Raw genomic sequence first — 115,343 nt, 5'->3', positions numbered from 1 at the left:
ATTGTATCTATTTCCTCTGTAGTATTATCAAAAAGTTCTTCTTGGTATGGAGGTGGAGAAGTAACAGAGTCAATATATTTATAGATAGGATCGGATGGTTCCAAAGAATTTGAATTAATCTTTTTAAGAATAAATTTTGAATGGGTCTCGGTGTTAGTGAAAAAGATTGTTCCATGGTCTTTTTCAAAAAGGCCATAATATGAATTTAGATTTGAAGTACTATGAATTGTGAAGAAATATTGTTTGTAATTTTTGTTATAAAAACTATCCTGTTTTAATATTTTGATATTGAAGATATTGTTTTCTGGAGGAATAATATCAGACATCAATAAGGAATCAATTCTATAAAATATTGACTTTTTACTTACAATAAACAGAGTATCAGAAAAGTAATGATTTCTTTTTCCTACAGACTCAAATTCTTTAATCTTTAAAATTTGATCCTTTTTACAGGATACAACTCCTAAGAGTATTATTAGAATATATGTGGATAATTTTATATTAATACCCATGGAAAATAATCTTATTATAAATGTAATCATCTGATACTTTCAACTTCATTTTATTTCTCATTATCCTTAACATATTATAAGTTTTTTTTTATAATAAAGAGATTGTTGAACATTTTGCCTGAGATGTTCAGAACTGTTATGAGGGATTTTTTCTTGTCCATCATATTGACCTTTAAGAAAATTATTTTCCTTTGTGGATCCATTTAATAATATCTCATGTGACCAAGTATCAATACTTTCTAATAATTTTTCTCCACCTGTTTCACCTCTCAAGCTATAATTACTAAAGAAGTTGGCATCACCATCATCCATATGATATGTTAAAGAAAGTTTATTATTAATTATACTACCTTCTGTCAATCCATCGGCACCTCCTAAAGGTTTAGTTACTTCATATTCATCAAGGTCTGTAACTTGGAAGTTTGCATCTATTTTACTACTTAACTCTCCACCTTCTTCTGAGTTTATTGATAGACTTTTTATGTAAACTCCTTTTAATTCAAAACCTTTTTGAGCTCTTTTTTTTAAAAATTGAGCACCCGTTTTTGTTGAAGCAAATAATTCAAAAGATAAAATTTGACGTTTGTATAAGTAATTTCCATCCTCATCCTTATCATATAAATTGCCAAGATCTACATCTCTTCTATCAGGATCAATAAAGATAATCGGATTATCCATTACATAATTATAAGGCGACCAACTCGTATACTTCTCCGCCAAAGGATCAGGACTCAACCACCTGCTCACAATATCAGGTTCAAGTGTAGCTTCTGAGTACAGCGTATCCTTTTTTACAAAGGCTACAATTTCTTGTGTTTTGGTATTTAGAATTACAGATCCAATCTGAACTAACGTGTCCTGGTCGTGAAATTTATAGTATTCCCCTTGGCTTAGTGTAGCTACTTTTGGTTTGTAGTTGTATTGCTCAAAAGGATTTTGTGCGAAGGTATTTATACTGATGAGAGAGAGTATAAATAGAAAGTGGAGTAGATGTTTCATTTTTTTCTAAATCTTTTAGGAATACTATTATCAACAGTTGAATACTTTTCAATAGTATTAATTAAAATAGTGTCTTTCTCATAAATAGCTCCCTTATACTTTGAAACAATGGTAGTTCCAAAACACAATTCATCTTTTGAACCATCAGAATAATTAATATGACAAACCATCCGTACATCAAGATCATTATATCCTTCTAATGGTTTTAGCTTAGTTAACCTCTTACTTATTAAATTTAAATCCTTCTCATTCTCGATTTTAAAATGTTTCCTCTTCCTATGATTAATAATAATTTCACTATCATATGAATATTCAGTAAAAGTAAACCACTTTATAGCATAAACATCAATAGATTGAATTTCTAATTCATTATTCGTACAAGAGATTAAAATCCCCCCTAATAAAAAAACAACCACTAATAGTAATACATAATATTTAACCATAATTCTATCAGGCACCTTCATTTGCTTTTATATTTCATTATCCCGTTTAGTAAGAAAGCTTGTTACAACGTGTAAACTTTAATAGGAAAATAACACCTATTTTTTATGTTTGGGTTAAAAACCTACAACATTGATCAATGTTTAAAACAAAATGCAAAAAATCATAAAAGAACGAAGTATACACTCCCTTTTCTTAAGTAATATTAATAACTATTGAATACTGATGATATAATACTGAAATTGTAATTAATACATCGTAAACTAAGTTTTCAAATATTTATAGTATTTAGAAATCGGGAAATTTCTGCTGATTTGTAGGATGCGAATGACGCTATTGTTTAACTTCTAAACCTTGATTGTTTTGTTTTGTTTCAAGACAAAAAATGAAGTAGAAGAGAACTTGAAAGCAGACCCTATAAAAGCTAGTAGAAAGATCGATTAGAAGTTAATTTAGTTTATACAATGTATTAGCACTTCAATATATTGTGGCCTTTTTTTATACCTTCAAATGGAAGAAATGAAACTTCGCAACAACTATATTAAAACAAAATCAATTCGCAATCATCCTTAGTATCGTAATATATCTTTGAATTATTACCCTACAATCAAACGCACAACTTATTAACTAGCATGGCAACTAAATTCGTGAACCTTTTTTTATGCTTGTCACTTGTAATTATCATTCTACCAATTCAGCAATTAAATGCACAACATATTAGTAGAAAAAATTTGCATGCCTGGCCCACTGCTTCTCCACCAAAAATAGATGGCATTTTGGATGATCAGGTATGGAAAGATCCGTTACAAATCAATAAGCTTACGGCCAGTACAAGAAACTATATTTACTTTGAAGACACTCCAATGAAATATGTTTCTGAGGGATATTTTATTCAAAATTCTCCCAACAACCTTCAAAAATCTTCCCAAAAGACCAAAGTACAAGTGGCCTATGACAATTACGCCATTTATATAAGTGCACAACTTTATGACACAGCACCAGACTCCATACGCACCAATATGGGAGAAAGAGACTCAGGCGGTAATGGTGGTGATTTCTTTATTGTGTCTTTTGATACCTACAACACGCAACAAGACACTTATGAATTTGTGGTAAGTGCATCAGGCGTACAAAGTGATCGTATTCAAGGCACATCTGGATGGGATGGCAACTGGAATGAAATATGGACAAGTGCCGTAAAGGTCAATGAGGAAGGATGGGCTGTTGAAATGGAAATTCCCTATAGAGCATTGAGAATGCCTGACGGAAAAGAACAAATATGGGGATTGAACTTTGGTAGGGTTATCGCTCGTTCGGGTGAGACTTCTTATTGGAATGCTGTTGATGCCAATAAGTCAGGATATGTCAATCAATTTGGAACACTCAGAGGAATCTACGATGTCAATCCACCAATTAGACTCTCGCTTACACCTTATATTAGTAATGTTTCTATTGGTCAACAAGGAGGACAATTTGCTCACACTTTTTCAGGTGGAGCGGATATCAAGGTAGGTTTAGGTCAAAGTTTTACTTTAGATGTAAGTTTAATTCCAGATTTCTCTCAAGTACAAGCAGACAACCAAGTCTTGAACCTCTCTGCCTATGAAGTGCAATTTGGAGAGTTTAGGGATTTTTTCACCCAAGGCACCACCATCTTCAATAAATGGGATCAGTTTTACTCCAGAAGAATCGGACAAAACCATAATAACCCTGGTGATGAAGTACTCAGAGAAAATGAAGCCTTTATTTATAAACCTTCAGATGCTCCTATTCTTAATAATACAAAACTGACGGGTATTACAGAAAAAGGACTCGGAGTAGGTATTTTAAACTCTATTACCAATGAAACCTTTGCCATCATTGAAGATAGTACTACAGGGGAAAGAAGAGAAGAACTCGCTGATCCAGTGACTAATTTTAATATCATCTCTGTAGAACAAGCATTACCGAATAACTCTAAGATTGGAGTGATGAACGCTAACGTCTATAGAGGAGAAGGATTTAAATCTTCGAATGTTACTTCAACCGATTTCAATTTCTTTGACCGAACAAATACCTATAGATTCAGAGGTTTTGGAGCATTGAGCCAAGAGTTTTTTCCTTCAGAAGAAAGTGAAAATGGACAAACACAACAAAAAGGTTATACTCAACTAGGACATAGAATCGATGTTGGAGGTGGTAAAGTGAGTGGAAAGTGGCGTTATTGGGCAACTTCAAATATTGAATCAGACACTTACAACCCTAATGATATGGGGTATAACTCCGCTGTAAATAAAATTGGGTTTTATTCGAATGCCTCTTATAATCAATTTGAAGCGGGACCATTTTATCAACGCTACTGGTTGAGAGTAGGTTATGATGAAAATTGGCTTTACAATCCTAGAACTTTCACAAGTAGAAAAGTATGGGCAGATGGTTATTTCCTGTTTAATAACTTTTGGAGTATGAACGTTGATAGTTATATCCACCCCGGAATATCTTATGATTATTTTGGGCCAAGAGAGCATGGTTATTACTTCAAAGAGTACATGTCACACGGTGGAGGTTTTACAATCAATTCAGACAGTAGAAACTTATATACGGGAAGTGTGAGAATATCCTATTGGGCAAGACCTGAATTTTCTCAGCTGGATAATTTTATTTCTTATAATCAAACCTATAGAGCTACGGATCGTTTTGACCTCACACATTCTGTTTCTTGGAACAATCAGAGAGATGAGAAGGGGTATGTGACCACACTTCACGAAGATAATGGTGATGTGGAAAGTGTAATTTATGGCAATAGAGACGTTAAAACATTTGAGAACAATTTTACTTCTAAATATTATTTCAATCCTAAAATGTCCATGAAACTGCGTTTAAGGCATTATTGGAGAAGAGTAGATTATGATGAGTTTTTTGATTTATCAACGACAGGTGATCTGTTAACCACAGATTATACAGACCTTGATGAAAACGGTGAGCATACACAAAACACCAATTATAATACATTTGATATGGAGCTTTCTTACAGTTGGGAATTCCTTCCGGGAAGTTTTCTTACCGCTATGTGGAGAAATGAATTAAAATCTTCCAATCACAATTCTGAAATCACCTTCTCAGACAACATGAAGGAAATGTGGGAAGAACCTCAGCTGAATACACTTTCCATACGTTTGAGTTATTTCTTGGATTATGGTCAAGTCAAAAGAATGCTTTAAACACAATAAGCCACTTCACTTGTATAAAGCGAAGTGGCTTATTGATTATTTTACAAACAGTGAAGTCCTAAGACTCTACAGTCATATTGATGGCCTCAACTTTTTTCACCTCTGGTACTGCATTAATTATGGCCTGCTCTATTCCAGCCTTCAATGTCATCGCTGACATAGGGCAATCACCACAAGCTCCCAACAACTCCACTTTAGCTACACCATCTTCAGTAACTTCGACTACTTTGGCATTTCCACCATCCGCCTCTAAATAAGGACGAATTGTTTCTAAGGCTTTTTCTACTTCATTAATTAATGTTTCACTCATATATGTAATCCTATTAAGGCGTTAATATCTTTTATTATTCCCAAGTCTTAATTTCTACTTGGTCTGTCTCTGGCAATTCTGCATTTCTAATGGCAACGTTTCTTGCTAAAGACTCTGCAATTGTAACGAAAGCTTTACCTGCTGGGTTACCTTCTTCCATTACAACAGGTACTCCATCATCGCCACCTTCTCTAACACTCTGTACCAAAGGCACTTCTCCTAGGAAAGGTAACTCATATCTACGTGCAAATGTTTTTGCTCCATCCTGACCAAACAGGTAATATTTGTTGTCAGGTAGTTCTGCTGGAGTAAAGTAAGCCATATTCTCTACGACACCAAGGATGGGAACATTTACATCTTTAGATGCAAACATTTTGTATCCTCTTACAGCATCTGCTAAGGCTACTTTCTGTGGTGTAGATACAATTACAGCACCTGTCACTTTTGCAGTTTGTACTAATGATAAGTGAATATCACCTGTACCTGGAGGTAAATCAATCAATAAGTAGTCCAATTCTCCCCAATCTGTATCCATAAAGAACTGACGAATTGCTGAACTAGCCATTGGCCCTCTCCATACTACAGCATTATCTGAAGGCGTTAAGAAACCAATTGATAATAGCTTTACTCCATATTTTTCGATTGGAATAATGACGTTTTTCTCTCCTCTTTGCACAACTCCTGGCTGAGCATTCTCACAATTGAACATTGTAGGAATCGAAGGTCCATATACATCAGCATCCATTACACCTACTTTTGCTCCTGTTTCTGCAAGTGCTAAAGCAAGGTTTGCAGTGACAGTAGATTTACCTACGCCACCTTTTCCAGATGAAACCGCAATCACGTTTTTCACGCCCGGTAACACTGGTCCACGTTGTTGAAGAGAGGTTACTTCTGCAGTCATATTTACAGTTATCTCCAAATCCTCAGCAACATCTCTATGTATAGCGTCTTCACAACGCTGTCTTATTAACTCTTTTAATGGACATGCAGGTGTAGTTAAAACTACAGTAAAAGATACTTTATTACCTTCTACCTCCACATCCTTAATCATATTTAAAGAAACTAAATCTTTCTTTAAATCTGGCTCTTCTACAGTTGATAAGGCCTTAATTATATCATCTTGCGTATATGCCATATTCCTATATTCCTCAATTAGATATTTGTTGGCACAAAATTAATACAAAAGATATTGTAAACCTTATTCTTATTTAGATTAATTACAAATATAATAGTATAAATATTGAGATTTAAATATTTCCCAAAGAATCAACAACATACCACAAAATAATTATAATAAATTAACTTATTTAAAGGGCATATTTAATTACTGAGAAACTAATTGTTGAAAAAACTGCGTTGGTGTTTTCTTTTTCTCCTTTTTAAACGCTCTATTAAAGGCTGTTTTAGAGTTAAAGCCCACATTATAAGCGTGCCCTAAATACGTCAACTCTTGATTTGTATCCTTATTCACTTCCTCAATAAATGCATTAATTCTGTAGCCGTTTATAAAATCATAAAAATTCTTCTGATATCCGTCATTAATGACCTTAGAAATATCATGCGTACTTGTCTTAAGATGATGAGCAAGTTCGGGTAAAGTCAACCTTGAATTGGTATATAATTTATGCTCATTCATTTCTTGAGCCAATTTTTCTTTCAGTAAAAGCTGTTCTTCCGTCAAACCTTGAGGTGCTTTCTCTTCCACTTCCTCCTCTACTTTAGCTTCAACAATACTTTTGATTTCTTCTTCCTCTGCCACTCTCAATATTTCAGGTTGATTCATTGCATAATAGCCCATTATAAATGAAATACATGCAATAATTAACCATAACGTATCGGTAAGCATATTGATGATATTTTGAGGTGAATAATCGAAAAATACCCCTCCTATACCTACAACATACATCAAACTCCAAATCGCCAAACAAGTAGCATACACCAACATTACTCCATTGAGGTAATTAATATTTCTCTCTTCTGAAAGAATGTTCATACTATGATGATGTTGATACCTTAATAACCACTTACATTTCCACCAATAATAAGCACTAAAAATCAACCCCAAACCACCAATAGTGTTGAAGAATACTTCATAATGTTTATTTAATACACCGTATTCGAATTGATCATTTGAAAGTGCAAAAAGTGGAAGGTATGCAAGTACTTGAATGCCAAACGGAATCAAACGAACAAAGATTTCTTTTGACTTTGATTCAGATTCCGTGAGTTGCTTAATATATATAAAAAACAAAGGACCATAGATCAACAATAGCATTTCTGGGATGAGATATATCTTTGGAAACATCTGAAATATATCCCTGTAGTACATTGCCACTCTGGACATTAAAGCAATAGAAGTAAATAAAATCAATACCGCTAAGACAACATTGGCCCTCCTGTTGTTTTCTTGTATTCCAAAAATTGAAAATATTAATAACAAGCCTTGAAATGCACCTAATAATAGTAAGAACATATAAGGCGTAGTTGTACTACCTGACAGGTCCTCCCATGAACGGATTTTGATTGTTTTCTTCCACCCATCTACAGCTACATCATAAACACGGTTTGGAATCGCTCTACCATTTTCTCTCCCTTCTACAGACTCCCAAGAACCTCTGGTGATCTTGTATTCAAACTTTCTTAACCCAGTGGGTAAAGTCAGATAATAAAAACCATCCGAATGCTTCACCATCTTACTTTCAAGGTCCAATGGCTTCCAATTATTAAAATCGCCAACGACAAATAAACTGGCGTCATAGGGTGTACCTTCTGGAAGTTCGGTTACAATCAATTGTATCCTTTCTTCCATTTGATTTGCAAGATCTTGCCATGAATAAATTTGTATTTCAATCATCGATGGGCTTTCCGGATCGTAATATCTGTTCGGCTTTAAATCTCCATTTTCAGTAGATTCCACAGATTCCCAAGACCCTCTTGTAAACTTATACTGAAATGACTCATCCATTCTGGGTAATTTTAAATAATAATACCCATCATGACTCCTTTTAAACTTATATTTTTCATCATTTGGAGACCATTGGTTTAGTGAGGAAGCTAAATAAATGTCTGCAGAGTCAGGAGTAAACTCTGGTAGTTCAATAATTTTAAAAACCATTTCTCCGTTTTCCGCATTAGAGAAGCTTGGAAAATTTAAAAAAATTAAAAGAAGGTAAAATAGATGTAGTGTTCTGTTATTCATTCTATTTCATGCTAGTCAATGGTATTGAAAACTTATTAAAGTGTAAACTAATTAATACAGTTGTTTGAACATTTCTGGAACCTTTTGTTTAATAAAAAAAAGCAAAGCTTCCAGATAAACTCTTTATCATGATTGAGCGATGTTGTTTCTAAAGATAGCTTGAAATTAAAGATTACCATCGACAAGACAACACTTTAACACGAATTAATTGTGTTATAATGTAATTTTAATTTGAAAAATTAAGATTATGAGTACAAAATTAATGGTACTTTATGAATGAAATCACCTTAAATGTGAAAAATCATTCACTTTTATTTCAATAAATATTAGTACTGCTTTAAAGTGGAATTTAACATGCTTATATGTATATTTCCTTTTAGCAATACTTTTTGTGTCAATAAATTTAGAGTCTACTAGAAATATACTCTTTTTTTAAAACTCTTTTTATACATTCAACTAAAAACAACTATGAGTTTCCCCGAAATAAAGCGTGTGAGCATCATTGGAGCAGGTTGGCTTGGCCTTCCTCTTATTTCCAAATTAATAGAAAATGGTTTTGAAGTGAAAGCTAGTACAGGTACAAAATCAAAAATAGCGATCATAGAGCAATTAGGAGCGAAAGGCTATTACCTTCGATTTGATCCCACTTGCAATGATACAGAGGGTTTAATCGATTTGTTAGATACTGATGTTGTTATTATATGTATGGCCCCAAGATTTAGTCAGCATAAAATGATGACTTTTCATGCAGAACAAATAAAGGGTATCAGGGATGAAATAGAGAAACTGCCTGTCAATAAAGTCATCTATACCAGTTCAACAAGTGTTTATAAAGATGTAAACGCCATTGTCAATGAAAATGCGGCCTCATCTGACAGCCCTCGTTCTAGATCTGTAATTTTAGCAGAAGAAGTGCTTAGGATTAATACTGATCTTGACGCCACTATTCTTCGTTGCGGTGGATTGATGGGATACGATAGAATACCTGCAAAATATGTAGACGGCAAAAAAGATTTAATTACAGGTGACATCCCAGTGAACTATGTTTTTAGAGATGATGTTATAAGAGCGATTATGAAAGTACTTGAAATCAATGATCATAATAGCTGGAATAAGGTTTTCAACTTAGTGGCACCCGAACACCCTCCAAAAAGGATTGTTTATGAAGCTACCGCTAAATATGGAAATTATATTGTACCTACATTTATTTCTCCTGCATCTGCACCGCCTTTCAAAATCGTAGATAGTCAAAAAATACAAGATAAAATTAGTTTCACATTTTTGTATGAGAACCCTACTGATTTTATTTATGATGAAATGAAATAAAAAAAAAGAAACTCACTGCAAAACAGTGAGTTTCTCTCCCCTTAACAATTAAACCAAATAATGTAATTAAATATCTATTCTGTCATAAAACAGATGAACTTTTTCAAGCTCGAGACACTTAATCATTAAGTGTATTGTAAAGTTAAGTTATTAAATATTTACTTTTATACTATTTCGTTTAAAGTGATTCTTTTTTCGACAAACCCCCATTTTCTTTCGATAAAAGGAAATCGAAATTAGTTTACACTCTGATCTTCAACTTTTTTAGAGAAATATTCCATAAATATTAAAGAAGCGATCAATTCAAGATACTTTGCTATAAACCTGAATAAGGCCGCCTCCTTCTCACCTTAACAAACATACTTTAGTAGCCCAAAGCATGATCAATTCTCTTATAGATTTCATTGACCTGTTCCAAATACCCTCCACCAAAAAGATTGGTATGTACTAATAACGGGTAGATATTATACACCTCTAAACGCTCTTCTATCCCTTTCTCCCACGGAAAAACTTCATTATAAACCTCGAAAAACAATTTATCAAAACCTCCAAATAAAGTCGTAAATGCTAATTCCGCTTCTCTATGTCCATAATATACTGCCGGATCAATAATACAGGGCTGCCCTTCTACATCATACATTGTATTTCCACTCCATAAATCGCCGTGTAACAATGAAGGCTTCTCTTCTGGAAAATAGTCTTTCAAAAGTTGACGGAGGGCATTCGTACTTTCAATATATTTTTGAGGGATAACTCCATTTTGAACACCTAAATGAACCTGAGGTAAAAGTCTTTCTTCAATAAAAAAGTCCAACCATTTTTCTTTACTTCGATTTGACTGAGGTAATTCGCCAATATAATTATCACGAACACCACCAAAGGTCTCATGACTATTTTGATGCAATTCAGCAAGCTTACTCCCCAACGATTCCCAATAGTTAGTGGATGTTCGTCTGCCTTCAATAAATTCTAAAATAATATATTGTACTCCCTCAAATGTTCCCAAAGCGATTACATCAGGAATCGTAAAATTTGACTTTTCTTTTAATAAAAGAAGCCCCTCCTTTTCCATTTCAAAAAAATGAGGAGGCATATGTTTATTTACCTTTAAAAAATAATCACCTTGATTTGTTTTCACCTTAAAGGCTTCATTAATACAACCGCCTGAGATGGAACGGTATTCCCTTAACCGAATATATGTTCCTAATTCTTTTTGTAATAAAGATTGATAAAAGGTGTGTGGATCTTCTGACATTCTGCTATCACATTAATATAGTCCTAACAATTTTTCTTTCGACAATTGTTTCCAATTTAGTCAAATGAAATAAAAGTAGCTTATTATAAAGTTTCATAAGTTGTAATTTATACTACAGTTTTTATCAAACATTAGAATTAGATATTATCTTTACTGAAAGTTATGCTAGATATATTATTTTTTACATGCATCTAATTTATAGAACCTTCTTAGTCATCTTCTCCGTGTTTTTGTTGTCAACTTCAACATTCGCACAAAAAAATATTCTCAAACCAGCTAAAATTTCCGCTGGTATAAAAGGAGGTTATTTCTCTACATCAATTGGTTTCCTTCCTGCAATTAGTACCTTACCAGAAACTTCACCTAGTTTTGGTGTAGTGATGAAATACCATGCAGAAAAGTATTTTGGAGCACAACTTGAGGTCAATTATAATGCTATTGGCTGGACTGAGGTCAACCGCTTTGATGTTACTCAAGAAATATATAATAGGAAATTTGAATATATCCAAGTTCCCTTTCTTACTCATATTTATATAGGAAAGAAAAACCTACAATTTTTTATCACTCTAGGTCCTCAAATGGATATTCTTATTGGAGAGTCCAAAAAAATCATTACCGATCTTGATGATCAAAGTTATGATTATTATGAAAAGCCTGTTAATCCATTTACCCTCTCTATTGCAGGTGGTGGTGGACTAAATCTCATCACGAAAATTGGACATTTCCAGGTAGAAGGACGCTTTGCAGCGAGTATGATGAATGTTTTAGAAAATGAAAGAAGAACTTCTACTGAAGGGTCTACTTCCGTGCTCGGTGGTGTTACTTTTTCTTATCTTATCCCAATCAGTGGATGGAAAGAAAAACCAAAAAATAACGAAAGTGGGCAAAGCATAGAGCAGCCCGATGAAAGTGGTTGGGAAAGAAGAGACTAGACTTACACTACAACACTGTTGATAAAAGCTAAACAAACCAATGAAAGTAAGAAAATTAAGCATCTCAAATTTTGACGAAATACTTGAATGCTTCTTGAAGTCTTTTGATGACTATTCCATCAAAATGCCAACCGAAAAGGAATATTACAAACAAAGATGGAGTGCTGCCAAGGTCGATTTCAACCTCTCTTATGGGATGTATGTCAACAACAAACTTATCGGTTTTGTGATTCATACCATTGATAAAAGGTTTGGGATTCAAACTGCCTTTAACACTGGAACAGGTGTTATTCCAGAATATCGAGGCAAAAAAATTGTCGGATCAATTTATGATTATGCCAAGGTGGATTTGAAAGAAAATGGAGTCGAACTTATTACTCTTGAAGTACTCACAAATAATGATAAGGCAATACGGGCATACCAAGGTGTTGGTTTCAACATTACGAAAGAGTACAAATGTTATTCAGGAAAAATTCAATTGAAAAACAACCTAAAGATTGAATTGAAAAAACATTCTCCATCACAATACAATTGGGAAAAGTTACCAGAGCAAAATATATACTCTTGGGATTTTCAAAAGGAAACAATCGTTGCTGGAGGATATGTTCTCTATGAGGTTATATACAATGGTGTACCTGAGTCTTATTTCATTTTTCACCCAGAGAAAAAATACCTCGCCCAATTTGATGTTTTCATGACGAATAACAATGAATGGGAAAAGCTATTCAATGCTATTCAACAAGTGACTGATGAAATTAAAATCATTAATGTAAATAAAGATTTAAGTGATAAAATTAATGCTATCCACTTGATAAAACTCCACAACTTTGCGGATCAATATGAAATGGAGTTACCATTAAATACATTGTGTAACTAAGTTCTCGTTATTTATAGTGTTTAGAAATCAAGAGATTTCTGATGATCTGAAGGACACGAATGACGCTAACGCTTAACATTCGCACCATTGAGCGTTCTACCATTTTAGTTTGGTAGTACTCTCCCCGGCATTGAAGGGAAAAGCGTTAAGAATTTCATGGAATGAGCCGTTAAAAATGATTTTCTTGTTTGAGCGCAGCGAGTTTAAAATCATTTAGGCGAAAGGAATGAAATTTAGCTTTTGACTTCTAAGCCTAGATTTTTTGCTTCGTTTTTCATCAATGGAAAAATGAAGAAGAAGGAAGCTTGAAAGTAGGACATAAAAGCCTTCAGAATAATTGATTGGAAGTTTGCGGTAATTTAGTTTACAACTTATCAAATACATTGTGTAACTAAGTTCTCGTTATTTGACTTGCTTTTCAAATTATAAAAAAACACCTATAAACTTTTCATGGTTTATAGGTGTTTTTTTATCCGGTAAAAATTACCTTCAGATGCTATCTTCTTTAGACTTCAGATAAGATATAATTTCATCTGCAGCAACTTTATAAGTCTTATCCAACTTTGCACTCTTGAAAGAGTGTAATGCCAGATCGTACTCCTTTTCTTTCATTGCTACAATGCCTAGTGTAAAATAATACTTCGACTTTGTTTTCACATCCAAGCCATTGTATTTCACTAATTCGTTCAATACATCCATAGACTCTTTTGTTCGATTCAATTTGAACAATGCTACTGCCTTTGTATACTTTACGATATAATTATATTCATCTAGTGCTAAGGTCTCATCACATGACTTTATAGCATCAATATAATGTTCTGAACCTAATTGCCAGGTCGCCACATCTTGATACGTTTTGACTTTCATCTGCTGATCGTCAAGGTTATCAATCATATGGTAAGCCTTCGAAATTTGTTCTGTTTTGTCAGAAGTTGTTTCAGCAATTTTAATCTGAAGTTCATGTACTTTTAAATTACTTTGATCTTGCTTTAATGCAGTGTACAACAAATCTGTCGACTTTTCAAAGTCATAAATTTCATAGTAACATAAAGCAATCCAGTACTTATATTCAGGAGTGAATTTCAGCACCAATTTTCTGTAAGAACCATAATTGGCCTTTTCAATAATATCATCAAGCTTATCATACTCTTCCAAGTTGTAATAAGCATATCCCAATTCATAATAGAACCTTGCCAAATGACTCTTATTATTTGACTTTACATATTCCAATGCCTTATGAATATCATCGACCGCTCTAGGGTACTCTTTATTCATATTATAAAGCTTTGCTGAATAGTAAAGTGCTAAATAATTGTTGGGAGCCACTGCCAAAACATCATTAATGTGTGGGCGAACTAGATCATACTTTTCTTGTTTGAAAAGAATCATAATAATCTGATTCTTAGATGTCACCTTTATTTTTTCAGTATCATTAAAATCAAATGCTTTATCGAAGTAATAAATTGCATCATCTAAATAATCCTTTCTTAAGTAAAGGTTGGCAATTTGAAAATTCATCACTCCATTATCAGGAAAGATCGAAAGTCCTTCTAAAAAAGTATCAATAGCATTATTGAACTGCTTTAATGCCACTTGGCACTTTGCCTTTCTTAAAAAATACTTCTCTTGTGATGAATCGTTTTTAATCGCTAATGAATACTCATCAATTGCTTTGGTATATTGTTTACTATTAAAAAGGTTTTCAGCTTTTACAAAATGATCCAAAGCCTTATCGTTTTGAGCGAATAAAGTAGCGGATGTTACAAAACATACTGAGAGTAAAAATATTTTGAATAGTGTTCGAGCCATAATAAACGAGTACATTGAGTTTGTGCCTCCTATATTTTGTAAGTCTATACATATTTTAGTGATGATATAGACTAAAAATCACGACATTTTAAATTAAATTCCTCTAAAATTAGAGTTTTTTTCGGATTAATAACGAATTACAAACTCTATTTATTATTCCACTCTTCGATTAAGAATAAAATTTATCATCAGAAAAGTCTCTTTGTAGCCAATTGACCATGTCCTTTTCGTAATCGTCTTTGTTGTAATCTGTTGAAGCCAAAGTAACAGAAATCGCATCTTTCGAGAAGTACAACGTTCTCCATACATGCGGAGGAAGGTATAAACCTTGACGTGGATTATCTAACAGATAAACGCGTCTTTTCATATCTTCTAAAATCACTTCAATTTCGATACTGCCTTGTATTGCAATAATCACCTCTTCTGTTTCTTTATGGGCGTGATTTCCTCTAACGGTATCTTTATTTGCTCCATGGGTCCAGAATACCCTTTTAATACTGAAAGGTACTTGAGATAATTCGCTTACTGCTGTAATAAAGCCCTCATCATAAGAGCCAAATTCATCTAAATCTATAATTCGAGGCAAAGTGTTAATAATATCTTTCTTTTTGAGAGTCATCGCACAAATAAGTATAAATAGCCTCCCTAGTGACCTGAATCACCAGGGAATAAATCTCTTTAAATCAATCCAATTTTCTTTTTGATTGAACTTGGAATCGCGTCTTTATGTACCATTACTGATACTGTTTTCATCTGAATATATCCTTCAGACATATATAAATAACCGCCAAAGTCATTGGAGTTTGCTCCCCAAGAGTTTTTTGTTACATAGTATTTTTTACCGTCGGTATCTTTTACAATTCCTACAATATGCATCAGGTGGTCATCAGTAGTAATGTAATTTTCATAAGCTGCCTGACGATCTTCTATTGTTACTTGAGGCTCAACGCCGTTTTCATCTTCAATCGTAGCTTTTCCTTTACGGTGTGAAAATGACTTTTCACTTACATCCCCATCCCAAGCCAAAGAATAACCTTTATCCAAAGCATTATCCATTACTTGTTGTAAATCGGCTAAGGGTAAATTATAATATATTCCATCTGACCAGTTATCTGGAATCTCAAGAACGCAAGGTTTGTAATCAGTATGATTAGTAAATGAAGTCAGCTCCACGTAATCGCTCGGATTAAAATCCATCGCTTGTGCAAATTCCTGAGGAGTGTATTCTTTTCCATCAACAGTAAATGAAGTCGGTTTAGCTCCCATATAGGCATCTAAAACAGATTCTAACGCTGATTTCCACTTCGTTGTCAATTTTTTAGAAGAAGCCAATGTGTTGAGCATGCTTTCCATTACACCAAATAATTCTTGATGATCGTGCATACCTTTATCACCACCTTTTCCATCATAAACACTGTTAGGAACAAAACCTTCTTCCTTGATGACATTCATGACATCGTGAGCCAATCCTCCTTCTCCAAACTGTGTTTTCCCGTGTCTTCTTATATATCTGTCTGCTTTTTCTGGGTAAGTATTTCTCACAAAATACATTTCTGAAAGGTCAAATTCTCCCTTTCCTTTTCTCATCAACTCTGACTCGATAAATGAAGTTGTAGAAAAACTCCAACAAGTCCCCGTTCTCCCTTGATTTTTTACAGGCGTAGTCTTCACCTGATGAACCACTTTAAGTTGTGTTCCATCTACGATTGCATCATTTTGGGCAAAAGCAGCGACAGTTGAAATACCAGCCATTAATACAGAAGCCACTACACTTTTAAAAGATAGCGTTTTCATATTCTAATATTTATAATTTTTAGATAAATAGTACCATTTAAAGGTAACATGGCTACAATATACTTTTATTTTGGCTTAAACTCTAATTTTCACCTGACAAAATCCCTGTTCTAAAACGGAGTTTACTTTTTCTTTTGCTTCGGTTAACACGGAGTTGAAGCCCTTTTAAATATTAGGGAACTGGGTCATAACCACTTCCTCCCCATGGGTGACAACTACTTATTCTTTTGATGGCTAACTTGCCTCCTTTTTTAACTCCGTGCTTTTTCAAAGCTTGGATTGTATACTCAGAACATGTAGGAGTATACCTACAAGAAGATGGAGTGTATGGTGAGATCAATAACTGATAACCTCTAACCAAAATCACTAAAATCTTCGAAAAAACCTTATTCATATTCGCTTATTCGGGTATAAGTCGCTATAAAAAACCCCTTTTTTAGCCTTTTTAGAGCGATCCAATGATAAAATGTAATAAAAAGAATGATCTTTATTCACTTTGACAATGTAATTATATAAATTGCAACTGCAAAAAGTAATATTAATATTTACTAACAAATAACCAACTGCAACCATGAGTGTATTGGTCAATAAGGACTCAAAAGTAATTGTTCAAGGATTCACTGGATCTGAGGGCACTTTCCACGCCGAGCAAATGATTGCTTACGGCACAAACGTAGTAGGTGGTGTAACTCCAGGTAAAGGAGGACAAACTCACCTTGATCGCCCTGTATTCAACACTGTAGAAGATGCAGTAAAAGGAGCAGGTGCTAATGTTTCTATCATTTTTGTACCGCCAGCATTTGCGGCAGATGCAATCATGGAAGCAGCAGACGCTGGTATCGAAGTAATTATCGCAATTACAGAAGGTATCCCTGTTGCAGACATGGTGAAAGCCAAAAACTACTTAAAAGGTAAGGACGTAACACTGATTGGACCAAACTGTCCAGGTGTTATCACTCCAGGTGAAGCAAAAGTAGGTATTATGCCTGGATTTATCTTCAAACCTGGTAAAGTAGGTATCGTATCTAAATCAGGTACTTTAACTTATGAAGCTGCTGACCAAATTGTAAAAGCAGGCTATGGTGTTTCTACTGCCATTGGTATTGGTGGAGACCCAATCATTGGTACTTCTACAAAAGAAGCTGTGAAATTATTAATGGCTGACCCTGATACTGACGCTATCGTAATGATTGGTGAAATCGGTGGTAACTATGAAGCTGAAGCTGCAAAATGGATCCAAGAACAAGGCAACCCTAAACCTGTTGTAGGTTTTATTGCTGGCCAAACTGCTCCTAAAGGACGTAGAATGGGTCACGCAGGTGCTATTGTTGGTGGTGAAGACGATACTGCAGAAGCTAAAATGCGTATTATGGAAGAATGTGGTATTGCGGTATCAAAATCTCCAGCAAATATCGGCGAAACTTTAGCAAAACTTCTAGTGGAAGCTTAAGCTCTAATTTAGAGTTTCAATCATAAAAAAGCTCAATAGACTCCTAGAGTCATTGAGCTTTTTTTTATTTCAGAAAGATACTCCTCACAACTATTGTCATTAAAGAAACTATAATCATATAGCCACAACCTTAAAGCATCAGACCTATTCTTAACTATATACTTGTTACTACTCTTATCAAAACCATTTTACCGCTCAATAACGCTGTAACACACCTCGTAAATACTTATTAACTATAAAACAACCCAAATTGTTTAACCTAAAACAAAATACATCGTATTGATATACAGTAATCAAAAACACTATATTAAAAACCTATATTACTTTATTAATTTGTTATGAAAAACATCAACAAAATCGTTGTTACTGTATTATTCTTTACCCTTTCTACTTTTGGATTTGCCCAAGACAAAACTCAAAAATCTTCTGGAAACGGTGGATCTTACCAAGGAGTAGGATCATTAATTGTTGGACTCGGTATGGGCTTCCATCATGGTGCAGGAGGAATCAATGCAGATTATGAATTCCTACAACTAGGACAAGATTTCACGTTAGCTGCGGCACTTTCTTATTATGGATGGGACACTGGACATTCCAAACACAATACTTTTGGAATGGGAGTACGATTTAGATGGTATGCAGACAGAGTGCTGGGTATCACTTCTAACAAATGGGATGTATTTGCTAGTGGTGACGTAGGCTTTGGAATCACTAATTCTAATTATTATGGTGAATATGATGGTGGAAATAACATCTCACCTATTTATTGGGGAATTGGAATAGGAACAAAATACCATATCAGTGAAAAAATTGGGATTCAAGCGATCATAGGCACTGGAGCACAAATTGGTGTTACATTTGGCTTATAAATCATCTACTGAAAGATCAGTCAATAAGGTACTCTACTCAAAGGGTACCTTTTTTAAGTTAAAACGCTTATTAAAATAAGATTATAAGTTCAACATCAGTCTTAAATAACCTTTAAATTAACAAGCATTCTACATAATGTATCTAATTCACTCACTTCTCTTACTACTAAATTTTAACTTTGCCCGATTTCAACAATATCAATCAAAAAAATAATGCTACAATGGCCAAACAAATTATTTTTTCAATTGTACTGCTAATTACTGTTCTATTTTCATTAGATAGTACTGCTCAAAATTCAAAGAAAAAAAACACATCAAGTAATTACTCAAACGGTTCTGATTTTTACATTAATACAGGTGTGGGTGTCAATACAAAAGGAATTCCATTTTACTTTGGGCTTGATTATAACGGGGTACACCCTGACATCTCTATTGGGGGTAATTTTGGCATTCATAGTTTCAAGCACCGTCATCATGGATATCGTGCATGGAATTTATCATTTAATGGTAATTATCATTTCAATAGAATTTTAAACATTCCTAATAACTTTGATTTCTATGCGGGATTAAACGTGGGGCTCTACAATTATAATGATAGGAAAGATTACCCAATTGACAATTGGTCTCACGTCAGAATCGGTGCTCAAATTGGAGGGAGATGGTTCATCACTGACAAATTTGGATTAAACCTTCAGTTTGGCGGAGGCACTCAATACAGCGGAGGAAACTTTGGCGTAACCTTTAGGCTCTAATTTTGCTTTAATAACAGATAGTAACAATATGTTAGGTACTTTAAAAGTATAATTGACTTATCTTAACGAACTAAAAACAGTAAATGTTAATTACTTTTACAGTACATTAACTCATTTTTTTATTCTAAACACACAAATGAAGAAATCACTTCACTTACTAGTAACTCTAATTCTAGTTACTTTATCAAGCACAGCTTTCGCTCAGGACTTTAAAGGTCCAAACACTCTAAATGTTGGTATTATTTCAGGCGTTTTCCATGGTTCTTTCGGAATCCAAGGTGATTATGAAATCGCTCAATTAGGTCAAGATTTCACAGTAGGTGCTTCTGCCTACTACCAAGGTTGGTCTGATTCTAACTTCTCTTACAGCTCGTTTGGAGTAGGTGCCCGTTTTAGATGGTATGCTGATCGTGTATTAAACATCACGGACAACAAATGGGACGTTTTTGCAAATGGTGATGTTGGATTTAGAATCAATAGCTCATCTGGAAAAGGTGACGTAGGAAATGCAACAGCAAAATCTTACAATCCACTTTACTTAGGAATTGGTATTGGTGGTAAATATCACATCAATGATCAAATTAGTATTCAAGCAATCATTGGTTCTGGTGCTCAATTAGGAGTGTCTTTCCAATTATAATAGTATCATTTTTTTATGATACAAAGAGAGTAGTTCAATCATTTGGGCTACTCTTTTTGTTTTTTATCAAGAAAAAAAAGCATATAAATAAGAAAATAACCTGATTTATTTACGCATAGAAAGTAAATATTTAGTTTTAGTATAATAAAAAAGTTACGTACTTCAGAGAATAAATGACGGATTTAAATCGTTGTTTTACTCTATCAAAAACACTAAAAAACTCATTACCTTTAAATATGAAAAAACTATATCTTTTTCTTTTTACAATTGCCCTTATCGGTATCACAAATTTTGCATCGGCCCAAGATTATAAAGGCCCCAAAGTTTTAAATATTGGGTTAATCTCAGGATTTAGCTCTTATAACTTCGGTGTACAAGCTGATTATGAAATTGCTCAATTAGGACAAGATTTTACAGTAGGTGCTTCTGCTGCATTCCAAAGTTGGGACAACAATGACTATAAAGGTTCCTCTTTTGCCATTGGTGCTAGGTTCCGTTGGTACGCTGACCGTGTACTTAATATCTCTCATCCAAAATGGGATGTTTTTGCTAATGGTGATATTGGATTTAATATCAATGCTCCAAATGGTTTATGGTGGGGAATTGGTATTGGTGGTAAATTCCACATCAGTGATACCTTTGGCTTACAAGCCATTATTGGTTCAGGTGCACAAATTGGTGTTACCTTCCAACTCTAAGAAAAAATACTTTATTCAAAATACGAGAAAAGCGGTCTCACAATATGAGCCGCTTTTTCTATGGTGTAAATTCTTATCCCCTAAGAACGTACTAATCATTTTTATTTTTAAATTACTGATCTCTCTATTATTAACTTGCTTTCAAGTAGCCCGTTAGGTTTGTGACATGAAAACCTGTTTGATAAGCTTCTTCCTGCATCCAACCTTTCACCCTCACTGTAAATGCTCTATCAGCATATCCTTTTAAAATCTTTAAACCAATAGGCTTTAAAATCAATTCTAATTGCTGTCCATCAAACGTGTTTAACACGGCAAAAGCATTTTTACCATTTTCATGAACATTACTTAATATACCTCTTACAACAGTTTTCATGTTTCTTTTGTCTTTGTATGCTACAAACATAAACAAATAAATGTCAAAATAAAAAACATTGATATTATTTTTAACGAAAAATGTTTTAAATAAGAGCTATAGCGGAAAAATAGTGACAAAAAAATAACCACCAATGCTTTCACATTGATGGTTATTTTAGGCATATATTAGATATGTAATTATTTCTTTGTATGAAATACTGGACATCCCTCCGTATTAAACACGCTTAGCGCTCCGTTGATAAGCTCTTCTGATGTAAAATGATCTCCATCACTAGCCATTCTCGTTTCCAGTAAATCGACAATATTGTTTACATACCCCTCAGCTACTGTTCTTGTAATTTCAAGTGATTCCTCTCCAATTTGTTTTTTGAAGCGATCCAACTCTCCATCGACAAAAGTCATGAACAGTGAACGAATCTCTAACTTTGTGCTTTCCAAAGAAGTAGAAATACGCTGACGGTGGTAAGGACAAAGGTTTGCTAAAACCTTTTGGTTGAACATTTTGTTTAAAGAAGATTCTAGACGTTGCATATAATTAGAACTAGGTGCATTATCTCTCGGTACAAAATTACAATTTTTGAGCTAAATTACATCATTTTATCAAAATGATTCAAATTTATTTACATTAATTGTTTGATTATCATGTCGATAAACAATTCAAATAACATAAATCATTTAATCTAATGACTCTAAATTAAATCCAAGAGACTGTTGACCTTTATAGGGGCTGATTTAATAAATCCTTCAGCAAACTGTGCTCCTACTCTCTGTCCATATTCTCTTGCTCTTGCCTCTAGAAATTGCATAAACTGTGGTGTAGAAATAAATGTCTGAGGCTCTCCAGGGGCTGCGTCAGCTCCTTCGCCCACAAAAAACTGTGATCCAAAAGCCTTAATTGCTGCTACTTTCGTATCCCATTCATTTGTAACGTCTACTACAAAATCCGGCATTAAAAAATTAGACTGAATCATATGAAAAACATTGGTTGGTCTCCAAGGCTCTTGAAGTTTTCCATCTTCAAAAGTCTCTACTTTTCTTAAACCACTCATAAAACAAGCGTCTACAACCAATGCTGCACCTTTACCGTGGTCTGGGTGTCTATCTTCTGGAGCATTAGTAATAATTAGATCAGGCTGATACTTTCTAATGATTCGTGATACTTCTTTTTGGTGTTCTGCATCGTTTTTAAAGAAAAAGTCAGCAAAACCAAGATTATCTCTCACGGCCAGACCCATAATTTTAGAGGCCTTTTCAGCTTCTTCCATTCTTAGTTCAGGCGTACCTCTTGTTCCCATTTCTCCTTTTGTCAGGTCAACAATACCAACTTTTTTCCCTTCGTTGATCGCTTTCACTAATGTTCCCGAACAGCTTAACTCTGCATCGTCAGGATGAGCACAGATGACTAATATATCTAATTTCATTATTTCTTGATTTCAACACCTCAAAAAATCAAAGTGTTTAGGTGGGGTAATATTTTTATATCTTAACTGGAATGATCTGCGATGATCACCCATTTATTGTCTATTTTTTTCCAAACTAAAGAAAAATGGCCTTCTAGGTCGTTACTTTCTCTTGACAAATGCCACTTCCCTACAACCAACGCTACATTCTCTGCTAAAAGCTCAGTTTCAATTAATGTAAATGTCAACTTCCCCATTGCTTTCACATCAGGGTAACCTTTTTTATAATTATCGAGTGTTTGTTGCCAACCGTAAGTCAAGCCACTTTTACCAATAAACATTAGTTTTTCAGACTCCCAGTATCCAATCATAAATTGATCTAAATGACCTTCGTTCCAAGCCTTTTCTTGTGTCTTTAAAACGTGATGGATTTGATTGATTTCTTCTTCAGGGTTAGATGTAGTCGTTTGGCAACCTATCAATAGTGAAAATAGGAAGAGGTAAATATATTTTATCATGTCAAAAAGTGTTTGCTTGAAAAAAACTGAGATTATTGAACCATCAATAATCTCAGTCAGTATTTTTATTCGTCTAAATCTCCACCATTATCTAGTGCTTCTGCCCAATCTTCACCATGTTTTAACCATAGTTGATTATAAGCAAAAGAATGATGGTTAGGATAAATTTTGTAGAATTTATCAGAAACTAATTCAAAGATTTTTCGTTTCAACTCCTCTACTCCTTCATTCTTCAAGGCTGAAACAAAAACTGAATTATTCTCTTTGGCTAAATAACTGTCTTTCCACTCTTCAATCGTTGCAGGCGGATGGTCTTCAAATGGGGGATATTCTTTCTCCACAAAACTATCAACTTTATTAAAGACCAATAGCGTTGGTTTGTCCGTAGCTTTGATGTCTTTTAAAGTGTTATTGACTACTGTAACATGCTCTTCAAAAGACTCATGAGAAACATCTACAACATGAATCAAAACATCTGCTTCTACAATCTCATCCAAAGTAGATTTAAAACTCTCAATAAGTGTTGTTGGGAGTTTACGTATAAAACCTACAGTATCTGTCATCAAGAAAGGAACATTGTTCATTGTAATCTTCCTTACTGTTGAATCTACAGTAGCAAAAAGTTTGTTTTCAGCAAAAACATCTGCTTTACTCAACAATCGCATGATCGTTGACTTACCCACGTTGGTATATCCTACCAATGCCACACGTACTTCCTTGTCTCTACCTTTACGACGAAGATCTGATTGTACCGCAATTTTCTTCAGCTTCTTACGCAACAAACTGATTTTATCGCGGATGATACGCTTATCCGTTTCCAGTTCCGTTTCACCAGGACCTTTCATACCTACACCACCTCTTTGTCTAGAGTGGTGCGTCCAAAGGTTGGTCAATCTTGGCAACATGTATTGGTATTGTGCCAACTCTACCTGTGTTTTGGCTTGAGAAGACTTTGCTCTCATGGCAAAGATCTGAAGAATCAACAATGAACGGTCAATGATCATTACGTCTTCTACTTCTCTATCCAAGTTTCTAGAGTGGGCCGAAGATAAGTCATCATCAAAAATGATCGTATCAATTCCCTCTGCTTTCACATAGGTCATGATCTCTTCCAACTTACCTTTACCAACAAAATATTTTTTATCAGGATGCTCTAAACGCTGGATGAACATTTTTTTAGTTTCAATCCCTAAGGTTGAAGCCAAAAACGCCAACTCGTCTAAGTATTCCTGAGCTTTTTCTACTTTTTGATCTTTTAAGGCTAAACCTACCAAAACGGCTTGTGGTGCCTTATTATCTCGTATATGGTGAAATTCCTTTTTCAAGTATTCTTTAATTTATAACTTTTCATTCACCCCAGAATATGGGATTTCAAGTTTTGTTTGAACAAATTTAATACTTTTATCTGTATCAACCTAAGTTCAACCTGTTTACATTCCTAAAAGTGTTTCCAAATGATGTGTAGAAATACCATGAATTCTCTTGATTTCATTGATCTGTTCTACTACCTCAGGATTTGGTGTATCTCTGATTTCATCTTGAACTCCCACTACCAATACATTTTTGGCAGTATGTTCAGTGGCAATGAATTCAAACACTTTCGTTTTATAACCGTAAGCTTCCATGATCAAAGCACGGATACCGTCAGTAAGAAGTTCTGCTTGTCTTTCTTTCAAAATACCAAACTGTGTGATCTTACCTAAACTATCTTGTGGTTCTAATTGCTTACGTACCTGTTTGTGACAACATGGTGCACAAATAATCACTTTCGACTTCGCCGTGATTCCTCTATAAATTGCATCGTCAGTTGCTGTATCACAAGCATGCAATGCAATCAATAAGTCGATACCTGGAAGGTCAATATCCTTGATTGTACCTTGTTTAAATTTCAGGTGATCAAAATTTGACTTTTCAGCAATACCATTACATTTTTTCACCAACTCAGGACGCATTTCTACACCAATCACTTCAGGAGATTGCTTCACTACATTTTTGAGGTAATCGTATAATGCAAAAGTCAAATAGCCTTTCCCTGCCCCCATATCTACAACATTATAATTGCCAGAAAGGTCCACATTTTTCAAAATACCTTCAATAATCTCAACATACTTATTGAGTTGACGGTACTTGTCTTGCATGCTGTTTTTCACCTTAAATTCCTTGGTGGTAACACCTAGTTCCTGAAGGTACACATTGTCTTTCGCATCAATCAATCTTCTTTTTTGCTTGTCATGCTGTAATTGTGGCTTTGCTTTCATAGAAGCTGCTTTCACTCTTAACTTTGCCGACTGCTGTGGAGAGATCAATAAATGAAAATCGTTTTCAGTGGTATATAAATCTGCATTGAAGAAATCTTCTTCCAAGTATTTCATTACCTTTTCTACGATCTCATCAAAAGGAATATTTTTCGTAATATCATTTGTAGGGTACCTATAAATACATGAAAGATGTAATCCTTTTTTAAGTTGAGCTAATTTTCCATTGATAGACTTTAGATCTGCTTCTTTGTTTCTCTTATTCGACAATGTGATCTTAATAAGGGTGTTATTTTTAAGACTATCCCTTAAGTGTTGTTCAAATTTATCTACATTGATAAGACTCATATTCCTTCTTTTTTAAAATTCAAGGCACAAAAGTAATGAATTCTACTTCTAAAGTCTTGTGAATTTGAACAATAGCTCTTAATAAGTGATTTAATACACTGTAAACTAAGTTTTCGTTATTTATATTGTTTAGAAATCAGGAGATTTCTGATAATCTGAAGGACACGAATGACGCTGACGCTTAACATTCGCGCCATTGAGCTTCCTACCATTTTAGTTTGGTAGTACTCCCCCCGGCATTGAAGGGAAAAGCGTTAAGAATTTCATGAATTGAGCCGTTAAAAATGATTTTCTTGTTTGAGCGCAGCGAGTTTAAAATCATTTAGGCGAGAGGAATGGAATTTAGCTTTTGACTTCTAAGCCTAGATTTTTTGCTTCGTTTTTCATCAATGGAAAAATGAAGAAGAAGGAAACTTGAAAGTAGGACATAAAAGCTTCCTTCTCCTTTATTTTTGTCTTAACACAAAAACTAAATTCCATTCCTCTCGCCTAAATGATTTTAATCTCGCTAAAGCTCAAATAAAAAAGGCCATACTTTACAGCATGACCTTTCTTCTATCGGATTAGATTGATTGAACTATCTTACGATTAATTTTTTCACAAATACGTCTTTTCCTGCTACAACCTTCACTAGGTAAATACCTGTACCTAGTTCATTTGTTTGTAACTCTATTGCATCATAGTTGGAAACTGTTTCGTACTTGAATTGATTTACTGTTCTACCATTGTTATCATAGATAAATACTCCAATCGATTTTGTATCAATATCTATCAATGATAAAGTAGTATTTTGACCGCTTGATGGGTTTGGAGATAATAGGATATCTCTTGAACTATTATCAGAGTCTATTAAGACAGTAACTGGCCCGAAGTATTCGTATTTGCCATCGAAATCAATTTGTCTCAATCTATAATAAGCCCTGCCTGAATAAAGGTCAGTATCAGAGTACGTATAATTAATTGTGACATTACTTGTACCTTCTCCTTCCACAAAGTCAATCGATTCCCAGTTTCTATTATCTCTTGATTTCTCAATGATAAAACCTTCATTGTTGACCTCCGTTGCCGTTGCCCAACTTAATTCGACCTCACCTTCTTTTATTTCAGCATCAAAGTAAATTAATTCTACCGGCAAGTCTTGCTCAGTAAAACCTACTGAAATCATAGGCTCTACAGTAATGTCTGACGAAAGTACTCTTGCATTATTTGTATTTAATCGAGTACCTGCCTTCTTATCTTTACTATGTCCTGTTCTAGTATTAAAGACAATTGGATCACCTGAAGTTGACGAGAAGTAACGCTCTTCATCCAATAACGATTCGCTAAACTTACTACCACCTACAAGTGCTTTAGAAGAATCACCTCCAACATAAGACCATGTTTCTGACCCTGCTGCCAACTCTGCATCTGAGTACAACAAGAATCTGTTTACATTCTCTTTTTCATGAGAAATGTAGTTTAATTCTGTGGATACTGTTGATGGGCCACCTGCAGGTACTAATGGTACTAAGTGCCATTGTCCCTCTTCTACATTAGTAATATCATCTGGATAATTGTTCTTCGATAAGTCAATTTTATCATGTGCATACTCCACTGACCAAATGATCACATCACCACTGCTAGCCACTCTAGCATTACTTGTTGTTCTTGCATTAGAAGAAGATTGCTGTTGTGGTGCTTTTTGTTTTGGTAATGCTCCTTTGGCTGTCAAATTACCAATACCAATTGGTCTAAAACCACCTTGTAAAGAACCAACAGGGAAAATCATACCTCCTTGTACTTTTCCGTCAACAGATTTCACCATGTAATGCGATCTACCTAATACATAACTTTCACCAGATCCATTAGATTGTAAGTTATTATTAAAATCATCGTAGAATAGGAATCCTTCATCCGTAGAATTGACTGTACCACTGATCAATTGTAATGCGTCTCCTACGTGAATAGTATCTGTTAGTACTACCGAAGGCGTCTTAAATCTATTGAAATCATGTGTATTATTGACTTTCAAGATTGGAAGATACTCTCCTGGATAAGCGCCAAACTTAGCATAAACCGTTTGAGTTGAAGTACCATTTAGTTCCAGTGTAAAGTCTCTTAGATCATAATTCAGACCATCAGATGGTTTACCACCTCCATCTCTATCTACTTTTTCTATCGTTAGGTCTCCACCCAATGTAATCGAAGAGTTGATGGCTGTTAGGTCTGCATCTTTACGAATCATTAAATCACCATCAATTGTAATATTTGCTCCTGAAGGTAACTCTAAAGCTCCCGCATTTTCAATCTCAACATCACCTCCGTCTATTGTCTTCAAGTCTGACTCTAACTCAAACTTCACACCTTGTCCTACTTTCAAACCATCTTTACCTAAAAACAACAATTCATCATCGAATTGATAAGTAATAATTGGATCTCCATCAGTGTAAGTAGAATTCATTAATTCCAAACCTTTCACATTTGCGTACTCTCCCGTTTTGAAGTCATCAGGAAGTTCGTAAGGGATCCCCCCAGCATTTGGAGAAGAAAAATCCATTACTAAAGTTCCTGCATCCACTGTATAGAATTGTCTCCAGTTATCTGGAATCGTCATGTTTGATCTACGAACAAATCTACCTGAACCTTTTACAACATTGAACTTTGTACCAGGAATTGTAACATCAAAGATCAACTCACCTCTTAAGTCAAGAATATTTTCTTCAAGGGGAGTTGTCAAGATTACTTTTGCACCTTTATCAATCAATACGTTCGTAAACTCTGGAGCATTGACTAAGTCTGTAGTCCAAACTGTGTCTGCACCTGAAAGCTTGATTTCAAAAATGGTATATTCTCCAATTTTCTTCGAATCAGCATCTAATAAGTCATGTATTTTCTCTTCACCGTCAGCCTTCACCCAAATGGCACTGTTCCAGTTTTGTTCTGTTGAGAAGTCAACAGATGAAGCTGTTTTATATGGGATAGTATATTTTTTAAAGTCATCCGAATCTCCAATCATATATACCCCTGCCACATAACCGTTGTTAAATGTCTGTAGTGACTCCCTTGTAAATGAAGTTGTGAAGATATTATTACCAGTGTTGATGTTAGATCCATCTGACAACACTTTCCAAATCCCCGTTTTATCATAATTGACTGCTTCAACGTAAGATGCTTCTGCTGTTCCGTCACCGTCATTTACAATATCTAAGTCATTATAATACAAATCAAACTCGAAACTGAAATCATCATTGATTTGTATCTCATCTCCATTTTTATCATATGAAGTCAAGAACCAAGTGTAATCTAAAATACGAGCATCTGCCTCTGTTTTCCCATCTGCAATAGCAGGTGAGAACATTTTATCCAGAATATTAACATTGACACCATAAGCACTTGCCCCTGTTGTGTATTTTGCTACTGCAGGTGTAAACTTATAAATAGCCGTTTCCGTATCTTCTACTCCTAATGGATAAATGAATGACTTACCACTTTGGTTCGATGCGTAAATTTTTGTTACACCTCCACTTCTTCTTTTACCTGATAATAAAATCATGTTTTGATCAGAGAAGCTTGAAACTCTACTTTTTCCATCTGAACCATTGATACTAGCACCTTCAGACAATAACATATGGTTATCTTTTAATTTTAAAAGACCAAGTTCAAGCGTTAATGCATTATTAATCGTAAATGCATAGAAGCTATCTCCTATAATTTCTGTTGAAATACCTGAATTGTTATTGATCTTCAAATAAGAAATATTGATGTTGTTACTTCTTATATTTTGAGATGTACTACCATCTAAGACTAAGGCCTCTCTTTTATTATTACTTACAATAGAACCCTCACCAATAAAATCACCTTTTAAATATATAGAGTGATTTTTGTTTAAATTAACGATAGCATTATCAATAATAGTAAGATCTCCTTCAATATTTAAACCATCCACTTTTCCTGATTCCAAATCAAAAAAGGCTCTATCTAAATCTAATATTGTTCCTGTTCCTGAAATTTCTACATCATTTAACTGGAATGAAGAAGAGTTATTATTATCGTACCTATCAATAGATTGAGTATCACCACTATTAAATTTGACTTTACCACCATTTGCTAAGTAATCTCCATCATTTCTGATTCCACCCTTAAACTCAACATTAAATCCATTTTGGTTGAAAGTTGCACCTGATACAATCTGTAACTTCCCTGCTATTTGATAGTACTTATCAGATGATAAAGGCATTAATTTTACCTCACCAGAATTGATTAATAATGTAGGTAAATTTACACCATCATCTGATCTCAAAGTCGCCGCATTGGTTAGACCATCTGCTAACTCAAAGATAATTTTAGCATCTTCACTAAACTCAGAAGTTAGAGGCGTTATGTTCACATAAGGAATTGTAGGGTTGATCATTGCACCAGTTTTCACGATGAAAGATCTACCTTTTCCAATATTATGATCAAAGTTCAATTTAATTGACCCTTCGTCATAAATCTCAAATACACCTCTTTCTTGGTTTAAAGCAGATGGAATACCTTGTGAACCCACTTCAAAAGCGCCACCTGTTTGTTCGTAGTTTAATTCACCTGTCGTTGTTGTCAACTTTCTTCTTACTTGTGAACCTACCTTGATTGTTCCATCCTCTAAAAAGATAGTTGAGAAACCACTTGAACCATATTCAATATAATTTTCCTTACCAGCATCAGCCATTAATAATGAACCTCCATTAACATGAATTGTACCATCCAATTCAATACCTCCAATCGACGATGTAACTCTTACAACTGCATTACTAGTAACTTTTAATGTTGTTCCTACAGGAATTGCAAAGTTGCCTCCACCTGAATTTAGGTCAATATCAATATTGGATGAGTTAAACTCTAAACTACCCTTCACAAGTTGAATTGGCTTTTCTTCAGTAGTACCATCAGCAGGTCTTGCAAAAGAAAGTTCATTTTTCACTTTGATAAAGTTTGATGAATTATCTTTTTCAACTTTTAAATCGAATAGTTTTAATTTATCATCATTTTTTTTCAAGTCTATAGTTCCATCTGTATCTCCATTGAATACTAATGAAACTCTTGGCACTTTATTGATATCAATTGATTCAATACCCACTCCATCATGACCGAATAGATCAAAATCTCCAATTTGATTTTGAGAACTTATTCCTTTTCTCAAATATAAAACATGATGCGCGCCAACTGTTGAAGCTGAATATCGATCTACATAAACGAACGGTTTGTTTTCAAACCTAATTGAACCATCATCATTTTTCTTAATATTATTATCCAATCTTAAAGATTCACCTTCTACGGTATGGTTATAAGCTCCATCTGTAAAATAGAGATCTCCACCATTTTTTAAGTAGATTTCTCCCTCAACGGCAATATCTCCTTCTGCTCGATCACCTCTAATGTATAGAGCGACCTCCTTAAAGATATCTAACGTTTTCGCTTTCAAATCACTAGAAAGGTAAACCTGTGCATTTTTCAGTGTTCCGTCATCGTTTGTCTCTGTATCTCTATTCCATAACTCATATCTTGGATAGATTTGTATAGAAGGATAGCTCGGAAGTTCGATATTTTCACCTGTTGGTATTCTTAATTTGAAAACACTACTATCGTTGACTGCCCATCCGTTGAAATCTCCTTCAATAACAGGTTTTTCAAGGGAAATTACATTTCCATCTCCATCATAAGTAGCAAATAGATCAATATTTAATTCGGCTGTACCAGTAATTAAACCTGGCTTGAACGATGCTCTCTCACTAATTTTGATACTTTTACCTTCTCTAGATTTAAACTGTTGCTCAAATCTGATCTCAGCAATTGTAAGGTCATAATCATTAGGAATAGTAATACCTTTGAATTCTTTTTTGACATTATCTCTATCAAATCCAGTTTTTGGTGAACCGATAATGGCTACATCACCTTCTCCTGGAATATGATATTTTGCTAAATCATCAGTAATTGGAATCAATGCTCCACTTACTTCTACATACCAGCTGTCTTCGTTATCCCAATCACTATTATTGCTTACTCCATCTCTACAATTTTTACAGTAGTAATAAGCCATTGGCTCGCCTTCAAATGTATTTTGAGCTCCAAAAGTATAATTCGCATTTTCTAAAGCGAAGAAACCTTCTGCACCAACTCCACTCTCATTCCAAACTCTGTCAAAAGTGATTAAGATTTTATCTTGAATATAATGAACAGGTGTAGTACTTAATCCTGATCTATGTCTTTCGTAACCTGCGTTACCAATAGTTCCATTATTCAGATATTTCTCATGTAAAGCAAGAGTTGTTTCACCTACTACACTACCATCTGCAACAAATTCTCTTTGGTAAGAAGACGAAGGGTAAGTGATTCCTGCATTTCCGTAAAGTTCGATCAGTTTTTCATCACCACTCAATACTTTACCTCCAACATATCCAGTTACCACATTACCAGCACCTAGTGTAAATCGGTTACCATCAGGACTGAATTTATTTTCAGTGTCTGCATCGTTATCCACTTGGAAGGCCCACTTTACTTTAGGTAAGTTAGCCAAAGAAGATTCATCAAACCCTGAACGTTCAACTCTCCAGTTTATTTTGGCTAAATCTCCACCATCATTATCAGCAGTTTGTAATGCTGTACTAACAGGTCTCACACTAATATAACCATCAATGCTAGAAACATCTTCAATAGTTAATCTTGCAGGTGTATATTCAAAGTCGGTATCTGAGTATTTTACAGCCAACGGGAATAATAATGTATTATCCTCTCCATCATACTTGTAATATTTCGACCAAGTACCATCATCTACTTTTAGCTTCAAACCACCTGATGATGATTTACCGTCAGTAAGAATGAAAGAGATAATGTCTTTATCAACAAATACAGCCCCTGTTTTTACTTTTTTAGTAAACTCTTCAAAACGAGGTGCATCACCAAAGCCTGGATCTGTCACTGCATTTCCGTTATTGGTATCTCTTGTTACGTAATGAAAAGACTGATAAGTCAATTGATCTATCTCCAACTCATGACGTCCAATATCAATATAACCATCATAATACACTAAACGATCGATATGAACATCAGAAGTAAACTCAATCCCAGTACCCTCCATAAACATTTTTATGTTACCAAAACGAGCACCTGGCTTCGTTAATTTCACTCCTTGGTTTGCTGGTCTTAATTTTAACAAAGCATTTGAAGCTGTTACTCCAGGTTCAAAAACACCAATAGTTCCATAATTGATGATATCCCCTTTTAATGGTCTTATTGAGAAATCCTTATGATCAAGAACGCCTCTAAGGACCTGCAAATCTCCATATATATCTAAAAAGTTTGAGTTATTTTGGTGGTCTCTATGAATATCATGCGTTGAATAATTAATTTCAGCATCACTTGCTCTCCAATAAGACGGATGTGCTTTGATGGTAATTTTTGCATTGTCTCTATCTTTATCAATAATCAAATGACTAGTGATAAAGTTATTGACCTCTGCAAGACCAGAACCACTTGGCTCAACAAAGTAATCCTGTCCATCAATGTTTCTTGATTCCATTTCATAGTAACCATCAGGGCAGTCTGAACATGATTTTTTATTATCCGTCACAGTACCTGATCTAGTGTCCGTTCTATCAACTACATAATATTTACCACCTTCCTCTACATAAGGATACTGATAGTCAATAAATAACTCACCATTTTCATGGCCATTAAAAATCAATCTATTGTAAGTAAAGTTATTTTTATCATGACCTAATGCCTCATGCTTTTTAATGATCAAACTCTTTCCTATATAAACATCTTTATCTCCTCCTTTGTATAGAGCCTCTACTGTAAAGTTGTTTAAAACTCTCAAGTCTTGAACTGGAACCACAACATCGTCATCACCTGCTACTGCCCAAGTATTTCCTCTTGAAGTAACAGTAGCTCTGTTACCTGTTGCCGGATTGAGTTCTAATAACTCTAAGTTGTAAAAAGGTGCAGTACTTGTCAAACCAAAACCTTCGTCAGTTTTGATAATTACCGTACCTCCAGTCACATTGTAGTTAGAGGATGTCACACCAATAAATAGACCTTTATCCGATCTTCCGTCAGTATCTTCAATCATCAAGCGACCACCACTCATAATGAATGTATTGTCAGGCCATGGTAATGAGAACATACTATGATTATCACCATTTCCTTTAAATGTGATATCACCCGCATGTTGGATAAACGCACCTTTATGTGCTCCACCATAAGTAGAAGTTCTTAACATCTTTGTAAAAACTTCTCCACCATCTACTTGTAATGTACCATCTGTTCTTAATGTAAATCCTGAAGATGGACCTGTACCATCGTTATATAAATCTAGTGTTCCTTCCGTTACTAAAACATCACCATAAATTACCAATGCAGTTACACTTTGGGTCGATCCACCCATTGAGATATCTGCGCCAGAAATCCATAATCTAGAGTTCCTATTGATATTTCTGTTACCAGATCCCGTTTTTAAATCATAAGTGATATTTCTTCCTAAACGTAATGTTCCTTGATATAATGAGAATGCATAATCATCTTCAATATCTAATTCCTCATCCTGAGGCCCACCATAATCACTTGAAGCCTTTAAGCTTAATGTTTTATCATTTTCTGCATAAACATATAATGTATTCTCTTTATAGGCTTTTTCAACTCTAATTTGTGCCAATGTCGCATCTTCTGCAATACGGAACGTTTGCTCTGTATTTGTATTGACAGCTTTTAATGATAAATCTGGAGCATTAACGACACCAAAGTTGGTAAAATCTCCTTTTGTAAGAATTTTGTTTCTCACTTTGAAGTAAGATCCATCATCTTCTGAGTGACCGTCATACGTCCAACCACCATTTTTCCCAATGAGAATATCACCTTCAATAGCCAACTCATCACCGCTAGCATCAAATTCAACATTACCACTAGCGATTTCAATATTACCATTTAGCTTCAGATTTTGGATATACACTTTTTTAGAAGTGTCATCTAATCGAACAGTAAGGTTATTGAACTCTATATTATTAGGGAAAGTAATATCTGAAGAACCGTAAATCTCTAATGTACCTCCATCTTTTGTAAAGAAGCCACTATCTGTCATACCATCAGTCGCTGGAATATTGTCAGAAGAGATTCTCACTGTTCCTTGTCCTGTCAGTTCACCGAATGTGTTTAGATCGCTTTTAAAATCTAAAGTACCGCCTTTCTCAACAACAACTTTCGTTAATGTAGGAAGCGTAGAAGAAGTAGTAATGTATTGACCATTTAAAATATGTATTTCGTCACCTGCTACAGGTCTATTGTCTTTATCATTAGGAATGATCGATAAACCATCAGGATCTTTTGTCCAAATATAATCATCATCCCAACCTTTAGGAATGTTGTGCTTGAAAGTGTACCACTTTGTGATATTCAAATATTCTGACTCATAATAATCACGAACCAATGCTCTCTCGTTAGCATCAATAACATCGTCATAAATTAAGATTTCGGCGATTTCACCTTTAAAAACGTGCTCAGTAGATGCATGGTCCTTATGCAACGTGCCAACATAAATACCATTTTCTAATGTCAATCCACCTGATGTGATTTCGTTATTATTCTTGTCAGCATGGAATGAGACCTCCACAATTTTAAAATCATCTGCACCTTGATCATTAAAAGAAGCGGGATCTGAAGAAGTACTTTGAACAAACGGACCAGAGAAAGTTCTATTGAAGTTAATACTGTAGGAAGCAGATACATTTCTATTTCCACCTACTGTATTACCGGCAAACCTGAAGTTAGGGTGATTATTATTTACCCTTCCTTCCAAATAAACACCCGAAAATTCATCACAAATCAAGTTCATTAATTGGTTCGTAGGTGTGCCCTCTACTTTGTAAATAATGAACGCTGTTTTTGCTTCAATGCTGGTTCCATCTACAGCTTTTAAAGCAGATTCACCATCAAAAAAAATAGTTGGTTTACTATTGAAACCATTTTCTTTTAATGTTGGTGCTTGTTTTACATTACTTGTGTGAAAGTCAGCAGCAGCATAAGAAAATTTGACAGAAGTTGTATTTCTATCCGTATCTACATGAAAACCATTCCAAGAGTTATCACCGGAGTTATGATCACCGGCACTTAGTCGAAAGGAATGATGTAGTAAATCGTCTACGGGTACGTCTTGCCCATAGATGTTGTGCCTTCCTATTCCGATACATAAAGTCAGAATAAAAAGAAAAAATAGCCTATTCATAATATAATTTCTGTTTGTAGTGCTAATCGAATCGCAAAGCTTACTTAAAAATTAGTGCTCACAGTAATATTCAAAAGTCAGTTAATAAGAAAAATTCACTATAATTTTTAAGTAGCTCACAATAAGTATATTTAATTGAATTTTGTTGAATAATATTGAGGTTAAAACAGGCACAATATATTAAAATTTTCATAAATAATGTAAAATATTTAAGGTAATCGAACGAAAAACACTACCTAACACCGTTTACTTGTTAAAAATTACAATTTATTCACAGTTAGAACGTTAATTTCCTCATCAGAAACTAACCTACTACATATTCGTAAACAAAAGTTAACAATACGTAAGTACTTATTTATCCGTTAGTTTACGATAGAAAACATTATGACCTTAACACTAAAAACTTTCTCAATTTGAACTAACATTAACATCCATTTAAATTATTGATATTCAAAAACATTACTTATTAATAAAAGGAAATTAGTTTGGTTGTTAAATTCAGACCTTAGTAGTCGCTATTAAAAAATGTTGACTCCCTCTTTTTGTATTTGATTAAGAATGAAAATGTAAGCTTAATATTGAAAAAGGTGTATTGAGATGATTTAACAGTACAAAAAGAGTAATACTTTATGTTTGAAGTTAATTCAAGTTAAACTGTATCATAAAGTAGTTTTTAAGTGTTGGAAAGCAGGATGATATACTTTACATTCGGCAATTAAGTATTTTGAGTTTATCATACTACAAACGTTTCATTCTTTATGTTTAAAGACCTACTTTCATTTAGATATATCACTTGCTTTATTATTGTTACTGGAATATTCTATTCATGTGACTTCAGCTCTAAACATGAAGAGCAATCAGATCTTATTTTAGAAGATACACTTGTGGCTGTCATAGATTCTTCCAACTATTTATACAAAATCAATGTAGACAGTTTAATTGTAGAACAAAATGTAATCAAAAAGAATCAAAACCTTTCTGATATTCTTTCTGAAAACAACGTTAGCTTTCCCACTATCTTCCAATTAGCTAATAATGCTAAGCCTGTTTTTGATGTACGAAAATTAAAAAGAGGAAATGATTATACTTTATTGAAGGCCAACGATTCTTTACAAACACTACAATATTTTATCTATCAAGAAGATCCTATTCATTATGTTGTTTTTGATCTGTTAAATAGTAATAAAGTATATACAGGCAACAAACCAATCACACTCAATAAAAGAGAAGTTTCTGCATCGATTAATAACTCTCTTTATCAGTCATTGATGGATCTAAACGAATCACCTGTTTTAGTGAATGCACTTTCTGATGTATTTGCTTGGCAAATTGACTTTTTCCACATTCAAAAAGGAGATGAATTCAAGGTAGTATTACATGAGAAAATCGTTGATAATAATGTGATTGGAATTGATCATATTGAAGCTGCCTACTTTAAACATCAGGATAGAAAGTTTTATGCTTTTGAATATGATTTCAATGGTAAAAAGCAGTTTTTTGATGAAAAAGGAAATAGTTTGAAAAAAGAGTTTTTAAAAGCTCCTTTACACTTTTCTAGGATTTCATCATCCTTTTCAAGAAGAAGATATCATCCCGTTCAAAAAAGGTTTAAGGCACATTTAGGAACCGATTATGCAGCCCCAATTGGAACACCAATACATAGTGTTGGGGACGGCACAATTGTAGAAGCAAGGTACTCTAAATACAATGGAAATTACGTAAAAGTAAGACACAATTCTGTCTATACAACGCAATACCTCCACATGTCAAAAATCAAAAAAGGCATCAAAAAAGGGAAGCAAGTACAGCAAGGCGATGTCATTGGTTATGTAGGGAAAACTGGATTAGCAACAGGCCCTCACCTCTGCTTCAGATTTTGGAAAAATGGAAAACAAGTAGATCCTAGAAAACAGGAAATTCCTTCTTCAGATCCACTTCCAGATTCTTTAATTTCATCTTATGAGTCGGTCATTAAGCCAATCAAAAAGAATTTGGACAAAATGAAAATCAAACAACCAGAAAAAGATATAGCGACATATGATCAGGCGATTGACGGTAAATGATGCTGAAAGTGCATTAGAAATTGTAAAAAGCGTGATTACAAAAATGAGAGCAATGGGTATTGATCAATGGGATGAACATTACCCTACGCTCAACGATATTCAGCAAGATATTGAGAAGCAACACGCATATGGCTTTTTATATGATTATAAATTGGCTGGATATGTAATCTTCAATCAAGAATATGACATTGAATACAATGATATTGAATGGCTAAACCGTAAAGATGATTTTCTAGTAATGCATCGTCTTTCAGTTCATGCAGATTTCCAAGGTAAAGGAATTGCAAGGCAGCTCGTAAGGTTTGGAGAAGAATTAGCGATCAACTATAACTTGAAATCTTTACGATTTGATGCTTTTACTGAGAACCCTGTTTCAAATATTTTGTACGAAAAAATGGGATATCAAAATCTTGGACAAGTCACTTTTAGAAAAGGCCTGTTCAATTGCTATGAAAAAATGCTTTAAAGAAAAATCCCACATCATAAACCTTAATTAAGATTTACGATGTGGGATTTTTATATCAGAATGATCGTAAACTATGAAATAGAAGAAATTTCTACTACTTCGTTTACGTCTGCATCATAATCTACACCTTCCACTTTGAAGCCGAAAAGGTTAAAGAAGTCATCAGAGTATCCTTTTAAGTCTCCGATTTCAGAAAGGTTTTCAGTTGTAGCGATTGCCCAAAGCTTATCTACTTCCGCTTGAACGTCCTCACGCATTTCCCAATCGTCGATACGGATTCTACCTTTCTCGTCCAACTGCATGTCGTCTCCATAGATACGGTCTGCATATAAACGTTGGATTTGCTCGATACAACCTTCGTGAATTCCTTTTTCTTTCATTGTCTTGTACAATAAAGAAATGTATAAAGGAATAACAGGAATAGCCGAAGAAGCTTGAGTAACTAATGCCTTGTTAACAGAAACTACTGCATTACCGTTGATTTCTTTTAATTTTTCAGCAATTTTAAATGAAGTTGCTTCCAAATCGTCTTTAGCAGCACCAATTGTACCTTTTCTGTATACTGGCTCTGTTAATTTTGGTCCGATATAAGAATAAGCAAAAGTCTGGCAACCGTCTGCTAAAACACCTGCTTCTTTCATAGCATCAATCCACATTTCCCAATCTTCACCGCCCATTACTTCAACAGTATTGGCGATATCATCTTCATTGGCTGGCTGAATAGTTACTTCAGTAACGTTACCAGTGTGGAAGTCAACTGTTTTGTTAGAGAATACATCTCCAATTGGCTTTAATACCGATTTATGTCTTTTTCCTGTATTAGGATTAGTTCTTACTGGAGAAGCCAAACTATAGATTACTAAATCAACTTGACCTAAGTCTTCTTTGATCATATCGATAGTCTGCTGCTTGATTTCGTTAGAGAAAGCATCGCCATTGATACTTTTTGCATATAAACCTGCCTCAGCTGCGTGCTTTTCAAAAGCAGCACTGTTGTACCAACCTGGTGAAGCTGGGCGACCTGCTGATGGACCTTTTTCTAAAAATACACCGATAGTTGATGCTCCTGATCCGAATGCAGATGTAATTCTAGATGCTAATCCAAAACCTGTAGATGCACCAATTACCAATACTTTTTTAGCACCGTTAATTTCTCCTTTTGACTTCACATAGTCAATCTGATTGATCACATTTTGCTCACATCCTGTTGGGTGTGCTGTCAAACAGATGAAACCTCTAGTTTTAGGTTCAATAATCATTTTTGTTCTTTGTTTACTTCCGTCATTTCAACGGAATATGACTTAAAAATAAATGGTCCTATTTTTTGAACTCCCAAAGGTAAATAATTTTTATGATTTATAATTCAGTGCTCTCTATATTCCTTAAAACTATAGGATTCTTTAAATAATGAATAATCACTCATTGTATAAAACTTCCCTTTAAGATTTTGATGCTTCAATAGATGCTATCACAAATTTGATATCAGCATAACTGTAACGATCACCTAAACTTTCTTTGATTGCTTTTAGGGACATTGTCTCTGTTTCCTCCAATTCTCCTTCAATAATCAAACGTTTTTTATTGGACAGGACTTCTTTAATATCAACTTTTCCAAGTGCTATTAACTTCGCAAAGTGCGACTCTATACTAGTCACTGACATTCCTCTTTCTTTTGCAATCTCTTCCATACTCTTCCCTTGTCTGAATAAGATATAAGATTGAATATGTGTGGCCATTTTTTGCTTTTTTCCTTCTCCTGTTTTTGCTTTAGGTTTATCGTAAGACTTGACTTCAGTGGCTTTGTGTGCAATTTTAAAATCAGGTTTACCTACATCGTTCTTTTTCAAGTTTTCATTTTTCTGGTAAGAAATAATCAGACGTTCTGCACGCATCAATTTCTTTGCATGATTATAAAACAAGGAAGCTAATGCGATCAACTCATTTCTATACCCCATCACACCATTTACGCCATCTAATGAGGTCAGTTTATTTTGAATATTGGTATGTTCAGCTTTCAGTTGCTCATCAAAATATTTATTAGCTTTATTGACTCTTTCCAATAGATGCAGAATATAGCCCGGCTTCTCTTCTGTAATGGTCTTGTGTACTTCATGGATAAACTTATTCCCAATTTTAACGAGCTGTTTTACTTTCTCATGAATTTGCTTGGCCCATTCTCTATGTGCTTGCTTCTTTGAGGTTCCCCCATCTTTTATATAAGAAGCTACATGCTCTAAAAGTTGTTCTGATAAAAACTGAAAATTATACGAGTTGTATAATGTATGGTAAATGTAGTTTTTACTTTGCTCCTTTAAGATCGGTGTTAACTCTTCAACCGTTTGATTGCTTTGGGTGAAGTGGCTCAGGTGACGGTCAATGTCAATTCCTCTTGCTGAAATAGGTGACGATAATACTAAACCATCCAAGCTTGTCAATCGTGATAAGGCTACATAAGTTTGCCCTGCCGCAAATGCTCTTCCTACATCAATAATGGCTTTATCAAACGTTAGACCCTGGCTTTTATGTACTGTAATCGCCCAAGCTAAACGTAATGGATATTGGTGAAATTCCCCAATGATTTGCTCCTCAACTTCATTCGTTTCCTTATTGAGCGCATACTTTTTATTTTCCCAAATATAGGGCTCCACATTCACTTCTTCTCCGTCATCAAACTTGACATAAACACTGTCATTTGACAAAGAAGAAACTCTACCAATTTTACCATTAAAATACCTCGATTCCCCAGAGTAATCATTTTTAATAAACATCACCTGAGCACCTTTTTTCAGCCTCAAAGTATCTTCATTCGGGAACTGGTTTTCACTAAAATCACCCTCTATTTTAGCATGATATTTAAATTCCTTGGATTTGATTTTTTGTAACCACCCTTCATTTTTTTCATGTGCTATTTTATTATGAGTGGTCAACTGTATATATCCATCTTCCAAAGATTGTTCAAAATCCGGATCATAAAATGAATTGAGTACTTTTAAATCATCTTGTGTGATTTTATTTTCTCTGAGATGATTCAATACATCAACAAATAATGGATCTGACTGCCTATATACTTTTTCTAAAGCAACATGTACCAAAGAGGTTTCTTGAAAAACTTTTGCACTAAAAAAGTACGCATTGTGATAATACTTTTGAAGATAGATCCATTCATCATTTTTCACCACAGGAGGCAATTGAAGCATATCGCCAATAAACAAAACCTGTACACCTCCAAAAGCTTCATTTTTTCTTTTTCGAATTAATCGTAATATAAAATCAATCGCATCCAACATGTCTGCTCTCAACATACTTACCTCATCGATAATCAGAAGTTCCATATTACGAAGGATATCTCGCTTCGACTTCTTCATCGAAAGTTGTTTCAGTAAAGACTTTGGTGTATTTACATGAGCAACTGTTGTCGCTCTTTCATTAAACTGAAGATTTTCATCAGGGATAAAGGCACCAAAGGGCATTTGAAATAAGGAGTGAACTGTTACTCCTCCAGCATTTATCGCTGCGATACCTGTCGGGGCAGCAACCACAACACTTTTGTGCGTTTCTTTTTCAATAGCTCGAAGTAGCGTTGTTTTACCAGTTCCTGCTTTTCCTGTTAGAAAAACATTACAGTTTGTAGTATTAATATAGCGAGAAACGAGGTCAGCATGTACATTTTCCATGAATCGTAATTTTAAATAGGATTGCGATTAAATTCGAAGGGTCAATTTCGATAAATTAAAGTAATTGTACAAAAAGAAACCCCATCTTAGTCAATGCTAAAATGAGGTTGTGTTATTTTCAAAGATGAATACTACCAATCTTCGTCTTCAGTGACAGGTGCAGCGTCCTCTTCTTCTTTCTTTTTATCCTTATTTTTCTTTCCAAAGAGACCTTTCTTTTCTTTCTTAGGTTCATCCTCTTCGTTAGCTTCATCGTCTACAGAAGAAACATCATCAAAATTAGATGAATCATCCGTGATTTCTCCATCCTCAGTTTCTTCTTTGTTCTTTTTCTTTCCGAATAGTCCTTTTTTCTCTACTACAATCTCATTGCCCAATGAATCATATTGCGGTAATTGTGATAAAGAATCCGTCTCATACTTTGCCATTTTATTGGCATCTTTTGCATCTAAGACACTCTTCGGAATCATATAGTATTTTGGTTTCCAAACCTCAAACCATTTACGATGAACCAAGTACATAGAATCCGGCACTAAGAAGAATCCGGCACGCATACTATCTTCCTTTGCTACTCTTTCTCCATATTTTTGCATGTAGAAATAACCATCGTAAAGCATTGGAGGAAGAGAGTCTCCCGTTTCTTCGTTTGCTTCATCACCTTCCTGTTCAGGAAGTTCTTCGGCAACCATTGAATCATCATATCCTGGACCGCCAGCAAACAGTAAGTTCTCTAAAGAATCTGATGCTGAAACAAGGTAAATACTATCTTCTGGAATAAAATTGATAACCGAATCTTCTGCAGTTAATTCCAATGGATAAGGATTATGCTGAAGACCAATGATATAATTGGGGTAATTTGAGTTTGCTTTTTTATTTTCTGTTTTGAGAATTTTCTGATAAAAATTCCCTCTAGGTTCTACCATACCATTCCATCCTCTTTCTCTTGAAGCAAATAACTCTTCTTCTTTGGCTTCAACAGAATCTCTATCTAAAAAATAGCTAATGTATGATACCTGCCCTTTTATAGTATAGTTTGTATCTCCAATAGGCACAAAATAATCATTGAGCGAATCGGGAGTAGTTTTCACATAATACAAACTACTTGTATCATCTTTCTGATAAAAAGAACTGATATATGCTGGACAAACTTTGGGTACACATCCATCAAATAAGAGTAAGCTAGATAAGAGTGAAATATATAGAAAAGTTTGTTTCATATAATTTGGTTGCATTTTCTGCTGAAAACACTGTAAGAGTATTTAAAGTTAAAAGACGAAATAATTTAAAAGTCAAAACCAATAAAATACATTTTCGCTACTTCACACACTGCTTCAATTCTAACACAACTCCATATTTAAAACGATTCTAAAATTTTTATAATTAGGTTATGAAGGAATAGAAACAGTAAGTAACTCTATTGCAGCATTTAATTGGTAATAAGCACAAAACCGGTAGGTTTAAACACTTATAATATAAACCTACAAACATATAAAGTGCCAAAAAAAGTAAGTTTCAATTTCAATTAGATCTATTCATGATTTTTTGGTAATTTTGCGGTGTTTAAATATTAATATGAAGTCAATATTTTCAGAAATAAATGTATTAGTCCGAAAGGAAGTTGCATTGGAGTGGAGGGAACGTTCAAACCTTAATGGACTTTTATTGTATACTATAAGTACAATTTTCGTTTGTTATTTGAGTTTTAATCAACGCAGAGTTGAGCTGTCCCCTATCACTTGGAACACTCTTTTTTGGATCATACAATTATTCACGGCTCTGAATGGAGCATCCAAAAGCTTCACACAGGAAGCAGGAGGAAGACACTTTTATTACTACCAATTGGTAAGCCCGCAATCCATTATTTTATCAAAAATTGTTTACAATGCTCTTTTGATGTTACTCGTTGCTTTTCTGGGTTTAGGAGTATACAGCATTGTATTGGGTAATCCTATTCAGGATCCTTGGATGTTTACAGCATGTGTAGGATTAGGAGCCATTGGTTTTTCTTCTTCTCTTACAATGGTGGCAGGTATTGCTTCCAAAGCTCAAGGTAATAATACATTGATGGCCATCTTAGGGCTTCCGGCTATTTTACCAATGATTTTAATGTTGATCAAAGCTTCTAAAAATGCAATTGATGGATTAGCAAGGAGTCAAACCTTGGATGAAATCATGATCATTTTAGCAATTGATATAATTGTAATTACAGTTTCCTATCTCCTATTTCCTTATCTTTGGAGGAGTTAGATAAAAATTAAATTAAACAGCAATGAAAGGTGCTTGGTGGAAAATTACAGCATTAGTCCTTATGGCCTATACCATTATAGGTGGATTATTACTGGAAGTCCCTCGCTTAGACATACTAAACGAAACAATCAGAAATTTATACTTCCATGTTCCGATGTGGTTTGGAATGATCATCGTGCTTTTAGCATCTATGGTTTATTCCATTAAATACCTGAAATCTCAGGATTTGAAACACGACCTTTGGGCGGCTGAACTAGCTAATACTGGTATTTTGTTCGGTATCTTGGGTATCGTCACTGGTATGATCTGGGCCAAATTCACTTGGGGAGCCTACTGGAGTGGAGACCCCAAACAAAATGGTGCCGCAGGTGGTTTGATGTTTTACTTTGCTTATGTAATTCTGAGAGGTTCATTTAAGGATGAAGAACAAAAGGCAAGAATAAGTGCCATTTTCAACATTTTTGCTTTTGCGATTTTTATTCCACTTATTTTCGTTCTACCACGTCTTACGGACTCTTTACATCCTGGCAACGGAGGTAACCCAGGTTTCAATGCGTATGACTTGGACAGTAAACTTCGTTTGGTATTTTATCCTGCTATCATTGGGTGGACATTACTAGGCGTATGGTTTACTAGTTTGAATGTAAGAATGAGAACGGTCGAGAATCAATTATTAGAAAACGAGTAAATTTATATATACAATGAAAAAAATGCTTTCAATGATCACATTAGCATTAGTAACCGTGATCAATGCAATTGCTCAAGATAAAATTCCTATCACTTCTGATGACTACGGTAACAGTAGCGTAGAGATGGCCGACCTAATGCGTGATAATGGAAAAATATACGTTGTTGTAGCTGTAATTGCAGCTTTATGGGTTGGCATGACAATTTATCTTTTTATGGTAGATAAAAAGGTAAGTAAGTTGGAGAAAATGGTAGAAGAACAATAAAACATCTAAACACATTATGAAAAAGTCTCATATTTTTGGATTAGTGATCATTGCTGTAATGATCAGTATTCTAGTTGTCACTGCCGGCGATGCGAGTCAATATGTTGATTTCACTGAAGCTTACAGTTTAGCAGAAGATGGAAATACATCAAAAGTTCATGTGATTGGCGAGCTTCAAAAAGACAAAAATGGAAATGTAATCGGTATTGATTATAATCCTGCTAAAGACCCTAATTACCTTGCCTTTACTTTAGTAGACGATAAAAACGTAGTGAAGAAAGTAGTTTGTTATTCACCTCCTGCCTCTATGAGAGATTTTGAAAAATCTGAAAAAGTAGTGGTGATCGGTAGAGCAAAAGGCGAAGGTCAAGAATTTCTCGCAAGTGAAATTTTGATGAAATGCCCTTCAAAATACGAAGAAACTGAATTATAATATTTCAGCCTAGATACAAAAAGTCCCTTCTGAACTTAATCAGAAGGGACTTTTTTATTTAAACTTTTTCCAACTGTGCTGTATTTTTCAACCTTGTTAGATCTTTTGCTTTGGCACTTGTAAAAGAAAGAAGATAATCTGCTAGAGTATCATCATCTAATCGCGTACGATCAATGACGGTATCATGGATCTCTTCATTTCCTTTTTGAATGTGCTCCAAGAAATCATTTCTCAATTTGCTAAATTCTAGCATTTTTAGCTTAGCATCATTGTAAGTCAAATTATGGTTTTTCATAATTTCACCTACTCTAAACTGATAAGTGCTGTTGATCTTTATTCTTAAAGCGTTCTTCAACATTGAAGCAAAGTATCCACCTCCTCTACCCAAGATCACTACATTACCTCTTTCAAAGTAAGTATGCATTACGGCTTCCAAAGCTGAAGTTAGATGACCATCTAATTTATTGTAATTCTTACCAAAAGAATGGATTAACTGTTCTACGAAACCTTTCTTTTCAAAAGGAACATATTCCTCCACATCTTTATAGGAAACTTTTAATTTTTCAGAAAGATCATGGATGACAGTTGTATCAATAAGTTTCCAAGGTTGATCATTAAGGTTGAAACCAATTTTTTGATCATTCAGTTTTTGTACTAATTTTTCTCCAACATCTCTTACACCTGACCCATATTCTCTTGAAATAGTCACCACCATTCCTTTAGAATAAGGATGTTTCTTCAATTTTTTCCGAAACTGTAATTCAATGTTTTTAATAAGTTGAGAATAGATATTTGCGTCCATGACAGTAGTGTTTTATAGGTTAAAGATTTATTAACTGTAATATAAACACTTATGTTATCATTTACGCTGACGCCTATCACCAAAACAGAATGATATGATAAAACCTACTCAGAACTCATTGTCTCTGCCGCTGTAATTAACAGAGATGAACTAATTCTTTTCTTGAAGTTAGGGTTGATGTACTCAAAATTAATCTCGCCATTCTGACGTACAAAGAATACCGCAGGAACAGGTAGCATTTTATGTCTTCCTCCTGTTGTCATGACAATATCCATCCCTAGATTGGTATATTTACTGAATTCCTTTTCAGTAAGTTCGAAAGCTAAGCCAAAACTTTTAGCCGCAATCATATCACTATCTGACAATAAAGAGTAATTCATCATATGTTTGTCATAAGTAAGTGCTAAATGCTCCGGTGTATCGGGTGATATAGCGATAATTTGATAGCCAATACTTACAAGATAATCAGACACCTCTCCTAATCCAGATAACTGTCTGTTACAATAAGGACACCAACCTCCTCTGTAGAAAATGAGTACCGTCGGCTTCTTATTCATCTCTTTTCTGAGGTTGATCTCATTTCCATCTACGTCACGAAGAATAATATCTTTCGGAATATATTCTCCAATAAGTAAAGGTGAAATGTCTGAGGCGTTTCCTGGTATACTTTGAGCAAAGGCTGTAGCTGATAATGACCCAAGAATTAAGATTAAAATTGCCTTTAAAAATCGGTTTGAATTGATGTTTGGGAAATACATTTGAAAATTAAGCATAATTAATTAATAGTCAGAGTGTTTAATATAAATGAAGCAAATAAAAAGTGAAACAAATTCAATAATAAAAAGTTTTAAAATACCTACTGAAATTTTAGTATAAACATTCCATTTTCACAAATGTAAAAATATAAATCTAAACCTTCTATACTGCAAGAATTCTTTTATGTTTTACCAAAAAGGTTAAAGGTAAAAATTGGTATTGAGTAAAATGATGTTTTCAGAAAACAATAAAGAATTGATGATAATCTATTTTAGCATTCAACTTATCATTGAATTTCTTCTTAATTTATAAAAAACTCTCTTAAAGACTTCTCTTTTTGTGACTTAACTCTCAAAAAATGTAACTTTCTAGAGTTTATTTCATCATTGCAACGTATGAGAAATCACCTTATTCACATATTACTTCTTCTTATCACTTTCATAGTTCCGTCTTTTAGTTTTAGTCAATCCCTGAAAGATAGTACTCAGTTGAATGGATATGTGAGAGATATCAATGATAAAATTACAGGAAGTGTCTTTCTCTCCAATTCAAAACTAACATTACTTTTCAACAATTATCCTCCTAAAAATTGGTGGGACAGTGATGGTTTGATCTTAAGAGATCGACCAAAAGATGTCATTTACGTTCCCAACAACAGCTATTTGATTGGTCTTGGTATCAGCTTTGGGAATTTAGGAGTTCGTGCCAGTGTACAGACACCTATTTCAGAATATGATGAGAGCATTTATGGAAAATCAAGTGTCTTTCGACTAAGAGTGGATGGTTTTGTCAAGAAATGGTATTTGGATGCAGAATATTATCGCTATTCGGGTTTTACAGAAACGAATACAGGCATTTATGACAGTACTTGGAATACCCCTCAAAAGCTAATCAGAGGTGATATTATCACACGGTCGATCAATCTTCATGCGGTTCGATTTTCGAATAAGAAGTTTAGTTATAAAGCCATCTTCAAACAAAAAGAAATTCAACTTAGAAGTGCCTTCACCACCTATTTTAAAGGGCGCTATCGTTCGGAAAATTACAATGCAAGTGCTCCTTTTTTGCCTCCATTAGCAAGAAATCCAGCATCAAAGTTTGGAACGATGAGTCGACTTACGATGAATGACCTCACTTTAATTGGAGGAGGTGCAGGTGTGTTGGTGTGGAAAGGGTTTTACCTAGGTGCTATGGTTGGTGTTGGAGCTGGTGTACAACATCAAAGTTATACACTGGCTACTGAGTCCGGTACTCGCTATGCTTTCATCCCTGCCTTGGATGTTAAAGGTTCGGCTGGTTATAATACAAAAAGGATGTTTATTACATTATCTGTCAATTCAGAAATTACTTATAGTGTATTACCTTCGGTTCTAGATCAAGAATTTTTAGCAATCAGCTATTTCACCAATTTCGAAGTGAATTGTGGGTATCGTTTTGATATGGGACCTCGACTGAATAATACAGTTCAGTGGACCAACCATTTTATAAAGAGCACTTTTGATGCCGTCATGGGAAAAAATAACATAAAAAATAAGGAACAAGATTAGTCTTGTCCCCTATTCAATCTATATAACCAAGTAAAATTTAATTTTCTCAATGTTTAAAACAAATGGCAAACATCTGCTTATAAGTATTAGAAAGAGCCTCTTAGTTTGTAAGTATCTGCTACTTTCGTAATGGCCACCATATACGATGCGATACGAAGAGATACATTGTGCTTTTCGGCAATACCAAACACTCTTTCGAAAGCTTCTTTCATAATTCGGTCACTTCTTCTATTTACTCTATCACGAGTCCATTTGTAACCTAATCGGTTTTGCACCCATTCGAAGTAAGAAACTGTAACCCCTCCTGCATTTGCCAAAATATCAGGTACTACGACCACGCCTTTCTCATGTAGAATTTTATCAGCTTTAGCACCTGTTGGGCCATTGGCTCCTTCTACAATTAATTTTGCTTTAATGGCATCTGCATTTTTTATATTGATCACATCTTCCTTGGCAGCTGGAACCAAGACATCTACTTCTAGTTCCAATAATGCCTCATTGGTGATCTTCTCCCCACCTGTAAAACCTTCTAGGGTTTTATAAGTAGCTCTATATTCACTGGCTTCTCTCAAATCAATACCATCAGGATTAAAAAACGCTCCTGTATGATCTGAGATGGCTGTAATTTTTAATCCTTTTTGAGCTAACAGCTTAGCGGCATTACTTCCAACGTTACCAAAACCTTGAATGGCAGCAGTTGCACCATTAGGATTGATTTTCATCTTACGTAAAGCTTCCATAGCTGAAACCATTACGCCTCTACCGGTCGCTTCTACTCTACCAAGAGAACCACCCAAAACCAATGGTTTTCCAGTTACTACGGCTTGAACCGTTTTACCTTGTGCTTTGGAATATTCATCCATAATCCAAGCCATTTCCTGAGGACCTGTTCCCATATCTGGTGCAGGGATGTCAATATCAGGACCAAAGATTTCATACATTTTTACAGTGTAAGCTCTTGTCAACCTTTCGAGTTCACCTTTTGACATATTTGCAGGATCACATTTGATCCCTCCTTTGGCTCCCCCATATGGAATATCTACAACGGCACATTTCCATGTCATCCATGCGGCCAACGCTTTCACCTCATCAAGATTCACATCCATATCATAACGAACCCCTCCTTTAGAAGGTCCTAACGTATTGGAATGTATTACTCTGTATCCCTCGAATACTTTTTTATGGCCATCATCCATCACAATGGGTAATGACACAATCACTTGTTTTGCAGGACTTTTTAAAACCTCATAAGTTTCTAAATCTAACCCAAGCTTTTCGGCAGCGATATTGAATCGCTCCATCATAGACTCAAATGGATTCTCCTTGTCAGTAATTGGTGCAGGTTCAATGTACCCCATGTAAATTTATTTTATGTGTAAATATTACGTTTATTAATGCAAATACCTTAAAATCCATTCAAATAAGCAAATTATTTGTTCAAAATGATTGAAGAATAATTCCTAACCATTTTATAATCAAATGGATATTTTCTTATTCGCTATACTGACGATTGCTGTAAGAGAGACAGGTAAGGAAGAAATATTGCTGGGTTTCGTGACGATTTATAGATGATGTTATTTTCTTTGTTCCAGTATGAATAAAATGATTTTCGTACCAATGACTTACCCCTCCGTTAATATATTTTTCAACATCATTTGCGGGGGAATAATCTTTGTAAACCACTACTTTACATCCTTCTTCATATTCTAAACGGTTCGATATTTTGTAGAAAAAGCTATCTCTACTCACATGTAGAAAAGCTACTTTTTTATGATCTGCATATGCTTGAACAGACTCTACAGGTAATTTGTTCTTTAAGCTTCTAGCCATATAGGTATTGTCCCATTGCATTTTTCCATTTTCAGGATCAAATCCACATGCGATAACTCTTTTGTAGCGACATTCCAAAGGGAACGGATTTCCCCCTTTTAATTTATCAACATTCAATGCATAAGGAATGTATTCCCCTTTTTTCATGATTTGATTCTCATAATTCTGTAAAAACCGCTTTGGAGTAGGAACATCTGCTCTAGAGAAGAAACTCTCAGTAGTATATTTAGCATCACTAGTAAAAGGATAAGTATATTCCATTTCCTCCATCACAAAAACAATCTGACCATTCATAAATTGTAATTCATGCTCTTGTAATGTAAGATGCTGTGGAATAACCTTGTTTCTCTCTCTTTTATTTTGAAATTTTTCTTTGATGTGTTCTTGTTCTTTCTCACTTAGGTGACTATTGAAATTATTGAAGAATAAGAAATCATAAAACTTCGGTCTCAAACGATAACTGTTTCTCCCAACAGCCATGGTATACACCCCTTGCACATCTTCTTCATAACTCCCTAAACCATAGGTCCCAATGATCATCAATTCTCCTTTTGTATTATGATAAGGTCGGAAAGTTAAGTAGTTATAATCCCTTTGTGCTTCCTCAAAATATTGCTTATCCAATCGCCCATCCACTGTATAGTCATTAATATAAACACCTCTATGTTCACTTGACATTTCAGCTTTGATCACAACAGTAAGAAGATCCACTTTATGATCCCATTTCATACAAACAACACCTCCATTGAGTTGGTTGATGGAAGGTAAAATAGTTCTTTTACCACTCTCAAGATCCCAACGTGAAACAAATGGCCTCGCATCTGCGGCCCCTCCTAAGAAGCAGACATTATCCTCTATCTCGAAATAATCAATGGTCATTTTCTCTACATTTCTGTAGAAAAATACCTTATGAGATCCATCTTCAAGATGAATACGTAACACTTGATAGTTCCTTTTGCTTGAACGCATCAAATAATAAGCGTATTTATCGTCAAAGTCTTCTGAAAGAAAATCTCCATAATGAGTCAGACTGATGGTCTTCACCCATTTTTTCTGAAAATTTGATTTGATATACGTTACTTCTAATTCTGAAACGATATCTTTTTCTTCTCCAGCATATCTGTTTCTTAGCACAATCAAGCCTTGATCTCCCATCGGATTAATATGATAATTACCATCATATTCGTGTAGCATTGGAAATCGGATTGTGTTTTCTTCAAAAGTTTGTGAATGACTGGCAGTCGTTAGACTCAAAGTCAAAATGAAAATTAGGAATGGATAAAATTTTGTCTTCATGAGATAATGATAGTTGATAAAGGGTAGTAACTAGGTCGAAATGAGATCTAGAAATTAGTACTTTTTAATCCAAAATATTTGAAATAAAATGTACTTTTGTTGGGTTCTAACTTGCTTGATTTTTTATACTAGCAGATGATAAGAATCCTATAATTCTGGGCTAATAACAAACTCTATTATTTGAGAAAAGATCACTTTAATAAAGTAAATAGTTACCTTTTCTTTGTAATGAACAATAAATTAAGAATCCATTTTGAATAATTCACAAGTTAAAGAGTTAAATACCAATCACTTAACAAAGAAACTTTTAATTAGAGTAAGCTTTCTTATAATTATCCTATTTCAAATTATAGTGATAGTTAAATTCTTGTTTCCTTATAATGTTAAAACCACCTATGGTCAAGTGGTATTATCATCAAATAATAATATTATAGGGGCCACGCTTAACACCACTGATAAATGGAGGCTTCATGTTGAAAACGACAGTGTATCAAACTTTTTCAAACAAGCTATCATAGAAAAAGAAGACCAATGGTTTTACTATCATTTCGGTGTTGACCCTTTAGCCATTGGGAGGGCTTTTATAAATAACCTTTTGACGGGGAAAAGAACCTCAGGAGCATCTACTATAAGTATGCAAGTGATTCGTTTGTTGGAACCCAAGAAGAGAACCTATTGGAATAAAATAGTAGAAATATTAAAAGCTATTCAACTGGAAATCACTTATTCCAAAGATGAAATTTTAAATCTATACCTCAACCTTATCCCTTTTGGTGGAAACATTGAGGGTATTTATTCAGCTTCATTATTATACCTTCAAAAAAAACCTTTACTTCTGAGTCCAGCAGAGGCTTGCCTTTTATCTATTATCCCTAACCGACCTACTTCATTAGCCATTAATAGCTCAAAAAAACAACTGAAAAAAGAAAGAAATATATGGTTGGAAAGGTATTATGAAATGGGGTTATTCGATAAAAGTACTTTGAATACCGCTCTTACTGAACCGATTTATTTTCAACGAAAAAAAATCAACAACCTTACCCCTCACCTCAACCAAAGGCTTTATAATGAACATCCTCTACAGCTTTCATTTTCAACCGGCATTAACGAAAAAGTACAAATAAGAGCTCAAAAGATCGTTAAAAATTATTCAAGAGTCATTCAATCTTATGGTATTCAAAATGCTGCTGCCATAATTATTGATAACCAAAACCATAAAATCATCGCATACATAGGGTCGCAAGACTTTGAAGACGATCAAAATACAGGACAAGTAGATGGCGTTAAAGCTGTAAGGTCGCCGGGAAGTACTTTAAAACCTTTGGTGTACGGAATGGGGTTTGATAAAGGTTTAATTACACCTCAACAGATGATATTGGATGTACCCACAGACTTTGGAACCTACAGTCCCATGAATTATGATCAAAAGTTCAGAGGGAGTATCACAGTACAAGAGGCACTTACTCAATCTTTAAATATTCCTGCTGTTGCTTTGCTCGAAGAGGTAGGCATTCACAACTTTGTACAGAAATTAACGCTTGCAGAGTTTTCTACTATTCAACGTCAACAAAAAAGATTAGGCCTGTCTACTGTATTAGGTGGATGTGGGGTTACTTTGGAAGAATTAGCTAAACTCTACTCTTCCTTCGCCAATAAGGGAATTTATCACAGCATTTCTGTATTGAACCCAACGGAAAAACATGAAACTGAAATTATAAGTGAAGAGAGTGCTTATATGCTCAGAGAAATTTTGAGTACCCTAAAAAGGCCCGATTTACCGAATAATCCACAAAATAGTATAAATGTACCAAAAATTGCATGGAAAACAGGTACGTCGTACGGTAGAAAAGACGCATGGAGCATTGGTTATAATTCAAAATATACTGTTGGGGTTTGGTGTGGTAACTTTTCCAATGAAGGCGTCCAAGAATTAACAGGGGCAGAAATTGCTACTCCTCTTCTTTTTAGGATTTTTAGAAGTCTGTATCCTTCAAATAATGTTGTGGAAGAAGACGTAGAAGTTCCTGATAACTTATTCAAACGAAATGTATGTGCTGTAACGGGGCTTGTCCCTAATCACTTCTGTGATCATCAAATCAATGATTGGTACATACCATTGGTTTCTTCTACAAAAAAATGTACACACAAAAAGATAGTTTTTATAGATCCTAGTGAAAAATTTTCCTACTGTTCAGAGTGTCTACCAAAACATGGAGGGTACATCAAGAAAAGTTATCCTAATCCTCCTAAAGATTTAACACAATATTACATTGATGAGAAAATTCCATTTCCTTTTGCTCCTCCTCACAATCCAAATTGTCAAAGTATGATTTCGGGTAATCCACCAGAAATTGTCTCCCCTTTGGACGGGAGAACCTATTTTGTATCACAAACCAATGCTGAATTAGAGCTCAAAGCGATCACCTCAAATGATGTAGACTATGTATTTTGGTATGTCAATGATCATTTCAAAGGAAAAATTGATAAAAGAGAAACATTCTTCTACAAACCTTCTCTTGGAAAAAATAAGATTTCTTGCAGTGATGATAAAGGTAGAAATACTGATATTTCTATCTTTGTAAAGTAAGTTCAAAAAACTTACATCATAAAAACTCAAAACTTCTTTAAATAGAAATACGCATTTACACTATATGATCGAACTTGCAGGACTTATCGGGTTGGGATTTTTTGCACAGTGGCTTGGTTGGAGAATCAAGATTCCTGCAATCTTACCGCTTATATTAATAGGCCTTTTAGTAGGACCCTTCTCTACGTATTTCACTCCCGATGGCTCGAAGTTTATTGACGGAGATAAAATTTTTCACGGGGAACTATTATTTGATGTTGTCAACTTATCAGTGGGATTAATTCTTTTTGAGGGAGGAATGACACTCAAATTAAAAGAAACCAAAAATATTGGAAGTGTAATTTGGCGTTTACTCTTTTTCGGCACCTTTATTACATTAATCGGAGGAGCTATTGCCACGCACTATATCATGGGGATCAGTTATAGAATAGCATTCCTTTTCAGTGCGTTGATCATTGTAAGTGGCCCCACTGTTATTGGGCCTTTATTGAGAAATGTAAAGCCAAACGCTCGTATTAATACCATTTTAAAGTGGGAAGGAATTTTAATCGATCCAGTAGGTGCTTTAACGGCCATTCTTATTTTTGATTTCATTATTTCTGGTCAACCCAATGAGCTATTTACCTTCTTTGCACTAAAAGGATTTACATTACTGACTTTATCAGGGTTAATTTCTGGAGGAATAGCCGCTTTTATAACTACAAGAGTTTTAAATCAAAGATTGTTACCTGATCATCTTAAGAATACAGTTATCCTTGGTTTTGTGATTGCCACTTTTGCCTTTTCAGACCTTTTACATGCTGAATCGGGATTATTAGCAGTGACGGTATATGGGATGATATTAGCGAACTCAAAAGTAGCTTCAATTAAATCTATTTTGGCTTTCAAAGAAGATGTAACACTCATTTTGATATCCTTTCTCTTTGTGATGTTGTCTTCAAGAATGAATATCAGTGACCTTGAAGCATTAGCCAATTTCCAAAGTATTTTCTTATTTATTGTTATTATTTATGTGTTGCGACCCTTGGTGGTTCTCTTTAGTACTTTGGGGACGTCACTGACATGGAAAGAAAGAATTTTCATCTCCTATATCTCTCCAAGAGGTATAGTTGCTGCAGGTGTTGCCTCTTTATTCACATTAAAACTTACTCAAGGTATTGCACCTATCACTCCTGCCCAAGTCGAAGAAGCTAAGTTATTACTTCCTCTGACTTTTATGATCATCATTGGCACAGTGATTCTTCAGGGTTTGACCGCAAAACCTTTTGCTAAACTATTAAAAGTTACGAGACAAGAACCTAATGGTATTCTATTCCTTGGGGCAAGTGAAGTAGGACTTTTTATTGCTAAGATATTACAACAATATCATATACCTGTAATGGTTTCTGATACATCAGAGCAAAACTTAAGGGAAGCCAAAAGACATAGGATCCCAACTTATGAAGGAAGTATTTTATCAGATGGTGCCATAGAAAATGTAGACTTTTCAGCATATGGTCAACTTTTTTCAACAACTTCCAATAATGAAATTAATATTTTGGGTAACCGTACCATCTCCTCTGAATTGGGTATGAATAAAGTTTTTCGTATTGCTTCAAAGATGGAAGTTGAAATGCATACACTTCAAAAACCACAACATTTACTCTTCAGAGGAAAATATGATTTTATTGGATTAAGTACATTGATCCGTAAAAAACATCAGGTAAAACATATCAAAGTTCAGAAGTCAATGGACCAAGAAGAGAGTATCGATTTCTTAGAGCAGCTTGATTTACCGGTGTTTATCATCCATGAAAACAACTATGTAACTCCCGTTACCGACTCTCTTAATGAAATCAATGAAGGGGACGAAATTGTCTATATTAAGTTTAATGAATAACAAATCATTGAATATTAGGTTAATTAAACCTAAAATATTTTGAATAATTTCTATCTAACATTATTTATGTAAGTGGTAAGCGATACTGTGAGGATATCGAAAAGTGAGTTTGAAAGTACGTAATGAAAAAGAGAGTCGCTATTGATATAGGCAATACTTTAATGAAAGTTGGATTCTTTCAAGACAACGAATTGATAGATGTTTGTGTCTTTAAAGAGGAAGTAGAACTTATAAAAGCATTAAAAGACTTCTCTTGCGAATGTATTGGTATAGCAAATGTGGGCAAAATTGAAAATAATTTGGTCCAAGAACTAGAAAAAGAGTTTGATGTTGTTATTATTACATCAGATTTGAAATTACCGTTCATCAATCGTTACGCAACTCCTAAAACATTGGGTGTAGATCGAATTGCAGCAGTAGTTGGTGCAATGTCTGTTTTCCCTAATGAAAACTGTCTTGTTATTGATATCGGCACTTGTGTCACTTATGATTTCATTAATTACAAAAACGAATATTTAGGTGGTGGAATTTCACCAGGAATAAATATGAGATTAAAAGCAATGCATTCATTTACGGCTAACTTACCTCTTCTAGAATGGGAAGAAACTAATGTCGACCTGATCGGCAACAGTACTGATAATTGTATGTTATCAGGGGCGGTAAATGGTATCACGGCTGAAATTGATGGAATTATTCGCCAATATGAGGCAAAATTTGGTAGAATTAATAATTTACTATGCGGTGGAGTTGCAAATACTTTTGAATCTAAATTAAATTCAAGCATCTTTGCAGACCGAAATTTGGTTCTCAAGGGAATCGATAGTATCCTGAGATTACATGTATAGACGTATTAATCATATCATTCTTACTTGCCTCTCAATTTTTGCGTTCACTACAACAGCTTCAGCGCAAATAGGCAATTCTCCTTTTACAGCATTAGGAGTTGGAAATCCTGTAGAAGCGACCTCTGTTCGAAATAGAGGTATGGGTAACACAGGTGTAGGCTTAGCAAGTTATGGACATTCCAATTTGCTCAACCCTGCGACGTTAACTTATAACAACTTAACGCTTTTTGAAATCGGTATGTATGCCGAACAAAGAACGTTAACAGCAGAAAACCAAACGCAGGCCGACTACGGTGGAGGTTTAAGTTATATGACTTTTGCTTTTCCGGTGAGTCAAAGGTGGACAATGAGTATTGGATTCAAACCTTTCACTACAGTGGGGTACAGATTCTCTCAGCTTGACACTTTAAGTATACCTGTTAATGGTCAATTAACTCCTGCTAAGTATTACGCAATACAGAATGAAGGTAAAGGTGGTATTAACCAAGTTTATTTTTCAAATGCATTTCGTGTTGCAAAAGGCCTTTCAATTGGTCTTGAATTAGGGTACAACATTGGAGTTATAGAAAGAAATACAAAAACTGAACTCATCGACGGTTCAAGCGACTTTATCTCAGCTAGAGGTGTTCGTTTAAATTACAGAGGTTTAGTTTATAAGCCAGGGGTTTACTACTCTCATCACCTAGGTTCTAAAGAAAAGGGATCGAGAATTAACTTTGGTGCTACATATACTTTTGAACAACAAGTTAATGTAAAACGTCTAGAAGATATTCAAACACGTTCTACAACTGACTTAATTTTAAATAGAGATACTATTATTGTCGATAATTCACAAGTCGCAACAATGCCTCAGGAACTTGCAGTAGGTTTGAGTTACGAATTAGTAGGGAAATTGGCAGTAGCAGTTGACTTTAAACATCAAAATTGGTCAAACTTTGTTGATTATGATGGAAGATCTCAACTAACAGATACTTATAAAATAGGTTTTGGTGTTGAATATACTTCTAACTACTTATCAACAAGCTATTTTGATAGGATTACATATAGAGGTGGTTTCTCTTACGGAGTATCTCCTTATGAACCCTACGGACCTGATAAAAAGATTAAAGAGTATTTAGTGACGGCTGGTATTGAATTCCCGATGGGCTTTTCTTCCTTATCTGTCTCTGGACAATATGGGTGGAAAGAATCAGAGGTTCAAAACAGTAATACCTTCGATGATCGTCACTATCAATTAAATATAGGTGTAACAATCAACGATCGCTGGTTTGTAAGGCGAAAAATCAACTAATCAATCGGATTTTCAAACATGAATAAGTTAGCAACCTTTCTATTAGGACTAATGTTTGTAGCAGGAATTGCTCAAGCACAAGAAGAAGGAACAGAAGCCGAAAAGGACAATGGTTTAACCGAACAAAATGCTGCTGATGGTAGCGTGAAAAAAGGATGTGATGCGAGAGGGTATTGCTGGGGTGAGAATGTAGAAGAGACTAAGTCGAAATACACTTTCTTCTCTGATAATATGAAAGCAAAGAATTACGGACAAGAAACACTTGACGCATTCAATTACTTGTATTCTAATGCTCCATATATCCATAAAAACTTATACATCTACGGATTGAAGCTTTTCAAAGCTAAACTTTCTGCTGAAACGAAGAAAAAAGATGCCGCAGATAAAGGTCTTATCACAGAGTATGAAGACATGGTGCTTAAACTATATGATGAGAGAGGTAAATACTTTGGTGAAGCTGAAAAGTGGGAATCAACAAAAGGTAAATACTTATACAGATATGTAAAAGATCGTCCTGATTTCGACGAGAGACTTCCTGAGTACTATACTTTCTATAGAAAAGTAGCTGACAGAGACGGTGTTAAAACTGATGATTCAAACATGTCAGCTTATGTTGCAATCGTAGCTAAGTTACACATTGCTTACAAAAAAGCGGTTCAAGGATTTAACAAAGATCCTAAAACAAAAGCTCAAAAGTCAGCAATCTTAACTGCAAATTCAGTAATTGCAAACAAAGATGGTAAGTACACTGATGATCAAATCAAAGAGTACACTGCTAAAAAGGCTGCTGCTGAGAAAGAATTAGTAAATCTTGAAACTGCGTTTGAAACAAATGACGCTGAATTCAAAAAGTACAAAACTTTCAATGAAAACTGGTTAATGGACGAATATGATTTCGTTTCTGAAATTGCTGGTAAAAACATTGAAATTGCTACTGCTGCAAAGAAAGATAAAGATGTAAAAGCTTGGACTCGTATTCAAACTATGGGTGATAAGTACATCATGGGTATGTTAGATATCGATTGTGACTTCATCAACGATAAATTAGGTGCTAAATTTAAAGCTGATCCTTCTGATATTGCTACTGCTAAAAAGATCTTCGGTTACTCAATCCGTAAGAAATGTACTGACGGTCCTTACTTCTTAGATGCTGCATTAGTAGTATTTGAAGCTGAACCTCAAGCTGCAATGGCAAGTGTTATCGCTGGTCAATACATCAAAAAAGACGATGTAGACAAAGCTATCGAGTGGAAAGAAAAAGCTATTGAATTATACGCTGAAGACCCTACAAAACAAGCTGAGACTTCAATTGACCTTGCGAAGTTATATAACAAGAAAGGTTTAAAAACTCAAGCTCGTGCTCAAGCTTACAAAGCAGTCGAGTTTGATAGTGAAATCTCAAAAGAAGCTTACACTTTCATTGGTGACCTTTACATGGGTTCTTACAAGCAATGTTTCGAGTCTTCAAATGACAATGTTCATGAGAGAGCTTGTTACTTAGCAGCTTACGATATGTATTCTAAAGCTGGTGCTTCATCTAAAATGGCTGCTGCTCAAAAGCAATTCCCTTCTAAGTCTGATGTATTTACATTAGCTGCGAAAGGTTATGCAGAAGGTAAGCCTTTACAAATTGGATGTTGGATCGGTGGATCAACTACTTTAAGAGTTCGTCCATAGTTTTCAATAAACATTGAAAAAACTTCAAGCCTCATACTTCAAAAGTATGGGGCTTTTTTTATTACAAACTATTATATGAAATGAAAAAACTATTATTAATCACTCTCTCCTATTTACTTTTTATAAGCTGCTCTCCTTCTTCAGATGAAGTAACAGTCACATGGAATATCAAATTAAATCATCCAGTTGAGAAAGATCTCTATATTGTCGGCAATCAGGACTTCTTAGGAGCCTGGGACCCCTCACAAATCAAAATGGAGAAAGTAAATGAATTGAACTGGAGTTTTAGCCATAAAGTTGAACCTAGGAAATTATTAGAATTTAAATTTACACTGGGTGACTGGAAATTTCAAGCCACAGATAAAAATGGAAATGAAAGACAAAATGACGAGTTTATAGTACCTCAACGAGACACTACTTTCCATTTAACGATTGAGCAATGGACGGATGGCAAAGAGAAAAAAAACCAAGGTCAAATCACTGGTGAAGTTCGTTATCACCAAAACTTTCATATTGATGGACTTTTAGATAGGGATATTATCGTATGGTTGCCACCCTCCTATTTTAGCGACACAGATAAAAGGTATCCTGTATTGTATATGCATGATGGACAAAATATCATAGACCCTGCAACATCTTCATTTGGTGTAGACTGGCAGGTAGATGAAACGGTAGACAGTTTAGTCCGCAAAGGTCTACTTAAGGAGATTATTATTGTAGGATCATACTGTACTACGGATCGAACCGAAGACTATGGAGATACAGATAAAGGAAAAATCTATCGTAAATCAATCGCTATTGATCTAAAACATTTTATTGACAATATCTATAGAACTAAACCTGAAAAGCAAAATACAGTAGTAGCAGGCTCTTCAATGGGAGGCTTGGTCAGTTTTATGATTGCGTGGGAATATTCGGACCTATTTAAGGGTGCAATATGCATGTCGCCTGCCTTTAAATATGAAGATTTTGATCACATAGAAAGTATCAAAGATAGTTCTAAAAAAGATCTTCTCATTTACATTGACAATGGAGGTAAGCAAGTAGATATTATACTTCAAGAAGGTGTTGATATGATGTCTGAGTCACTTCAAGAAAAAGGTTTCAAACAAAATAATGATCTTTTTGTAGTGATTGATAAGGAGGCTAGACATTCAGAAGGAGATTGGGCAAAGCGATTTCCTAATGCAATTCAGTTGTTTTTTAAGAAATAATAAGTTTCAAATCAAACAATTAACCCTTTTATTACTTTAATTTTGCAGTAGAAGGGTGTTTTTATATTACCCTAATCATTTGCTTAAATTCATTACAATCAAAACAATAAAAGAATATGAAAAAGTATTTTCTACTTTTCAGCATTTCGTTCTTCTATTTTTCTCAAAATTTATATTCTCAAAACTATAAAACCAATCAAAAATTATTAGCAGAGAAAGAGAATCAATTACAAAAATTAGAAAAAGAATTTAGTATAGATTCGGTTTCTCTAAGCAGTTTAGTTTATGGACTAGAAAGAGAAATTAGAAATATTGAACACGAACGAGATTCAATACATCAATATCTAAATGATATTAAGCCTGTCAATAACGCTATAGGTACTTTTAAAAAGGATATCAGCATTACCAATAAGACGGATAAGAAAGATTACTATTTTGATGAAGGAGATTCCGTATTACTAGTCAATCACTCTAGAAGTACTTTCACCTTTCAAACTACTAACGGTTATCAGTATACTATCAATAAGAAGTATATTAAAGCAGTCAGTGGAAAAAAAGAAACTACATCATTAATCGCCCAATATCAAAACAAGGTTGAAGACTACAATGAACTTGTTGCCTCGCTTCCTTCTAAAGAATGGTTTCAATACGATATCAAAAGGGTACAAAAAGAACGAGATAATTATCAGGCTCAATACGATCAAATGGTCAATGAGATACAATTGATAAAAGAAGAAATAAAACAGCTAAGTGCTATTCTCAATATCAAAACTACAATATAAAATAAAAAGGCTACCAAAATAATGGTAGCCTTTATGCAAATTAATTATTCGATTAATTGAAGGATTATAAGTAGAATACCTGAACAAATTTTCTTGAGTAATTAGCACCGTCTGACTTAGTACTGTTTTGCATGTTCAAGCTTTAGTGAAATTATATTTATAATTGAATTGGCTAGTATGTATGTAATTTCTTATTCTATGACTGAAAATGAATCAATGTATTTTTTATCATCAATTTCCAACTCTATCATGTAAACTCCTGATGGAAAGTCATTTAATTCATATTTAGTATACTTTTTGGCTCCTGCCAAAAATTTATCTTCATAGATGGTTTCGCCAAATTCATCTTGAAGTTTTAATTTAATGAACCCTTTAATCTGAGCATCTAGCATCAAATATAAATCCTCATCCTTAACAGATATCTCAAACTTCTCTTGTTGAGAAGTAAGGGTATAATTCATCATAATAGCTGTTTTAGAAGGAGTTACGAAAAACTCACGAGTCATTATTTTATCTTCAAACCTCATTTGAAAAATAAATTTCCCAACAGGAAGTGACTTTAGATTAATATCTTCTCTCACTTTTCCAGTAGAAATTATTGTTTTCTCATGATAAATATTTCCTTGTCTATCTGATATTCTAAAGTTTATTTCTTCTCCATTTAAATCGTCAAATATCAAGCTTACAGCTTTACCATTTAAAGACGCTTTAAAGAAATATGATATACCATTAAATGGTAAGTAAAAGTCATTTGCTAAAGCCGTTATACTCGATAACGACACTATAAATAATGCACTTAAGATGATTAGTTTTTTCATAATATTTAGAGAGATTAGTGGGATGTAATAATTGAATGTTTGTATTAGTATGTGATTTAATATATGACAAAGGTAGAAGTAGAAAAATAGTTATAATATGTCGATCAACACATTTACATAATTTTTTACACCATATTTAAAACTGCTAAAACGCAGCATTCAAAATATAAGTATTTCAATGAAATAGATCTATCATTAATGAAATTACAATAACATTCTATATACACCCCTTTAATTCAATTTATTCAAAAATCGATTTAAAAAATACGAACATTAAACGTACCTAATACACCATGATATAACAGCTAATTTGTTGTTATGTGAAAAATGAAATATTTTTTATTTTTTTTAAGATTCAATTGTTGTTGATAGGCTATTATAAGTTGTCATTAATTCAAAGTAAGTACTAAGTCAAAAGTATTTAATTTAAATTCAGTCTATTTTTTCAACAACATGAAAGCTATAACTATTATTCTATTTCTTCTATTTTCATTTACAGCTATATCGGCTCAAGAAAAAAACTCTTTTTGGAAATCATTAAAAGTTACTGGTTTAGGAATTGGTGAAATTGGTTTTCAGTGGGATCCTCTTGATGATGATGAAGACAAATGGTACAATTTACCTGCTGATCAAAGAAAAGAAGAAGATCGTCCACATGGGTTTGTTTCTTATGGCTTAGACTTACAACTCAATTATATGATTGACGGTGCTTCTTTTGTAGGTCTAGGATATCAACATCAACAGTTTGTGGAGCAAGATATTTTAGGACCAATGAATACCTATTATCTACATTTCAGAACAGGTGATGATTTTGACAGCAAATATTGTCTTTTTGTTGAATTAGATCTGGGTGGTTGTTATATGCAAAGTTACATAGAAGGTATCATGTACAGGGCAACTGTAGGTGTTGATTTCAATGGTCTCAAAATTCCTCAGGTTACCCCTACTGTCAATTTATATATTGGTCAAAGGGTGTTGAGTAATATATCAACGTTAAAAAATTCAGGTGGTTTTTATACGATGTTTGGAGCAAGTATTGGGATGAGAATTCATTAATAAAAGAAAAACCTCATACCCTTTCGGATATGAGGTTCTACTATTTTGAAGTTCCTCACTTTCTAAGTGTGGTGATGAACTGATTCTTCTAACATTGGGTGGTTTTGAGGGATCAAACCGCCTTTGCTTAGACCTGTGAAATACAAGTATAAGAAGATCGATAAGAAGATCATACCCGTACCAATTTCAGTTAAACCGAATCCTCCATTTTCTTTTAATGAACCTGGAACGATTAATAAGCAGTACTCCATGAAGTGACCGAAAATTACAACTACTGCTACAATTTTCATCATGATAGTCTTACGCTTAGCGTCACGAGTCATTAATACGAAGAATGGGAATAAGAAGTTAGTTACTAAAATACCGAAGAATAATGGAGCGTAAGTGTCGCTCTTCAAACGGTCAATAAAGTATACTGTTTCTTCTGGAATGTTCGCATAGTAAATCAATAAGAATTGAGAGAACCATAAGTACGACCAGAAGATAGAGAAACCAAATAAGAACTTACCTAAGTCATGTAAGTGGTTCTCGTTTACTAATTTCAAATAACCCATGTCTTGTAGGATCAAAACGAACAATGACATGAACGCCACTGCAGTTACTAACCAACCTGCAAGGATATACCACCCGAATAGAGTAGAGAACCAGTGCGTGTCGATTGACATGATCCAATCCCATGAAGTGATTGATTCAGAAATACCGAAGAAAATTAAGAAAGCTACTGAAAGTCTCTGTGCTTTTCTGAAGTATTTCGTTGTTCCTGACATATCTTGATCTTCAGCCTTAGTTACTTTGTTCAAGATGAACCCAAAGAAAGTCCAAATTGTAACGAAAAGTACCATTCTGAATAAGAAGAAAGGAACGTTTAAGAAATCTGTTTTACCTGCAATGATTGCATCATAGGTAGGTGAGTTAGGATCAGCAATTCCATCGTGTGTCCAGTGGAAAATTGTATGAGAACCTACTAAGAAAGTAATCAATAATACAATACCACCAACTGGGATAAACTGACGGAAGTTCAACATTACTCTCATGATTAATGTAGGCCAACCTGAGTTCGCTACATATTGAAGAGCAAAGAAGAAGAAACCTAACAGGGCTACGCCTGTGAAGAATACTCCACTCATCCAGAAATCTACGATGATACGCTGATACCAGTGGAATTCACCGTGGTGTCCTCCGCCATGAGCGTCACCGTGAGCACCATCTGAAGCAACAGAAGCTACCTCAGTTGCATGCTGTACTGCTGCATGATGATCATCATGACCACCACCCATCATCAAGAAGATCGCACCCAACACGAACAATACCACTCCGATACCGCCGATGAGCAACACGTTCTTCTTCAGTTTACCATCAAAAGTAAACTGTTCTTGAACATTTTTAAGATCTACATCTACGTGTGCCATATCTCTATATTTAATATAGTTAAGATCGTTGGGACGATCTAGTTTCCTTGAAGTTTTCTAACATACTTAACAATAGCCCAACGCTCTTCAGGGTTCACCTGAGATTTGTGAGGCCACATATTTCCTTTACCGTGAGTGATCACGTGGAAAATATGTCCATCAGTTGCTTTCTTGATCGATCTACCTTTCAAGTTAGCTACACCACCGTATACTTTACCTACTTTACCTTTACCGTCACCTTTTTCACCGTGACAAGGCATACAGTAAGCTGTAAATAAGTGCTCACCTTGAGCTAATACAGCAGGAGTTGCTTCTAATGGATTTTTTAAGTTAGCGGCTGCCCACTCTAATGAATCTTTTGAAACCTCCATATAATAAAGGATTGCTTGATCCGCAGTAGGTGCTGCTTGACCAGTAACTTTTGTAAAGTTTTGACGCTTTACAGTACCAGCAACTGGATCCTTAACGTTGATTTTTCTCTTTTTACCTTCAGAGTAGTAATCATTGTAAGGTGTCGAGTTGACAAAGTCAGGGTAGTAGAATTGCTCTAATACTCCTCCAGCGATGTCATCATCTGTAAACTGTGAAAGTGGCTCGTAAGGTACTGAGTGGTACATTTGAGGAGCATATTCAAGACCAGTGAAGTTACCGTCACCTTGAATCTTACATCCTGTCATTGCCAATGCTGCTGCACCTATCGCGATTGCTTTCATTACAACTTTATTCGTTCGCATATTGCGTAATGTTTTTTCGTGATAAGATCATTAACCTTTTAACTCTCTCGCAGAATCTGTTACGCCTTTCGTAAACAAGTCTGACACATAATCGAAGAAAGAAGCTTTCTTTTCTCTTTCTGTGAAACTCTTGTTGTTTACTTCTTCAGCACCAACTTCTTGCAATAAAGCTTTAAGCTCATCTTCTGAAAGCGAATTCTTAGCTAAGTCGATAGCCATGATATGCTTGTCATCTGATTGACGACGGTCGAAGATTTGAGGAACTTTGTGTGGCTTCAAGTCTTGTGAAACGAAGAATGAACCCGCCATTCCGAATGCAGAGAATAATACTGTCAATTCGAAAGTAATCGGCACAAAGTCAGGAATTGCAATAAATCCTTTACCACCAATGATCATAGGCCATTCAAAACCCATAATCCACGATTGTAATAAAATCGCACAAGTAGTACCTAGAGCTCCAAATCCGAAAGCTGCTCTTGGCATCCAAGAACGCTTATAACCTAATGCATCTTCTAAGAAGTGAACAGGATACGGAGTAAATACCTCATAGATTTTTACACCTTTCTTTCTTAAAGCTTTTACGGCTTTAACCAAGATATCTTGATCACCAAAAACGCCTACTAAATAATTTGTGTTTTTTTCCATCTCTAAATGCTTTTTTATAGATCAACTGGAACTCTATCTGCCTCAGGTACTACTTCGTTTGAGATAGTACGACGAGACTTGTACACCTTAGAATCAGAATCTTTCAATACTGATTTCACCTCTGCCATGTTTACTACTGGGAAGTACTTCGCAAATGCTAAGAACAATGTGAAGAATAAACCAAAAGTAAATACATAACACATCACGTCAGTGATTGTAGGGTTGAAGTACAACCATGATGATGGTAAGTAATCACGGTGAAGTGACGTTACGATAATTACGAAACGCTCGAACCACATACCAATGTTTACTACGATTGAGATAAAGAAGATAAACGGAATGTTTGTTCTTAATTTCTTCACGTAGAATACCTGAGGAGAGATTACGTTACATGCCATCATTGACCAGTATGCCCACCAGTATTGGCCAGTCATACGGTTTACGAATGCATATTGCTCGTATTCTACGCCTGAGTACCATGCGATTACGAATTCGGTAATATATGCGATACCTACAACAGAACCAGTAATTGTAACTACTAGTGACATCATTTCGATGTGTTCCATTGTGATATAATCTTCTAATTTATACAACTTACGTGTCACCAACATCAACGTTAACACCATGGCGAATCCTGAGAAGATCGCACCAGCTACGAAGTATGGAGGGAAGATTGTTGTATGCCATCCTGGAATTACTGACGTTGCAAAGTCCATTGATACGATGGTGTGTACTGAAAGTACTAGAGGTGTTGATAAACCTGCTAAGATCAATGAAACTGCTTCGTAGTGCATCCAAGTTTTTGCTGAACCGTTGAAGCCCATTGAAAGAGCACCGTAGATCAAACGAGGAATCGGCTTGATGGCACGGTCACGGATTGTAGCAAAGTCAGGAACAAGACCAATAAACCAGAATACTAATGATACTGAGAAATACGTCGAGATCGCGAATACGTCCCAAAGTAATGGTGAGTTGAAGTTCACCCAAAGAGAACCATAAGTGTTTGGCAATGGTAATGCCCAAATACCACCAATCCAAGGACGACCCATGTGTACTACTGGCCAGATAGCGGCACAGATTACGGCAAAGATTGTCATTGCTTCCGCTGCACGGTTAATTGAAGTTCTCCATTTTTGACGGAATAACAACAATACCGCTGAGATTAGTGTACCTGCGTGACCGATACCTACCCACCATACGAAGTTGGTAATATCCCACGCCCATTGAACTGTCTTGTTAAGACCCCAACGACCAATACCGTTCCACAGCATGTCACCTAAATAGTAACCACCTGCAAGAAGTAAGAATAACGATAACGCCATTCCTCCAAACCAACCCTTAGAAGGGTTCGCTTCTACTGGTCGACAGACATCTTCTGTTATGTCCTTGTATGTTTTACCACCAGTTACCAGTGGTTCACGGACTTTCGATACTATCTGCATTTTATCTTATGTAGAGTATGAATAACTAATTTTAAAGTGGACACCTTTTGAATTACTTCCGAAGGTATCCTTTAATTATGCGTTCTTTTCGTCTTTGTTTCTCACCTTCGCTAGGTAGTAAACGTTAGGACGAGTGTTGATTTCATCTAACACATTGTATGCACGCTCATGTAATTCACCTTCTAATAGTTGGCGAACTTCTGATTCTGGATTGTTCAAGTCACCAAACTTGATCGCACCGCTCGCACAAGCAGAAGCACATGCAGTAGAAACATCTGAGTCAACCAATGGACGGCCTTCTCTCTTCGCGTTTAATTTACCTGCTTGTGTTCTTTGCACACACATAGAACATTTTTCCATCACACCACGAGAACGAACAGTAACGTCTGGGTTTAACACCATCTTACCTAAATCGTTGTTCATGTGATAGTCAAACTCTTCGTTGTTGTGATATTTGAACCAGTTGAAACGACGTACTTTGTAAGGGCAGTTGTTTGCACAATATTTCGTACCGATACAACGGTTGTAAGTCATTTGGTTTAGACCTTCTGAAGAGTGTGAAGTTGCAGCAACTGGACATACAGTCTCACAAGGAGCGTTGTTACAGTGCTGACACATCATTGGTTGGAATACTACTTCAGGGTTACGTGCAGCACGCTCCATCTTAGCATAATCCGTCATTGATGCATTTTCTTCTTCAGTAAACTCATCCTCTGGACGTTGGCTGTAATAACGGTCTAAACGCAACCAGTGCATTTCACGACGGTTAATTACTTCTTGCTTACCTACAATCGGCACATTGTTTTCAATATGACATGCAGTTACACAAGCAGAACATCCATCACAAGAGTTCAAGTCAATCGCTAACCCCCAGTGGTGGTTAGGGTATTCATGAACATCTGCTTGAATTCCGGATACTGAGTTCCATAATAATGCAGCACCTGGCTTGTCATTATTTTCATTATGGCGATCATCTTTGTAACCGTTGTTGTTGATATCCCAAGCAGAAATATCAGTTGCTTTCTCTGGTCCAGAGTAAGTATTGATCATCACGTCATGTCTAGCAGCAGCAGGGTTTTTCACATACTGAGCAAGTGTAGTCTCTTGGATAATAGACTCACGTGACATGATTGTTTCGTGTGTTTGTGTTTGAGCAACATCAACTGAAGCGTCAGTTGCAGCAACAGAAACACCTGAAGTGATCGAGTAGTTTGTTAAACCTTTAGCTCCTAATAATGACATTGCATTGAAGCCAGCAGCTTCCTCAGCAACTTTACCTAAAGATGTTTGTCCGTATCCTAGAGGAACTGCAACAACACCTTGAGCTAAACCTGGCTGCATGATTACTGGTAATTCAAAGCTTCCACCTTTCGTTGCTACCTTAAGTACTTTCTTCTTCGTTTCAAACTCTTTGTGAACGTCTAATTTACGAGCGTCCTCAGGAGTTACAGCTACGAAGTTACCCCAAGTCACTTTAGTGATTGGATCTGGAGTTTCTTGTACATAAGGGTTGTTTGCTAATGTACCGTAACCCATTACAGTCGATGCATAAGCAACAAACTCCCACTCTGAAGTAGTTCTATATTTAGCAGCTACTTTCGCTCCCGCATCAGCAGCGTTGAATGACGCTGAGTAATCAACGCTATCAGCACCCGTGTCGTGGATTGACTTGTAGCTACCTGTATTTTCAGTTTCGAAGATACCGTTGTGTAATGCTCTTACCCAGAACGACTGTGATGATAATTCCTTCGATTGCAACGCAAATACGTCTTTCTGCCAGAATGATTTCACTAGGTCATCATACTCTTCTTCGCTACCTGCCCATGCTAAGAATGAATCTTGAGCTTGACGAGTATCGAAAATAGTATTGATTGTTGGTTGAGCAACACTGAAGTAACCTCTCTTGTACTCTGCATCATTCCAAGACTCCAAGAAATGCTTATCAGGAGTGTTGAAAGTACAAAGTTTAGCAGTAGCATCTAAACGGTCGTTTGTCGCAACTGACAATTTCGCCTTTTTGATACCTGCTGCAATTTCTTTACCTCTAGCGTAATCATAAACTGGGTTACAGTTATAGAAGATTACAGCACCGTATTTTCCAGCTTTCAATGCATCAACAAATGCATTCATCTGAACATCGCTACCTTGACGAGTGTAAAGAGGAGTATTTAAATCAATTGTTTTACCATAGTTACCAAGCATTTGGTTGATACCGTTCACTAAAAGTTGAACGTTAACATCATTAATACCTGAAACTACAACTGATTTACCTTTTGCTTTTAATAAAGCTTTTGCTGCACGAGCAATGTTAGCATCTTTCAATGCACCTTTTACAGTAGCATTTCCAGTTGCTTTCGCAATTGCATTATAAAGAGCAGCTACAGCTACACCTTCCTGAGAAGGTTTTAATGGAGAACGGTAGTCCGCAGCAGCACCTGTAATAGTAAGCATTGTCTCAAAACTGAATACTTGAGACATTTTCTTCTTATTAGGTCCTACTTTTCTGTTTTTAGCGAAATCTTGTGATAAAACACCAGGAGCAACCCAGTTACCTAAGATGTCAGCATTAAAACTTACGATCACATCTGCTTTATCTAAAGCGTATGATGGAACTACAGCTTTACCAAATTGTGCTTTATTTGCTTCAATAATTGCAGAGTTGTTGTCTTGGTCATAAGTTACCAAGTCAGCATTGTATTTACCTGCAAATTGATTTAAAACTTTCTTTGTAGATGGAGATACAATAGTATTTGATACTACTGCTACTTTTCCTGCGGCAGATAAACCTTTGATGATTTCAGCATCAGCTTTCTTCCAAGTAGTGGCAGCACCACCTTTAGAAGGAGCTTTAGCTCTTTCCTCATCATATAAGCCCATGATTGACGCGTTTGCACGAGCAGTGACCGCACCTTGAGAGTACGCTGAGAAAGTGTTACCTTCAATGAAGATAGGTCTACCCTCTCTAGTTTTCACTACAACCGGCATTGCATCAGAACCATTGAAGAATGTAGAAGCGTAATAGTTTGCTACACCTGGATCAATGTTTTCTGGCTTGTTTAAGTAAGGAATCGCCTTCTTCACTGGAGCTTCACATGCTGCTAAAGAAACTGCAGCTACTGAGAATCCCATTACTTTTAAGAAGTCTCGTCTGTTGCTTTTGAATTCACCCTCTGAATTATCTCCGTAAGCATCTTTGATAGTTAGATGCTGAGGGAATTCTTTTTCCGCATATTTTACAAACTCAGGGTCGTTCGTTAGTTGTTCGACGCCTTTCCAATATTCTTTCTTTGCCATTTCTCTATATGTAGAAAATTGTTGAAAGCTTAGTGAACAAAAGGTTCAAAAAGCGACAAATTAATAGTGACATTTTGCACACTCTAAACCACCAATGTCTTTTACTTTCATTGGATCTTTAGAAGTAGCTTCGTGCATTTCTACCATTTTGTCATAATACGCATTACCTTTCGCGTTTACATCTGTCTGACGGTGACAGTCAATACACCAACCCATTGTTAATAATGAGTGTTGTTGTACCACTTCCATTTTCTCGATTTCACCGTGACATGTCTGACATTCTACTCCACCAACTTTCACGTGTTGTGAGTGGTTGAAATACGCTAAATCAGGCAAGTTGTGAACACGTACCCACTGAATAGGTTCGTTGTTTTCAATCGCCGCATAGATTTTTTGAATTTCTGGAGAATTCTGACGGATACTGTTGTGACAGTTCATACAGATGTTCGCTGAAGGAATGTTGGCATTCTTAGACTTTTCTACACCTGTGTGACAGTACTTACAATCAATTTCGTAATACCCTGCGTGAAGTTTGTGTGAGAATTGGATAGGTTGATCTGGAGCATATCCTTGTTGTACTCCGACTGCGAATAAAGAATCAATAGTTACTTTAGCTACAATCATTACGAATACAAAAGAAGACATTCCGATGAAAACTTGGCTTTTGAAAATCGCAGCTAAGCTGAATTTTTCGTTGATGTAAGCTGTGTCGTTTTCGTCTAGTCCTTTTTGTTGTTTTAAATATTGTGTCAATACGTTAGCCAATACGACTAAAACAATTAAAACAATACTTAATAACACTAATAGGCCGATAATTACTCCAACTAATAAGTTAGAACTAACTACCATACCCTCTTGTGGAGCTGCTGCTCCTGCGCCTGCTACATCAGCAGCTGCTTCTGGTTTTGCCGGTCCTTTAATTGTCGCATCCTTTACATATGCTAAAACCTGTAAGATCTCTGCATCTGAAAGATCTTGGTTAGGCATAATAGTAGGCTTAAACTTGTCATAAAGAGCTACTGCGTATGCATCGCCACTTTCAATTGTTTTGCCTGGGTGCTTAATAAAGCTCGTTAACCATTTTACATCACGACGCTCATAAACATTTTTAAGCGCCGGCCCGACGCCTTTTTCGTGTACTTGGTGACAGGAAGAGCAGTTGCCATCGAAAAGCTCCATCCCGGCCGAGATCGACGCTTCATCAGTGGGAATGCCGTCTCCTTGTGCAAACGCTGTTACGCTTGTTAGCAGTAAACCGCACACCACAGCCAATGTGTAGCGCAACCTTAATACACTTCTGCCGATACTCATACCATTGAAGTTTTGTATACTAAAAAATTAGATGAAATATGCAATTGTACATTCGAGTGCAAAGCTAATACGGGGAGCACATATTTCAAACTTGGCATTAAAAACGGCGATCTATTAAAAAATACAAAATTCCACCCACAAAACACTATATATCAACGATTTAATACAGGTAAAATTCAATAAACCACTATTTATAATCATTCCAAATTAAAAAAAAAAATGACATTAGACATCTTTTTGCCCTAAACCCACGTCAGCTTAATACTTTAATAGATGTTAATATTCATAATAAATGAAAATATTGCATTGAGAGATAATAACTTTCTTATCAATCAATATTTACAATTAAATGTTCACAAAGTTTGTTCTAAACCGATTGAAATTTATCTATAGAATGATTTCTATTTTTCTCACGATCACTCCATACCTCACTAATATATCTTAACAAAATACTAAAAATCAATACATTCAACTCCTATGGACTGCTATATCTATTTATGAGGTAACTTATCAAGTTCATATCATTACACATTGAGTTTTCATCTAATATCTATTACTACAGTAATGTTCCTACTCAATACATAAAGTGAAAAATAAATTTACCTCTATCTTCTCTGATTCAAACGCTTTCCCAACCTCCTTTAATCACAAAAAGTGATTTGTGTTTAGAGAAAGGGGATTTGTGTTATTGGGTCATTTACTGAGTAATGATATTTGTAATGTACTCAAACACGAAATAAAATAAGGTTAAATATCAATTTAAATATCATGAAAAACGTAGCATTAATTACTGGAGCATCATCAGGAATTGGAAAAGAGTTTGCTAAAATCCATGCTCAAAAAGGAGGAGATTTAGTAATAGTGGCAAGAAGTCAAAATAAGCTAGAAGAATTAAAAAAGGAGCTCGAAAAGTCTTATGGTATTTCCGTGAAGGTGATAGCTAAGGACCTAACAAAAATTGAGGCTGCTCAGGAAATCTATAATGAAGTAAAATCAAATCTCATTACGATTGAGTACCTAATCAATAATGCAGGATTTGGTGGAGTAGGTAAATTCCATGAGAGAGAATGGGAAAAAGATCTTGCCATGATCAACCTCAATATTACTGCACTCACAGCCTTGACTCGTTTTTTCCTTCCGGATATGGTTAAAAGAAACAGCGGTAAGATACTTAATGTATCTTCAACTGCTAGTTTAATCCCTGGCCCGCTCCAAGCTGTTTATTATGCTACAAAAGCCTATGTCACTTTCTTTAGTAATGCTATTGCTGAGGAGCTTCATGATACCAATATTACAGTAACGGCACTTCTTCCAGGTGCTACGGCTACTGAATTTGCTAAAGTTTCGGGTATGGATAAAACTTCTTTATTCGACAAAACAGCTAGTGCGTACAAAGTGGCATTGGATGGTTATAATGGAATGCTGAAAGGGAAATTGGATGTGATTTCGGGATTAACAACTTCTCAGAAAATTATGACAGCCTTTGCTCCTCTTACACCTAAGAAAATTATATTAAAACAGATTCGTCAGATGCAGGAAACGAAATAAGTTTTTTGAGGGAAAAGGTGTGAGGGGTGAGTTAAAAATGGAAGAGGGAAGAGAATAGTTCGTTTGATGGTCATGTAAAGCATATTTATCTTTTATGAGAACTTTGTATTTAAACTTTTTTCAAACCACCTTAACTCTTAATTCAATGACCTCTTCTTAAGTGATCCTATTCTTAATTGACAAATTGGTAATAGGATTTTTTATGCATAATTGGGTATAAAAAAAGGCCAAGATTTATAAAAATCTTGACCTTTTAGAGGTGCCAGGCGGATTCGAACCGCCGTACGCGGTTTTGCAGACCGATGCCTAGCCACTCGGCCATGGCACCCTGTTTCTTTAAGACGATGCAAAAGTAGCACATGATTTTTTACTTGCAAAACAATTTGATAAAAAATTCTCTAAATAAAATTTAAGTATCTATAAAACATACAATTAAAATATCATTAACTTTCCGTTCTGTTCTAACATTAGATATAAACACATGAAATTAGAAAAGTTTCCGAAGGATTCTTTCGTTATTAGCACGGAAATGGTCCTTCCTAATGATACAAACCCCTTACATAATTTAATGGGTGGTCGATTACTTCACCTCATGGATGTAGTTGCCGCAATTTCGGCCCAAAAGCATTCCAATAGAGTTGTCGTGACTGCCTCAGTAGATAATGTTTCTTTTAAATATTCACCTAAGCTTGGTGATACTGTCACGCTGGAAGCTAAAGTTACAAGAGCCTTCAATTCTTCTATGGAAGTTTTTATTAGAGTATGGAGTGAAAATATTCCCAATGGCACTAAAGTAGAAACCAATACCGCTTTCTTTACTTTTGTGGCCGTTGACCAAACAGGTAGACCTATTATTGTCCCTAAAATTGTCCCTGAAACCGAGAGTGAGAAAAAACTATATGAAGGGGCATTACAAAGAAGAGAGGTAAGGTTGATGATGGCAGGAAGAATGAAGCCTAAAGATGCGAAGTCGCTCCACCAAATGTTGAAAGATGGAATGAATGATGAAGAGGTTAAAGATGAGAGAGAAGAGGTATGAGGTAAGTTATACCATTTTGATTACTGATACTTAAATTATAGCCTTTTATTAAAAGAAAAATCCCCAATTACTCTGGCTTAATCAGAATAATTGGGGATTTATATATATGAAGTATTTCGAAATAAAAGAGTAAGGTAATCTTACCTCTTACCTCAAATTAAAGTCCTTTGAACTGTCCTAAGAAACGAAGGTCGTTTTCTGTGAACAATCGAAGGTCATTGATTTTATATTTCAACATGGTCATACGTTCGATACCCATACCGAATGCGAAACCAGTGTATTCTTCTGGATCGATACCTGACGCTTTCAATACGTTAGGGTCAACCATACCACAACCGCCAATTTCTACCCATCCTGAGTACTTACAGATGTTACACCCTTTACCGCCACATACTGAACAAGAAACGTCTAATTCTGCTGACGGCTCAGTGAATGGGAAGTAAGATGGTCTTAAACGGATTTTTGTATTAGGACCAAAGAATTCTTTTGCGAAGTAGTATAAAGTATCTTTAAGATCTTTGAAAGATACATTCTTATCTACATACAAACCTTCTACTTGGTGGAAGATACAATGTGCACGAGCTGAGATTGTCTCGTTTCTGTAAACTCTACCTGGTGACAAAGTACGGAATGGAGGTTTTTGATTTTCCATTACACGAACTTGTACTGATGAAGTGTGCGTACGAAGTGCAATATCTGGATCTTTTTCAATGAAGAAAGTATCCTGCATTTCTCTCGCTGGGTGGTTTGGAGGGAAGTTCAATGCAGAGAAGTTATGCCAATCATCTTCCACTTCTGGTCCTTCAGAGATATTGAAACCGATACGTTCGAAAATTCTGTTGATTTCTTCACGAACCTTTGTGATTGGGTGAACTGCACCCATCTCGTTAGGGATATTTGGAAGTGTAAGGTCATGATGGTTGATATCATCTGCCTGTAAATCCTCTAAAGCTGTTTGTAATTCATCAAACTTCTCTTGAGCAGCATTTTTAAGTGCATTTACAGTTTGTCCAAAAGTTTTTCTTTCCTCTGGAGCTACTTCTTTCATTTTAGAAAAAAGATCTGCAATAATACCTTTTCTACCTACTACACCTACGCGGAATGCTTCCAACTCGTCTTTCGTTTGAGCTGTTGCTTTCTCTATTTGTTCTTCGATTTTTTTAATCTGCTCAAGCATAATTTCTAAATATATTGACAATGGAGTTTCCTCCATCTTTAATCAAATTCTTTTGGGAAGAATATGCTCTTCCTTTTCAATCTGCAAATTTAATAACTTTATTCACCTATTACACGAGTAAAATCATAAAATGACGATAATCGGCCAAATTTATCCTCATGTTGCCAATTGATAACAAAAAAACACCTTTCCGATAACTCGAAAAGGTGTTTTTTTATAAAGTTTATATCTGTACTGAACTACAAATTAGCAGTTACAGTTTCCGTCTTCACAAGAATCTGCATCACAAACCTCAACTAACTCGATGTCAAAGTTAAGATCTTTACCAGCCATTGGAGAGTTAGCATCAACTTTGATGATCTCTTCAGTTAATTCAACTACAGTTGCAGGAATTGGACCTTGAGGGCTTTGAAGACCGATTTGGTCACCTACGTTAGGGTTCATATCTGCAGGAATATCGCTACGCTTGAATTCGATGATTAAATCTTCTCTAGCAGGACCGTAAGCTTGGTCAGAAGGGATGTTTACAGTTTTCTTCTCACCTACTTTCATACCATCTACAGCTGCGTCGAAACCTGGGATCATTTGTCCCGCACCTAATGTAAATTCGATAGGCTCACCGCGCTCTACTGATGAATCAAATTGAGAACCGTCATTTAAAGTACCAACATAGTGCACTTTTACTTTATCACCTTTTTTTGCTACTGACATTGTATTATCTTTTAACTTAAAGAGCGAACCTACGCTCTAGGGTCGCAAAGTTACTAAGATGTTGATAGTAAACAAGATCTTATTAAAAGATATTTAAAAGAGTTTGATCAGATTATATTTCATTTATAAATAATAGTAAGCGTGTGGTTGTTTTTAGACCTTCTAAGTGATTAAAAAAGAGTGTGTTTAAGGTGAAAAGTAAGTACATTTCAAACTAAATGATTGTCAACTTTTATTCGACCTTTCTACAAGATTTCTATGATCTTTTTAACGCTTTTCCCTTCAAGGCCGGAGAAGTACTACTAAACGAATTGGGTAGAAAGCCTACTAGTGCGAATGTTAAGCTATAGTGCAATTTGTGTCTTATCAATCATTAGAAATCCTCTAATTTCTCAAGAACAAACTTTAAACTGAACACAAAAAGAAAAGCTTAAAATCATTATTCTTGATTCTAAGCTTTCCCAAAAAAAGTTGAATAGAAAATATCCGTATTCATACCACCAAATATGTGATATAATTAAATAGCAATTTTAACCTTCAATTAAATCATTTCAATACTATCACCATAGCTATAATGCATGGAATTTTGAATGAATAGATAATTGCTTTTGGTTATTTTTCAAAGACAATAATCAAACCTTCAGTGTAGCTAAAGCCCCAGCCACCTGTACCGACGTTACTTGAGCTCGCCGAAACTAGTGGAGTAATACTTACTACCTTAAAACCTTCTGCAGCGTGAGCTTGAATACACTCATCTACTGAAAGTGATGTTTCTTCACCACTTACTTTCACTGAACGTAATCTGTCAGAGGTTGTTCTTCTTGACTCTTTTTTTGTTTTTAAATGAACAGTCTTGTACATAATTCTAGGTCTATTTATTAATTCGTTCGCACAATAATAACACTTTTTCGTCACTCATTATAGTTGTTGCAAATAAGTAATCATTGCCTCCCTCTTTCAATTTAAGTTTTTTCCTCAATTGATCCACTGTTTGGGGGAAATTTCTTACCGTTAAATTCGCTTTCATACCTGGAAGTAATTTTTGTAAGGCTTTTTTCTGCACTTGAGATTTTGCCTTAATTTCAAATTTACGTCCGGGGAAATCTTCGATAAGTGCCTCAGAGGTATAAAGATGAGAGTTTGTGCCTAGCTTTTTTAAACTATAATATTGTGCCACACTTTTAAAACCGCCTCCTTTCATTACCGCTGCATTGGGTTCATATAAATATCGTCCCAAAGTTACTGCCAATTCCACTTCTTGGTATTCTTCTTCCTCTAATTGAAATTCAAACTTAGAAATTGGATGATTTTTAGGGAAATCAACACATTGAATAAAGGTTTTACTTTCTGCATTTTTTTCCATTAAAAAAAGCACCTCCTTACATTCATTTTCTACGGCGATGACAAAAACTTTTGAAACTGACTCCAACTCTCTTACACCTTGCTTGATGTCGATCATTGGAGACAGTTTAACCAATATTTTATCTGCTTTTTCAAACAATAATTCTTTCAATGCAATCACATCAGGCTCACAATCAGAAATACCTACCATTTTGTTATTCTGAGCATCTCTTCGAGCTGGATCAAGGTAAATTGCAGTCAAATTAGAAGCATGTGAACGTAACCACTCTACACTATCACCAGCATTTACCTCAATATTACTTTTCCCTAATGCCGCAAAATTAAGCTTAGCAATTTCAGCTAGATCTTCTTGGCGCTCGCAGTAATATACTTTTTGAAAAACATCCGCAAAAGCCCAATCGTCTATCCCCATTCCACCTGTAAGGTCAGCTAAAACCACACCTTGAAAAATGCCGGCTTTAAATTTTGCCGTTTGTTCAGATGAACTTTGCTCTAAAGGTATTTTATTAGGATATACAACATCTTCATTCGAGTACCAAGTAGGCAACTTTTTTTTCGCTTTTTGTCTTGATACTATTTGATGTGCTGCTATTTTACCATCTACTTCTTCTAAAGTCGCTGCTTTAAAAATCACTTTTGAAGGATCTTCATTTTCATGCTCTAGAATAAACTGTTTCGTAGCCTGATTGATCATATATTAGAAAATTGTCTCTCCGTATAACTTTGGTGTTGTTTCTCCTTTCAAAACTCTCCACCCATTAAGGGCAAGGGCTTTCATTTCGTCTTCTCCAGGATAAACATGAACGGGGGCAATATAGTCAACTTTATTTTTAATTTTATCGGTCAACCATTTACCATAAGCCAATCCACCAGTTAATAATATCCCATCTACTTTATTTTCTAATGGTATCACCATAGAGGCTATTTCTTTAGAAATCTGATAGATCATCGCTTCCATTACTTCCCTTTCTTTGGAAGGCTTTTCGATGGCTAGTTCTTCTACCTTTTTAGCGTCAATAGTTCCCAGATAAGCATACATTCCACCTTTTCCTACCAACATTTCCATCATTTGCTGCTGGGTATAAGCTCCGCTAAATGCTGCTCTGATGATGTCTCCAACAGGTAATGAACCACTTCTTTCTGGTGAAAAAGGGCCTGACCCATCCAAAGCTTGATTAACATCAATCACTTTTCCTTTAGCATGAGCTGCTACAGAAACTCCACCTCCAAGGTGTGCAATAATCAGATTAAGGTCTTCATACTTCACTCCTGTCCTTGAAGCATGTTCTCTTGCTATCGCTTTTTGGTTCAATGCATGAAACACTGAAGATTTAGGAAATTTTGGGTGACCAGACATTCTGGCTACTTCTGATAATTCATCAACTACTACCGGGTCAGCAATACATGCTTTGATTTTGAGAGGAGAAGCAATATCAAAGGCAATTTTGGCTGCAAAATTACTTGCATGTTTTTTAGGTGTCTCCTTTAAGTCATGAAGTAAATTATCATCAACTAGATAAACTCCTGAAGGAATAGGCTTACTTAACCCTCCCCTTGCCATAGCAATATCAAGGCTTTCTAAAGCAATATTTTTTTCTTTTAAAAAGGATAAAACTTTTTCCTTTCTAAAGTTGAGTTGTTCCTCTTCTTCTTGAAATTGGGAAAGCTCTTCAGATGAATGTCTTAAAGTCTTTTCTACTATTTCTTTGTCCCCTTCAAAAACGGCCACTTTGGTGGAAGTCGATCCAGGGTTGATTACTAAGATTCTATTATTCATCATTTAAAATTCAATTGATGCTGCAGCCAGGCGAATACTGTTTAATTTCGTTTCCATGGAGTCTGCACGTGAAGTGAGAACAATTGGTGCTTTTGCTCCTAAAATAATAGACGCGACTTTTGCACTCGCAAAGAAAACAAAGGCTTTGTACAATACATTCCCTGCCTCAATATCTGGCACTAATAGTAAGTCCGCATCACCGGCAACGGCTCCTTTAATTCCTTTGTGTGAAGAAGACTCTTGGCTGATGGCATTATCAAAAGCCAAAGGTCCATCAATCTCACAATTTCTGATTTGCCCTCTATTCGCCATAATCGTTAAAAGGGCGGCATCAAGTGTAGCGGGCATTTTTTCATTGACCATCTCTACTGCTGCAAGTGCGGCCACTTTAGGTTTATTGATTCCGATCTTTTGAAGGAAATCAATCGCATTGTTTAGAATACCAATCTTTGTTTCTAAATCAGGAGCGATGTTCATGGCTACATCTGTCAATGCCAACGGTTTGTGATAAGCCGGTAAATCAAACAAAGCAAGGTGAGAAATCACTCTACTCTTCTTTAATCCCCACTCCTTATTCAGCACACCTCTCATTAACTCTGCGGTTGATAAATGACCTTTCATTAAGAAATCCGCTTTTCCATCATGAATTAAGGAAACCGAAATTTTGACCATTTCTTTCACGTCAAAAGCGTGAAAAATCTCCACTTCTTCTCCAAAACTGATGTTTAGATCGTTACAAACCTTTTCGATCTCGTGTTTATTCCCCACCAAAACAGGTTCGATGATATTGGCTGTATAAGCTTTATGTACTGCTTCTAGGGCATTATCGTCTGCTGCTGCACACAAAACTAATCTACGTTTGGCCGTTTGAGCATTTAAAATATCAACTAGTTCAGAAATACTCTTTAGCATAATAAATAATGGTTAGTATGTATATATGTTTGGCTCCAAACCCTTTGGTAATGAAAAGTGTAAATGATCGGTCAGAAGCTATTGCAAGATGTGGAGTATAACACACCTCAACTTCCATTTGAGCTATTACCCTAATTCCTTCGGTTTGGTTGTATATGGTTTCGCAAAGTTACGATTAAATAAGACAGTGTTTATAAAGGAATCACCTCTAAAATAGAATATGATTTCTCAAATTCAGAAACTTTCACTTGTACATGTTCCCCTACCTGACAAGGTAACTCTCCTCTAAACCTTGCCGATAATTTTGTTCCTACTTTAGGGTATCTAGTGACTCCGGGGCCACAACCGTCTAATGATTTCACAAAAAAGATCACTCCACCACCTTCAACTACAAGTACTTCACCATAAAAAACGCACGTTCCCGGTGTCACCTGTAACCCATTATCATCGGCTACTACCTGCCCTTGACTGTCTCCTCCTACAATTTGAATCTGCTGTGATTTACATCCGTAAGCAAATAGAGAAAATGCAATGATAAAAAGATAATTGAGTGTTTTTATTTGGTTGATTTTCATGATGTAAAATAAATCGGTTTATATCAATACAATGTAGATCTGAGGCGAATTTAAGGGACGAAATCGGAATAATAATCATTTTTGCTTTTATTAAGTCGACTGAAACCAAAATGCTATTCTTTTTTAAATGACACTAAAGAAAACATTGAAAGTATTATGAGTACATTTTAAACTAATCTGATTCCCATAACTTTCTCTATATTTGACCTATCACAAATTTTGATACTCTCACCATGAAAAAAGCCTATTTAGGAATTAGCTTTTCCAACAGGAAAAAATTTGATGAGGAAATAGAAACGCTTAGGTCAATTCTTCAAAAAGAGCATTGTGAACTCTTTGTATTTGTAGATCACTATCATTTCCAACCTCATGAAGAAAAAGAAATGATGGCCGCTGCATTTCAAGAAATAGACAACAGTGATGTATTAATTGCAGAACTCACCACAAAAGCGATAGGTGTAGGTATTGAAGTGGGTTATGCTTATGCGAAGAATATTCCAGTGATTTACATCAGAAAAAAAGGAAGTGATTATTCAACTACCGTGAGTGGATGTGCTGATCAGGTTTTAGAATACGAAGATATTATTGATTTAAAAGATAAATTATCAATGTTCATGAAAATATAACTTACTTGAAAATTACATTGAACATTTATTCACACAAAACGACTATCTTTGATCTTTATAAATGCAAACAAACTATTGTACTTAATTTAAAATGAAACACATTTTTATTCTTGGCATCAGCCTTCTCTTCCTATTTTCATGCAATAATGAAAATGACTCTCAACCATTAAAACACATCAGCCGAATTAAGAGTTTTTCAAAAGAAACAGGTGAATTTTTAAACGCTCATGTTGTTACTTATCAACCTGACTTCACTGTACAATCCATTAAGTTTGAAGACCACCCTTTTGCCCCTCAGTATCCAAGTAGTCAGGAAATTGTAAATATTAATTACAATTCAGGTCAACATATTACTGAATATACCTTTGGGTTAAAAAATGGTGAAGGGCAGCATTATCAAGAGGTATATAATTTTTCTGTAACAGATGATAAAATCATTAAATACTCTGATATCACAACAGGGGAAATTGATAACGAACACCTGTTTACTAATGATATCAATAAACCCTTTGTCAAAAAACATTTCAAAGACAATCAAGTCTTCCTAATAGACTTTTTTGAATGGACCGACGGTAACATTACTAAAATCTCAAGATATGTACCTGGAGAGGAAGCGTTGCTTGATACAGAAGCATTCGACCAACAAATTGATAGCTATAGAGACAAAGATCCTGTAAATGTCATTTCCATTCAATACGACAGCAATCCTAAGTTAGCCACTCACTTTGAAGGAATGGACTTTCCACAGATGATCTATAATTTTGATTCCTATAAAACGAAAAATAATCCTCAGCTTATTACAAATACAACTTATGCAAGCGGGATTCCTACGCTACTCTATACTTGGGAGTATAAATTCAATTATGATGAAGATGATTATCCTCTCAACGCTGAGTTATCTATAAAATACGCCTCAGGTTTAGAAGATTACATTAGCTATGAATATTACTATACAGAGAATTAAAATAATATTTTTTTCCACATCACAAGTGTACTACTAATAGTTAGCACTTGTGATGTGACTATCAATAAAAATGAGATTCTAATTCATTTTTTCATTATACTCCTCTAAAAGGAAAATAATATTACCTGAAGTATCAAATATCTTCAAGTGCTTATCATTAAAATCATAAATAAACTCCCTTTCTCTTGATTTTTCATCTTCTTTGAGAAGAAGAATGTTATCATTCAATTTCCAATACCCTTTTTCAACTACTTCACCTGATCTTGAAATAGCGAAAATATTATCAGGTAAAAATTCAATATATGCATTGTCTCGGCCTTGAATTTTCCATTTTTTGAGAAATGCCTTTTCTGATACTTTCTGAATAAAACCTTCAAGTATTGGTGCTCTCCTTTCTAGCTGTAGTAGTTCTTCAATATCTTTGCTTTGCAGATATAGCATTTTCCCCTTTAGAGAACAGTCAAATACAATTTCATTTTCTTTATTGGTTTGTTTTAAAATGAGTTGATGTTTTTTCGTGTTCAATGACCATGACCCGGTGACTTCTGAAGTTTCTTTTTTTCCTAAAGAGAAAGTATAATCGTCATTCAGTACTAACTTATCTGCTTTTGTACCAAATACAAACCACTCTCCATGAATCGTATTTTGGGTAATAGGTTTCTTTTCATCTTCTAAATAAATTATATTTCTCACAGAAACCTGCAGTAGTTGTTTGTTTTGACTAAAATGATATTTCTTTACCCAATTCCCCTTTTGATCATAATCGTATTCAAAGTGATTTACTTTCGACTTCCCATCTTGAAAGTTTTCTTCTACTCTCTTAGTAATATCTCCAGCACTATTGAGCTCATATTTTATACTCCTTTTTCTTTTACCTGTTGGAAACTTATCCATCATTGAAACGATCTTTCCTCCTTCTTTTCTAATGTCACTGATCATATGTATCTCTCCAGTTGTATCCAACTCTGTCACAATATAAAGTGAGTCTCCTTCATATTTTCTCAAACTAGTACGTCTGATTTTTCCATCTTTACCATAATACGTTGTTTCCATCACCTTATCATCCTCTATTCTATTCTTGAACTTTGACTCAAGTTGATGATCAAAAAAACTAGACTTCGAGATCAAATTACCATTTGCATCATACACATCTTCGATATACCAAAACACTTCTCCCTCACGATTGATATATTCCTTCTTCACCCTATTATTTTGTGAGTTATAGGTCGTAATATCGTAAGATAAATTATCCTCATATTTTATAGAATACCCTCCCTTACTCAGATTCGCGTAATATTTTTTCTCGATGATTTGAAATACATCCCCTTTGAGGTGCTTACTCTTTGTAAGATTGTTGGGAGATGAAGTGATACAGGACGATACTCCTGCTACTAGAAGTAAAAGTAAATATTTTGTCATTTCTGTTTTCAGCTAAAAAATAAAATTAGATTGGCTGCAAATATACAGATGTATTAAGTAATACAATAAATTAAATAATCAAAAAAAACAAAGACTTCTGATAAATAACTAGAGGTCTCTGTTTTTAATTGATCTTTCTTCAAGATTTCATAGGGTCTACTTTCAAGCTTCCTTCCTCTTCGTTTTTACCTTGAAACAAAAAGAAGCAAACAATTCAAGACCTTGAAGGCACTACCATTAGAATTGGATAGAAAGTCCACATTTCTAAAATGCCGAAAATTTAGTTTACAGTATACTAGTACACTGTAAACTAAATTTTCGTTAATTAATATTACTCCTTTTACGAAGGATTAATGGTAGTGTGTTGTGGTTCGCGAGGACGTTGCAATGCAACGTCCCTACAGAACTGCATTTTAGAAAATTATTATAAAACCTTTGTCTTTTAACATGTAATCAGACCATCATTTAGTAGTATCTCCCTCGGCCTTGAAGGGAAAAGCGTTCAGAATTCCATGTATTGAGCCGTTAAAAATGATTTTGTTGTTTGAGCGCAGCGAGTTTAAAATCATTTAGGCGAGAGAAATGGAATTTAGCTTTTGACTTCTAAGCCTTGAATTTTTTGCTTCGTTTTTGTTTCAAGACAAAAATGAAGAAGAAGGAAGTTTGAAAGTAGACCCTATAAATGCTTGCAGAAAGGTCTATTAAAAGTTGACGATAATTTAGTTTACAATGTATTTCTTATGCAGTTTTAAAGCGTAAATTGATCCATTAGCATCGCCAAAGTAGATCGTTCCGTTATCAATAATTGGAGTAGACAAAATAGACCCTAGGTCTAAAATTTTCTTTTCCGCTCCTTTTACATCTTGACCATACAACTCAAAACCTGCTTTAAAATGTCCTTTTTTATTATACACATTATGGTAGTTCATTTGACTTCCATATGTCTGAAATAACTCCTTTAGTTTTCTTTTTGATTGATCAATTGTGTATAATTTCCCATTGAAACACCCAAAATAGATATTGTTTTCATACAAAATTGCTTCTCCATAAACACGCATGTTTAAAAGGTAAGAGGCTACCTCAGTACCATCTATGGCCGAGAAGCTACCAAACCTATGAGAATCTGAAGTACCAACATGTATTCTATCCTCTACCACTAAAGGAGTTGCAATCACCCAACTTCCTGTTTCTTTCCTGTTCCAAACACCTCTTCCTGTCTCAGCATTTAAAGCGTAAATATTATAGTCTCTGCTGCCAAAGATGACCGTATTATTATATAAAGCTGCTCCTTTTTGAATTTCTCCAATAGGGAAATATGCATCACCAACAGTTTTAAACTTCCAAATCAAGCTACCATTTTCAGCATCAAGTGCATAAAAATAGCCGTCAAAACTTCCGATTAAAACTTTATTTTGATGAACCAATGGAGTAGCATGCACAATACCATTTGTTTTATATTTCCAGATCAACTTTCCACTTTGTGAATCGATAACATAAATATGTCCGTCACCACTCCCAACTATTACTCTTCCATTATCAATAATGGGAGAGGATAGAAAATAATCCCAAATATCTTTACGTTGTTCACCTTCGGTTTTGAATTGCCACTGTACTTCTGCACTCTTGCTATTAAGAGCATAGATCCATCCATCTGTACTATTAAAGATGACGTTGTTTGCATAGAGAAGTGGTCGGGATTTGATTTCTCCTTTGGTTTTAAATTTCCATTTCAATTGACCATTTGCTTTATCCAAAGCATACAGACAAGAATCATTACTTCCTATGTAAAGAGTATTGTCATCAATCACAGGAGAGGAATATACTCCTCCTTTGGTTTTAAAATCCCATACCAAAGCATTTTGTCCATAGAGAGAAGAGGACAAAAGAGTAAGTAGTAGTAGTTTACAAATTTTGTTCATTTGCTTATTATTTATTACTGAAGTATTTATTTAAAAGTCGTAGTAGTTGTGTTGTGTGGGTAATTTAGTGAATTGTGAACTATCAAACGATATTTCTGCAAGCTTTCTCTCTTCTACTTCCCAAACACGCCAAAAAGTTAATGTTGTGAAGCAAAAAGCTAAGAAAGTTCAGTAATAAAAATATATGGAATAAAATGCTTTATTTCATTAATTAAAAATCATTTTATTGGTCTCCTCATTAAGTCTTCCTTCTTTGATCAATACTCCGTCTTCTGTATACGATGCATGATAAATAAGCTTATCGTTTTTATAGATTCGATGAATTTTTAATTGACCTGATGGATACCACTTTTTACTATCACCCTCTCTTGTTCCTTGTGCATAAGTTATAAGTGTTTCTAATGTATCAGTATTTTCAAAATAAAAGATTTCCTCTCCCTCAAGTAATCCATTTTTAAAAAATTTCTTGCTGTATATTTTGTCTTTTTGTTCTTCTAAAAATTCTAAATATTGCCCTTCAACACGTCCATCTTTATAGAAGCATTCTACTTCCTTGAAACCACTATCATAAAAAGACTGATATTGCCCCTCTCTTTTTCCATCTACATAAAAGCACAATGTTTTTACTTTTCCATTCTCATGAAAAGCCTCATACTTCCCTACTTTTTTTTGGTCTTCGTAGCGTACTTTTTCCTGTAACTGACCATTATTATAATAGGTCAATTCATCTCCCCTTCTTTTCCCTTCTTTGTATTCACGCTCTACGAATAGTTGGTTGTTTTTATTGTAATAAAAGTACTTCCCATCTTTCAGTCCATTGAGGTAATGAATCTTTTCTTTGACGGTACCATCATCGTAATACTTTATATATTCACCTTCCAATTTTCCATTTTCAAAATGAGCAACCTCCTCAATTTTTCCATTTTCGAAGTAATAATAACTTGTTCCTTCAGGAAGGCCTTCTTTATAGTTTCTCAAATAGCTTAAAGTACCATCATCGTAATACTTTTTATGCTCACCAGATAACTTCCCATTAGCATACTTCTTTTCAGAAATAATGACACCTTCATTGGTAAACTTTTTAAAGTCTCCATGCTTTATACCTTTATCATAGGTTTCAATCCTATAAATAAGATGATTGTCTTTGATGGATTTGAAGTAGTATTTCCACTCTCCATGCTTCTCACCATTCAGAAGTGCCCCTTTGGATTTAACTAATTTACTACTCGCATAATTCACCTGTTCCACTAGACTATCTTTTACGACTTGCCCATGAAGTATTGAAGGTAAAGAGGTGGTAAAAAAGAAAAGCAGGATGTGTATTTTATTTTGAAAACGCATATTGAAATATAAAATGGGAGATTGAGCTTTTAAATTATAGTTTTCATTGCAATAAAAAAATAGACGGTCGTATAAAATAGTATTTGGGTCGTGAGTTTATAATAAAAACTTCTAGGGATATTTACGTAAAACGTTCTTCGAAATAAAAAGTCAAGGCCTTGAAGACAAAAGCTAAGTTCCATTCCTCTCACCTTAATGATTTTAAACTTGCTAAAGTTCAAACAGCAAAATCATTTTTTAAGGCTCAATACATGAAATTCATTACGCTTATCCCTTCAAGGCCGGGGTAGAACTACCAAACTACAAGAGCTATCTTCCATTGGTTACACCTTCACCCTGATGCACCAAATCATTGTATTAATGATTAAAGAAGATTATACAACCTCCAAATTCATTTCTGTCTTCAGGATAAATTTCTCTACCACTTCGGCAACTCCGTCATCATTATTAGAAGCGACAATAACATCTGCTTTAGATCTAAGTTCGGGGGTAACATTGTCTACCCAAACACCTAAACCTGCATATTCTACCATAGAGAGGTCATTACCGGCATTTCCTACTGCAATAATTTGTTCTCTTTTGATCCCTGTTGTCTCTGCTAACATTGCCAAAGTAGCCGCTTTATCAATACCCGTTTGTGTTACTTCTAAGAAGAACGGTTTTGAGAAAGAAATGCTTAATTCAGGAAATGCTTTTTCTAATAATGGTTTGACTTCTTGAAGTTTGGAAGGATCCTCCAGCATAATACACTTTACGCCTTCAAAATCTACTGCTTCTTTAAAATCCGTCACCTTCTCAAAATCCATTTTAGTAAGGTCAATTTCCACCTGAATATATTCAGAATGAGACGCACTGTAAATACTATCAGAAGAGTAGGTGATGATATCTACGTTATTCTTTGAAGCAAAATCATATAAGTCATGAATATTTTGGACCGATAAGCTTTGAGAGTAAATGACACTTTCATCTACCATATCGATCAATGCTCCACCATTGTAAGAGATGATGTATGAGCCATAGCGATCCAACTCTAATTCTCTCGCGTAAGAGAGCATTGCAGGAGTAGGTCTACCAGAGGCCAATACCACTTTTACCCCTTCATCTTGTGCTTTTAGCAGCATTTCTTTGTTCCTTTCAGATATGATATGATCATCCGTTAATAATGTATCGTCCATATCAAGGACTAGCATTTTATAGCCTAAGTTCATTTAGATTTAGTTGATTCGAAACACACGATTTAAATTAGATCACATAGTTACTATATTATTCTCAAAACTGATGTTAATGGATTATAAGGTTAGTTATTAATGTTTACTTCTGTTAGGTGGTTTATGGTAAAAGATTTTACAACGAGAATAACATATATACGCTAAATACAAAACCAAATAGGTATTTGCTACATTGTAAACTAAATTACCTTTTGCTTTTAAAAAGTCTTTAATAACTTTGTTAAGAACTGATTCAAATGAATCAGCTCTTTTTGAACTATTGTTACAATTCATTTTTTTAAACCAATTCTCACTTCAACTATGAAACTTTTTTTGCTACTACTTGTATTATTCTCTTTAGCAAGAGTTACAACAAGCCAAGCTCAGTTTTTACCAAACATCAAAAAACCTAGTGATATGAAAAGATATCAACTAGAAATAGATGAACTAAAAAATAGAACTACAATTTTTGTTCTCCCTTCAATTTATGATGAACACCATTACTATCATATTCTAAAAGAAGTATGGACATTCAATGAATTTAAAGTTATACCTGCTTCAAGTTATGATCCTATCAAATACGGTACTCCAGAATACCTTGTATATCATTTGGTTCGTGAATCATTAAAAGTAAAATATGATAATAGTGCGGTACACGAATGGTTTTATACGTATTTTGCTTTACATACTTTTGATGAAAAATTTGCCGAAAAGTATATTAGAATTCATCAAAAATATGCTAGAAAAGACTCTTATTCTACCAAGATAAATGTTCTTTATGATACAAATTCAAAAATGTGGCTTAAAATATTTGTGGGATTAGAAAACCCTTCCAGATTAGCCAATAAGAATATTTTAAATACTTTGTACACCCAAAAATGCATGGTGAATTTTTCATTAGGACATTTTAAAAACCAAGCACAACAACTGAATTTAGCTTTAGAAAATTATAATTTATACAGAAGAAGCTTAAAGGATTTATCTATAGTGAATAAGGATATTGTCAATCTCAAAAATACCGTGCTTTATGTAGATGAATTTGTAGGGGTGAACAATGAAAAAATGTATAAAACAAAAAAAATTGGTCAACTCTTAAAAAATTACCCTTACGAATATAAGATAGTCAAGAAAAAAGATATTGAAGCACTCATTCTTGAAGGGAAAGATATTTACTACATGACATACATTAAACAATATACTCCCGAAAAGATGTTTTGTGTAACATCAGCTAAAACAGGCAAGGTAGTTTACCAAGACGTAATAGTACCAAAGATGTATACAAGAACACACCTTAAAGAAAAGCATCTGAAAAAATTCATTAATAGTTTAGCAAAGATGAATAAGAAAAGTTTGGTAAAATAGATTATACCGTAAAGAACTCCCGAATGCCTCAATGTTATTCGGGAGTTTTTAGTTATCAACAAGAGCGACCTCCTTACACATAAAAAAGAACCTCTGAATTTGAAGATAAAACCTACCCTAAAATATCAATTCCTTAACACTGAGCTAAAGATTCTTAAAACAACATCCTTTACCTAACGTAATACGTTTATCTATTTGTAAATGTTATCCAATAAAACAGCAACTATTAATTTATAATTATGACTCTGTTATTCTATGTTATCGTCTTTGTATGTATTGTGTTTAGTGTATTATCATTATTCCCAAAACTTCAGGAAAATTTCACTTTCCTAAAACCTAAATTTGGTATGCTCTCTTTCGCTTTTGCCATTTTCTCAATTGTTTTATCCAATGCAATTATGTGGGCTGAACCTGGATATCAGTATTTTGTCACTTACCCTAACGGTCAAAAAGCTGCCATCATGAGTGAAGGTTATCATTTTACATGGTTCGGCAAAGTACAACCTTGGAGCAAGTATATCGACATCACTACAGAAGATGTAGATGATGATGACAACTCATCGATGAAGCCTGTCAATATTCGTTTTATTGACCAAGTAACGGCACTAGGATATCCATCGGTTAGGGTTCAAATGCCTAATACTGATGAGGCTTTTATTGATGTAGCCGTAAAATTCAGATCACAAGAAAACCTTGTTGCAATGACCTTAATTCCAACAATTAGAGAACAATTGGTCAACACTGCATATATGTATGCTGCACAAGATTATATTTCTGGTGATGCTCAATCCTTCCGTCAAACTTTTGAAGAGCAATTGAAAGATGGCTCGTATGAAGTTCGAAAAATTGAAACCGCTGATACTTTATTTGATCAATCAATTCAAAAAGATGTCAGAGGAATCAAAGAAATTCGCAAGAAATATCTTGTTGAAAAAGTGGCAGATGAGCAAGGTAGGTTTAAAAGAATACCAAATGAGATTTCTGAAAACCACATTCTAATTTCTCAAGTCGTTTTACCTTCCATCGATATGGAATCTTCATTCAAAAAGAGGTTAGAATCTCAAAGAGATGAATCGGCCAAACGTCAGTTGGAGATTCAAAGAATTGAAACGGCAAAGGCTGCCCAATCAAGAATTTTAGCGGAAGGAGAAAGAGATAAAGCCGAGGAAAGAGTAAAAAGAGAGAAAGAGCAAGTCTCTAGTTTGATTGCTATCGAAACGCAATTAAAACAAGAGGAAACCAATAAGAAATTAGCCAAAATAAAATATGAAACTGCTCAATTAGAAGCAAAAACAGAAAAGATTATGGCTGAAACAAAGGCTTATGCCAACAAACAATTGGTATCTTCTGGATTAACACCTGAGCAAAAGTCACTTTGGGAATACCGTAAGGACTCTGTAAAATGGGCCAATATCAGTAAAATCAAATTGCCGGAGCAGTATTTTTCTGGTCAAGGTGGTAGCAAAGGAGGTGATTTACTTTCTACGATTATTGCTGGTCAGATCGCTACTTCTAACATGAAGAAATAAGGTAGATTAAGTCATCAGACATCGAACTTCAACTTTAGAGTATTATGTACTTTAAGGTTGGAGTTTTTTATTTCTCTTATTCCTCAGTTATTATCTTCTAAGAAGATCCAAAAAATATTTCTTCCAAAAAAAATCGAGAAAAGTGTGACTTTTAGAAATGTCTGCGAATAATAAGGTAAACATTAAGATAATGGATACAATAAAATTTACATTCACATAAAGAACATTGAATGGAGGCAAACAGAAAAAATAAATTCATCTCGACGATAAATTCACACAAGAAAATTATTTATAAAATAGTGAATTCATATTGTAAGGATGTTGAAGATCGCAAAGATTTAGAGCAGGAAATTATTATTCAGTTATGGAATGCATTCGATAAATATAATCCTGAATATAAATACTCAACTTGGATATATCGGATTGCACTTAATGTCGCTATTTCGTTTTACAGGAAAGAAAAGAAATGGTTTACCAATAATGATTTTTCTAGTGTAGAATCAATTTACAGTGTCGTAGACGATAAGGAAGACGAGACAGAATTAGATCACAATATTAAGTTATTACAAAAGTTCATCAATGATTTAGATGAGTTAAATAAAGCACTGATGTTGTTGTACCTAGAAGAGAAATCTTACGAAGAGATTGCGGAAATTTTAGGGATCTCAAAAACAAATGTTTCTACAAAAATCAGTAGACTCAAATTAAAATTAAAGAAGGAATTTCAAAAAAATAATAGATAATGGAAGATATAGAATTAAAAAAAATAATGGAAGCATATGATTCAAAGTTAGATAAAGTGCTTCAGGTCAATGATTCGGCTGTAGATGAATTACAAATGGATAAACCTCAAAAAAGTAGAAATAAAATTATTCGATCTAGAATTATTGAAGTGATATCCTTTAGCCTTTTGGTGCTTTTTTCAGGCTGGTATATTGCCAATAATTGGGGGCAAACACATTTAGTAATTAGCGGTATTATTGTCCATTTGTTTACTTTGGTTGCTTTGATTGGAAGTATAGGGCAGGTTGTATTATTACAAAAAATTGATTTCTCAAAACCAATTGTGGAAATAAGGAAAAAGATAGAGCTTGTCAACGCACATGGGTTGTTATTTATGAAATTGGTTTTTCTTTCAGCACCCGTTTGGTGGGCTTATGCAATTGTTGGGATTGACCTATTTCTTGGGTTTGATTTATTCCCTCATTTGGACCTCGATTTTGTGCAAAGATATTTAATCTTCAACTTCCTTTTGATTATACCCCTATTGTGGATTTTCAATAAATTATCTTACAAAAATTTACATATAAAATGGGTAAGGAAAACCATAAAATTATTTACAGGAACAAAAACAATGAAAGCTTTAGAAGCTATCAACAACATCGAAGAATTTGAGAAGTAATTCATTTGTAGTATTCCATGATTAATCGTCCCATCACTTTTGTTAGTGATCACCCGTTAGGTATCACTAACAACAAGTAATACCGACAATCAATTTTAATGATCAGTAGTAATAAAATAATTGGTAAATTTGGAGCAAATACAACAACAAACTTAATCACTAGAAAAAATGTCAGGAATAAAATTATTTCGTTTTATAGCTCTTCTAGAAGGGATTTCTTTCCTATTAATTCTATTTGTTTCAATGCCTTTGAAATACATTGCAGAGATACATGAACCAAATCAAATTATAGGAATGGGTCATGGAGTTTTATTTATCCTATATATAGCTCTTGTCTTATATATTCACATCACCATTAAGTGGGGTTTTAAGAATAGTGTTTGGGCATTTTTGGCTTCATTAATTCCATTTGGAACTTTTGTGGCAGATAAAAAGATATTTAAGGAATTTGATAAATAAGCATTCGTCAGCTATTCATTGATATTCCTACAAGTTTTCAAGGTACTACTTCCAAGCTAATTGGACAGAATGTCTACTGGTATGAATGTTAAACGTCAGTGCCATTCGTGCCTTACAGATCATCAGAAATCTCCTGATTTCTAATTACATTTAGCGATGTAAAACTAAAATAATCCGATAAAACACATCTTAAATGATGATTTTATCGGATTACTTTTTTTGGTGAAGATATTATTCAATTATTTGATTTCACTCTAAAAAAAGAGGGTCGGTTTCCTTTCAATTGTATTTCTGAATCAAACAAAATATCATAATATTCTTCTATTTATACTTTTGATGAAGCACAAAAAAAACGTGAACTATGAATGAAGTCATGGGCAAGTGATATTGAAACCATCAACACTTTAGTCTTGATGAGATCACTTTATCACCTACCCATAGTTTTTAAATATGGTGCAAGAAACACCTAGTCACTCTATTCATTATTCTTTAGATTACTTGATCTGAATTTTTATATGTTCAAGAATAGTATTACTCTGAATATTCACGATATAAATTCCAGCTGGCAATTCACTCACATCCAATAAATCACCTGATTGGTAATTCAATTCTTCAGAAATTAATACTTTACCATTTGTATCACTTATTTTAATCTCATAGCGACCATTTGGTAAGTTATTGAATTGAATAAAGTCATCCGCTGGTACTGGATAAACTGATATTTTATCTTTCAAATTGTCCGTTAATGATAGAATAGTAGCTTCTATAGTTACTTCTGTTGATGCTATAAAACCACCATCTGCCGTTGTTACAGTAACAGTTGCCGTACCTGGAGATATTGCTGTAATCATTCCTAATTCATCAACAGTTACTACTTGATCATCTGATGTGGTCCAACTATGATCCAAGTTACTGGCATTTTCTGGAGTAATTGTCGCTGATAATTGATGTGTTCCACCAACGATTAAACCCACTTTTGATTCAGATAAACTTACTCCTGTCACCAATATTTCTTCTATTATTGGATTGACCGTAAATACAATTTTATCTGTCAAATCACTTTCACTCGAACTTGCGATTACCTCTGCATTTCCTGATCCTACTGCTGTCACCAAGCCAGTATTATCTACAGTAACTACATTTTCATCTGATGATGACCATGTGATTTCTCCTGAACATTCTCCGGTATAATCAACGGTTGCATTGACTGTAAATGTACCGTCAACATCCAACGTTTGATCTGAATCGGTAATTGTTACACTAGTTACAACACAAGGAATTGGGGCTGGTGCATTGACCGTAAATACAATTTTATCCGTCAAATCACTTTCTCCTGAACTTGCTATTACCTCTGCATTCCCTGATCCTACTGCTGTCACCAAGCCAGTATTATCTACTGTAACTACATTTTCATCTGACGATGACCATGTGATTTCTCCTGAACATTCTCCGGTATAATCTACTGTTGCTGTTACATTAAAGATAGCATCAATATCTAACGTTTGATCTTCAGCGGTGATCGTTACACTAGATACAACACATAGATCTACTGCAGGTTGATTTACTGTAAATACAACCGTATCCGTGAAATCTCCTTCAGATGAAGTCGCTACAACATTTGCACTACCTGAACCTATGGCGGTTACCTTTCCTTCACTATCTACGGTTACTACACTTTCATCTGATGATGACCAAGTAATCTCACCTGAACATTCTCCTGTATAATCAACTGTTGCTGTCACATTAAAAGTAGCATCAATATCTAACGTTTGATCTTCGTCGGTGATCGTTAGGTTTGAAACTACGCATGGGTCAGCAGCAATTGCTGTTTTCATTAAAATGATCTTATCCAAATTCCATTGCCATTGTTGCGTCCCAGAAGCAAGGACTTTTAATACATAACTTCCTGTATTTGTAATTTCGATACTACCATCCGCTTTTAACTCTTGATAGGCATCCCATGAACCATTATTTGGTACTGTTGTAACAATAGATTGCTCATTTAAAGTAATAGTCACTTCGGCGTTATCATTAGGAGATGAAATCAAATATTTCACTTCATAACTTCCTGCTTCAAGTTGAATATCAAATTCTACATAGTCTCCTGAATTCACCCAATTGATTCCGACTCCTTCTGCTTTATTTACCCCGAAAGGTACTTTTCCATCATCAAAAGTTCCTCCTGTTCTATCAAAATCTTCTGCCTCGATGACAATATCCTGAGAAGGTGGAGTAATGGTAAATGTAGCCATACCAATAATAGTGTCATCCACTTCAGAAGTAGCTGTTATTTCAACATTTTGTCCTGCTGAACCTGTTTTCACCTCTAATAGTCCTGTAGCACCTACGGTAGCAAAAGCATCATTTGAAGAATTCCAGATCACATTTGCATTACAAATCCCTTCTGGTAAAACTTCCGCACTTAGTTGGAGCGTTACGCCCTCTGCAATCGTTCTATTTGAAGGTAGAATAGTAATCGATGTAGGTGCAGAAGCTTCTGCAATCGTTACTTGAGAGGTCACTTCTCCTAATTCAGTGGTTAAACGTAGCGTGGTAGTCCCAGCCGATACACTGACTAAAAGTCCGTTTTCATCAATAGTCGCTACACTTTCATCATCAATTGACCATTGCACTTGATTTGGATCGCAAGCCGTTAGAGGTATTTTGGTAAATGTGACCTGTGATGTTTGACAAGTCGTTAAAGCAATACTTTCTGATAAGGAAATGGACGTTAAATTTTCACAAGATACATCTCCATTAAACAAAAACTCAAAGTGCTCCAAGTTCCATTGGTATGGAGTTGTACCAGATGCAACAACCCCTACTTCATGAACGCCTGCAGAAGCAATTGAAATTGTCTCAGCCAATTCATACGGTTCGAAGTTATCCCAACCATTATTGTTGATTGCTGTCCCTCCTTGTAACTGACTATCTACATATAAATCGAGCTTTGAATCAGCAGAAGCTGTTCCAGCAAAGAAAGTTGCTGAATAATCTCCTTCAGCAGGGAAGTAGATGTGATACACCACATAGTTTCCTGTTTTTACTGCGTTAATACCTTTCACTCCGGCTGATGGTTCATAAATGCCTAATTCATCTCCAAATTTCTCATCGAAATCCTCTGCCTCAATATAGAGTACATTCCCTACCGTCAATTCTAAAGATGCTGATACAGAAGGTGCTTCTTTTGAAGTGGCAGTAATTGTCACTTTGCCTTCAGTATTCCCAGCTGTAACAACTCCGTTTTCATCAATACTCACAAGATTACTACTCGCTGTCCAGTTGACTTCTTTGGCATTGGTATAATCAGGAATAAACCCAACAATTTCCATTGGTAAAGTACTGTTAGGGAATACTGCTGTTCGCTTCGCTAAAAGAATTTCTGTAGGAAGAACGACTACAGCTTCCGCCTGACAAGTGATGGTAAGATTTGAAGTTTCTACTGAATTATCAGCATTGGCTACCCCTTTGATCTCTGCTGTTCCTGCCTTTAACCCTGTAATCACACCATTTTCAATTGAGATGACATCAGCACCAGAAACGATTTCCCAGTTCACTGATTTATCAAACGCACTTTCTGGAATTACATCCGTTTCAATCGTTAATGTACCTCCCACTTGAACTGTTCTTAAACCATCTTTTACTGTGATTGAAGTAGGTAAAATTGGAGCTGCAATAGACAACATGCTTTCGCAAGTAGACAACGTGGAGTTTCCATCCAATAAAGACAACTTTAAAGAATAGTCTGTTCCTATTTCAGCCAATTGATCTAACTGAATTGTGATTGGGAAATACTGCTCTCCATTTTTTGTCAACGTCTCTTCGGCATCACCTAAAACGGTTGTTCCTTTTAGTAATTCAGCCTTAACAGTTCTATTCGACAAAGCATTTACACCAATATCAAATGTGTAAACATCATTACCGATTAAAGCTTCGTCGTAATCAAAACAATACACCTCTTCTGTACCACTGATCATTACTGAGACATCAATATCATCCGTAAATACTGTACCTCCATTTTCTGTATCGACAACAGTTGCCGTTATTTTTGCTGTACCGCCAATGGTTAACCCTTGAATTTTTCCCGTAAAAGCATCTACTTTTACAGCGTTTTCATTAGAACTTGACCACACCACTTCATAATTCTCAGCCGCTTCAGGAAGGACATTGACTGATAATGGCGTCGTGATATTTACTTCGGTTTCGAATGTTGCTCCTTGTGCAATAGAAACTTCAGTAATTGGAGTTGATGCATATGGAACTGCAGTCACTACAACAGATTTGACAATCGCATCATCTTCTGCAGTTGCAGTAATCGTCACCTCTCCAGCATCTGCATTAGACGTTAGCATTCCAAACTCATCCACTGCGATTTTAGTATCATCTGATGATGTCCAAGTGATCTTTTTATTGGTTGCATTTTCAGGAGTGAAGGCCACTTCCAACGCTTCTGTCTTTCCATTCATCAAATCAAAGGCTTCGTTGGTGATAGAAATATCCGTTAAAGCAATCAAGTTGGATGAATTTGAAGAACGGGCAGGTGTTGCAGACATATCAAATACTTGAAGAGAAACCGTAGTATAGGTTACTTTATTTCCACGGATTTCGATCGTCACTTCATTGCTTTCTTGTAAATACTCTAATGGAACATCTACTTCCATGGTACCAAACCAAAAGTTTCTTGAATCCTCGTACTCTCCTCTCCAATCTGTCGTATACTCTAAATCATTTCCATTCACGGTAATATAAGCTGGAACCATCGCATTTTCAGGGAATTTACCCGAGAATCTTAACGTTGCTTCACCTTGGCTTGGAACTACTACATTGTTGATTTGAGTGGTCATTGGTGTACGGCCCGGTACTTCCTTTCTAAATAATAAACCACCAATTGCTGTCGTCTCGTTATTGAGTGCCACACTCATGTATTTCTCTTCAATTGATGTTTGATCCAGTACTACATCTTTTTCAAAATTGTACACTAGAATCACTGTTCCACCACCAGAAATTGTCATTGAGCCAGGAGCGGTATTTAATCGTGTTTCATCTAAAGATACTCCACCTGTTGTTCCCTTATTTTCATCATAATACATGTATCTCTTATCGACATACTGTACTTTTGTAGCCTCCGTATCAAAAATATTTAAATCAACAGTTGCTTCATCAAACTGTAAGTTGTTGACGATAAGGTATACTTTATTATTGTCGACATAAGCATCTACTTGAATATCTCTATCTGTTGCTTTGGTATCGATACGAGTTCCATCCACATCTCTCCATAGTTCATACCATTTTACAAAGTCAGTCCAAACCCACTCACAAGAAGCATCATAAGCCGTACAGTTTGGATCTACTCTGTCCATTAATACAGAACCGTATCTTGTTGTTACATTGCCGTTGGCATCTCTTACGTCTCCCCATTCTGCTTTTACAGGGGCGAAAGGCATAGAATAAACCACTTGAGAAGGGCGCTCCAAAAATTGCATAAACATGCCATTGAAAGGACGTAAATTCTCCCATGCTTTTCTTTCCATTTCTTGGTTGTTGATCCAGCTTGAAACTGCACCAAATTCAGATAAAACAATGTCTTTTTTCTTGCCGAATTTATGGATATCATACCATTCCAACATGTCTAACATGGCTTCTACATGACCACCTGTACGGATCACGCCTTTGCCTCTTTCACCTACTGACCAATCATAAATATGGATACCATAGAAATCCATGTTATCACCACAATTATCAATAAAGCCCTGCCACATCACATCCCATTGATACCAATCTTTTGTTCTAGTATCGTTTACAGTTGAAGCTGTCATTTCTTGTAAATAAGGCATTAGATCATCAGAGAACCATTGTTCATATTGATTGTCTGCTACTCTATTGATCCCATCTTTCCAATAGAAATCGTGCATACCCCAAGTCATACCACCAATCTTCGGTGCTTTATCGCCTAAACGATTTTTCACACCTTCTGCTACGAGGTTATGGTATTCCCATAGCTTCTCTTGGCTACTTGCATAGATCCAGCTTTTTCCGCCGACCATCATCTCCATATCAGGTTCGTTAATTACTTCCCAATAATCTGGTAATGGCTCTCCTTTTTCTCCTGGAGATTTCGCAAAATAGTGGTCTAGGTATTCCGTCACCCATTCTGCAGAAGTTTCCACTTCCAAAGGTTGCCAACCGTGCCACGTTTTACCTCTTTCTCCCCAGTCTAAAGTCGGGTAAGTGGGATGAGGATTAGTTCCCTGAATCATGAAACCTTTTCCTTCGTATTGTTTCGCATTCAGTTTACTTTCATACCAGTTTATTAGCTCCTCAGCTTTAAACTTCATTGCTGAAACATCAGGTTTGTTAGGACGGTTAGGATCTTCTGGCGTATCAGAGAATTTCCAGCTCGCCGCACCGTTATCTCTTCCCCAATACACATCTAGGTCATTGATAAAGTAGTCGAGTTTGTCTTCTTGTCCATCCCAGTCTCTTTCTGTTGCTGCAGAGTGAACCGTAATGTGTCTATCTCTTCCAAAATCTGATATTCCTTCTACAGAATGAACCATATTTAGGTTCACATCTACCTGTACATTTTGAGCCATTGCTCCAATAGAAATAAAGAGAAAGAGGAATTGAAGAACACTTCTTAAAAAAGTCGTTTTAATCTTCATAATAACATTTCATTTCAAATAATAATTCTTGTTTAGTTCTAGAAAAGAGGTTTTTGAAAGAGGGGAAATAGATATGTCAATCACTAAAAAAATACCCCCCAAAAAGCTATTTTCATCATACTCAAACTTAGAATTTTAGGCAGATTTACACCCTAGGTATTTGATACGAATAGCGTAGGTATTTACACTTTAAGTGTATAAAAGATTCATTTTTAAATATTTACGAGAGGATTATTAGTTTTTGGTGAGGTGTTTTGCAGACCCATAATTGAAATTATGGACTGTTGGGTGGGCATCCCTTTTTTCTATTTTAAATCATAGTAAGTCTTCGAAATACATCAAGTTTATATTTAATTTCGAAAACAAGAATATCCACCCATAAGCCCATGACTTCAGTCGTGGGGCACGATATTTCACCTTATTTCAAGAATATTAATTGACTTTACTTTCACCTTCCTGTACAAATTCAGATGGACTTACACCGAATTTCTCTTTGAATCGTTTTCTAAAAGTTCCTAGATCAGAATAGCCTACTTTCCAGGTTACTTCAGAAATATTGGTGTTGCCATTACGGAATAATTCGGCTGCATGTTTCAATCGGATATTTCTAATAAATGTCACGGAAGTTTCCCCTGTTAAGGCTTTGATCTTTTTATTTAAATGATTTCTCGACAGACCGTATTCTATTGCCAATCGATCTACGTTAAAGGAGGTATCGTCAAGGTTATTTTCAATAATGGAAAGGATCTTTTCAATAAACGCTACATCAGGGGCAGTTTTGGAGATTAAGGAAGGATTGATTTTAATTTCTCTATCAAATTTTTCTATCAAACGCTCTCTATTTTTAAGAATGGAAAAGGCCATAGAGTACAATACATTTTGATCGAATGGTTTTGAAACATAAGCATCTGCTCCTTCCATTAAACCTTCAATTTTATTCTCATTGGTACTTTTAGCGGTCAATAAAGCAACGGGAATATGGGAGACTTTTAAATCATTCTTGATGGTATGAAGTAGTTCCAAACCATTCATTTTAGGCATCATGACATCGCTAATCACAATATCTGGCAGGTGTTCTACACATTGCTCATAACCTTGAAGTCCATCTTCTGCTTCAATCACACGATGGTTTTTATTAAAAATAGAAGCAATCGTGGCTCTCAATTCCTCATTGTCTTCCACTATCAGAAAATTATATTTTTTAGAAGAAGTCAATAATTCATCTTTTATGGTTTCGATGGAAAACCTTGGTGGTGTCTCTTCTATATACATTTCCTTTGAAAGCTCTTCCGTTATCGTTCCCTCATTAATTTTAGGGAGATAGACTTTAAAAATCGCTCCTTTTCCCTCTTCACTATCAACTTCAATTGTTCCATTATGTAGCTCCACCAAATTTTTAATTAAGTTCAGTCCAATACCGCTTCCATTTCTGTAAAACTTATTCTTCTCCGACTTTTGAAAATACCTCTTGAACAAGTGTTGCTGATCATTTTCATTAATACCAATCCCAGTATCCGATACTTGAATCAAAACCTTATTTTGGAAAGACTGAATTGTTAAAGTCACCATACCCTTTTTAGGTGTAAACTTGATGGCATTGGACAATAGATTATTGACTATTTTTTCGAGAAAGTCAGGATCAAACGACATGTTTATTTCATCTTGCTCTGCTATAAATTGAAGTGTCACTTCCTTATTTTCTGCTAAGGGTTGAAAGCCGTCAAAAATTGTATTGATAAACTTTACAATATTGATGGATTGCATGGAAAGCTGAATTTTATTTTGCTCTAGTTTTCGAAAATCTAGAATTTGGTTTACCAAGCGGAGCATCAAATCAGCGTTGTACTTGATTATTTTTAATTGTTGATTTCTTTCGTTTGCCGTTAAATCAATAGCGTTGATTAACCGATCTAAGGGGATAGTAATTAACGTAAGCGGTGTTCTAAATTCATGAGAGATATTAGTAAAAAAACGAAGTTTAGATTGGGCCGTTTCCTCTGCATTTTTCTTTTCCAATTCAGCAATAAACACCTCTCTTTTTTGTTTTCGGATACGATTGTAAATTGTGAAGATTAAACCGCCAAGAACTACAAAACAGCAACCATACAAAACTAAAGCCCAAACACTCAATAAAGGATGCCTCGCAATATTAATTTCCAATGTTATGGGGTGGTCTAACCATACTTCATCACTATTTGCTGCATTCACTTTTAAGGTATATTTCCCTGCAGGTATGTTGGTATATTTCGCCTGACGGCTATCATTTCTTGTGACCGTCCATTTTTCATCAAACCCTTCTAACTTGTATCGAAATTTCACTTTGTGCTGACTATTGAACTGAAAGGCTTCAAAAGAGAGGGTAAAGCTATTTTGAGAATGACTCAAATTGATTTTGTCTGTATGTTCAATGCTGTTTTTAAGAATGACCTTCTGATTATATTTTTTATTGGGTGCTATCGTTTCATTTAAGATTTGAAGCTCTGAAAAGTACAAATTAGGGCGAGTACTATCATTTACAATTTGGGAGGGATAAAACGTATTGAGTCCATTAACACCACCAAACAGCATTTGCCCATCTTTACGTCTGCAACTCACCAAATCTTCAAATTCATTGGCCTGAAGCCCATCCGATTCATAGTAATTGACAAATTTATGAGACGCAGGATCATATTTGATCAATCCCTGATTACTGCTGAGCCATAAACAGCCTTTCTCATCTTCCTCCATTGACTTGATGGAGTTACTCACCAACCCTTCTTCAGTTGTGATAGCGTTAAATACTATTCTTCTATCCTTCTCTACAGTATCAAAATGTATTAATCCACCCCCAATCGTTCCGATCCAAATTGTCCCATTCTTCGCTTCAAAAATCTTAAGGAGGTATTCACTAGGAAGATCGTATTTCGTTTTCCCTTCTCTATATGTATAGATCTTAGGATGTTGTTTATTCAATTCTTCCTTTGGAATGAAGTTCAATCCTTTGTCTGTTCCGACGAATAGGTTTCCATTGGAATCCAATAAAATACTGCGGATAATATCTGACGTCAACCCTCCATTCTCCTTATTAGAATCAAACTGTTGAGCACTTCTTATTTCCCCATTTTGATTGGTTTCCAGTCGCCACAACCCTTCGTTATAAGTACCTAACCATAAAACAGAATCGTTTTGGACTTCGATATCAAACACAAACCCTAGTTTTTTGGCTAAAGGAGACTGAGGCAACAGCTTCATCGTGTTGGGGTCTAATGCCACTAAAAAAGTAGGAAAAGTAGTCCCTAACCAAATGAGCTTATTTCTCATTTTCGAATGCGGTAAGTGCTGTTCTGCAATAGCATATACCCGGCTGTTTTTATCTGGGTAATTTTTAATTGAAAGCTGTCCAAACCCGTTTTCATAGTTGTATTTGTTCTTCCCAATAAGATAATTGAGACCACCTATTTCAGTACCAATCCAAAGGTTTTGCTTGCTGTCCTCAAAAATTGCTTTGATATGATCATCAAATAATGAATTCTTATTAGTCTGCTGATAATGCTCAAACAGGAGATTGGGATCAGAGATACAATAGACACCTCCTCCCGTTGTGGCCACCCAAACTTGATTTTTATCTATACTAATTGAAGTGACAGGATGATGAGACCTACCATTATTACTAGACGTTTGAAAGTGTTCTAAGAGCTGTAATTGTTGTTGTTGATAGGCATAAGCAAAGACACCTTTTCGATTGCCCACCCATACTATGCCATCGTGATAAGCAATCGTCTGACCTGAATTATAAGTTAAGTCCCTTAAAGAAAACTCCGATTGATTTTTACGTTTTAATAAGGAGATAAACTCACCTGAAGTAATGATTTGCCCTTCGCAATAAGTCATGTCAGAGACATTCCCAGGAGTTTTATCATAGTCCATCAAATGTAAATCTTGAAGACTGTTATTGATTCGAACTAAACCCGTATTTAATCCCAGCCAAATTTCATTGTCCTTCCCTTTAAAAATAGTTTGTACCACCACTTGATGCAATGAGTGATCAATTTCTGATAAAGGAATAGAAGTACTCCCTTTGATTTTATCGTTTGCATCATCCAATTGGACTCTGATTAAACGGTCCCAATTCCCTATCCAAATACAATGATCATCCATTAAAAAAGAAGAAATATCGTTGGTCTCTATTCTATAATCCTCTTCACTCTCCATCGTATAATTGGTAAACTTCTCTTTCTTTATATCCAACTTTGAAAGCCCTTTACCGAAAGTCGACACCCATATATTCCCCCATTTGTCTTCAGTGATTTTTCGGGTCATATTACTGCCAATCGTGTTTTCAGATTTCCCCACCCTATAAATTTTACTATCCAGACCATTGTACCGAACCAATCCATCGGAAGTCGCCAGCCATAAAAAACCTTTGGAATCTTTAAACACATCTCGAATATCCAATTGGGCAATATCCTTTACTTTTTTGATCTCATCATTTAATTCCTGAACGGGGGATGCATTTCCTCTTTGGCTTATTGAAAAGTGAAGTAATACAATAAAAAGAATATGACTTTTGGAGAAGTTGAATTTAGTTGAGGTGAAATAATTGGAAATCATAAGTTAAGATCATTTATATCACTTCTATAGGCTATTGATGTATTGCCTTATATTAAGAATGGTTTTGAAGAGCGTTTGAAGTGTACACTAAACTAGTACAATATGGGGAAATGACTTTTGATTTATACTCCAAAAACGGCTTTGTTCATTTATTGTCTAGTTAAAAGTGGAGGAGGATAAAAGACAATAAAGTATTTCTCATTACGTAGCCCCCGACTAAAGTCATGTTTTTTGGGGGCTATCCTAAACCTTAACTTCCTTTTTAAAATTTGAGGTGCTAGATTGCTCATTGAAATGCTAAAGATCAATAAAAGAATGTTTGTACTTACTTTAAGTACATTCAACTGACACTCTCCTTCAAAAAATAGTTAAATATTAAAGTAATATTTTATATGTTCTACAAAACTTATTGAGTTCTATTGGTTCTATAAAGATCATTATAAAATTTTTGTAACGCTTCTAAATCATGAGGATTACTATGTATATGAGGATCATTGTGTAATTTCCTCATAAAATCATCATAAAACATCTGATGTCTCAAATAATTATTATAAGGTGATAAGTTATAAGGTTGAGTAATAAAACTTAAAGGAATAACGCATCTTAAACTAGCATTTTCATCAATGTCAAAGACATTTATTTTTCTACTTGCTTTTATTTTTAAATTCCCTTTCTGAAATAATACTTTCATTACTCTTTTGATTTCTTGATCAAAATCAGAGTGTAAACTACCTTCAATCGAAATCCTTGAAATTTCACCTTTTTTATCTACATCTGCCACCAAAAAAGTTGTCCCTATATAATTTTCTTGAAAACTAGTTTGAACTTTTGAGGCATCAAATTCGTCCATAAAAGCTAAATTAGTTTTAAGTAAATCAATTTTTGCAGTTGTATCTGTGATATAATAATATTTACTTTCTCCTTCTTTAAAATAGGACGTAATCAATTTATTTTCCTCGTAAACATTATAAAGTGTTTTCTCCTGTATAGCATCAAAAAATTCTACTTCTCCTTCTAAAGATACCTCTTCACCATTCTCTCTATACATTTGAGTATAATGATATACAGGTTTGGTATCTGTATTTTTTTCAAATGAATAAGAATAAAACAGCTGATCTGAATTTGGGTAAAATATATCTATAAAGTATTTTTCTTCTTGTAAATCATATTTTGAATTACAAGACAATTTACCATTTTGATATAATGAATAATCACCTGTTTTATCAAAGGCATTCTTAATATCATGTTTATAGTTAATTTTAGCGATAAGATTATCTTCAATGAAATATGACATCTCATAAAAAGTGTCATTAAATGCTGTAACTTTTGAATAATAATTAGTTTCTTCCTTTGTTAAACTCACCCAAGACTTATTATAAAAAGTCTTTTCCTGAGATAGATAAAGTGATTTGAATCTTCTAATTAAAATATAATTTAATAGTTCTTTTATGGAGTTTGTCTCATGTAAAAGAGTGTAATCAATATTCTTCTTTCTACTGTATGTCTTTTGTGGATTATTTTCTAAATAATCAGCATTATATTCTGTTATTTTCATCCATTCATTTTCACCTTTTGACGATTGTAAAGTTTGTGGAGAATTACCTAAAGTCTGTACAAAAGTCAATGTATCATTACTCATGAGAAACCTTGCATAGAATTTTCCTTTCTTGTTATACTTTACACTCTCAACAATATAACTATATGAATCTATTATAATTATAGAATCTTTTTCTGTTGTTAAGTACTTTAGGGATGTTGGTTCAAGTTCTTCTTCTATAATATTTGTTATAGATTCTTTATAAAAAATTTTCTTTCCCTGTGATCTGAAATAAACAGGAATGGTTTCGTTTGTTTTAAAAGTAATAATTCCTCGTTGAAACTCTTTTTGTTTTGAACTAACATTAAAGGATTTTACGGCACTCGCTGAAAGTGAATCATAACCAAAAGTGTGATCTAACAGCAATTTATTTTCATAGTCTAATCTATTCCACTGTTCAGAACCTATTTCTCTCCAATATATTTCATAAATATTATTATTGGACTTTGTATGATAATACTCTCCATATTCTATTCCATCAAAAGCAAACAGATATTTAACTAAAGCCTCCTTTACTATTTTATTACGTACTTGAATATTTTTTGCCTTCAAAAATAAGTCCGTTCCTACGACCACTTTCTCTATATTTTTAACTTTATAAGTTTTCGCTTCTGTATATTCTAAAGTGTTAGGCTTAAAGGATACACTTACTTTATTCACCTTCAATAGTCCATCTTGTACAGTCCCATCTTTTAGATAAATTTTGCCCCAATTGTATCCATATAAAGAGTTTGATATTATTAATTTGTTAGAATAATTCTGATTAAAAAAAGAAGTAATTCCGTTAAGTGGCGTTCCCTCAATATCCGTAATAAATCCGATTGGAGTTTGTGCAACAACATTCATTGAAATCACAATTAATATTGATGCTAATAAGTAAGTTTGCTTTAATTTCATGAAATCAGAGTTGATATCTATAATAATCATCAAAGTTACGTATTATAAAATAAACAAATTACATTTTTAAAGATAAAATACTGGTTTCTTATCATCCCCCTTCACTGTTCCAGATATCAAACCGAAAGGTTTTACTTAGAACAATATAACCCTATAAAAAAGTATTCATAAGAAGGCGAGTGAAACTCCACACCGAAAGTAATTTTGTCACATCTTGTGGCAAAATGGAAGAAGAGATGCAGTTTTATATTCAAAAAACGTACAATACTCCTAAAGTCACTTAAGCAATGACATTGGACAAAATATCTCAAGAATTGAAATCACTGATCTATTGACATTTGGCTTTAATAACAATTAAATAAACCATCTTTTTTCATTCAACTCAAAAGAAATGTAGTATTGTACTGAAAATAAAAAAGGTACATTGATGTAGTTCTTTTGCTTGGTACACCTAATTACTTTGAGCAAAAAGACATGAAAACACTACGTTTTCTCAAAGCCAATATCTCTGGATAGGGTTCCCCTCTTTCTAACCATTCGGTTACTGATGTCAATTACCATAAAGTTATTGCGCCTAAAATGCCTATGACTTTAGCATCAAAAAAATCTTATTATGAAAGGTCACGTACGAAGTGATAAAAAAACTTTTATGGGCATAAAAGCGAATGCTACTGTGTCACTATCTTCAATTTTTATTATCTCAATATTGGTTGCCGCTACATTCATTAAAGGCAAATCAATGGAAGATTGGTTCAAACTAACACAAATCAACGTATCTAATAGTGTCGGGTGGTTATTTATACTTTTAGTGAATTTCGTATTTATGTACACGCTTTATCTAGGGGTTAGTAAGTTCGGAAAAATAAAAATTGGTGGTATTGATGCCAAAGCAGATTTTTCCAAAGGGTCTTGGTTTGCGATGTTATTTAGTGCAGGTATGGGAATTGGTTTATTGTTTTGGTCAGTAGGAGAACCCATCTCACATTTCAACAATAATCCTTTTATCAGTAATACAGAATCTCCTGCCAAAGCAGCAGAATTAGCCATAAGTTTATCATTAATGCATTGGGGATTTCATGCTTGGTCGCTTTATGCTTTTGTAGGATTAGCGTTAGCATTTTTCACTTTCAACCTCAAACTTCCTCTCACCATTCGCTCCATATTTCATCCCATTTTCGGAAATAAAATTTATGGTTTATTGGGTGATATTATTGATGTCATTGCAGTCATTGCCACCTTATTTGGCTTGGCCTCTTCCCTAGGTTTTGGAGTACAACAAATCAATTCTGGGCTTACTTATTTATTTGATATTCCTTCTACTACCTCCATACAATTGGTATTAATAGCCGTTATCACCGGTTTTGCTACACTTTCTTTGATATTAGGTTTAGAAAAAGGAATTCGATTTTTAAGTGAATTTAGCATGAAACTCGCTTTTGTGTTATTGATATTAGTAATTGCAATAGGTCCTACGGTTTTCCTATTGAAGGCATTTGTTCAAAATGTAGGATTTTATCTATTCAATTTCTTTGAAATGGGTTTTTGGACCAATTCATACGAAGGGGTTGGAGAAGTAAATACTTGGCAGAACCAATGGACCATCTTTTATTGGGCTTGGTGGGTTTCATGGTCTCCTTTTGTTGGTATTTTTATCGCCAGAATTTCTAAAGGGCGAACGATCAGAGAATTTGTTTTTGGGGTGATATTAGTACCTACTTTGCTGACTTTTTTCTGGTTTTCAATCTTTGGAGGAAGTGCTCTTTACCAAGAATTATTAGGAAATCATACCATTACTGAGGCGGTAAATAAAGATTTTTCTACGGCCATTTATTATTTATTGGAACAATATCCTTTGACTAAATTAACCTCTGTGCTTACCATCATTTTGGTAACACTTTTCTTTGTGACCTCTTCTGATTCTGGGTCATTTGTGGTAGATATGCTCACCTCGGGAGGAAGACATGATGCACCTAAATCACAAAAAGTATTTTGGGCTTCTATGGAAGGTTTAATTGCTGGCGTATTATTATTAGGCGGTGGATTAGCGGCCATTCAAACAGCAACCGTCTTATCAGGATTACCTTTTGCTGTACTCATCATCGTTATGTGCTTTAGTTTTTACAAAGCCGTAAATGACTATTACAAAAAGTATTATATATTAAAAGGAGAAGACAAAAAGGATATTATTGAAGTTTAGTCTTTAAAGACTAAAATATAAAACAGAAGGTCATTTAGAATGAATTGTTCCTCTAAATGACCTTCCTTTTATGAGCTGTTATTCTATAAGTTGTACCTACACTAAAGCATTGTTTGTATTGGTTCCAACGTCAGCACTTCTTCTAAGGAATGATTGTAAAACTTCAATTGTCCTTCCTCAAAAAAGTAAGGATATTCATTTAATTCTTCAGATCCTTTTTTCATATGAAAGAGTGCCTTTTCAAAATCAAAACCCCAATATCCTTTTAGAGTTTCGTTGTTTGTAGAGGTGATGATCAATTCATGATCCGGTAAAAATTCAATCGTTTTTTCTTCTCCTTTCACTACTTTCCATTTTCCTAAAAATGCCTTTTCTGCAACCTTAATCGTATACTTATCCTCAATGATTGTAGACCTTTTCTCTAACCTCATCACCTTTTCTTCATCATCCTTAGAAAAAAGTAATAATCCACCTTTTAATTCACAATTGAATTCCATCTCTCTTTCATTTCCGTCCATTTCCTTTAAAGTGAGTACACTCTTTTTAGCATTAAATGACCAAGAACCCAATTTATCCGACTTATCATCCAAATAAAAAGTGTGGTTCTCATTAAAGGTGAATCCATTATTTTCCTTTCCTAATATAAACCACTCACCCAAAATGTCAGACTCCGTCATCATCTTATTTTCATCAGAATAAGTAATATGCCTAACATTTACACCAACCAATATTCGATCTTTATTGTATATATATTGACGTATCCAATTTTCATTTTGGTCATACTCATATTCATAATAGACTACCCTAGTGTCTTCTTTCTCAGGATTGAATTCCTCCTCTTTTATTGCATCACCAAAAGAATTATTCTCAATTTTTATGGTCTCTTTTACTTTACCGGAAGGAAGTTTTTTAGTCATTAATATCGGCTTACCTTCCTTATAATCACATTCGGTAACTAGCACTACTTTACCCTCAGCATCTAAATCAGTCTTTTTAGAGATGGTCTTATCGCTGTTGTATTCCTTTAAATTTGAGTATTTAATTTGATCCTCATCATCATAATAAATCTCTTCTACAACTAAACCATCTACAATTTTGTTCCTCATTAATGTATTGAGTTTTCCTCTCACAAAAATCGAAACAGTGGTTACATTTCCAGAGGAGTTAAAAGTACTTTCATAGTTCCAATACACCTCACCTTTGTCATCTATAAACTCGGCATCTGCAATTACATTTTGCTCGTTATATTTATAGATATTGTAGGAGTAATCATCAAAATATTCTATTGAAAACTTTCCTTTTTCACTTGAGATATCATGATGACTTTGGATGACTTGAACCTTCTTCGGTTGGGTCAAATCTGTTTTTTTCAAACTTCGAGGAGAAGAAGATACACATGATGTCAGTCCTGTAATAAGGAGTAAAATTAAATACTTGGTCATCTTTTGCTTTAGGCTAAAAATATAAAATTAGATCTCGAGCAAATATACAGATCTATTAAGTATTACGATAATATAAACACATATATTAATACCACTTGCACAACAAAGGAATTAAGAGCATGTTTGAAATATTTTTTTAGTAGCCCCATAATTGAAATGGTCGGCTTTGGGAAAGACATCTCATTGATTGACTTTTGATTATAATACTCACTGTTTTTGGTATTAAGTCGTTAGGCAAGAACTACCACATTGTATAAGTGTGAGATATCACCAATCATCCAAATCGAACTTCTAATAGTCCGTAAACCACAAGCTTCCATTGACCTCAAATCCATTTGATATGGTAAAGAATTGAAATGCTTTCATCAGAATTAGTTTTTATTTAAATTTCAAAAATATTACAAACTTTTTAATCTTACTTAGCCTAAATATCATGCTAAAAACCTTTTTTTTAATGGGTGTGGTACTACTCACAATGAATACTATTTATGCACAAGAAATTCTGCTTAAAAAGAAAATTGAGTTACGTAAACCATACAAAACAAATGATGGAAATAATTCACTTCTGTATAAGAGTGATGATCAAATCACATATTTTTTAAATGACACAGAAAACATCTACAGCTACTTAGTAGACAAAGATACTTATCAGCTAGTTGACTCCTCCTCTATCACGATCCCAGATAAAAAACTTAATATTTTAATAGGTTGCAATATTGATGAAACTGGACATCATTATTTTTTTTCGAACGAAAGAAAGAGCAAGTTCCTAGTCAAATCTATATTATCATCCTATGGGGAAGAAGTGAAAATGCCTATTAAGCTGAAAAAGGAAGAGTTCTTGGAAACACTCTGCATTAAAGATAAGTTTTTCGTATTCACCCTCGTTAACTCTAGTTCAATTATTAAAGCCTATGAGTTTACAGGTAATCAAGTTTCTAATACTTATACCGTAGATCTTTCCTATTATAATTTTTCAAAAACAGAGAAGAAGACATTATTTGATGTATTAGTGGAACATGCTGACAATTATTCTAAAACACTTTTCAACCTTCAAAAAATAGATATCAACAAACTAAATTCTATTACAGATACATCTAAAAAACATAAGCTATACCAAAACGATAAAAAAATCGTAATTACACTGGATCATGAGAATAACGAAACAAAATTAATCACAATTTTCCTTTCTGATTTTAGCCATAAAATAGAAGTCTGCTTTAATAATAATTTGAGTAATTCACCTTATACAAAATCAAACTCTTATCTATTGAATGATTATCTTTTTCAAATCGTGGGGAACAGTTCTAATTTATCTGTAAGAGTGAATGATATGAAAAAAAAGGTATTGATTAATCATTTTGAAGTCAATGAAAAAGAAGACATTACCTGGAAAAATTCTCCTTTTTTTCAAAAAGGTTTTAACTGGCAAAACGCTCTTTTAACCCAAAACAATATTGAACTGGACACTATCAAAAAAACAAAGCAGTTTTTGAAAAAGATTTCTGCATCAGACCTTAGTTTGTCAGTTTATAAATTAGATAATAATTTGGGTGTTACCATTGGAGGTGTAAAAGAAAAAATTACATATGGTTCAGACTATGACCCTGTAACCGAGGTAAGTACTCCAAGTAACAACCCTGAATTCAGCTATAAATATTATTATTTCAATACAATAATAGATCCACAAAACTGTAAGCACATCACGGAAAATTCCTCTCTAGACAAATTAAATGACATCATAAAATTAAATTCTGATAAGAACATTTATTATCCTTCGCTGTTCATCGCTGAAAAAGGCTATTTGTTGAGTCAGTACAATAAAAAGGAGAAACTCTTTTATATCAAAAGTTTTAAAAATGAGTCTATCGATCAATAAGGTTTCATTTTATCAGACTATTATTCTTAGTGATCACTGTTAGGCATCACTAAGAATAATACATGTAATCATCTAGTAGTATCTAAATCGGCATTGAAGGGAAAAGCGTTAAGAATTTCATGGATTGAGCCGTTAAAAATGATTTTTTGTTTGAGTAAAGCGAGTTTAAAATCATTTAGGCGAGAGGAATGAAATTTAGCTTTTGACCTCAAAGCCTAGATTTTTTGCTTCATTTTTCATCAATGGAAAAATGAAGAAGAAGGAAGCTTGAAAGTTGATCCTATAAATGCTTGCAGAAAGTCCGATTGAAGTTGACGATAATTTAGTTATTATCTACCTCAAAAATCTAAATAGCATTACTAAGAACAGTGGAAGTAGATAAGTATTTATTATATTCACTATTTCAAATTAAACAGCAAAACTATTCATCAACTTAAACTAAAAATGAAAAACTTCCTCTATCTACTGCCATTTCTATTCATACTTATCGCATGTGATAAAGATGAAACACCCCCTATTAAACAGAAAAATCTCATCTCAATAAAATATGAGGATGATATATCTGGATATCATTCTACAATATCCTATAATGAAAAGAATCAGTTAAGTTCTCTCATTACTGATTTTGAGAATGAGTATGATGGATTCACAGAATTATCAGATTATATTTATCTAGAAAGTGGTCAATTAAGATCCTTTAAAAGAAGGAGCAATAGCGGCTACATCAATAATAATTTCATTATTGAATATACATACAAGGATAGTCGAGTGGATATTAAAACTTCAGACATTGATCAGTCAACTTCCTACCTCAATACGGTAATTTTAGATAATAATCAAAGACCTATTGAAAACTGGTCTTACCTTGAAGATAACACTACAATTTACTATAAAAGTGTTTATACATGGGATAATGGCAATCCCATTAACATCAAATCATATATTAAAATTGATGATGAATTTGTATTAGGTTCTGAAATTCAAGTCACTTATGATAATGGAATAAACCCATACACGCATTATAAAAATTCTTTTTCAGTAAGACTGAGTGGTGAAAGTTTTAATTCAGCTAATAACGCGATAAAGGTTACTGAACAATATTATGAGCGCATTTATGGTTATAATTCTACTCAAACCTATACTGTTTCATATCAATATGATGAAGACAATTACCCTACTCAATCTACGTATGTAATGATACAAGAAACTAGCGATCCAGATGCAACTCCAAAGTTAGAAGGTAAAAAAGAATTTACATATCAATAAGGTAAAAGAACTTTATACACCCCACTGTTCTTGGTGTCAAACCGAAAGGTGTCACTAAGAACTAGTGTTTTGTATAAGTCTGAGACTTATCACCAATCAACCAAAAAGCATTCCCACCCTACAAAGCGGTAAACTTCCAATAATAGCACTAACCTGTAGGGGGCTGTCGCAAAACTAAGATTTGAATAAATAATCATTATGTTTAACTTATAACATAATGATTATTTACT

At 34.6% G+C, this 115,343-nt stretch carries 83 protein-coding genes and 1 tRNA gene (1 of these 84 running past the window's edge); 36 read left to right on the top strand and 48 right to left on the bottom strand.

All coding sequences use genetic code 11. From position 1 onward, the window contains the following. The 3 genes from IC221_RS10895 to IC221_RS10885 all read right to left on the bottom strand — a co-directional run. On the bottom strand, window positions 1-512 hold the 5' portion of the coding sequence (locus IC221_RS10895) for a hypothetical protein (RefSeq protein WP_188168998.1). Its footprint begins 31 nt before the window's first position; 512 of the gene's 543 nt are visible here — the first part of the coding sequence; the start codon lies at window positions 510-512; its stop codon lies beyond the left edge, outside the window. Window positions 513-578: 66 nt separating this feature from the next. Next, window positions 579-1,511, bottom strand: coding sequence for a hypothetical protein (locus IC221_RS10890; RefSeq protein ID WP_188168997.1), 933 nt, complete (start codon window positions 1,509-1,511; stop codon window positions 579-581). Next, on the bottom strand, window positions 1,508-1,969 hold the full coding sequence (locus tag IC221_RS10885) for a hypothetical protein (protein WP_188168996.1): 462 nt from the start codon (window positions 1,967-1,969) through the stop codon (window positions 1,508-1,510). The genes IC221_RS10890 and IC221_RS10885 overlap by 4 nt, the downstream gene beginning before the upstream one ends. Before the next feature lie 615 nt (window positions 1,970-2,584). On the opposite strand from IC221_RS10885, the gene IC221_RS10880 reads away from it, so the two are divergent. Next, complete coding sequence (locus IC221_RS10880) at window positions 2,585-5,152, top strand: DUF5916 domain-containing protein (RefSeq protein WP_188168995.1); 2,568 nt, start codon at window positions 2,585-2,587, stop codon at window positions 5,150-5,152. A 67-nt stretch (window positions 5,153-5,219) separates the two neighbouring features. Here IC221_RS10880 and IC221_RS10875 read toward each other — a convergent pair whose 3' ends face one another. The 3 genes from IC221_RS10875 to IC221_RS10865 form a co-directional block, all read right to left on the bottom strand. Continuing rightward, window positions 5,220-5,471 carry a NifU family protein gene (locus IC221_RS10875; protein ID WP_044201087.1) on the bottom strand — a complete coding sequence of 84 codons (252 nt, stop codon included), beginning with the start codon at window positions 5,469-5,471 and terminating at the stop codon, window positions 5,220-5,222. A gap of 34 nt (window positions 5,472-5,505) precedes the next feature. Then, window positions 5,506-6,609 (bottom strand): Mrp/NBP35 family ATP-binding protein, encoded by a 1,104-nt coding sequence (locus IC221_RS10870; RefSeq protein WP_188168994.1) that lies wholly within the window; start codon window positions 6,607-6,609, stop codon window positions 5,506-5,508. A gap of 189 nt (window positions 6,610-6,798) precedes the next feature. Continuing rightward, a complete protein-coding gene (locus IC221_RS10865) occupies window positions 6,799-8,673 on the bottom strand; it encodes a helix-turn-helix domain-containing protein (protein ID WP_188168993.1) in 1,875 nt (624 codons plus the stop codon). 468 nt (window positions 8,674-9,141) lie between these two features. On the opposite strand from IC221_RS10865, the gene IC221_RS10860 reads away from it, so the two are divergent. Next, window positions 9,142-9,999: an NAD(P)H-binding protein gene (locus tag IC221_RS10860; protein WP_188168992.1), complete on the top strand. Its 858-nt coding sequence runs from the start codon at window positions 9,142-9,144 to the stop codon at window positions 9,997-9,999. 364 nt (window positions 10,000-10,363) lie between these two features. Here IC221_RS10860 and IC221_RS10855 read toward each other — a convergent pair whose 3' ends face one another. Further along, on the bottom strand, window positions 10,364-11,254 hold the full coding sequence (locus tag IC221_RS10855) for a fructosamine kinase family protein (RefSeq protein ID WP_188168991.1): 891 nt from the start codon (window positions 11,252-11,254) through the stop codon (window positions 10,364-10,366). Window positions 11,255-11,439: 185 nt separating this feature from the next. On the opposite strand from IC221_RS10855, the gene IC221_RS10850 reads away from it, so the two are divergent. Beyond that, entirely contained in the window at window positions 11,440-12,186 is a 747-nt protein-coding gene (locus IC221_RS10850) for a porin family protein (protein ID WP_188168990.1), read from the top strand. A gap of 40 nt (window positions 12,187-12,226) precedes the next feature. Further along, window positions 12,227-13,063 carry a GNAT family N-acetyltransferase gene (locus IC221_RS10845; protein ID WP_188168989.1) on the top strand — a complete coding sequence of 279 codons (837 nt, stop codon included), beginning with the start codon at window positions 12,227-12,229 and terminating at the stop codon, window positions 13,061-13,063. A gap of 489 nt (window positions 13,064-13,552) precedes the next feature. On the opposite strand, the gene IC221_RS10840 is transcribed toward IC221_RS10845, so the two are convergent. The 4 genes from IC221_RS10840 to yidD form a co-directional block, all read right to left on the bottom strand. Then, the gene (locus IC221_RS10840; protein WP_188168988.1) at window positions 13,553-14,872 is read right to left on the bottom strand and encodes a lipopolysaccharide assembly protein LapB; all 1,320 of its coding nucleotides are present in this window, start codon (window positions 14,870-14,872) and stop codon (window positions 13,553-13,555) included. A gap of 169 nt (window positions 14,873-15,041) precedes the next feature. Beyond that, window positions 15,042-15,458, bottom strand: coding sequence for an FdtA/QdtA family cupin domain-containing protein (locus IC221_RS10835; protein WP_188168987.1), 417 nt, complete (start codon window positions 15,456-15,458; stop codon window positions 15,042-15,044). Between the two features lie 92 nt (window positions 15,459-15,550). After that, window positions 15,551-16,666: a C1 family peptidase gene (locus tag IC221_RS10830; RefSeq protein ID WP_188168986.1), complete on the bottom strand. Its 1,116-nt coding sequence runs from the start codon at window positions 16,664-16,666 to the stop codon at window positions 15,551-15,553. Window positions 16,667-16,838: 172 nt separating this feature from the next. Further along, window positions 16,839-17,060 (bottom strand): membrane protein insertion efficiency factor YidD, encoded by a 222-nt coding sequence (gene yidD, locus IC221_RS10825; protein ID WP_082026351.1) that lies wholly within the window; start codon window positions 17,058-17,060, stop codon window positions 16,839-16,841. A 177-nt stretch (window positions 17,061-17,237) separates the two neighbouring features. Between yidD and sucD the strand changes: the two genes are divergently transcribed. The 5 genes from sucD (at window position 17,238) to IC221_RS10800 (ending at window position 21,075) form a co-directional block, all read left to right on the top strand. Further along, window positions 17,238-18,116 (top strand): succinate--CoA ligase subunit alpha, encoded by an 879-nt coding sequence (gene sucD / locus IC221_RS10820; protein ID WP_044201074.1) that lies wholly within the window; start codon window positions 17,238-17,240, stop codon window positions 18,114-18,116. Window positions 18,117-18,454: 338 nt separating this feature from the next. Beyond that, a complete protein-coding gene (locus IC221_RS10815) occupies window positions 18,455-18,985 on the top strand; it encodes a hypothetical protein (RefSeq protein WP_188168985.1) in 531 nt (176 codons plus the stop codon). 221 nt (window positions 18,986-19,206) lie between these two features. Further along, window positions 19,207-19,737 carry a hypothetical protein gene (locus tag IC221_RS10810; protein ID WP_188168984.1) on the top strand — a complete coding sequence of 177 codons (531 nt, stop codon included), beginning with the start codon at window positions 19,207-19,209 and terminating at the stop codon, window positions 19,735-19,737. A 136-nt stretch (window positions 19,738-19,873) separates the two neighbouring features. After that, complete coding sequence (locus tag IC221_RS10805; protein WP_044209945.1) at window positions 19,874-20,377, top strand: hypothetical protein; 504 nt, start codon at window positions 19,874-19,876, stop codon at window positions 20,375-20,377. Between the two features lie 236 nt (window positions 20,378-20,613). Continuing rightward, window positions 20,614-21,075, top strand: coding sequence for a hypothetical protein (locus tag IC221_RS10800; RefSeq protein WP_188168983.1), 462 nt, complete (start codon window positions 20,614-20,616; stop codon window positions 21,073-21,075). 130 nt (window positions 21,076-21,205) lie between these two features. Here IC221_RS10800 and IC221_RS10795 read toward each other — a convergent pair whose 3' ends face one another. From IC221_RS10795 to IC221_RS10765, 7 genes are all read right to left on the bottom strand, one after another. Further along, window positions 21,206-21,448: a hypothetical protein gene (locus IC221_RS10795; RefSeq protein ID WP_156152468.1), complete on the bottom strand. Its 243-nt coding sequence runs from the start codon at window positions 21,446-21,448 to the stop codon at window positions 21,206-21,208. A 179-nt stretch (window positions 21,449-21,627) separates the two neighbouring features. Then, window positions 21,628-21,981 carry a hypothetical protein gene (locus IC221_RS10790; RefSeq protein WP_188168982.1) on the bottom strand — a complete coding sequence of 118 codons (354 nt, stop codon included), beginning with the start codon at window positions 21,979-21,981 and terminating at the stop codon, window positions 21,628-21,630. A gap of 158 nt (window positions 21,982-22,139) precedes the next feature. Then, entirely contained in the window at window positions 22,140-22,871 is a 732-nt protein-coding gene (gene bshB1, locus IC221_RS10785) for a bacillithiol biosynthesis deacetylase BshB1 (protein ID WP_188168981.1), read from the bottom strand. 62 nt (window positions 22,872-22,933) lie between these two features. Next, window positions 22,934-23,368 carry a DUF4440 domain-containing protein gene (locus tag IC221_RS10780; protein ID WP_188168980.1) on the bottom strand — a complete coding sequence of 145 codons (435 nt, stop codon included), beginning with the start codon at window positions 23,366-23,368 and terminating at the stop codon, window positions 22,934-22,936. A gap of 65 nt (window positions 23,369-23,433) precedes the next feature. Next, on the bottom strand, window positions 23,434-24,693 hold the full coding sequence (gene hflX / locus IC221_RS10775) for a GTPase HflX (RefSeq protein WP_044209965.1): 1,260 nt from the start codon (window positions 24,691-24,693) through the stop codon (window positions 23,434-23,436). 105 nt (window positions 24,694-24,798) lie between these two features. Then, on the bottom strand, window positions 24,799-25,971 hold the full coding sequence (locus tag IC221_RS10770; protein WP_188168979.1) for an SAM-dependent methyltransferase: 1,173 nt from the start codon (window positions 25,969-25,971) through the stop codon (window positions 24,799-24,801). 577 nt (window positions 25,972-26,548) lie between these two features. After that, the gene (locus IC221_RS10765) at window positions 26,549-36,202 is read right to left on the bottom strand and encodes a T9SS type A sorting domain-containing protein (RefSeq protein WP_188168978.1); all 9,654 of its coding nucleotides are present in this window, start codon (window positions 36,200-36,202) and stop codon (window positions 26,549-26,551) included. A 758-nt stretch (window positions 36,203-36,960) separates the two neighbouring features. Here IC221_RS10765 and IC221_RS10760 point away from each other — a divergent pair. Beyond that, window positions 36,961-38,265 (top strand): peptidoglycan DD-metalloendopeptidase family protein, encoded by a 1,305-nt coding sequence (locus IC221_RS10760; protein ID WP_188168977.1) that lies wholly within the window; start codon window positions 36,961-36,963, stop codon window positions 38,263-38,265. After that, window positions 38,240-38,731, top strand: a complete 492-nt coding sequence (locus IC221_RS10755; RefSeq protein WP_188168976.1) for a GNAT family N-acetyltransferase — start codon at window positions 38,240-38,242, stop codon at window positions 38,729-38,731. The genes IC221_RS10760 and IC221_RS10755 overlap by 26 nt, the downstream gene beginning before the upstream one ends. A gap of 71 nt (window positions 38,732-38,802) precedes the next feature. Here IC221_RS10755 and fabV read toward each other — a convergent pair whose 3' ends face one another. The 3 genes from fabV to IC221_RS10740 all read right to left on the bottom strand — a co-directional run bounded on the left by fabV (window position 38,803) and on the right by IC221_RS10740 (window position 43,622). Further along, window positions 38,803-39,990: an enoyl-ACP reductase FabV gene (gene fabV / locus IC221_RS10750; protein WP_188168975.1), complete on the bottom strand. Its 1,188-nt coding sequence runs from the start codon at window positions 39,988-39,990 to the stop codon at window positions 38,803-38,805. Window positions 39,991-40,170: 180 nt separating this feature from the next. Continuing rightward, a complete protein-coding gene (locus tag IC221_RS10745; protein ID WP_188168974.1) occupies window positions 40,171-42,405 on the bottom strand; it encodes a helix-turn-helix domain-containing protein in 2,235 nt (744 codons plus the stop codon). 131 nt (window positions 42,406-42,536) lie between these two features. Next, window positions 42,537-43,622: a hypothetical protein gene (locus IC221_RS10740; RefSeq protein ID WP_188168973.1), complete on the bottom strand. Its 1,086-nt coding sequence runs from the start codon at window positions 43,620-43,622 to the stop codon at window positions 42,537-42,539. Between the two features lie 355 nt (window positions 43,623-43,977). Between IC221_RS10740 and IC221_RS10735 the strand changes: the two genes are divergently transcribed. The 4 genes from IC221_RS10735 to IC221_RS10720 are packed head-to-tail and all read left to right on the top strand — an operon-like array spanning window position 43,978 to window position 46,038. Continuing rightward, window positions 43,978-44,652, top strand: coding sequence for a heme exporter protein CcmB (locus IC221_RS10735; protein ID WP_044209989.1), 675 nt, complete (start codon window positions 43,978-43,980; stop codon window positions 44,650-44,652). 22 nt (window positions 44,653-44,674) lie between these two features. Next, the gene (gene ccsA, locus IC221_RS10730; RefSeq protein ID WP_044209992.1) at window positions 44,675-45,340 is read left to right on the top strand and encodes a cytochrome c biogenesis protein CcsA; all 666 of its coding nucleotides are present in this window, start codon (window positions 44,675-44,677) and stop codon (window positions 45,338-45,340) included. Between the two features lie 13 nt (window positions 45,341-45,353). Beyond that, window positions 45,354-45,605 (top strand): CcmD family protein, encoded by a 252-nt coding sequence (locus IC221_RS10725; RefSeq protein WP_044209994.1) that lies wholly within the window; start codon window positions 45,354-45,356, stop codon window positions 45,603-45,605. Window positions 45,606-45,621: 16 nt separating this feature from the next. Then, the gene (locus tag IC221_RS10720) at window positions 45,622-46,038 is read left to right on the top strand and encodes a cytochrome c maturation protein CcmE (protein WP_188168972.1); all 417 of its coding nucleotides are present in this window, start codon (window positions 45,622-45,624) and stop codon (window positions 46,036-46,038) included. 58 nt (window positions 46,039-46,096) lie between these two features. Here IC221_RS10720 and IC221_RS10715 read toward each other — a convergent pair whose 3' ends face one another. Together IC221_RS10715 and IC221_RS10710 are read right to left on the bottom strand one after the other, a co-directional pair. Continuing rightward, complete coding sequence (locus IC221_RS10715) at window positions 46,097-46,840, bottom strand: AAA family ATPase (protein ID WP_188168971.1); 744 nt, start codon at window positions 46,838-46,840, stop codon at window positions 46,097-46,099. Window positions 46,841-46,944: 104 nt separating this feature from the next. Next, window positions 46,945-47,613 (bottom strand): peroxiredoxin-like family protein, encoded by a 669-nt coding sequence (locus tag IC221_RS10710; protein ID WP_223241356.1) that lies wholly within the window; start codon window positions 47,611-47,613, stop codon window positions 46,945-46,947. Window positions 47,614-47,991: 378 nt separating this feature from the next. On the opposite strand from IC221_RS10710, the gene IC221_RS10705 reads away from it, so the two are divergent. Next, window positions 47,992-49,143, top strand: a complete 1,152-nt coding sequence (locus IC221_RS10705; protein WP_188168970.1) for a DUF4421 family protein — start codon at window positions 47,992-47,994, stop codon at window positions 49,141-49,143. 86 nt (window positions 49,144-49,229) lie between these two features. Here the strand turns inward: IC221_RS10705 and IC221_RS10700 are convergent, their stop codons facing one another. Both IC221_RS10700 and IC221_RS10695 read right to left on the bottom strand, forming a co-directional pair. Next, window positions 49,230-50,501 carry a Glu/Leu/Phe/Val dehydrogenase gene (locus IC221_RS10700; protein ID WP_188168969.1) on the bottom strand — a complete coding sequence of 424 codons (1,272 nt, stop codon included), beginning with the start codon at window positions 50,499-50,501 and terminating at the stop codon, window positions 49,230-49,232. A gap of 133 nt (window positions 50,502-50,634) precedes the next feature. Then, a complete protein-coding gene (locus IC221_RS10695; protein WP_188168968.1) occupies window positions 50,635-52,269 on the bottom strand; it encodes a hypothetical protein in 1,635 nt (544 codons plus the stop codon). A 352-nt stretch (window positions 52,270-52,621) separates the two neighbouring features. Between IC221_RS10695 and pbpC the strand changes: the two genes are divergently transcribed. From pbpC to IC221_RS10660, 7 genes are all read left to right on the top strand, one after another. Further along, entirely contained in the window at window positions 52,622-54,856 is a 2,235-nt protein-coding gene (pbpC, locus tag IC221_RS10690; protein WP_188168967.1) for a penicillin-binding protein 1C, read from the top strand. Between the two features lie 64 nt (window positions 54,857-54,920). Beyond that, window positions 54,921-56,735 carry a sodium:proton antiporter gene (locus IC221_RS10685; RefSeq protein WP_188168966.1) on the top strand — a complete coding sequence of 605 codons (1,815 nt, stop codon included), beginning with the start codon at window positions 54,921-54,923 and terminating at the stop codon, window positions 56,733-56,735. Between the two features lie 122 nt (window positions 56,736-56,857). Beyond that, window positions 56,858-57,580 (top strand): type III pantothenate kinase, encoded by a 723-nt coding sequence (locus IC221_RS10680; RefSeq protein ID WP_188168965.1) that lies wholly within the window; start codon window positions 56,858-56,860, stop codon window positions 57,578-57,580. Further along, window positions 57,573-58,871: an OmpP1/FadL family transporter gene (locus IC221_RS10675; protein WP_188168964.1), complete on the top strand. Its 1,299-nt coding sequence runs from the start codon at window positions 57,573-57,575 to the stop codon at window positions 58,869-58,871. Before IC221_RS10680 ends, IC221_RS10675 begins: the two co-directional genes overlap by 8 nt. Window positions 58,872-58,889: 18 nt before the next feature. Further along, window positions 58,890-60,548 (top strand): hypothetical protein, encoded by a 1,659-nt coding sequence (locus tag IC221_RS10670; RefSeq protein ID WP_188168963.1) that lies wholly within the window; start codon window positions 58,890-58,892, stop codon window positions 60,546-60,548. An 80-nt stretch (window positions 60,549-60,628) separates the two neighbouring features. Continuing rightward, complete coding sequence (locus IC221_RS10665) at window positions 60,629-61,762, top strand: alpha/beta hydrolase-fold protein (protein WP_188168962.1); 1,134 nt, start codon at window positions 60,629-60,631, stop codon at window positions 61,760-61,762. A 116-nt stretch (window positions 61,763-61,878) separates the two neighbouring features. Beyond that, entirely contained in the window at window positions 61,879-62,544 is a 666-nt protein-coding gene (locus IC221_RS10660; protein ID WP_188168961.1) for a hypothetical protein, read from the top strand. Between the two features lie 191 nt (window positions 62,545-62,735). Here the strand turns inward: IC221_RS10660 and IC221_RS10655 are convergent, their stop codons facing one another. Next, the gene (locus tag IC221_RS10655; RefSeq protein WP_188168960.1) at window positions 62,736-63,362 is read right to left on the bottom strand and encodes a hypothetical protein; all 627 of its coding nucleotides are present in this window, start codon (window positions 63,360-63,362) and stop codon (window positions 62,736-62,738) included. 453 nt (window positions 63,363-63,815) lie between these two features. Here IC221_RS10655 and IC221_RS10650 point away from each other — a divergent pair, with 453 nt between their 5' ends. Continuing rightward, the gene (locus tag IC221_RS10650; RefSeq protein WP_188168959.1) at window positions 63,816-64,418 is read left to right on the top strand and encodes a hypothetical protein; all 603 of its coding nucleotides are present in this window, start codon (window positions 63,816-63,818) and stop codon (window positions 64,416-64,418) included. A gap of 62 nt (window positions 64,419-64,480) precedes the next feature. On the opposite strand, the gene IC221_RS10645 is transcribed toward IC221_RS10650, so the two are convergent. The 6 genes from IC221_RS10645 to IC221_RS10620 all read right to left on the bottom strand — a co-directional run bounded on the left by IC221_RS10645 (window position 64,481) and on the right by IC221_RS10620 (window position 73,253). After that, the gene (locus IC221_RS10645; RefSeq protein ID WP_188168958.1) at window positions 64,481-65,827 is read right to left on the bottom strand and encodes a quinol:cytochrome C oxidoreductase; all 1,347 of its coding nucleotides are present in this window, start codon (window positions 65,825-65,827) and stop codon (window positions 64,481-64,483) included. 38 nt (window positions 65,828-65,865) lie between these two features. Then, the gene (locus IC221_RS10640) at window positions 65,866-66,561 is read right to left on the bottom strand and encodes a cytochrome c (RefSeq protein ID WP_223241355.1); all 696 of its coding nucleotides are present in this window, start codon (window positions 66,559-66,561) and stop codon (window positions 65,866-65,868) included. A 30-nt stretch (window positions 66,562-66,591) separates the two neighbouring features. Further along, on the bottom strand, window positions 66,592-67,206 hold the full coding sequence (locus IC221_RS10635; protein WP_044210026.1) for a DUF3341 domain-containing protein: 615 nt from the start codon (window positions 67,204-67,206) through the stop codon (window positions 66,592-66,594). 14 nt (window positions 67,207-67,220) lie between these two features. Next, complete coding sequence (gene nrfD, locus IC221_RS10630) at window positions 67,221-68,648, bottom strand: NrfD/PsrC family molybdoenzyme membrane anchor subunit (RefSeq protein WP_044210028.1); 1,428 nt, start codon at window positions 68,646-68,648, stop codon at window positions 67,221-67,223. A gap of 75 nt (window positions 68,649-68,723) precedes the next feature. Next, window positions 68,724-71,942, bottom strand: a complete 3,219-nt coding sequence (locus IC221_RS10625; RefSeq protein ID WP_188168957.1) for a TAT-variant-translocated molybdopterin oxidoreductase — start codon at window positions 71,940-71,942, stop codon at window positions 68,724-68,726. A 60-nt stretch (window positions 71,943-72,002) separates the two neighbouring features. Next, window positions 72,003-73,253: a c-type cytochrome gene (locus IC221_RS10620; protein WP_188168956.1), complete on the bottom strand. Its 1,251-nt coding sequence runs from the start codon at window positions 73,251-73,253 to the stop codon at window positions 72,003-72,005. Between the two features lie 768 nt (window positions 73,254-74,021). Between IC221_RS10620 and IC221_RS10615 the strand changes: the two genes are divergently transcribed. Further along, on the top strand, window positions 74,022-74,801 hold the full coding sequence (locus tag IC221_RS10615) for an SDR family oxidoreductase (RefSeq protein ID WP_188168955.1): 780 nt from the start codon (window positions 74,022-74,024) through the stop codon (window positions 74,799-74,801). Window positions 74,802-75,058: 257 nt separating this feature from the next. On the opposite strand, the gene IC221_RS10610 is transcribed toward IC221_RS10615, so the two are convergent. After that, window positions 75,059-75,129, bottom strand: a tRNA-Cys gene (locus IC221_RS10610). A 153-nt stretch (window positions 75,130-75,282) separates the two neighbouring features. Here IC221_RS10610 and IC221_RS10605 point away from each other — a divergent pair. Continuing rightward, window positions 75,283-75,840: an acyl-CoA thioesterase gene (locus IC221_RS10605; RefSeq protein WP_188168954.1), complete on the top strand. Its 558-nt coding sequence runs from the start codon at window positions 75,283-75,285 to the stop codon at window positions 75,838-75,840. 157 nt (window positions 75,841-75,997) lie between these two features. Here IC221_RS10605 and pheS read toward each other — a convergent pair whose 3' ends face one another. The 7 genes from pheS to IC221_RS10570 all read right to left on the bottom strand — a co-directional run bounded on the left by pheS (window position 75,998) and on the right by IC221_RS10570 (window position 82,354). Then, the gene (pheS, locus tag IC221_RS10600; RefSeq protein WP_367397765.1) at window positions 75,998-77,020 is read right to left on the bottom strand and encodes a phenylalanine--tRNA ligase subunit alpha; all 1,023 of its coding nucleotides are present in this window, start codon (window positions 77,018-77,020) and stop codon (window positions 75,998-76,000) included. Window positions 77,021-77,263: 243 nt separating this feature from the next. After that, window positions 77,264-77,728 carry a peptidylprolyl isomerase gene (locus IC221_RS10595; protein ID WP_044210040.1) on the bottom strand — a complete coding sequence of 155 codons (465 nt, stop codon included), beginning with the start codon at window positions 77,726-77,728 and terminating at the stop codon, window positions 77,264-77,266. Window positions 77,729-78,340: 612 nt separating this feature from the next. Then, on the bottom strand, window positions 78,341-78,589 hold the full coding sequence (locus IC221_RS10590; RefSeq protein ID WP_188168952.1) for a hypothetical protein: 249 nt from the start codon (window positions 78,587-78,589) through the stop codon (window positions 78,341-78,343). 10 nt (window positions 78,590-78,599) lie between these two features. Then, the gene (locus IC221_RS10585) at window positions 78,600-79,784 is read right to left on the bottom strand and encodes a class I SAM-dependent methyltransferase (RefSeq protein ID WP_188168951.1); all 1,185 of its coding nucleotides are present in this window, start codon (window positions 79,782-79,784) and stop codon (window positions 78,600-78,602) included. Between the two features lie 3 nt (window positions 79,785-79,787). Beyond that, window positions 79,788-80,867 (bottom strand): butyrate kinase, encoded by a 1,080-nt coding sequence (gene buk, locus IC221_RS10580; RefSeq protein WP_188168950.1) that lies wholly within the window; start codon window positions 80,865-80,867, stop codon window positions 79,788-79,790. A 3-nt stretch (window positions 80,868-80,870) separates the two neighbouring features. Next, on the bottom strand, window positions 80,871-81,779 hold the full coding sequence (locus tag IC221_RS10575) for a bifunctional enoyl-CoA hydratase/phosphate acetyltransferase (protein WP_188168949.1): 909 nt from the start codon (window positions 81,777-81,779) through the stop codon (window positions 80,871-80,873). 191 nt (window positions 81,780-81,970) lie between these two features. Beyond that, window positions 81,971-82,354, bottom strand: a complete 384-nt coding sequence (locus IC221_RS10570) for a hypothetical protein (RefSeq protein ID WP_044210052.1) — start codon at window positions 82,352-82,354, stop codon at window positions 81,971-81,973. A 233-nt stretch (window positions 82,355-82,587) separates the two neighbouring features. Here IC221_RS10570 and IC221_RS10565 point away from each other — a divergent pair, with 233 nt between their 5' ends. Together IC221_RS10565 and IC221_RS10560 are read left to right on the top strand one after the other, a co-directional pair. Next, window positions 82,588-82,980, top strand: coding sequence for a nucleoside 2-deoxyribosyltransferase (locus tag IC221_RS10565; protein WP_188168948.1), 393 nt, complete (start codon window positions 82,588-82,590; stop codon window positions 82,978-82,980). A gap of 91 nt (window positions 82,981-83,071) precedes the next feature. Beyond that, window positions 83,072-83,944, top strand: a complete 873-nt coding sequence (locus IC221_RS10560) for a hypothetical protein (protein WP_188168947.1) — start codon at window positions 83,072-83,074, stop codon at window positions 83,942-83,944. A gap of 78 nt (window positions 83,945-84,022) precedes the next feature. On the opposite strand, the gene IC221_RS10555 is transcribed toward IC221_RS10560, so the two are convergent. The 4 genes from IC221_RS10555 to IC221_RS10540 form a co-directional block, all read right to left on the bottom strand. Beyond that, window positions 84,023-85,363: a hypothetical protein gene (locus IC221_RS10555; RefSeq protein ID WP_188168946.1), complete on the bottom strand. Its 1,341-nt coding sequence runs from the start codon at window positions 85,361-85,363 to the stop codon at window positions 84,023-84,025. 719 nt (window positions 85,364-86,082) lie between these two features. Then, the gene (locus IC221_RS10550) at window positions 86,083-87,282 is read right to left on the bottom strand and encodes a PQQ-binding-like beta-propeller repeat protein (protein ID WP_188168945.1); all 1,200 of its coding nucleotides are present in this window, start codon (window positions 87,280-87,282) and stop codon (window positions 86,083-86,085) included. Window positions 87,283-87,489: 207 nt separating this feature from the next. Next, a complete protein-coding gene (locus IC221_RS10545) occupies window positions 87,490-88,623 on the bottom strand; it encodes a toxin-antitoxin system YwqK family antitoxin (protein WP_188168944.1) in 1,134 nt (377 codons plus the stop codon). 374 nt (window positions 88,624-88,997) lie between these two features. Further along, window positions 88,998-89,831 (bottom strand): Cof-type HAD-IIB family hydrolase, encoded by an 834-nt coding sequence (locus tag IC221_RS10540; RefSeq protein ID WP_188168943.1) that lies wholly within the window; start codon window positions 89,829-89,831, stop codon window positions 88,998-89,000. A 321-nt stretch (window positions 89,832-90,152) separates the two neighbouring features. On the opposite strand from IC221_RS10540, the gene IC221_RS10535 reads away from it, so the two are divergent. From IC221_RS10535 to IC221_RS10515, 5 genes are all read left to right on the top strand, one after another. Then, window positions 90,153-91,193 (top strand): hypothetical protein, encoded by a 1,041-nt coding sequence (locus IC221_RS10535; RefSeq protein ID WP_188168942.1) that lies wholly within the window; start codon window positions 90,153-90,155, stop codon window positions 91,191-91,193. A gap of 239 nt (window positions 91,194-91,432) precedes the next feature. Beyond that, window positions 91,433-92,722 (top strand): hypothetical protein, encoded by a 1,290-nt coding sequence (locus tag IC221_RS10530; protein WP_188168941.1) that lies wholly within the window; start codon window positions 91,433-91,435, stop codon window positions 92,720-92,722. Window positions 92,723-92,952: 230 nt separating this feature from the next. Next, window positions 92,953-93,465: an RNA polymerase sigma factor gene (locus IC221_RS10525; RefSeq protein ID WP_188168940.1), complete on the top strand. Its 513-nt coding sequence runs from the start codon at window positions 92,953-92,955 to the stop codon at window positions 93,463-93,465. Beyond that, entirely contained in the window at window positions 93,465-94,124 is a 660-nt protein-coding gene (locus tag IC221_RS10520) for a hypothetical protein (protein WP_188168939.1), read from the top strand. The genes IC221_RS10525 and IC221_RS10520 overlap by 1 nt, the downstream gene beginning before the upstream one ends. Window positions 94,125-94,292: 168 nt before the next feature. Next, window positions 94,293-94,583: a DUF3817 domain-containing protein gene (locus IC221_RS10515; RefSeq protein ID WP_188168938.1), complete on the top strand. Its 291-nt coding sequence runs from the start codon at window positions 94,293-94,295 to the stop codon at window positions 94,581-94,583. Window positions 94,584-95,077: 494 nt separating this feature from the next. Here the strand turns inward: IC221_RS10515 and IC221_RS10510 are convergent, their stop codons facing one another. From IC221_RS10510 to IC221_RS10500, 3 genes are all read right to left on the bottom strand, one after another. Further along, complete coding sequence (locus IC221_RS10510; RefSeq protein WP_188168937.1) at window positions 95,078-101,245, bottom strand: Ig-like domain-containing protein; 6,168 nt, start codon at window positions 101,243-101,245, stop codon at window positions 95,078-95,080. Between the two features lie 432 nt (window positions 101,246-101,677). Beyond that, window positions 101,678-105,835 carry a hybrid sensor histidine kinase/response regulator transcription factor gene (locus IC221_RS10505; protein ID WP_188168936.1) on the bottom strand — a complete coding sequence of 1,386 codons (4,158 nt, stop codon included), beginning with the start codon at window positions 105,833-105,835 and terminating at the stop codon, window positions 101,678-101,680. Window positions 105,836-106,241: 406 nt separating this feature from the next. Continuing rightward, window positions 106,242-108,359, bottom strand: coding sequence for a hypothetical protein (locus tag IC221_RS10500; RefSeq protein ID WP_188168935.1), 2,118 nt, complete (start codon window positions 108,357-108,359; stop codon window positions 106,242-106,244). A 583-nt stretch (window positions 108,360-108,942) separates the two neighbouring features. Here IC221_RS10500 and IC221_RS10495 point away from each other — a divergent pair. Then, a complete protein-coding gene (locus tag IC221_RS10495) occupies window positions 108,943-110,526 on the top strand; it encodes a BCCT family transporter (RefSeq protein ID WP_188168934.1) in 1,584 nt (527 codons plus the stop codon). 101 nt (window positions 110,527-110,627) lie between these two features. On the opposite strand, the gene IC221_RS10490 is transcribed toward IC221_RS10495, so the two are convergent. Then, window positions 110,628-111,968 carry a hypothetical protein gene (locus tag IC221_RS10490; protein ID WP_188168933.1) on the bottom strand — a complete coding sequence of 447 codons (1,341 nt, stop codon included), beginning with the start codon at window positions 111,966-111,968 and terminating at the stop codon, window positions 110,628-110,630. Window positions 111,969-112,401: 433 nt separating this feature from the next. Here IC221_RS10490 and IC221_RS10485 point away from each other — a divergent pair, with 433 nt between their 5' ends. Together IC221_RS10485 and IC221_RS10480 are read left to right on the top strand one after the other, a co-directional pair. Continuing rightward, complete coding sequence (locus IC221_RS10485) at window positions 112,402-113,847, top strand: hypothetical protein (RefSeq protein WP_188168932.1); 1,446 nt, start codon at window positions 112,402-112,404, stop codon at window positions 113,845-113,847. Between the two features lie 444 nt (window positions 113,848-114,291). Then, window positions 114,292-115,113 carry a hypothetical protein gene (locus IC221_RS10480; protein ID WP_188168931.1) on the top strand — a complete coding sequence of 274 codons (822 nt, stop codon included), beginning with the start codon at window positions 114,292-114,294 and terminating at the stop codon, window positions 115,111-115,113. The last annotated feature ends 230 nt before the right edge of the window (window positions 115,114-115,343 follow it).

Origin of the sequence: Flammeovirga sp. EKP202 (genome assembly GCF_014534745.1) — a bacterium.
Taxonomy (GTDB): Bacteria; Bacteroidota; Bacteroidia; order Cytophagales; family Flammeovirgaceae; genus Flammeovirga.
Note: the sequence above shows the minus strand (reverse complement) of the source record. Positions and strands in the feature narration are given on the sequence as shown.

Coding starts and splice junctions, on each gene's coding strand:
- IC221_RS10890 (WP_188168997.1), bottom strand. CDS start 1,511: ATGAAACATCTACTCCACTTTCTATTTATACTCTCTCTCATCAGTATA.
- IC221_RS10880 (WP_188168995.1), top strand. CDS start 2,585: ATGGCAACTAAATTCGTGAACCTTTTTTTATGCTTGTCACTTGTAATT.
- IC221_RS10875 (WP_044201087.1), bottom strand. CDS start 5,471: ATGAGTGAAACATTAATTAATGAAGTAGAAAAAGCCTTAGAAACAATT.
- IC221_RS10870 (WP_188168994.1), bottom strand. CDS start 6,609: ATGGCATATACGCAAGATGATATAATTAAGGCCTTATCAACTGTAGAA.
- IC221_RS10865 (WP_188168993.1), bottom strand. CDS start 8,673: ATGAATAACAGAACACTACATCTATTTTACCTTCTTTTAATTTTTTTA.
- IC221_RS10860 (WP_188168992.1), top strand. CDS start 9,142: ATGAGTTTCCCCGAAATAAAGCGTGTGAGCATCATTGGAGCAGGTTGG.
- IC221_RS10855 (WP_188168991.1), bottom strand. CDS start 11,254: ATGTCAGAAGATCCACACACCTTTTATCAATCTTTATTACAAAAAGAA.
- IC221_RS10850 (WP_188168990.1), top strand. CDS start 11,440: ATGCATCTAATTTATAGAACCTTCTTAGTCATCTTCTCCGTGTTTTTG.
- IC221_RS10845 (WP_188168989.1), top strand. CDS start 12,227: ATGAAAGTAAGAAAATTAAGCATCTCAAATTTTGACGAAATACTTGAA.
- IC221_RS10840 (WP_188168988.1), bottom strand. CDS start 14,872: ATGGCTCGAACACTATTCAAAATATTTTTACTCTCAGTATGTTTTGTA.
- IC221_RS10830 (WP_188168986.1), bottom strand. CDS start 16,666: ATGAAAACGCTATCTTTTAAAAGTGTAGTGGCTTCTGTATTAATGGCT.
- yidD (WP_082026351.1), bottom strand. CDS start 17,060: ATGAATAAGGTTTTTTCGAAGATTTTAGTGATTTTGGTTAGAGGTTAT.
- sucD (WP_044201074.1), top strand. CDS start 17,238: ATGAGTGTATTGGTCAATAAGGACTCAAAAGTAATTGTTCAAGGATTC.
- IC221_RS10815 (WP_188168985.1), top strand. CDS start 18,455: ATGAAAAACATCAACAAAATCGTTGTTACTGTATTATTCTTTACCCTT.
- IC221_RS10810 (WP_188168984.1), top strand. CDS start 19,207: ATGGCCAAACAAATTATTTTTTCAATTGTACTGCTAATTACTGTTCTA.
- IC221_RS10805 (WP_044209945.1), top strand. CDS start 19,874: ATGAAGAAATCACTTCACTTACTAGTAACTCTAATTCTAGTTACTTTA.
- IC221_RS10800 (WP_188168983.1), top strand. CDS start 20,614: ATGAAAAAACTATATCTTTTTCTTTTTACAATTGCCCTTATCGGTATC.
- IC221_RS10795 (WP_156152468.1), bottom strand. CDS start 21,448: ATGAAAACTGTTGTAAGAGGTATATTAAGTAATGTTCATGAAAATGGT.
- IC221_RS10790 (WP_188168982.1), bottom strand. CDS start 21,981: ATGCAACGTCTAGAATCTTCTTTAAACAAAATGTTCAACCAAAAGGTT.
- bshB1 (WP_188168981.1), bottom strand. CDS start 22,871: ATGAAATTAGATATATTAGTCATCTGTGCTCATCCTGACGATGCAGAG.
- IC221_RS10780 (WP_188168980.1), bottom strand. CDS start 23,368: ATGATAAAATATATTTACCTCTTCCTATTTTCACTATTGATAGGTTGC.
- IC221_RS10770 (WP_188168979.1), bottom strand. CDS start 25,971: ATGAGTCTTATCAATGTAGATAAATTTGAACAACACTTAAGGGATAGT.
- IC221_RS10765 (WP_188168978.1), bottom strand. CDS start 36,202: ATGAATAGGCTATTTTTTCTTTTTATTCTGACTTTATGTATCGGAATA.
- IC221_RS10760 (WP_188168977.1), top strand. CDS start 36,961: ATGTTTAAAGACCTACTTTCATTTAGATATATCACTTGCTTTATTATT.
- IC221_RS10755 (WP_188168976.1), top strand. CDS start 38,240: ATGATCAGGCGATTGACGGTAAATGATGCTGAAAGTGCATTAGAAATT.
- fabV (WP_188168975.1), bottom strand. CDS start 39,990: ATGATTATTGAACCTAAAACTAGAGGTTTCATCTGTTTGACAGCACAC.
- IC221_RS10745 (WP_188168974.1), bottom strand. CDS start 42,405: ATGGAAAATGTACATGCTGACCTCGTTTCTCGCTATATTAATACTACA.
- IC221_RS10740 (WP_188168973.1), bottom strand. CDS start 43,622: ATGAAACAAACTTTTCTATATATTTCACTCTTATCTAGCTTACTCTTA.
- IC221_RS10735 (WP_044209989.1), top strand. CDS start 43,978: ATGAAGTCAATATTTTCAGAAATAAATGTATTAGTCCGAAAGGAAGTT.
- ccsA (WP_044209992.1), top strand. CDS start 44,675: ATGAAAGGTGCTTGGTGGAAAATTACAGCATTAGTCCTTATGGCCTAT.
- IC221_RS10725 (WP_044209994.1), top strand. CDS start 45,354: ATGAAAAAAATGCTTTCAATGATCACATTAGCATTAGTAACCGTGATC.
- IC221_RS10720 (WP_188168972.1), top strand. CDS start 45,622: ATGAAAAAGTCTCATATTTTTGGATTAGTGATCATTGCTGTAATGATC.
- IC221_RS10715 (WP_188168971.1), bottom strand. CDS start 46,840: ATGGACGCAAATATCTATTCTCAACTTATTAAAAACATTGAATTACAG.
- IC221_RS10710 (WP_223241356.1), bottom strand. CDS start 47,613: ATGCTTAATTTTCAAATGTATTTCCCAAACATCAATTCAAACCGATTT.
- IC221_RS10705 (WP_188168970.1), top strand. CDS start 47,992: ATGAGAAATCACCTTATTCACATATTACTTCTTCTTATCACTTTCATA.
- IC221_RS10700 (WP_188168969.1), bottom strand. CDS start 50,501: ATGGGGTACATTGAACCTGCACCAATTACTGACAAGGAGAATCCATTT.
- IC221_RS10695 (WP_188168968.1), bottom strand. CDS start 52,269: ATGAAGACAAAATTTTATCCATTCCTAATTTTCATTTTGACTTTGAGT.
- IC221_RS10685 (WP_188168966.1), top strand. CDS start 54,921: ATGATCGAACTTGCAGGACTTATCGGGTTGGGATTTTTTGCACAGTGG.
- IC221_RS10680 (WP_188168965.1), top strand. CDS start 56,858: ATGAAAAAGAGAGTCGCTATTGATATAGGCAATACTTTAATGAAAGTT.
- IC221_RS10675 (WP_188168964.1), top strand. CDS start 57,573: ATGTATAGACGTATTAATCATATCATTCTTACTTGCCTCTCAATTTTT.
- IC221_RS10670 (WP_188168963.1), top strand. CDS start 58,890: ATGAATAAGTTAGCAACCTTTCTATTAGGACTAATGTTTGTAGCAGGA.
- IC221_RS10665 (WP_188168962.1), top strand. CDS start 60,629: ATGAAAAAACTATTATTAATCACTCTCTCCTATTTACTTTTTATAAGC.
- IC221_RS10660 (WP_188168961.1), top strand. CDS start 61,879: ATGAAAAAGTATTTTCTACTTTTCAGCATTTCGTTCTTCTATTTTTCT.
- IC221_RS10655 (WP_188168960.1), bottom strand. CDS start 63,362: ATGAAAAAACTAATCATCTTAAGTGCATTATTTATAGTGTCGTTATCG.
- IC221_RS10650 (WP_188168959.1), top strand. CDS start 63,816: ATGAAAGCTATAACTATTATTCTATTTCTTCTATTTTCATTTACAGCT.
- IC221_RS10645 (WP_188168958.1), bottom strand. CDS start 65,827: ATGGCACACGTAGATGTAGATCTTAAAAATGTTCAAGAACAGTTTACT.
- IC221_RS10640 (WP_223241355.1), bottom strand. CDS start 66,561: ATGCGAACGAATAAAGTTGTAATGAAAGCAATCGCGATAGGTGCAGCA.
- IC221_RS10635 (WP_044210026.1), bottom strand. CDS start 67,206: ATGGAAAAAAACACAAATTATTTAGTAGGCGTTTTTGGTGATCAAGAT.
- nrfD (WP_044210028.1), bottom strand. CDS start 68,648: ATGCAGATAGTATCGAAAGTCCGTGAACCACTGGTAACTGGTGGTAAA.
- IC221_RS10625 (WP_188168957.1), bottom strand. CDS start 71,942: ATGGCAAAGAAAGAATATTGGAAAGGCGTCGAACAACTAACGAACGAC.
- IC221_RS10620 (WP_188168956.1), bottom strand. CDS start 73,253: ATGAGTATCGGCAGAAGTGTATTAAGGTTGCGCTACACATTGGCTGTG.
- IC221_RS10615 (WP_188168955.1), top strand. CDS start 74,022: ATGAAAAACGTAGCATTAATTACTGGAGCATCATCAGGAATTGGAAAA.
- IC221_RS10605 (WP_188168954.1), top strand. CDS start 75,283: ATGAAATTAGAAAAGTTTCCGAAGGATTCTTTCGTTATTAGCACGGAA.
- IC221_RS10595 (WP_044210040.1), bottom strand. CDS start 77,728: ATGTCAGTAGCAAAAAAAGGTGATAAAGTAAAAGTGCACTATGTTGGT.
- IC221_RS10590 (WP_188168952.1), bottom strand. CDS start 78,589: ATGTACAAGACTGTTCATTTAAAAACAAAAAAAGAGTCAAGAAGAACA.
- IC221_RS10585 (WP_188168951.1), bottom strand. CDS start 79,784: ATGATCAATCAGGCTACGAAACAGTTTATTCTAGAGCATGAAAATGAA.
- buk (WP_188168950.1), bottom strand. CDS start 80,867: ATGAATAATAGAATCTTAGTAATCAACCCTGGATCGACTTCCACCAAA.
- IC221_RS10575 (WP_188168949.1), bottom strand. CDS start 81,779: ATGCTAAAGAGTATTTCTGAACTAGTTGATATTTTAAATGCTCAAACG.
- IC221_RS10570 (WP_044210052.1), bottom strand. CDS start 82,354: ATGAAAATCAACCAAATAAAAACACTCAATTATCTTTTTATCATTGCA.
- IC221_RS10565 (WP_188168948.1), top strand. CDS start 82,588: ATGAAAAAAGCCTATTTAGGAATTAGCTTTTCCAACAGGAAAAAATTT.
- IC221_RS10560 (WP_188168947.1), top strand. CDS start 83,072: ATGAAACACATTTTTATTCTTGGCATCAGCCTTCTCTTCCTATTTTCA.
- IC221_RS10555 (WP_188168946.1), bottom strand. CDS start 85,363: ATGACAAAATATTTACTTTTACTTCTAGTAGCAGGAGTATCGTCCTGT.
- IC221_RS10550 (WP_188168945.1), bottom strand. CDS start 87,282: ATGAACAAAATTTGTAAACTACTACTACTTACTCTTTTGTCCTCTTCT.
- IC221_RS10545 (WP_188168944.1), bottom strand. CDS start 88,623: ATGCGTTTTCAAAATAAAATACACATCCTGCTTTTCTTTTTTACCACC.
- IC221_RS10540 (WP_188168943.1), bottom strand. CDS start 89,831: ATGAACTTAGGCTATAAAATGCTAGTCCTTGATATGGACGATACATTA.
- IC221_RS10535 (WP_188168942.1), top strand. CDS start 90,153: ATGAAACTTTTTTTGCTACTACTTGTATTATTCTCTTTAGCAAGAGTT.
- IC221_RS10530 (WP_188168941.1), top strand. CDS start 91,433: ATGACTCTGTTATTCTATGTTATCGTCTTTGTATGTATTGTGTTTAGT.
- IC221_RS10525 (WP_188168940.1), top strand. CDS start 92,953: ATGGAGGCAAACAGAAAAAATAAATTCATCTCGACGATAAATTCACAC.
- IC221_RS10520 (WP_188168939.1), top strand. CDS start 93,465: ATGGAAGATATAGAATTAAAAAAAATAATGGAAGCATATGATTCAAAG.
- IC221_RS10515 (WP_188168938.1), top strand. CDS start 94,293: ATGTCAGGAATAAAATTATTTCGTTTTATAGCTCTTCTAGAAGGGATT.
- IC221_RS10510 (WP_188168937.1), bottom strand. CDS start 101,245: ATGAAGATTAAAACGACTTTTTTAAGAAGTGTTCTTCAATTCCTCTTT.
- IC221_RS10505 (WP_188168936.1), bottom strand. CDS start 105,835: ATGATTTCCAATTATTTCACCTCAACTAAATTCAACTTCTCCAAAAGT.
- IC221_RS10500 (WP_188168935.1), bottom strand. CDS start 108,359: ATGATTATTATAGATATCAACTCTGATTTCATGAAATTAAAGCAAACT.
- IC221_RS10495 (WP_188168934.1), top strand. CDS start 108,943: ATGAAAGGTCACGTACGAAGTGATAAAAAAACTTTTATGGGCATAAAA.
- IC221_RS10490 (WP_188168933.1), bottom strand. CDS start 111,968: ATGACCAAGTATTTAATTTTACTCCTTATTACAGGACTGACATCATGT.
- IC221_RS10485 (WP_188168932.1), top strand. CDS start 112,402: ATGCTAAAAACCTTTTTTTTAATGGGTGTGGTACTACTCACAATGAAT.
- IC221_RS10480 (WP_188168931.1), top strand. CDS start 114,292: ATGAAAAACTTCCTCTATCTACTGCCATTTCTATTCATACTTATCGCA.